This window comes from Segatella baroniae DSM 16972 = JCM 13447 (assembly GCF_000426585.1).
GTDB lineage: Bacteria > Bacteroidota > Bacteroidia > Bacteroidales > Bacteroidaceae > Prevotella > Prevotella baroniae.
Map to the genome: position 1 here is coordinate 1 of NZ_AUFQ01000006.1, position 115343 is coordinate 115343.

At 58.3% G+C, this 115343-nt stretch carries 67 protein-coding genes (1 of these 67 running past the window's edge); 44 read left to right on the forward strand and 23 right to left on the reverse strand.

The features are described from left to right. From K334_RS13595 to K334_RS0106000, 6 genes are all read right to left on the reverse strand, one after another. Nucleotides 1–243: IS110 family transposase (locus K334_RS13595; RefSeq protein WP_036890043.1), on the reverse strand; the 243-nt coding region annotated here is incomplete at its 3' end. Between the two features lie 929 nt (nt 244–1172). Next, nucleotides 1173–3671 carry a zinc-dependent metalloprotease gene (locus K334_RS0105980; RefSeq protein WP_025880998.1) on the reverse strand — a complete coding sequence of 833 codons (2499 nt, stop codon included), beginning with the start codon at nt 3669–3671 and terminating at the stop codon, nt 1173–1175. A gap of 5 nt (nt 3672–3676) precedes the next feature. Then, on the reverse strand, nt 3677–4867 hold the full coding sequence (locus tag K334_RS0105985) for an ROK family transcriptional regulator (protein WP_021588450.1): 1191 nt from the start codon (nt 4865–4867) through the stop codon (nt 3677–3679). A gap of 52 nt (nt 4868–4919) precedes the next feature. Continuing rightward, nucleotides 4920–6011, reverse strand: a complete 1092-nt coding sequence (locus tag K334_RS0105990) for an SGNH/GDSL hydrolase family protein (RefSeq protein ID WP_025880997.1) — start codon at nt 6009–6011, stop codon at nt 4920–4922. A 94-nt stretch (nt 6012–6105) separates the two neighbouring features. Then, complete coding sequence (locus K334_RS0105995) at nt 6106–7506, reverse strand: sugar porter family MFS transporter (protein ID WP_027444670.1); 1401 nt, start codon at nt 7504–7506, stop codon at nt 6106–6108. 88 nt (nt 7507–7594) lie between these two features. Continuing rightward, nucleotides 7595–8701: a DUF4434 domain-containing protein gene (locus K334_RS0106000; RefSeq protein ID WP_027444671.1), complete on the reverse strand. Its 1107-nt coding sequence runs from the start codon at nt 8699–8701 to the stop codon at nt 7595–7597. A 197-nt stretch (nt 8702–8898) separates the two neighbouring features. Between K334_RS0106000 and K334_RS0106005 the strand changes: the two genes are divergently transcribed. Beyond that, nucleotides 8899–12057 (forward strand): SusC/RagA family TonB-linked outer membrane protein, encoded by a 3159-nt coding sequence (locus tag K334_RS0106005; protein WP_025880996.1) that lies wholly within the window; start codon nt 8899–8901, stop codon nt 12055–12057. Between the two features lie 16 nt (nt 12058–12073). Then, nucleotides 12074–13651, forward strand: coding sequence for a SusD/RagB family nutrient-binding outer membrane lipoprotein (locus K334_RS0106010; RefSeq protein ID WP_027444672.1), 1578 nt, complete (start codon nt 12074–12076; stop codon nt 13649–13651). Here the strand turns inward: K334_RS0106010 and K334_RS15160 are convergent. Beyond that, the gene (locus K334_RS15160; protein ID WP_155810161.1) at nt 13642–13788 is read right to left on the reverse strand and encodes a hypothetical protein; all 147 of its coding nucleotides are present in this window, start codon (nt 13786–13788) and stop codon (nt 13642–13644) included. The genes K334_RS0106010 and K334_RS15160 overlap by 10 nt on opposite strands. A gap of 196 nt (nt 13789–13984) precedes the next feature. Between K334_RS15160 and K334_RS0106015 the strand changes: the two genes are divergently transcribed. The 13 genes from K334_RS0106015 (at nt 13985) to K334_RS0106075 (ending at nt 33796) form a co-directional block, all read left to right on the forward strand. Continuing rightward, entirely contained in the window at nt 13985–17203 is a 3219-nt protein-coding gene (locus K334_RS0106015; RefSeq protein ID WP_027444673.1) for a SusC/RagA family TonB-linked outer membrane protein, read from the forward strand. Nucleotides 17204–17221: 18 nt separating this feature from the next. After that, nucleotides 17222–18874 carry a RagB/SusD family nutrient uptake outer membrane protein gene (locus K334_RS0106020; protein ID WP_025880995.1) on the forward strand — a complete coding sequence of 551 codons (1653 nt, stop codon included), beginning with the start codon at nt 17222–17224 and terminating at the stop codon, nt 18872–18874. A gap of 41 nt (nt 18875–18915) precedes the next feature. Next, entirely contained in the window at nt 18916–20607 is a 1692-nt protein-coding gene (locus K334_RS0106025) for a DUF5018 family protein (RefSeq protein ID WP_025880994.1), read from the forward strand. A 14-nt stretch (nt 20608–20621) separates the two neighbouring features. Then, on the forward strand, nt 20622–21689 hold the full coding sequence (locus K334_RS0106030) for a phosphodiester glycosidase family protein (protein WP_027444674.1): 1068 nt from the start codon (nt 20622–20624) through the stop codon (nt 21687–21689). Nucleotides 21690–21766: 77 nt separating this feature from the next. Further along, the gene (locus K334_RS0106035; protein ID WP_373277792.1) at nt 21767–23161 is read left to right on the forward strand and encodes an alpha amylase family protein; all 1395 of its coding nucleotides are present in this window, start codon (nt 21767–21769) and stop codon (nt 23159–23161) included. Between the two features lie 3 nt (nt 23162–23164). Then, nucleotides 23165–25024: an FAD-dependent oxidoreductase gene (locus K334_RS0106040; RefSeq protein WP_027444675.1), complete on the forward strand. Its 1860-nt coding sequence runs from the start codon at nt 23165–23167 to the stop codon at nt 25022–25024. Between the two features lie 17 nt (nt 25025–25041). Further along, entirely contained in the window at nt 25042–26037 is a 996-nt protein-coding gene (locus tag K334_RS0106045) for a metallophosphoesterase family protein (RefSeq protein ID WP_027444676.1), read from the forward strand. 418 nt (nt 26038–26455) lie between these two features. Beyond that, complete coding sequence (locus K334_RS0106050; protein ID WP_025880992.1) at nt 26456–28528, forward strand: GDSL-type esterase/lipase family protein; 2073 nt, start codon at nt 26456–26458, stop codon at nt 28526–28528. 35 nt (nt 28529–28563) lie between these two features. Then, a complete protein-coding gene (locus tag K334_RS0106055) occupies nt 28564–29610 on the forward strand; it encodes a hypothetical protein (protein ID WP_025880991.1) in 1047 nt (348 codons plus the stop codon). 6 nt (nt 29611–29616) lie between these two features. Next, complete coding sequence (locus K334_RS0106060; protein WP_027444678.1) at nt 29617–30855, forward strand: MFS transporter; 1239 nt, start codon at nt 29617–29619, stop codon at nt 30853–30855. Nucleotides 30856–30885: 30 nt separating this feature from the next. Further along, nucleotides 30886–31803, forward strand: a complete 918-nt coding sequence (locus tag K334_RS0106065) for a dihydrodipicolinate synthase family protein (RefSeq protein ID WP_025880990.1) — start codon at nt 30886–30888, stop codon at nt 31801–31803. 11 nt (nt 31804–31814) lie between these two features. Beyond that, nucleotides 31815–33002, forward strand: coding sequence for an AGE family epimerase/isomerase (locus tag K334_RS0106070; protein WP_404828090.1), 1188 nt, complete (start codon nt 31815–31817; stop codon nt 33000–33002). Nucleotides 33003–33016: 14 nt separating this feature from the next. Continuing rightward, the gene (locus K334_RS0106075) at nt 33017–33796 is read left to right on the forward strand and encodes a creatininase family protein (RefSeq protein WP_025880989.1); all 780 of its coding nucleotides are present in this window, start codon (nt 33017–33019) and stop codon (nt 33794–33796) included. 271 nt (nt 33797–34067) lie between these two features. Here K334_RS0106075 and K334_RS0106080 read toward each other — a convergent pair whose 3' ends face one another. Next, nucleotides 34068–35381, reverse strand: a complete 1314-nt coding sequence (locus K334_RS0106080; protein WP_027444680.1) for a histidine acid phosphatase — start codon at nt 35379–35381, stop codon at nt 34068–34070. A gap of 92 nt (nt 35382–35473) precedes the next feature. Then, nucleotides 35474–37135, reverse strand: coding sequence for a nucleoside kinase (locus tag K334_RS0106085; protein WP_025880985.1), 1662 nt, complete (start codon nt 37133–37135; stop codon nt 35474–35476). An 89-nt stretch (nt 37136–37224) separates the two neighbouring features. Here K334_RS0106085 and K334_RS0106090 point away from each other — a divergent pair, with 89 nt between their 5' ends. Further along, nucleotides 37225–38934: a Na/Pi cotransporter family protein gene (locus tag K334_RS0106090; protein ID WP_021589642.1), complete on the forward strand. Its 1710-nt coding sequence runs from the start codon at nt 37225–37227 to the stop codon at nt 38932–38934. 67 nt (nt 38935–39001) lie between these two features. Next, nucleotides 39002–39664, forward strand: a complete 663-nt coding sequence (gene trhA, locus K334_RS0106095; RefSeq protein ID WP_021589656.1) for a PAQR family membrane homeostasis protein TrhA — start codon at nt 39002–39004, stop codon at nt 39662–39664. Between the two features lie 456 nt (nt 39665–40120). Here trhA and K334_RS0106100 read toward each other — a convergent pair whose 3' ends face one another. The 8 genes from K334_RS0106100 to K334_RS0106140 form a co-directional block, all read right to left on the reverse strand. Further along, nucleotides 40121–40801, reverse strand: a complete 681-nt coding sequence (locus K334_RS0106100) for a B3/B4 domain-containing protein (protein ID WP_027444681.1) — start codon at nt 40799–40801, stop codon at nt 40121–40123. 203 nt (nt 40802–41004) lie between these two features. Then, complete coding sequence (locus K334_RS0106105; RefSeq protein WP_238318993.1) at nt 41005–43050, reverse strand: DUF5117 and DUF5118 domain-containing protein; 2046 nt, start codon at nt 43048–43050, stop codon at nt 41005–41007. Then, nucleotides 43047–45413 (reverse strand): zinc-dependent metalloprotease, encoded by a 2367-nt coding sequence (locus K334_RS0106110; protein ID WP_027444682.1) that lies wholly within the window; start codon nt 45411–45413, stop codon nt 43047–43049. The genes K334_RS0106105 and K334_RS0106110 overlap by 4 nt, the downstream gene beginning before the upstream one ends. Nucleotides 45414–45422: 9 nt before the next feature. Then, nucleotides 45423–47057, reverse strand: coding sequence for a PKD-like family lipoprotein (locus K334_RS0106115; RefSeq protein WP_025880981.1), 1635 nt, complete (start codon nt 47055–47057; stop codon nt 45423–45425). A gap of 16 nt (nt 47058–47073) precedes the next feature. Further along, entirely contained in the window at nt 47074–47754 is a 681-nt protein-coding gene (locus tag K334_RS0106120; RefSeq protein ID WP_027444683.1) for a DUF4843 domain-containing protein, read from the reverse strand. Nucleotides 47755–47761: 7 nt separating this feature from the next. Next, entirely contained in the window at nt 47762–49282 is a 1521-nt protein-coding gene (locus K334_RS0106125; RefSeq protein WP_025880980.1) for a RagB/SusD family nutrient uptake outer membrane protein, read from the reverse strand. 16 nt (nt 49283–49298) lie between these two features. Beyond that, complete coding sequence (locus tag K334_RS0106130) at nt 49299–52400, reverse strand: SusC/RagA family TonB-linked outer membrane protein (protein WP_025880979.1); 3102 nt, start codon at nt 52398–52400, stop codon at nt 49299–49301. A gap of 389 nt (nt 52401–52789) precedes the next feature. Next, nucleotides 52790–53728 carry a patatin-like phospholipase family protein gene (locus tag K334_RS0106140; protein WP_025880977.1) on the reverse strand — a complete coding sequence of 313 codons (939 nt, stop codon included), beginning with the start codon at nt 53726–53728 and terminating at the stop codon, nt 52790–52792. A gap of 89 nt (nt 53729–53817) precedes the next feature. Between K334_RS0106140 and upp the strand changes: the two genes are divergently transcribed. Continuing rightward, complete coding sequence (upp, locus tag K334_RS0106145) at nt 53818–54477, forward strand: uracil phosphoribosyltransferase (protein ID WP_021589688.1); 660 nt, start codon at nt 53818–53820, stop codon at nt 54475–54477. 228 nt (nt 54478–54705) lie between these two features. On the opposite strand, the gene pnp is transcribed toward upp, so the two are convergent. Next, nucleotides 54706–56916, reverse strand: coding sequence for a polyribonucleotide nucleotidyltransferase (gene pnp, locus K334_RS13600; protein WP_021589668.1), 2211 nt, complete (start codon nt 56914–56916; stop codon nt 54706–54708). Nucleotides 56917–57515: 599 nt separating this feature from the next. On the opposite strand from pnp, the gene K334_RS0106155 reads away from it, so the two are divergent. The 6 genes from K334_RS0106155 (at nt 57516) to K334_RS0106185 (ending at nt 76023) form a co-directional block, all read left to right on the forward strand. After that, on the forward strand, nt 57516–59111 hold the full coding sequence (locus tag K334_RS0106155) for a hypothetical protein (protein WP_154655565.1): 1596 nt from the start codon (nt 57516–57518) through the stop codon (nt 59109–59111). A 994-nt stretch (nt 59112–60105) separates the two neighbouring features. Further along, on the forward strand, nt 60106–63102 hold the full coding sequence (locus K334_RS0106165) for a hypothetical protein (RefSeq protein ID WP_025880973.1): 2997 nt from the start codon (nt 60106–60108) through the stop codon (nt 63100–63102). Between the two features lie 90 nt (nt 63103–63192). Then, nucleotides 63193–64911 carry a hypothetical protein gene (locus tag K334_RS0106170; RefSeq protein ID WP_021589674.1) on the forward strand — a complete coding sequence of 573 codons (1719 nt, stop codon included), beginning with the start codon at nt 63193–63195 and terminating at the stop codon, nt 64909–64911. Nucleotides 64912–64919: 8 nt separating this feature from the next. Next, a complete protein-coding gene (locus K334_RS0106175; RefSeq protein WP_154655566.1) occupies nt 64920–73100 on the forward strand; it encodes a hypothetical protein in 8181 nt (2726 codons plus the stop codon). Between the two features lie 7 nt (nt 73101–73107). Beyond that, nucleotides 73108–75300, forward strand: coding sequence for a fibronectin type III domain-containing protein (locus K334_RS0106180; RefSeq protein WP_027444688.1), 2193 nt, complete (start codon nt 73108–73110; stop codon nt 75298–75300). A gap of 27 nt (nt 75301–75327) precedes the next feature. After that, nucleotides 75328–76023, forward strand: a complete 696-nt coding sequence (locus K334_RS0106185) for an Ig-like domain-containing protein (RefSeq protein WP_025880967.1) — start codon at nt 75328–75330, stop codon at nt 76021–76023. Nucleotides 76024–76074: 51 nt separating this feature from the next. On the opposite strand, the gene K334_RS0106190 is transcribed toward K334_RS0106185, so the two are convergent. Further along, complete coding sequence (locus tag K334_RS0106190; RefSeq protein ID WP_051218673.1) at nt 76075–78897, reverse strand: hybrid sensor histidine kinase/response regulator transcription factor; 2823 nt, start codon at nt 78895–78897, stop codon at nt 76075–76077. A 613-nt stretch (nt 78898–79510) separates the two neighbouring features. On the opposite strand from K334_RS0106190, the gene metK reads away from it, so the two are divergent. The 12 genes from metK to K334_RS0106255 all read left to right on the forward strand — a co-directional run bounded on the left by metK (nt 79511) and on the right by K334_RS0106255 (nt 92651). Beyond that, on the forward strand, nt 79511–80767 hold the full coding sequence (gene metK, locus K334_RS0106195) for a methionine adenosyltransferase (RefSeq protein WP_025880966.1): 1257 nt from the start codon (nt 79511–79513) through the stop codon (nt 80765–80767). 16 nt (nt 80768–80783) lie between these two features. After that, entirely contained in the window at nt 80784–81800 is a 1017-nt protein-coding gene (locus K334_RS0106200; RefSeq protein ID WP_027444690.1) for a DUF4271 domain-containing protein, read from the forward strand. A 5-nt stretch (nt 81801–81805) separates the two neighbouring features. After that, nucleotides 81806–82552: a uroporphyrinogen-III synthase gene (locus K334_RS0106205; RefSeq protein WP_025880965.1), complete on the forward strand. Its 747-nt coding sequence runs from the start codon at nt 81806–81808 to the stop codon at nt 82550–82552. A gap of 42 nt (nt 82553–82594) precedes the next feature. After that, a complete protein-coding gene (rnpA, locus tag K334_RS0106210; protein WP_025880964.1) occupies nt 82595–82996 on the forward strand; it encodes a ribonuclease P protein component in 402 nt (133 codons plus the stop codon). Next, entirely contained in the window at nt 82993–83244 is a 252-nt protein-coding gene (yidD, locus tag K334_RS0106215) for a membrane protein insertion efficiency factor YidD (RefSeq protein ID WP_027444691.1), read from the forward strand. The genes rnpA and yidD overlap by 4 nt, the downstream gene beginning before the upstream one ends. An 84-nt stretch (nt 83245–83328) precedes the next feature. Then, nucleotides 83329–84627 (forward strand): tyrosine--tRNA ligase, encoded by a 1299-nt coding sequence (tyrS, locus tag K334_RS0106220; RefSeq protein WP_025880961.1) that lies wholly within the window; start codon nt 83329–83331, stop codon nt 84625–84627. Between the two features lie 118 nt (nt 84628–84745). Beyond that, nucleotides 84746–86596 (forward strand): DUF3413 domain-containing protein, encoded by a 1851-nt coding sequence (locus K334_RS0106225; RefSeq protein ID WP_025880959.1) that lies wholly within the window; start codon nt 84746–84748, stop codon nt 86594–86596. Between the two features lie 940 nt (nt 86597–87536). Then, nucleotides 87537–87938 carry a hypothetical protein gene (locus K334_RS0106235; protein WP_025880958.1) on the forward strand — a complete coding sequence of 134 codons (402 nt, stop codon included), beginning with the start codon at nt 87537–87539 and terminating at the stop codon, nt 87936–87938. A gap of 117 nt (nt 87939–88055) precedes the next feature. Further along, nucleotides 88056–88682, forward strand: a complete 627-nt coding sequence (locus tag K334_RS0106240; RefSeq protein WP_025880957.1) for a hypothetical protein — start codon at nt 88056–88058, stop codon at nt 88680–88682. A 21-nt stretch (nt 88683–88703) separates the two neighbouring features. Then, entirely contained in the window at nt 88704–89270 is a 567-nt protein-coding gene (locus K334_RS0106245) for an RNA polymerase sigma-70 factor (RefSeq protein WP_021589643.1), read from the forward strand. Beyond that, nucleotides 89252–90187 carry a FecR family protein gene (locus K334_RS0106250; protein ID WP_021589633.1) on the forward strand — a complete coding sequence of 312 codons (936 nt, stop codon included), beginning with the start codon at nt 89252–89254 and terminating at the stop codon, nt 90185–90187. Before K334_RS0106245 ends, K334_RS0106250 begins: the two co-directional genes overlap by 19 nt. Before the next feature lie 4 nt (nt 90188–90191). Then, complete coding sequence (locus K334_RS0106255; protein ID WP_021589664.1) at nt 90192–92651, forward strand: TonB-dependent receptor; 2460 nt, start codon at nt 90192–90194, stop codon at nt 92649–92651. Between the two features lie 137 nt (nt 92652–92788). Here K334_RS0106255 and K334_RS0106260 read toward each other — a convergent pair whose 3' ends face one another. Continuing rightward, nucleotides 92789–93064, reverse strand: coding sequence for an HU family DNA-binding protein (locus K334_RS0106260; protein ID WP_021589691.1), 276 nt, complete (start codon nt 93062–93064; stop codon nt 92789–92791). A gap of 215 nt (nt 93065–93279) precedes the next feature. On the opposite strand from K334_RS0106260, the gene K334_RS0106265 reads away from it, so the two are divergent. The 5 genes from K334_RS0106265 to metG all read left to right on the forward strand — a co-directional run bounded on the left by K334_RS0106265 (nt 93280) and on the right by metG (nt 102176). Continuing rightward, on the forward strand, nt 93280–94227 hold the full coding sequence (locus K334_RS0106265; RefSeq protein ID WP_021589621.1) for a rhomboid family intramembrane serine protease: 948 nt from the start codon (nt 93280–93282) through the stop codon (nt 94225–94227). A gap of 8 nt (nt 94228–94235) precedes the next feature. Further along, entirely contained in the window at nt 94236–95357 is a 1122-nt protein-coding gene (locus K334_RS13605) for an endonuclease/exonuclease/phosphatase family protein (protein WP_051218675.1), read from the forward strand. A 109-nt stretch (nt 95358–95466) separates the two neighbouring features. After that, entirely contained in the window at nt 95467–98451 is a 2985-nt protein-coding gene (secDF, locus tag K334_RS0106275; RefSeq protein WP_027444692.1) for a protein translocase subunit SecDF, read from the forward strand. A gap of 1126 nt (nt 98452–99577) precedes the next feature. Further along, nucleotides 99578–100012 (forward strand): hypothetical protein, encoded by a 435-nt coding sequence (locus K334_RS0106280; RefSeq protein WP_021589655.1) that lies wholly within the window; start codon nt 99578–99580, stop codon nt 100010–100012. A gap of 100 nt (nt 100013–100112) precedes the next feature. Next, nucleotides 100113–102176 carry a methionine--tRNA ligase gene (metG, locus tag K334_RS0106285; protein WP_025881873.1) on the forward strand — a complete coding sequence of 688 codons (2064 nt, stop codon included), beginning with the start codon at nt 100113–100115 and terminating at the stop codon, nt 102174–102176. 118 nt (nt 102177–102294) lie between these two features. On the opposite strand, the gene K334_RS0106290 is transcribed toward metG, so the two are convergent. From K334_RS0106290 to rnr, 3 genes are all read right to left on the reverse strand, one after another. Further along, on the reverse strand, nt 102295–103896 hold the full coding sequence (locus K334_RS0106290; protein ID WP_025881874.1) for a beta-N-acetylhexosaminidase: 1602 nt from the start codon (nt 103894–103896) through the stop codon (nt 102295–102297). A gap of 123 nt (nt 103897–104019) precedes the next feature. Then, on the reverse strand, nt 104020–105570 hold the full coding sequence (locus K334_RS0106295; RefSeq protein ID WP_025881876.1) for a sulfatase family protein: 1551 nt from the start codon (nt 105568–105570) through the stop codon (nt 104020–104022). 110 nt (nt 105571–105680) lie between these two features. Next, on the reverse strand, nt 105681–107921 hold the full coding sequence (gene rnr, locus K334_RS0106300) for a ribonuclease R (protein WP_027444693.1): 2241 nt from the start codon (nt 107919–107921) through the stop codon (nt 105681–105683). Between the two features lie 403 nt (nt 107922–108324). Between rnr and K334_RS0106310 the strand changes: the two genes are divergently transcribed. The 3 genes from K334_RS0106310 to K334_RS0106320 form a co-directional block, all read left to right on the forward strand. Then, nucleotides 108325–109899 carry a hypothetical protein gene (locus K334_RS0106310; protein WP_025881880.1) on the forward strand — a complete coding sequence of 525 codons (1575 nt, stop codon included), beginning with the start codon at nt 108325–108327 and terminating at the stop codon, nt 109897–109899. A 240-nt stretch (nt 109900–110139) separates the two neighbouring features. After that, a complete protein-coding gene (locus K334_RS0106315; protein ID WP_027444694.1) occupies nt 110140–112692 on the forward strand; it encodes a zinc-dependent metalloprotease in 2553 nt (850 codons plus the stop codon). A gap of 101 nt (nt 112693–112793) precedes the next feature. Beyond that, on the forward strand, nt 112794–115343 hold the 5' portion of the coding sequence (locus K334_RS0106320) for a SusC/RagA family TonB-linked outer membrane protein (RefSeq protein WP_027444695.1). 531 nt of this gene lie beyond the right edge of the window; 2550 of the gene's 3081 nt are visible here — the first part of the coding sequence; it begins with the start codon at nt 112794–112796; its stop codon lies beyond the right edge, outside the window.

The following is a 115343-nucleotide window of genomic DNA, read 5'->3' on the forward strand; positions in this document are numbered from 1 at the left end:
CATCCACAGCGTGCAGCCGTTCAGATGGAGGCGGTCGGCAAGGAGCAGGCTGTGGCTGCCGGTGTTTTCGCAGCAGAACAGGCAGTTCGAGAGTCCCTCACCGAGGTCCTGCCCGAGCCAGCCGAGCAGTTCGTCGCAGCCTGCTTCGCTGTTGGGGAACCGGCGGCATTTGCCGTCCATGACGGCCACGTCAAAGGTCTTCTTTGAGAAGTCGATGCCGATAAATACGTTCTTTTCTTCCATTTTGTAGGTCTTAATCGTTAACTTTGCCGGGAGGATTGACCGAAAAGCTGTATGTGCTAATGCTCTAAGTAGGCTTGAAGCCTGAAAATCTATCTGGCATTTGCAGCTTTGAGGGAGGGGGCTGTCGCCCTGCCAGGGTATCAAGGTACCATCAGGGTTGTTAGTCTTCATCCTCCCTCGGTTAATCCTTACCTTCACACAACAAAGGTAACAAAAATTAACCTCGTTACAATACCCTGCAAAGTTAGAGCAGGGGTGCGAGCGAAGCGAGCTACCCTGCCTAAGTTTTGGTGTTAGGGAGCTAGACCGAAGGTCTTGGTCTTTTTACATTTGAACCATCGCTTTTTGCGGGAAAGCCCGTTTTCAATCAATACACGTGCCCATCATATCTGCCTTGTTGCATGTGTCTTGCATGCTTCAAAATCAATTGGCAATTCCGACGGCTCACCCTTTATACCCAGCAACATCCACCACAAACTTAAAAAGACCAAGACCTTCGGCCTAGATGTCTCTGGCGCTGGGCAGATAGGGTAGCTCGCTTCGCTCGCAACCCTCCCCTCTAAAAAGACCAACCGCTGCGCGGTAGCCACACAACACCTCATTCAGACAACGACCAAAACCTTGCGTGGTCGAACGAACGCTACGCGGTAGCCCGCAACACCGCGTTTCCTATTCCCCAACCCGCCTTTGAAAGAGGCGATTTTCCGCCATTTCACCGCAAAAAGGGATGGCGGTGGGAGCTGTACGGCCGAAGGGGAAAGAGAAAAGACGCGCCCACGGGCGCGTCGTTGAACGTCTCAGACGACAAGGCGTCAAGACATGGGGATTTCGATGGGGACAGGTGGTGCATTCCATATCAGTCCGTCATACACGGGCGTCAAGACATGGGGATTCGATGGGGAACGCCGGCAGCCTGGCAGGACGGGGCGTCAGGCCTTCGTCTGCTTGTCGCGGATAAGCTTGATCTGCCGCAGCAAGTCCTGATAATGCACCTTGTCAATGCCGTTGCTCTTGTCGAGCTGGCCCTTGACAAAGGCTTCCACCTTGTCGAGGTGCACCGTCAGGTAGAGCAGCGCGTCAGTGTTGAACGACTTCAGTTCGCTGGCGGCCTTCGTCTCCTTGGCCGGCGGGTTCAGACAGCGGTCGATGTTGCCGACATAGAGGCGTTCTAGCGAGCGGCGGCACTTGTCGCCCAACCCGTCCGAGGCCGTCAGCGGCTTCCACACGGTGGAGAAGAGCTTGTCCAGATAGGTGTCCAGCCGCAGGGCCTTGGGCGACAAGAAGGAGTCGTCGTAGATTTTCGACAGCATGGAGAGCTTCATGGCGTGTTCCAGAAGGCGGCCCTGGCGGTTCAGGATGTCGCTCGACGGATTGACGCCGACCTTGTCGACGATGTTCGAAGGATAGAGCCAGAGCGGCGCCTCGAACACTTGGCGGCCCAGGAAGTCGAGAGCCTCCAGCTGAAGGGCCGCGGGCTGCAGCTCGAAAGGCTCCTTGCCGGGCATGTTGTTGAGATAGCGGCCGCCCAGATGCGTCGCCACATGGTTGCAATAGCGGCCGTACTGGTCGCGCACGCTGGCATACATCTCCGCCAGGTCGGTGTAGCGGTCGTTGTCCTGACGCGTCCATTCGGGCAGGCTGGCCACCACACGCTTCAGGTTCCTGATTCCGTAGTCGCTGGCCTTCATGCTGTTGTCGCCCAGGTCTTCGGTCTGTGAGCGCGGGTCTTCGTCCATGCCCTCGCCGCCGAACCACAGTCGCGGGTTGGCAGCCAGTATCCTGGTGGTCTCGGCCATCAGTCCGATTTTCTCGGCGTGCTCGTCCTTGAACTCGGGGCGATACTGATACCCCCACTTGATGGCCCATTTGTCGTAGTCGTTGACACGTGGGAAGAGACCTTTCGGCCCTATACCGTCCTCCGGCTGGGCCACGTAGTTGAAGCGGGCGTAGTCCATGATGCTGGCGGTGTGGCCATGGCGCTCCACCCAAGCCTTGTCGCGAAGCTTCTCCACGGGCGTCGCCCAGCTGGCCCCCATGTTGTGGCGCAGTCCGAGCGTGTGTCCCACCTCGTGACTCGACACGAAACGGATGAGCTCGCCCATGAGCTTGTCGTCGAAACGCATGCTCCTGGCACGCTTGTCGAGCGGCCCGCACTGGGTCATGTACCACTTGGTGAGCAGGTTCATCACGTTGTGGTACCAGCAGATGTGGCTTTCGACGATTTCGCCGCTGCGCGGGTCGATGATGTGCGGCCCGTAGGCGTTCTCTATCTCGGCCGGCAAGTAGCGCAGAAAGCAGAAGCGTGCGTCGTCGGGGCTGATGTCTTCGCCCTTCGGAACCTCCCTGGCGGCAATCGCGTTCTTGAAGCCGGCGGCCTCGAAGGCCACGTTCCAGTCGTCGATGCCGGCCTTCAGATAGGGCACCCACTTCTTGGGTGTGGCGGGATCGATGTAAAACACAATCTGTTTTTCAGGCTCGACGAGCTTTCCCTGTGCGTAGGCCTTCTTGTCCTTGGGCACCAGCCGGAAGCGTGCGGCCACGCGCTCGGGGTCGGTCTTGTGCTGGTCGTCGTCGAAATAGGTGACGGCGGTGGTGAAATAGCCCACACGCTTGTCCCAAAGGCGCTTCCGCATGGGCGTCTTGGGCAGCAACACCATGCTCGTGTTGAGACTCAGGGTGACGTTGCCGGTGGCGGTGGCGGGTATCTTGTTGGACGGCGTGGCGCTGTAGGTGCGCGTCGAGCGGATCTCCACGTTGATGGGGAAGGTCTTGATGGTGTCGATGTAGGAGCGGTCGGACTGCATGCCGCCAATGCTATACTGCTTGGAAGCGCTGGAGGGCATGCCCATCGAGTTGTTGTCGCGCATCAAGTAGGACGACACCTCTATGAGATTCATGCCCTGTCGGGGGTTCTTGCCGATGATCTTGAACGCCGCGATGATGGGGGCGACGGTCGAAGCCCGCAGCGTCTGGGCGATTCTGGTGTTGGAATCGGCCTCCTGCGACGTCGCGTAAGCCCGCAGATAGAGCGTCTTGGCGTCGTGTTTCTCGAAGTAGACGGTCTCTCTGTTCACCTCTTCGCCGCTGAACTTGCCCACTCCCTGGGGCACCCCGGTGAGTCGGGTGACGGCGAGGATGTAGCGGCCGAGCAGCGAGTCGGGCACGTCGAAGTACCATTTGTCCTCGATATGGTGCACGTCGAAGAGTCCGCGCTCCAGACTGACGCTCTTCTTGATGAGTTCGGCGTATTCGTCCTTCTCCTTTTTCTTGTCAGCAGCCTTGTCTTCTTGCTTCTCTTTGTCGGCCTTGCCGTTTGCCTTCTTCACTTCTTGCTGTGTGGAATCGGCCGAGGCAAACGTCACCGCACCGGCATTGAGGGGCAATGCCAGGGCGAACAGGCCTATCAACAGCTTGTCTTTGATGATCATGAGGTTTATTGGAGTACGTTGTTGCGGGCCAGCATGCAGGCGCCCACGACGCCTGCGCGGTCCTTGAGTTTGGAAATGCAAAGTTGGGTGTCCCTGTTCACGAGGTTGAGTGAGTACTTCAGGACGGCCGAACGCACGGCGTGGAGAATGAAGTCGCCGGTCAACGAGAGCGTTCCGCCAAGGATGACGAGTTCGGGATTGAAGAGATTGATGAGTCCTGCCACGTGCATGCCGAGGTTGTGGCCTATCAGTTCGAGGATGTCGATGCAGAGTGGGTCCTCCTGGTTGGTGGCTTTGACGAGGTCGTGGAGCGTGATTCCGTCGCCGGTCTTGGTCTTCAGTATCGAGGTTTCGCCGTTCCTGATGCGTTCTTTGAAGATTCTGTAGAACGCGGAGCCAGACGCTTCGGTCTCCAAGCAGCCCTTCTTGCCGCAACGGCACAGGATTTCGTTGTCGAAAGCGTGCATGTGACCGAACTCTCCCGAGAATCCCGACTTGCCTTTGTAGAGGTTTCCGTCGATGATAATGCCGAGACCGAGGCCCCAACTGACGTTCAGGAAGAGCACGTTCTTCTCCCCCTTGGCGCAACCCTGCATGTATTCGCCATAGGCCATGGCCCTGCTGTCGTTGTCGATGGACACGTCGCAGCCCACCTTTTCACTGATATAAGCATTCAAAGGCATTTCGGAGAAGTTGTAGAAGCTGTAGCTGTAGCCCGTATCGGGGTTCACCCGGCCCGAAACATTGATGTTGATGTTGAGCACTTTCTCACGGGGGACCTTGATGCGTTCGATGAAATGGACGATGTGGCTGCACAGTTCGTCGAGCGACGCCTGCGTGTTGTCGCACTCGAACGGCTCGTCGTCCATGAGGTCGACCAGGTCGCCGCGGAAGTTCATGAGTCCGATGCTGAGCGAGTTCTGCTTCATGTCGACCCCGATGAAGTAGCCCGAATCGGGATTGAGGCCGTAAAGATTGGGTCGGCGGCCCTCCCCTGTCTCCAACTTGCCGTATTCCAAGACGTATCCTCCTGCACTCATCTCGTTGATGGTCTTGGCCATTGTGGGAATACTAAGGTTGAATTCCTTGGCCAAGTCGTTTGTAGTGGAATTGCCATTCTGGATGAAATAGCCCAGAATGTTGCTTTTCAGAACGACATTCTTGCTGTCTTTCTCTTTTTCAAAAAGGTTCGTCATATAACGAAAAACAATTACTGATGGCGACAAATATACAAAATAATTTTCTGAATCAGAACAAATCCGCCAGATTCCAATGGGTGATTGCGGAGATTTGGGGTATCAACGCCATGGCGATCTTGCACTGTCCCTGGTAGTTGGGGTGATAGTCGGAGCCTGTGTCGGCCGCTTCGGTCACCATGCCGGCCAACGAATTGGCCATGTAGACGCCGGAATACCTGTTCGTCAGCCGCTCGCGCAGATAGCCGAGGGCGGCCTGCAGGTAGCGACTGGCACTGTGGGGGGTGACGCAGAGCACGGGCACGTCGCCGTAACGGGCGCGGATGTTGTCGATCATCTTCAGGTAAGCATTCACATACTGTTCGGGCGTGGGCTTCACGAGAGTGGAGAAATCGTTGGTGCCGAGGTTGATCAGCACGATGTCGGGCCTGCGGCAATTGCCGAAGTCGTAGGGCGTGCGGTTGAAGTCGTCGTAGAGCTGCATGCTGCGGGTCGACATGTTATGGCGCGACAGCTGCACGGAGTCGTTGTAGTTGCGCACCATCCCCATGCCCGAGTGGGCGATGAGCCGATAGTCGGCGCCGAAGTAGCGGGCGATGATGCAGGCGTAGGCCTTGTCGCAGTTCTCCGTTTCGAGTCTGAAACGCTCGCGGGCGTTCTTGCCTTCGGCTCCGTAGCCGCAGGTGTAGGAGTCGCCGTAGACCTCGATGAGCCGCTCTCGGGGCGCCACGGCCTGCAACCGGGCGCCGGCGGCCACGTGGATGGCGCTCACGGTGGTGCATCCGAACTCGCCTTCGGTGCATTTCTGCAACTTCAGCGTGTGCTGACCCTTGCTCAAGCCGTCGACCAATGTGACGAGCCGGCGGTCTTTTCCCGTTATCTTCAGCTTGCGGATGAAGCGGTCGTCTATATATATATTATGGTAGCTGGTGCCCGTTTCGGCCACCTCCACGGCGATGCGGCCGCCCGTGAAGCATGTCTGCATGTAGACGCCGACCCAGTCGTAGCGCACACTGCCGTCGCCGAGGGTCTCTGTTCGGCCTGTGAATGAAACTGCCGGGTCGTCGGCTCTGACGACGCGGTCGGCTCCCGCCATCAGCAACGCCTGCATGACGAGGGCCGTGAGCAATAGAATTCTTTTCATGTCGTGTATCTATAAATTGAGAGTTGAATGTTTGGAAAAGGCTTTGCCGCCTACACTTAGGCGGCAAAGATAAGCATTTTTTCCGAAAACGGCGTCATTTCACCGGCGTGCGGGTCCAATATCGCTCGATGTCCTCAAGCGACATGCCGGCCGTTTCGGGCACGAGCCGCCACATGATGAGCATGTAGGGCACGCACATCACGGCAAAAAGCAGGAACGTTCCGGCAGGTGTGAGGTTGGCCAACATCCACGGCGTGAGCTGCCCGATGAGGTAAGTGCCGATCCAAAGGGCGAAGCCGGCGATGGACATGGCCAGCCCGCGCACGCTGTTGGGGTACATTTCGGACAGCAACACGAACACCACGGCGCTGATACTGACGGCACAGCAGAAGACATAAAGCAGGAAGAAGGTCAGCATGAAATGCACGCCGAGGTGCAAAGAAGCACCGAAAGCGAAGTAGACGGCAATGAGAATGAGGCACAATATCATGCCCGAAACACCGTAGTAGATGAGCTTCTTGCGACCCACACGGTCGATGATGAACATCGCAAGCACCGTTGTCAGCGCGTTGACCACGCCCACGAGCACCTGGCAGAAGAGTGGATCGTCCATGCCGGCGTCCTTGAAGATGGACGGACCGTAATAGAGTACGGCGTTGACACCCATGAACTGGCCCAGAATGGCGATGCAGACGCCGATGACGACAGCCTTCAGAATGCCCGGCCGCAGCAGGCTGCGCCACTCCGACTTGGTCTCCGCCGAGACGGTGGAGCGTGTGTCGGCGATCTGCCGCTCCACGTCCTCGGGCCTGCGGTAGATACCGGAGAATATGACGGCGGCCCGACGGTCGTGATTGCGGGTGATGAGCCAGCGCGGACTCTCGGGGATGAAGCACAAGGTGAGCACGAAGAGCAGGGCCGGAAGGGTTTCCATGCCGAGCATGCCGCGCCAAACCTCACCGACGAAGATAAGCTGCAGCCAGTCGGAAGTGAAGGAAGCGGTGCGCGAAAGGTCGAGCAACAGGTAGTTGACGAAGTACGCCGCGAGGAAACCCACGGTGACGGCGAGCTGATAAAGCGACACCATTTGTCCGCGATAGCGGGTGATGGCGATTTCGGAAATATACACGGGAGCCACGATCGACACGATTCCAATGCCCAGTCCGCCGATGATGCGATAGGCCACGAGCCATCCGAAGTCGGCACTGACGGCACAGCCGGCGGCCGAAACGGTGAACAATACGGCCGAAACGAACATCGTGGGACGCCGCCCGAGCTTGTCGCTCATCACGCCGGCAAAGGCCACGCCCACGATAGAACCTATCAACGCGCAGCCCACATACCAACCTTGTTGAATGACATCAAGCCTGAACTGGGCCGTCACTTGGTCTATCGTACCCGAAATAACAGCCGTATCGTAGCCAAACAGCAAGCCGCCGATGGCGGCTACAAATGCCAGAAAGAAGACGTATCCTAACTTTACTTGTTCCATCATTTTGAGGTTTGTTTTTAATTGAGAAGTTCAGACAGGGAAAAACTGTCCTATTTGTCCGACCAATCCAGCCTGTCTGATTCTTTACTCTTTAGATTCCGAAGTATTCTCGATAGCGGTCGTAGAGGTGACCGGCCTGCAAATAAGCCGATTGAGGACTCATGAAATGGGAAAATTCGAAAGTAATGGCCTTGTCGTAGCCACACCGTTTGGCCGCCTCCAACTTCATGCGGAGCTTGTCGAACTTGATGGGCAGGAAGTTGATGGGCATGTCGCGGTCGAAGGTTTCGGCATTAGTCCAGCACTGCATGCCGTAGCGGTCGGCCAGTTTCTTATTGACGGAGAAGAAGGCATCGAGTTCGTCGTAGTCGATATGCCCGTCCTGGAAGGCGCAGGCGTCCACCACGTCGTGTATGCCGTCGAAGATTTCGTTCCATTCGCGCTCATGCTCCTGCACGCTCACGGCCTGGTCGTTGGTGAGTTTGCCCGTTCCCTGCACGGCTTTCTTGCCATCTATCCACGGCGAGATGAACACCGGCAAGCCACCCGACACGTCCTTGCACTGTTTGCCCATCGTGTGGAACGTGGGAATGCAGCCCTTCGTCTTGCGACTTATCTCGGTACTGATGTACCATCCCTTGAAACTCTTGTGATGACCGTACATCTTCCACGCCTCGTCAATGACATATCGGTTGTCGTCGATTTCCTGTTGCATGTCGCCCGTGTCCCAGTAGTGACCCGAATCGTAAAGTCCGAAGTAGAATTTCATGTCGTATTTGTCGGCCAAACGCAAGAACATGTCGATCAAATCGACCGAAGGCATGTAGCAACCCTTCTTTAATAAATAAGGTGAAGGGTAGGTGATGAACTTCCGGTAGCCCGACCTGATGTCGATGACGGTGTCTATCCCGATGGCCTTCATGTGCCGGAAATCCCGGTCCCACTCCTTCTCGCCCCAGTTCTGATGAGGTATGTCGTGCGAAATCTCGTCCAGAAAGGTTCCCGTGATGCGCATGCCGGCGGCCTTGGGTACGATGAGCCGGCTCTCGCCGTCCGTCACTTGGGCGCGGCTGTTGCCCACCCGCCACTTTCCACGGCCCCGCGGACCTTGCGTTTCGCCTCTCAGCAACTGTGGCGACACTACTGTGGCAGCACCGGCCAGCAGCAGATTCTTGATAAAAAGTCTACGATTTAACATAAAAAAGAGATGTATTACATGGATTTAAATGGTTATTTTATGCGTAATCGGGCGAAATTTACAAAATATTTAAATAAGAACCAAAACTTTTTAGAAAAACTTTTGGAAGTTATTTACAATTCTTTTATATTTGCAACGAAACTAAATGGAAATACACCAACGCATTATTAAAAGTCTAATCAAACCGTTTAACAGCCATGATGAATAAGAAACTATTACTCAGCTTACCAGCCATTCTCCTGGGTGGCATGCTGCTTGCGGCGACACAGTCGGCCTACGCCGTCCCCATGTCACCCGAAGCGGCAGAGACACAGCAACAGGTGAAGGCCGTTGTCGGCATTGTTCTCGACGAAACGGGCGAACCCGTCATCGGTGCCAGCGTTTTTGAAGAAGGCACGAAGAACGGTGTCGTCACTGATTTGGATGGCAAATTCTCCATCAATGTGAAAGCGAATGCCCGCCTGACGGTCACCTACGTGGGCTACACCCCGCAGACCGTGGCCCTCGGCGGCAGGAATACACTGCGCATCGTACTGGCTCCGGCCAGCAACGAGCTCAACGAAGTCGTCGTCACCGCACTGGGTATCAAGCGCGAGAAGAAAGCGCTGGGCTACGCCATGCAAGAGGTGAAGACCGACGGACTGATCGAAAACAAGTCGTTCTCCGTGGCCAACATGCTTCAGGGCAAGGTGGCCGGCGTGCAGATAGCCCAGTCGGGCACCGGACTCGGCGGTTCGACGCGCATCGTCATGCGTGGCCTCAACTCGCTGAGCGGCAACAACCAGCCGCTGTGGGTGGTCGACGGTTTCCCCATCAACGACAGTTCGGTGGAACAGGCCGATCAATGGGGCGGTTCCGACTATGCCGGCGCGGCGTCGGAAATCAACCCTGAGGACATCGAAAGCATTTCCGTGCTGAAGGGAGCCAACGCCGCGGCCCTCTACGGCTCACGCGCGCAGAATGGCGCCATCGTCATCACGACGAAGAAAGGCCGCCGCGGACAGCCGCTCCGACTGGAATACAACGGCACGCTGGACGTCACGACCGTCTATTCGCCCTACGACTACCAGAACATTTACGGCCAAGGAGCGGCCGGAGCCTATGACAGCAGCGCCAAAGCCAGCTGGGGACCGAAGATGACGGGCCAGACCGTGGAGAACTGGCGCAAGCTTTTCTACGGCGACGACCGCTACTCTTCCTACGCGCTTACACCGCAGAAAGACTACATCAAGGACTTTTATCGCACGGGAGTGTCCTACTCCAACACGATAACGGCCACCTCCGGAGGCGAGAACATCAGCGGCAGACTGTCGTTCACAGACACCCGTGCCGACGACATCACGCCCAACTTCAACCAGAACCGGCAGTATATCGACTTCCATACGGAGATGAACAACAAGCTCATCACTGTGGGAATCAAGGCCAGCTACATGCACCAGAAGACCAACAACCGCCCCGGACAGGGTGAATACGGCCAGATGGTGCAACTCGTGAAAATGCCCCGCGGCATTCGACTGAGCGACTTGGAGAACCCGAGAGGTATCGGGGCCTACATCAACAATGCCGAAAACTGGTCGGGACCGAGCGACAACTTCTCCAACCCCTACGCCCTCTGCGCCACAGAAAACGGCAACAAGGTCGTGCGCAACCGCTTCATGGGCCAGCTCAGCGCCACCGTCAGGTTCACCGACTACCTGCGGCTGACGGGCCGGGCCGGCATGGACTGGTACAACGACGCCATCAAGAACTACAACACGTTGCCCGATCCGACGTCCACGGCGTCGCAATATATCAAAAGCAGTCAGACCAACCAGGAGTTCAACGCCGACCTCATCCTCTATTTCGACAAGCGTTTCGACGACTTCTCCGTCAACGCCAACCTCGGAACTTCGGTGGAGAACACGAAGTACGACGCCCTTTCCAGTTCGTCGGGACGCTTCGCCATCCCGGGCACCGTCACCCTTGCCAACGGCCTCACGCAAACGACGAGCGAGGGATTCTCGAAGAAAGAGATTCAATCCGTGTTCGCCCAAGCCACCTTCGGCTACAAGAGCATGGTCTACCTCGACCTCACCGGCCGCAACGACTGGTCGTCGACGCTGCCTGCCAAGAACCGTTCCTACTTCTATCCCTCGGTCAGCGTGTCGGGTATCATGAGCGAAATGTTCAAACTCCCCGACTGGATGAACTACTGGAAGCTGCGCGCCTCGTGGGCCATGGTGGGCAACGACACCGACCCCTATCAGCTGGCCACCCTCTATTACCTGTGGACTACGGGTGACAAACTCGACGCAGAGGGCGACAAGGTGAACCCCAACATCATCAAGGAATACCTCAGCAAGACCAAGGCCCTGGCCGACTTGAAACCCGAAAAGACCAATTCGTTCGAGATAGGAACCGAATTCCGCTTCTTCAACAACCGTCTCGGACTTGATTTCACCTATTATAATACGAACACGAAAGACCAGATTCTCAGCGTCGGCATGCCCGGTTCGTCGGGCTATACGGCCAAGAGTATCAACGCTGGTGAAATCAAGAGCCACGGATTCGAGCTCATGCTCAACGGCACCCCCGTGCAGACGAAGGACTGGCAGTGGGACTTGAACCTCAACTGGGGCATGAGCCGCACCACCTGCGAGAGCCTCACGGAGGGCATTTCACGCTTCACGCTGGGCGAAACGCGTATCGCCAAGGTCGTCGTTTCGAGCGGCGGCAAGTATGGCGACATCGTGGGCAAGGCCTTCAAGCGCGACGCCAACGGCAAGATCGTCGTCAATGCGAGCGGTCTTCCCGAAGCGGTTGAAGACCAAGTGGTCGGCAACATGACTCCCAAGTGGACTGGTTCCGTGGGCAGTTCGCTGCGCTACAAAGACCTCACATTCAGCTGTCTGGTCGACATTCGGCACGGTGGCGAGTTCGTGTCGGTGACCGACGCCTACGCTTGCCAGCAGGGAACGTCGTCCCGCACGCTGAAGGGACGCGAGGCAAACGACCTCATCGTGGTTGACGGCGTGACCGAAAGCGGACAAGCCAACACCGTGGGCGTCACCTCCGAAGCCTACTGGAACGCCATAGGAGGCCCCACCGGCGTGGCCGAAGCCTTCATCCACAGCGGTTCATACATCAAGATGCGCGAGCTGTCGCTGGGCTACATCCTACCCCAGTCGTGGTTCCGCAACACGCCCATCAAGTATGCCAAGCTCTCATTGGTGGGCCGCGACCTCTTCTATTTCCACAAGAATGCGCCCGTCAATCCCGAAGGCGCCTTCTCACGCAGCGACTACGCGCAGGCTTTCGAGCTGGCTTCACTGCCTCCTACACGGAGCTTCGGCCTCGCACTCAACGTTAAATTCTAACCAAACCGAACCGACTATGAAACGTAATATCATCAAAACTATAGGACTTTTCTGCATCGCCGGCATGGTCATGGGGTGTACGGGCGACTACGACAAGATCAACACCGACCCCACAGGACTCACCGACGGAGACCCCGGCTACATCCTTCCCTACATGATGGAGCAAGGAAGCCGCATGGGTTCGTGGGAATATCAGGTGGGCGACAACCTGCACACCAATCTCTACGCGCAGTATTTCGCCAACTCGGCCGCCTACTTCAACTCCGACAACTACACTTTCCGAAGCGATTGGGTGACCGACGGCTTCTGGAACAGCTACTACGTGGGCGTGCTGAAGCAGTTCAAGAACGTGAAGGAAATCGTGGTCGAGAAGCCACAGTACGACAACATCTACCAGGTGATGCGCATCTTCACGGCCCGCTGCACGGCCCAGACGACCGACATGTTCGGCGACATCCCCTACACGGAGGCCGCCACGGGCACCAGCAACGCCAAGTATGACAGTCAGCAAAGCATCTACACCGACCTGTTCAAGGAGCTGACCGAGGCCGTCACGGCCCTCAACGCCCACAAGGACGACGCCGCACAGGCGAAACTGGCGACCACGCAGGACCTCGTCTACCAGGGCGACCTCGCCAAGTGGATTCGTCTGGCCAACTCGCTGCGCCTCCGCTACGCCCTGCGGCTGGCCTACGTCGACGCCGCCACGGCCAAGAAGGAGGCCGAAGCGGCTCTCGCGGCCCCCGGCGGACTGCTCTCCGGCAATGCCGACAACGCGGGGGTCTACATCTCGGGCACCGGTTCCAACGGCTTCCCGCTCTTCCAAATCTCCGGATGGGGTGAGTTCGCGATGAGCAAGACGATGGAGAACATGCTCAAACAGACCGGCACCGTGCTCGACCCACGCACCACTTTGTGGTTCGGACACACGCCCGGCTCGACGGCGGCGTCGCCCAAATTCCAGGGCGTGGCCAACGGACTGCCCTCCGACAACATCCCGGCCGGCGACGAACGCTCCTACGTCTGGGGCTACCAGTACATGCCGGGCTGGAACAGCGCCGACAACAGCGAGTCATCCTTCTGCATCTCACGCCCCATGAAGCTGATGGACTACGCCGAAGTGTGCTTCCTCAAGGCCGAGGCGGCCCTTCGCGGCTATACCGGAGCGGGCGATGCGCAGCAGAACTACCTGGCCGGCATCCAGGCGTCGTTCGACAACGAGCGGACCGGCGTCGACGCAAAGTACTACACGACAACCTCCGACAACACCTACAAGACCACGGGCGGCGTGGCCTGGACGGCCGAGAGCACCATGGAAGGCCACCTGAAGCAAATCCTGACGCAGAAGTGGCTGGCCCTTTATCCCGACGGCGTAGAGGCCTGGACGGAGTTCCGGCGCACAGGTTACCCTGCGCTCACGCCGGTGGTGCAGAGCTTGGAGAGCACGTTGCCGCTGGGAACGTTCGTCAAGAAGCTTAAATACGTGGACGACGAGACCCGTGACAACCCCAACGCCAAGGACGCTTCGCTCAACGGCGGCAAGGGCGACGGCATGGCCGTCCGCGTCTGGTGGGACACCGCCCGCTACAACTGACCCCATCGACACTCCCCGTTGCGGAGGAAAAGCGACGGCTTCAGCCTCCGCAACGGCTTCTTCCATAGAGACTTGACCACGACCGCACGCCTGTTTTCGCCCGACGCGAAAGCCATCGGCACGCCACCGTTTTCCAAAAGGGCTGCTTTCAGCAGCTGAAAGCAGCCCTTTTACCTTGCAAAAGGACAGCTTTTACACGCTAAAAGGGCTGCTTTTGCAACACGAGGGGACTGCTTTGGGAAAACAGCCGCGGCCCGGCCTGACTACAACGAAAAAACATTGTGAAGCCGAAGAGGCTTCATCCAACTTAAACTATCAACCAACCAACCTTTAATGTCCATGATGAATTTCAGCTTATCAACAGGAAATTCAGTCTTTCCGAAGACTTTGACGCTGACACTGGCCCTGCTGTTCGCCCTCGTTCTCGACGCGGCGGCACAGACGGTCAGGGGCGTCGTGAAAGACGCAGCGGGCACATCGCTCCCCGGAGTGACCGTGCTCAGAAACGGAGACGTCAAGAACGGTGTCATCACCGACCTGGACGGCAACTACAGCATACAAGCGAACAGTGCCGACTACTTGACGTTTTCGTATGTAGGAATGAAGACCCAGCGTGTCAGGGTGGGCAACCGCCGCACCATCAACATCACGCTGGCCGACGAGTCGTCGACGCTCAACGACGTAGTGGTCGTGGGCTACGGCACGGCCAAGAAGCAGTCGCTCACCGGAGCCGTCACGGCGCTCAAGGGCGACGAGCTGCTGAAGGCGCCGTCGACCAACGTCGCCAACATGCTGGGCGGCCGCATGGCCGGTCTGACCTCCGTGCAGACCTCGGGCGAGCCGGGCAACGACTTCGCCGCGCTGCGCATCCGCGGCTCGCAGTATGGCGCGCTCTACATCGTCGACGGCGTGGCGCGCTCGATGAACGACATCGACCCCAACGACATCGAGAGCATTTCGGTGCTGAAAGACGGGGCCGCGGCAGCCGTATATGGCCTCAACGCCGCCGGCGGCGTGGTCATCATCACCACCAAGAAGGGGCGGCAGGGCAAGACGCGGGTGTCCTACGACGGCCAGTACGGTATCTCCGTCAACGCCAACTTCCCCACATTCATGAACGGACCGGAGTACGCCGACTACTACAACATGGCCGACCTGATGGACAAACTCACCGGAACGACCCTCAAGTCGCGCGACCAGTACACGCCCGTCTTCACCAGCCAACACATCAAGGCCATGCTCAACCACGACCCGACGGACGGCTGGGACAACGTCGACTACATAGGAAAGGTGTTCGGAACGGGCCACAACCAGAAGCACAACGTGACCCTGGAGGGCGGATCCGACGACATCCACTACTTCCTCTCGGGCGGTTTCATGAGCCAACAGGGCAACATCGCCAACTTCAACTACCGTCGTTACAACGTCCGTGCCAACATCGACACGAAGGTGGGACGCGACTGGAAGCTGACGTTCGGGGCCGTGGGCACCGTGGGCCGACGCCAGACACCGGGATATTCATCGGGTGGTGCCGACGACGGAAGCCAAAGCGATGAAGAAGAAGTAGGATGGCTTTCTATCGGGCACCAAGCTATTATGATGCACCCGTTTCTGCCCGAAAAGCACAAGGGACTGTACACAGGAACACTGCCCAACAACGCCGGCGTTTCCTATAGCCCCCTCGCGGCTATCTACGACTCGGGCTACGGACGCACCCACAGCTTCGAACTCAACTCCAACTTCAGCCTGCGCTACGACGCCCGCTGGCTCCGGGGCCTGTCGTTCGCCTTCACCGGCGCCTACGACTACCTGAGTTCGCAGAGCAAGAACCTGGCCACGCCCTACAAGACCTACACGATGTCGATGGCGTCGGACAACTTCGGCACCTTCATCCTCAACGACGACCCGCGCAACTCGGCCGAAACGCTGAACCACGTGAGCGACGGACAGTACACCACCCAGAAGCTCACGGGCCAGTTCCGCCTGGAATACGCCCGACAGTTCGGCCGCCACAACGTCGACGCGATGGGCCTGCTGGAAATCAACGACTACAAGAGTTCCAACTTCGCGGGCTACGTCGACCACGTGCCTTTCCCACAGATAGCTGACCTTTCCTACGGCCAGGCCATCACGAGCAGCTCCCCCGTCTCGGGCGTCAACAACCACACGCGCACGGCGGGCTACGTGTTCCGTCTGAAATATGACTACGCCAACAGATACTTGGCCGAGTTCAGCGGCCGCTACGACGGCTCCTACCACTTCAGCGGCTCGGGCAAGCGCTGGGGCTTCTTCCCCTCCTTCTCCGCCGCCTGGCGCGTTTCGGGCGAAGACTTCATGGAAGGCGCCCGGGGATGGCTCGACGACTTGAAGGTGCGCGGCTCCCTCGGACTGCTCGGCAACGACAATGTGGCGGCCTATTCCTACCTCAGCACCTACGCCTTCGCTACGCAACGGGTGTTCGACGGCACGGCCTACAGCTCCATGTATACCAGCGGCATTGCCAATCCCGCGCTGACCTGGGCCAAGACCCGCACGACCAACATCGGCCTGAACGCCACCTTGTGGCACGGACTGCTGGGCCTGGAGTTCGACTGGTTCTACAATCTCAACTACGACCTGCTGGCCTCCAACAGCGGCGGCAAGGCCCCCTCGATGGGCGGCTACTACCCCACCTACGTCAACAACAACCGCTACAGCAACTACGGTATCGACTGGACTGTCTCCCACCGCAACCGCTTCACGCTCGGCGGCAAGCCTTTCGACTACAACGCGAGCGTCAACATGACCTATGCCAAGAGCAAGTGGCTGCGCTATCAGGACGACCCCAACGCCCAGGAGTGGCGCAAGGTGGTCGGCACCAGCGTCGATGCCTACAGCGCCTGGGTGGCCGAGGGGCTCTATCGCTCGGAGGAGGAGATCACCAAGTCGGCCTGGTACGGCTCAAGACCCAACCTGGGCGACATCAAGTTCAAGGACTTGAACGGCGACGGCGTCATCAGCGAGCAGGACAAGGCCCGCATCGGCCGCAGCAACCGCCCGCAGATCATGATGGGTCTCAGCCTCGGCGCGCAGTGGAACGGCTTCGACTTCAATGCGCTCTTCACCGCCGGACTGAAGTTCGACGTGTCTTTGCTCGGCACCTACTACAACGGTTACGACGACAACACGGTGTGGAGCCAGACCTTCAAGGAAGGCGCCAACTCGCCGTTGTGGCTCGTGCAGAACTCCTACAGCCTGGACAATCCCGACGGAAAATACCCCCGCTTGACACTGGGGAACGTCAGTCATGGCGGTGCCAACGGCCTGGCGTCCACCTTCTGGATGAAGAAGGGCGACTACCTGCGGTTCAAGGACTTCCAAATAGGCTACACCCTGCCCGCCACTTGGCTCAACGCCGCCGGCATTCAGAAGGTGCGCTTCTTCGTGGAAGGCTCCAACCTCTTCACCATCGACAACCTTCCGACAGGCGTCGACCCCGAGTCTCCCCGCGTCAACAACGGCTACTACCCCCAGCAGCGCACGTTCCTGGGTGGTGTCAACATCACTTTCTAACTTTAAAAGGATACATCTATGAAAGCTAAATATTTAGGTCTCTGCTTGCTGGGAGCCTCTCTGGGCCTGTCGTCCTGCAACGATTTCCTGGACCTGAAGCCTTCCGACAAGGCCACCAACAGCCTTGTGTGGAGCTCGTCCACCAACGCGCAGATGGCCATCGACTATTACTACTGCCTGCTTCCGGCATTGAGCAGCTTCGGCACGTACCAGTGTTCGGTGGGCATGGCTGAGGGATTGACCGACGAATTCAAGTACGGCAACATGACATTCAATGCCTTGATGTACATTCCCAACGAGATTTCCTACGGCGGACTGCCCCTGACGGCGGGCTACACGGACACCTATCTGGGCGTGTGGGAAAGCACCTACGAGAACATCCGGCGCATCAACGAGTCGCTGCAATACCTGCATCGCAGCAGTTTGGGCGAGAATGACGTGAAATACTTCGAGGGACAGCTGCGCTTCTTCCGCGGCATGTGCTACTTCGAACTGCTCAAACGCTACCACCAGGCCATCCTCTACACCGAGGACTTGTCGCAAATCAGTACCAACAAGAAGCTCGACAGCGAGGAGGAAGGCTGGAAGTTCGTGCAGGCCGACCTGAAGTTCGCCGGCGAGAACCTGCCCGTCAGCGCGTCGGCGACAGGCCGGCTGACCAGCGGAGCTGCCTACGCGCTGCTCTCCAGGGCCATGCTCTATTGCAAGGACTGGACGGCCGTGAAGGAAGCGGCCGAGAAGGTCATCGCCATGAAGTACCAGCTGACCGGCAATTACGCCGACGCCTTCACCGGCGGCAACTCCGAGGCCATCTGCCAGTACACCTACGACTCGAAGATAAGCCTCACCCACTCCTTCGACACCTACTATGCGCCGGGCGGCGACAAGGCCCTGGACGGCAACCAGGCCGACGGCGGCTTCGGAACGCCCACCCAGGACATGGTGGAGGAATACGAGATGACCGACGGAAAACGCTTCGACTGGGCCGCATGGCACGAAGCCGCCAAGACGGGAACGACGCAAGCGCCGCCCTACGACAAGCTGGAACCGCGCTTCAAGGCCACCATCCTCTACAACGGAGCTACGTGGAAAGGCCGCAAAATAGAGCCTTTCGTGGGCGGAACGGACGGCTGGTGCCGCTGGGAAGCCGACCCCAAGACCAACGGACGCACCACCACGGGCTACTACCTGCGCAAGCTGGTGGACGAAAACCACCACTTCACGGCCGTGCAAAACAGCACACAGCCCTGCATTGTCATCCGTCTGGCCGAGGTATATCTCAACTATGCCGAGGCCTGCTACCGACTGAACGCCGCCGCCAAGGCCCTGGAATACCTCAACAAGGTGCGCGAGCGCGTCGCCCTGCCCAAGCTGACGGGCCTCAGCGGCGACCGCCTTTTCGAGGCCCTGCGCCACGAACGCAAGGTGGAACTGGCCTTCGAGGGACTCTACTACTGGGACATGCGCCGCTGGGAGCTGGCCGACCAGACCTTCACGGGCATTCGCCGGCACGGCCTGAAGATTGAGAAGATGGGCGACTTGTACCGCTACACCTACGTGGATGTCGACAACCAAGACCTCAACTTCCCCAAGAAGCTCTACCGTCTGCCCGTTCCGGTGGGCGAACTGAACAACAACAAGGAGATCGACCAATTCCCCGAATGGAAATAGAACTGTGTCATGAACCCGCAAAACATCAACATTTCAAAGTTATGAAAAAGCAATTCCTATATATCGGCGCCTTCGTGGCGGCACTCCTCTCGCTCGGCAGCTGCGCCGAAGAGGAGCACGTGGACGCCACCGCCGACCGGGCAGGCATCTCAAGCCTCACGGCCTACTTCACGTCGGGCACCTATGTGGACAAGGCCGTCGTGACCTGGCAGCCCCAGAACAGCAACGACATCACCGACTACGTGATTCCCGTGCCCTGGTATTACCCAGAAGAGAGCGACAACACCACAGAGAAGGACATGTCGCAGTTCAAGATTGTGGCCACACTGGAGAACAACTGCAAGATCGACCCGCCCATCACCGTGCTCGACTTGACCCAGAAGAACGCCTTCACCTACACCAACCCGTATGGCGAAAGCAAGCAGATCACGATCTCGGGACAGCGCGTCAAGTCGTCGAAGTGCGCCATCAAGTCCATCCTGGTGCAGCCGGGCTACCTGCAGGGCGTCATCGACGAAGACAAGAAGACCATCTCCCTGCTCACCGCCGCCGACCTTTCCGACATGACGGCCGAAGTGGTGCTCGACCCGCACGCCACGATTTCGCCCGACCCGGCCCAGCCCCACGACATGAACGACGGCTTCCAGTTCACCGTGACGGCCGACAACGGCACCGACAAAAGCGTCTACAAGGTCATCAAACACATACCGACCAAGATTCCATCGGGCATTCGCACGGGCAGCGAACTCAAGCTTTTCGAGAACGACATGACGATGTTGGGCGTGGCCACGCCCAACAACACCCACCCGACGCTGGCCTCCATCGGCAGCTTCGTCGTCCTGAACCTCGGCGACGGCTCCGCGCCACAGTACTTCCGTAAGGTGACGGGCACCAAACTGGGCGCCATCAACCTCGGAGCGGCCAAGGCCGACGGCGCCATCACGAGCGACTGCGCCGGCAACATGCTCATCTGCAACTACGCCGCCAGCGGTTCCACGCTCAACATCTACAAGACCAACGACGTGACCAAGGCCCCCGAACTCTTCATCAGCTATGCCAACAACCTCGGAGTGGACATCGGCGCGCGCCTCCACGTGCAGGGCGACCTGGCCCACGACGCCATCGTCACCGCCACGCCGAACGTCTGCCAGAACGCCATCCGCTGGATTGTGAAGGACGGCAAGGCCGGTCCGGCCGAGAACATCCTGTTCGGCAGCGTGCCGGCATGGGGCGGTCTCGATGGAATCAGCAAGGTCTGTGCCGCCGGCACCGACGTGAAGGACGGCTGCGTGTTCAGCTATTACGGCGACGGAAATTGCCCGGCATACTACGCTCCGGCCTGGAGCGGCGCCAAACAGATACTCTCTGCCAACAGCAACGAGAAGGGCTGGGGCTACAATACGGGTGCCGCCGACATCCGGGCGTTCAACAAGAACCGCTACTATGCCATCTACGAAATGGGCTATTGGCCCAACTGGGGCTTGCCGGGACATGTCTACATCTACGACGCGGGCGACCTTTCATCCATCAGCGGCAACGTCAACACGAGCAGCGCGCTGGCCTCCATCATCTCCACGCCCGACCTCTACGGATCCGTGGGCTACGCCGGTGACAACCGCTTTGCCGACGTCCTGGTGACACCGTCCGAGGATGGCTACTTCCTCTACGTGTTCTACGCCTCCAACACCCACCTTTCCTTCGGTGGATATCAATTCGACTGCTTTGACAAATAACCAATATGAAACGTATGAAAAGACTTCATTGCCATATTCCGGTGCTCCTCTTGCTGCTCGGGCTCTCCGTTCTCACGGCCTGCAACAGCGACGATCATGAGGACACCATCGCCAACTGGAAGTGGGACAAGGGCCTACAGCCCGAGGAGAACACCGACATCACCCGCCTGGGGTGGACCAACGTGAACGCCGACTACGGCCGGTTGCCGGCCTACATCAACGTGTACAAGGCCGTGAAGACGCCCGACGACAAGCCCGCCGTGGCCTTCATCGCCATTGCCGAGCTGGGAACCGACAAGGCAAAGTTCAGCGTCAGCAACGACATTCACTGGAGCAAGAAGGCCGGCGCCAACGGTAATGAGAAGCTGTTCACGCCCACCGAGTTCTACAACAACTACGAATCACCGGTCGTTGTCATCAACGGTGGCCTCTTCTTTGAGTCCGGTGGCTTCTACTACTCGCAGAGTTCGTGCTACAGCGAAGGCTCCATGCTCAGTCCGAACCAGAACTATTGGTCGGAGAACTGGACCGACTTCTGGTATCCTACGATAGGTTTCTTCTACCAGGACAAGGCCGGTGAGTTCCACGCCACGTGGACTTACTACGCCAGCGACGGCAAGGACTACAGCTACTCGGCCTGCAAGAAGATTGACAAAACCAAGCCCGAGACGACTGCCCCCGACGCCAACTCGCCCTCGAAGGGCACCGTCATGAACGACGGGACGGCCGTCTACGGCATTGGCGGCGTCAGCGTGCTGCTCCATGAGGGCAAGGTGATGAACACGTGGGCCGACGAACTGCTCGACGTGGCGGCCAACTCGGCCCAGCCCCGCACGGCCATCGGCTACGACGCGGCCAAGAAACGCCTCGTGTTCTTCGTGTGCGAAGGTCGCCGGATGACGCCCGACGTCCTGGGAATGACCACCGCGCAGGTGGCCGACATGCTGAAAGCCATCGGCTGCACCGAAGCGCTCAACCTCGACGGGGGCGGTTCGAGCTGCATGCTCATCAACGGCAAGCAGACCATCAAGCCGAGCGACAAGAAAGAACGCGCCGTCATCGACGCCTGTTTCATCAAATGATAAGTTTCTTCTGTAACCTGGGGAGGGTGGCCGCATGAGCCGGTCGTTCTCCCCTTTGCCTCCTTTTTTATATGAATATGCTATCCATGATTCAGACACTACTGCTCAGTTCACTGCTTTTGTTCAGTTCCTGCGGCTCGGGCGACAAGCCCGACAACGGCGGAACGACACCTCCCACCCCCACGCCGGGCGGCGAAACCGTCCATAAAGCGGCCAAACCCCGCTACATCTGGATAGACGCGCCGGCCAACTTCAGCCGCTTCGCCAACAGCAAGGAGAACATTCGGGAAGACCTGAAGAAGGCGAAGGAAGCGGGATTCACCCACATCGTGGTCGACGTCCGCCCCTACACGGGCGACATTCTCTTCAAGAGCGCCGCCGGCCACGCCGTGGAACAACTCGACTACTGGGAAGGTTCCGCCTACAAATACTACAAACGAACGGCCGACTGGGACTATCTGCAAGCCTTCATCGACATCGGTCACGAGCTGGGACTGCGTGTAGACGCGGCCATGAACACCTTCGTGGGCGGCTCGATGAACCCCTACGGCCTCGGCGGACAGGGCATGCTCTTCCGTGAAAGCGGCAAGAAGGGCTGGGCCTCGACCTACTATCTCGGCTCGGGGCTGACCAACGGCATGGACCTACCGGTCGACGCGGGCAACTACTACGCCACGCGCTTCCTCAATCCGTGCAACGACGACGTGCAGGCCTACCTCCTCGACCTCATCGGCGACCTGGCCCGCTACGACCTCGACGCCATCATTCTCGACCGTTGCCGCTACGACAACCTGCAGGCCGACTTCTCCGACGACGCCAAGACGAAGTTCCAGGCCTACATGAAGGCCAAGGGTGTCACGTCGTTCGCCTTCCCCCAAGACGTGGCCAAGGCCGGTTCGGAGGGCTACGCGGGCCAACCTGCCTACTTCAAGGACTGGCTTGCCTTCCGCGCCAAGACCATCTACGACTTCATGGGCAAGGTGGTGGCGCGCGTGCGGAGCGTCAACAGCGACGTGAAAGTGGGCGCCTACGTGGGTGCCTGGTACGCCGACTACTACCATTCGGGCGTCAACTGGGCCAGCCGCGACTACGACCCGTCGGTCGACTACCCAGCCTGGGCCAACACAGACTACCACAAATACGGCTTCGCCAACAAGCTCGACGTGCTTCTTCTGGGCTGTTATGCGGGGGCCTCGTCGGTCTACGGCACCACCGAATGGACCATGCAAGGCTTCTGCACGCAAGCCGCCAAGAAGTTGAAGGGCGACGTGAAGTTTGCGGGAGGCCCCGACGTGGGCAACCCCGACGGCTTTCCGGGCGGCAACCAAGCCACGGCCGTCACCAATTCGGTCGACGCCTGCATCAACGCCGGCGACGGTTACTTCGTCTTCGACATGGTCCACATCCGCCAATTCAACTACTGGAACGCCCTGAAAGCGGGCATAGACAAATACCTGAACAGCCTGAAATAAACGATGCGACGGTTCTTTTTCTTCCTTTTACTGCTCCTGGGACTGACCGCCCACGCCGCTCCGGCCGACGTCAAGACCTACGACGTGCTGGTGGTGGGGGGCGGCACGAGCGGCGTTTGCGCCGCCGTACAGAGCGCACGCCTGGGCAGCCGCACGCTGCTGGTGGAGCGGACGCCCTGGCTGGGCGGCATGCTGACGGCGGCGGGGGTGAGCGCCACCGACGGCAACTACCATCTGCCGAGCGGCATGTGGGGTGACTTCCAACAGGCGCTGATTCGCCATTACGGTTCGGCGGAGGCCCTGCGCACGGGCTGGGTCAGCCTGATCCAGTTCGAGCCGTCGGTCGGCAACGCCATCTTCCGGCAGTGGGTGGAGGGCGAAAAACGGTTGCTCACCTACCTGCCCGAGACCGAATGGACCGCACTGAAGCGGCTGAAGGACGGCTGGCAGCTGACGCTCACGCGCCACGGCAGGCGAACACGGGTGAAAGCGCGCTACGTCGTCGACGCCACCGAGCTGGGCGACGTGGCCAAGGCGGCCGGACTGACCTACCACGTGGGCCTCGACGCCCGCCGGGACACCCACGAACCCATGGCCCTCACGCAGCGGCAGAACCTCATCCAGGACATCACCTACGCCATGACGCTCAAGGAATATGCCGAGCCGAGGCCGACGGCGCGCCCCGAAGGCTACACGCCGATGGAGTTCCGCAACTGCTGCGTCTGCGCCTACAACGACTCCGTGCTGCCCCAAAAGCCGTGGTCGAAGGAGATGATGTTGAACTACGGCCGGCTGCCCAACGGCAAATACATGATCAACTGGCCCATGTGGGGCAACGACATCTACCTGAACGACATCGAATGCAGCCCCGCCGAGCGCGACAGCCTGCACCGACAGGCCAAGCGGAAGAGCCTGCGCTTCCTCTATTTCATGCAACACGAGCTGGGCTTCGACCGCCTCGACCTGGCCGACGACGAGTTTCCCACGCCCGACCGGCTGCCCTTCATGCCCTACTACAGGGAGGGACGACGCTTCGACGGTCGGATTCTCTTCACGCTGAACGACATCCTCGACCCCTACGGGCGCCCCTCGCCGCTCTACCGAACGGCCGTGGGCGTGGGCGACTATCCCGTCGACCAGCACCACAACGAGCGGCCCGTGGACAGTCTCCACCTGCCTTCCATCCCCTCGTGGGGCCTCCCCATGGGCGTGTTCTTCCCCAAAGGCGAGCCTCGTCTGCTGCTGGCCGAGAAGGCGATATCGGTGACCAACCTCGTCAACGGCACCTCGCGGCTGCAACCCGTGGTCATGCAGATCGGCCAGGTGGCCGGAACGCTGGCTGCCATGGCCGTTCGCGGGCGGACACTGCCCCAGCGGCTGTCGGTCAGGGCGGTGCAGACGCAACTGCTCCGCACGGGCAACTACCTGCTGCCCTTCCTCGACGTGCCGAAAGACGACCCGCGCTTCCGCCCTTACCAGCGCATCGGTGCGACGGGACTGCTCCACGGCGTGGGCCGCCATGTGGACTGGCAGAACGAGTGTTGGCTGCAAGCCGACAGCCTGTTGCGCCGCCGCGACCTGCAACCGCTCGGCGACTTCTATGGCCTGACGGAACGGTTCGACGGTGACAAGCCCGTTTTCATCCAAGAATTACGGGCCTTGCTCGGCCGCATCGCCAAGGAAAAGCGACTCCGTCTCTCCGCCCCCATCGAGCGGCTGACGGCCGACTGCCTCCGCCGATACAGCTTGTCTCCGACCGAAGGGCCCATAACCAGGGGTGCCTATGCCCTCCTGCTCGACCAAATCCTCCACCCCTTCGAGAGCGTCGACGTAGACCTCGAAGGACAATTCATCAGAAAATAAACCATCAATCATCACCTATGAGAAAAATACTGGCCCTCGTGGCCTTCTTCGTTGTTTGTTGGAATGCCTCGGCACAGGAACTGCGGTTCCGTGCCGACGGCACTTTCAAGATCGTGCAGCTCACCGACCTCCACTATCAGCTCGACAACCCCAAGTCGGCCCCGGCCTTGCAGAACATCGACAACGCGCTGGTGGGCGAACGCCCCGACCTGGTGGTGCTGACGGGCGACATCATCTACTCGTCGCCGGCCAAGGCCACGTTGCTCAAAGTGCTGGAACGGCTGGCCGCCCACAACATTCCGTGGGTCTATGAGTTCGGCAACCACGACTACGAACAGGGGCTTTCCAACCGCCAGCTCTACGACATCGCCCGAGAGGTGAAGGGCTGCGCCATGCCACCCGTCGCCGCCGGGCAGGAACTCGACTTCGTGTTGCCCGTGCGGTCGCACGACGGCAGCCGTGTGGCGGCCAACCTCTACTGCATGGACTCGCACGCCTACGCGCCCAAGGGCTACAAGACCGACGGCTACGCCTGGTTCACCTTCGACCAGGTGGCCTGGTATCGCAGCCAGGCCCGGGCCATCAAGGCGGCCAACGGCGGGCTGCCGATTCCGGCCCTGGCCTTCTTCCACATCCCACTGCCCGAATACCACGACGCCGTGAGAGACGAGAACGCCATCCTGACGGGCACCCGTCAGGAGGCCTGCTGCTCGCCACGGTTCAACTCGGGCATGTTCGCGGCCATGTATGAGGGCGGCGACGTGATGGGCATGTTCGCGGGTCACGACCACGACAACGACTATTCCGTCATGTGGCACGGCATTCTGCTGGCCTACGGACGCTTCGGCGGCGGCAATACCGAGTACAACCACCTGACACCCGGTGCCCGAATCATCATCCTGAAGGAGGGCCGGCGTGCCTTCGACACCTACATTCGGCAGATCGACGGCACAGTCGTCAACCGCTCCTCCTACCCTGCCAGCTATGTGCAGGACGACTGGCGCAAACGCTGAGCCCTCCTCTTCTTTTCAAAAGCAGCCCTTTCAGCGTGTAAAAGCATAGCGATTGCACGCTGAAAGCACAGCTTTTACAAGCTCAAAGGGCAGCTCCGGCAACGCCAAAGCATCGCCCTTGCAGAAGCATCGGCCGACGGCCGCGCACGACGGGCCCGCAACGACACTTTCGACAGCCACGCGCCGTGCCGCGCGCGATGTGCCCTTCCTCCCCACAAAGGGGCCATTTATCTAAATAAAACCACCTTTCAGGCTTGAGTTTTTCACCTTTTCAGCTTACCAAAGCTTGTATTATTAAAATATTTAATTAAATATCTTGTTTTATCTAAAACATTTTGTTACTTCAATTGCTTTGTATTATATTTGCAAAAGTTGGCATATCAGAACCTAAACCTCTATCAGTTTGAGCCAAAAAGAAATGAAACATCTTGTTCTCTTCACCTATCTTTTGTTCATGTCAGCCCTCGGTCAGGCGGCCGGAAAAATCAAAGTGGCCTGCGTCGGCAACAGCGTGACCTACGGCTACGGCATTCCCGACCGGGAACGGAAGTGCTATCCCTCCGTCTTGCAGCAGCGGCTGGGGGCCGGCTATGAAGTGAAGAACTTCGGCCACTCGGGCACCACGCTCCTCAACCAGGGCCACTGGCCCTACCGCGAGCAGACGGAATACCGCGACGCGCTGGCCTTCAAGGCCGACCTCGTGGTCATCCACCTGGGGCTGAACGACACCGACCCGCGCAACTGGCCCAACTACAACAGCCTCTTCGACAAGGATTATCAGCAGCTCATCGGCAGTTTCAGGGCGGCAAACCCCAACGCCAAGATATGGATTTGCCTGATGTCGCCCATCTTCGACCGCCATCTGCGCTTCCAAAGCGGCACCCGCGACTGGCATGCCGCCATCCAACGGCACATCCAAAGGATAGCCCGCACCAACGCAACGGGCCTCATCGACCTGCACACCCCTTTGTATGAACGGCCCGACTTGTTTGCCGACGCCATCCATCCCAATGCCGAAGGCGCCGGAATCATCGCCCAAACGGTGTATGCCGCCATCACCGGCGATTACGGCGGACTGCGTCTGCCGCCCCTATATGGTGACGGCATGGTGATGCAACGCCGTCAACCGCTCGTCTTCCGCGGCACGGCCAACGCCGGAGAGAAGGTCGACGTGGCCTTCAACGGCCGCCGACAGACCGCCACGACCGGCCCTGACGGCCGATGGGAGACGGCCTTTCCGGCCATGAAGGCGGGCGGCCCCTACGAAGCCCGGATAGCCACGAAAAGCAAAAAGCGCAACATTCGCGACATATATATAGGTGAAGTATGGCTCTGTTCGGGCCAGTCGAACATGGAGCTGCCCGTCCGTGCCACGACAAGTGCCGACGACGACCTGGCCCAGGCGGGCCGGCAGCAGCGCCTGCGCCTGTTCAACATGCCCACGCTGTACCCCACCGACGCCGTGGAATGGCCGCGGGAGACGCTCGATTCGGTCAATCGGTTGAAGCTCCTGCAGCTCGGTCCGTGGCGGAAAGCCGACCGGGAGAGCGTCGAGGGCTTCTCTTCCATCGCCTATCACTTCGGCCGCACGCTGGCCGACAGCCTGCGCATACCCGTCGGTATCATTTGCAATGCCGTGGGTGGCACCACCACCGAGTCGTGGATAGACCGCCGGACGCTCGAATGGGACTTCCCCGTCATCCTCCGCGACTGGTACGACAGCGACTTCGGACAGGCGTGGGCACGCGGACGGGCCTTGCTCAACATCGCCAACGCCGACTCCTTCGCCATCCAACGCCACCCCTATGAACCCGCATACATGTTCGAGGCGGGCATGCTTCCGCTGCGGGGCTATGACGTCAAGGGCGTGGCCTGGTACCAAGGGGAGTCCAACGCGCACAACATGGAGCTGCACGAACGCCTCTTCCGCCTGCTCCAAAAGAGCTGGCGGGGCTTCTTCCACCAGCCCGACATGCCTTTCCTCTTTGTTCAGTTGTCAGGTCTCAACCGCCCGTCGTGGCCCGAGTTCCGCAATTCGCAACGCCGCTTGGCCGTCGAAATGCCCCATACGTGGATGACGGTGTCGATGGACATGGGCGACTCACTCGACGTCCACTACCGCAACAAGCGGCCCGTGGGCGAGCGGTTGGCCCGCCAGGCCCTCGGCCATGTCTACGGACACGCGCTCATTTGTGAAAGTCCCACCTGCACGAAAGCCGTCGGCGAAGGTCGGGAAGTGCGGCTCTCGTTCGACAACGCCGTCGGTCTGAAGGCGCAAGGCACAAGTCTCATCGGTTTTGAAGTGGCCGGAGAAGACGGCGTCTACCATGCGGCAGCGGCGCGCGTGACGGGGAACGACGTGACACTGAGCAGTCCGCAGGTGGCCCGTCCCGCCTTCGTGCGCTACGGCTGGCAGCCCTATTCGCGCGCCAACCTTGTCAATGCGGCCGGACTTCCGTGCAGCACATTCGTCAAGGAGATAGCCCCATGAAGCATATCAAGTTAATTCTATTTATCTGTATCGTCATGAATGAATTCACAAACGGGCCGCAGGCGTTCGCCGGGGCCTGGCAACTGCAGACCATCGAGCGGGTCTTCGGCTTCCCGACGAACGAACCCGGCATTGAAAAAGGAGTATCAGCATGCTTTGCCGGAACCGCCGGCAACAGCCTGGTGATGGCCGGCGGCTGCAACTTCCCCGACACGCCGGCGGCCGAAGGTGGCAGGAAACGCTACTACCAAGGTATCTATGCCGCAGAAGTCACGGACAACAATCAGCTCGACTGGAGGCTTGTAGGCCGCTTGCCGCAGCCCTGTGCCTACGGCGTCAGCATTCAACTGGAGGACGGAATCCTCTGCGTGGGCGGCAACAATGCCGACCGGAGCTTTGCCGAAGCCTACAAAATCAGCCTCGAAGACGGCCGGGCCGTCGTCACACCATACCCCGCCCTGCCGGTGGCCATGGACAACTTCACGGGTTGCCGCTGCGCCAACACGGCGACGGTGAGCGACGGGCACCGCCTCTACACACTCGACCTGGCCCGGCCCGAACAAGGATGGAGCGAAGCGCCGGCCCACCATGACGAGAAACTGGGCCAGCCCGTCAGCGGCAGTATCGACGGAACGTTCTGCCTGTGGGGCGGCTGCACCGCCAAGACGGCGGAGCGGCTGAGCCGACTCAACATGCCGGGACGGAGCTTCGGCAACCCTTCCGCCACGCTGCCGCCGCCCACCGACACCGTCGGCACGGAAATCTATCTCGGCGGGGCGGCAGCCCTGAACCTGTCGGAAGACGCCATCGTCATCGTCGGAGGGGTGAACAAGGACGTCTTTCTCGACGCGGTGAACAACCCCAAGCCCGGCTACATGACGCACGCCGTGGAGTGGTATCGGTTCAATCCCTACATCTGCATCTTCCAAGAGGGCCGCTGGCACATCGCCGGCAGGAACCAAGTGGGGGCGCGCGCCGGTGCTGCGCTGGCCAAGCAAGGCAACGCCGTCTACATCATCGGCGGCGAACTGAAGCCCGGTATACGCACCCCCGAAATCTATCGACTCAACTTCAACCGCTAAATCTCTATGAAACTGATTGACAAGAAATCATATCCCTGGCTCGTCGTGGCCCTCTTGTGGATCGTAGCCCTGCTCAACTACATGGACCGCCAAATGCTTTCGACGATGCAGGAGTCCATGAAGGCCGACATCCAAGAACTGAATCAAGCCGAGGCTTTCGGCGCGCTGATGGCCGTATTCCTGTGGATCTACGGACTGGTGTCGCCCTTCGCCGGCCTCGTGGCCGACCGCGTGAGCCGCAAGTGGCTCGTCATCGGCAGCCTCTTCGTGTGGTCGGCCGTCACGCTGGCCATGGGTTTCGCCACCAGCTTCGACCAACTGTATTACCTGCGTGGGATCATGGGCGTGAGCGAAGCCCTCTACATCCCCTCGGCCCTGTCGCTCCTGGCCGACTGGCACGAAGGCAAGAGCCGCTCACTGGCCATCGGCATTCACATGACGGGTATCTACGTGGGCCAGGCCGTAGGCGGCTTCGGGGCCGTGGTGGCCGCCATGCTCTCGTGGAAGACCACCTTCCACTGGTTCGGTATCATCGGAATAGCCTACTCTCTGGTGCTGATAGCCCTGCTGCATGAGAAGGCCGGCCACGCCGCGAAGCCCTCCACGCAAGATCAAAAGCCCGGGGCGGGCGGACTGCTGCAGAGCTTCGGCGTCGTATTGTCCAACTGGGCGTTCTGGACCATCCTCTTCTTCTTCGCCGTTCCCAGCCTTCCGGGATGGGCAACGAAGAACTGGCTGCCGACGTTGTTCGCCAGCAACCTGGGCATACCCATGGAAAGTGCCGGTCCGCTCTCCACAATCACCATCGCCGCCTCGTCGTTCATCGGCGTCATCTTCGGCGGTTACCTGTCCGACAAGTGGGTGCGGCACAACCTCAAGGGCCGCGTCTACACCAGTGCCATCGGCCTGGGCCTCACCATTCCGGCCCTCGTGCTGCTGGGCTACGGCCACAGTCTGCCGGCCATCGTGGGCGCGGGACTGCTCTTCGGCATAGGCTTCGGCATGTTCGACGCCAACAACATGCCCATCCTCTGCCAGTTCATCTCCTCCAAATACAGGGCCACGGCCTACGGAATCATGAACATGACGGGCGTATTTGCCGGCGCCGCCGTCACGCAAGTGTTCGGAAAGTGGGCCGACGGCGGCAGTCTGGGCGCGGGATTCGCCCTCCTCGGCGGCATCGTCGCCCTGGCCTTGGTCGTTCAGCTGACCTTCCTGAAGCCCAAAACGGACAATATGGACTAACTCGCATACAACTTTTAAACGATAAACATTATGGAAAAGATTATCGGACTCATAGACGCGCCGTTCACACCGTTCCACGCCAACGGAGACGTCAACCTCGAACCTATCCCCGCCTACGCGGCCATGTTGCAGAAGAACGGGCTCAAAGGCGTATTCATCAATGGTTCTTCGGGCGAAGGCTACATGCTGACGACCGACGAACGCAAAGCTCTGGCCGAGAAATGGGTGAGCTGTGTGCCCGCCGGTTTCAAGGTAATCGTACACGTGGGCAGCTGTTGTCTGCGCGAAAGTGTCGAATTGGCCCGCCACGCCCAGCAGATCGGAGCGTGGGGTATCGGTTCGATGGCACCTCCGTTCCCGAAGATTGGTCGCATCGAAGAACTCGTGAAATACTGCGAACAGATTGCCGCAGCCGCGCCCGAGTTGCCCTTCTACTACTACCACATCCCCGCTTTCAACGGCGCTTTCCTGCCCATGCTCGACCTGTTGAAGGCTGTCGACGGCCGCATACCCAACTTCGCGGGTATCAAATACACCTTCGAGAGCCTGTATGAGTACAACCAGTGCCGCCTCTATGCCAACGGCAAGTACGACATGCTGCACGGACAAGACGAGACAATCTTGCCTTCGCTGGCGCAAGGAGGTGCCCAGGGCGGTATCGGAGGCACCACCAACTACAACGGCCGTGAGCTTGTGGCCATCATGGAAGCCTGGAAACGCGGCGACATAGAGGCCGCCCGAGACCACCAGAACTTCGCGCAGGAGGTCATCAACGTCATCTGCCACTTCCGGGGGAACATCGTCGGCGGCAAGCGCATCATGAAATTGATCGGCTTCGACTTGGGTCCCAACCGCGTACCGTTCCAAAATATGACCGAAGAAGAGGAGCAATGCATGAAAGCCGAGCTGGAAAGCATTCACTTCTTCGACCGCTGCAACCAATTCTAAAGACAAGTGTTATGATTGATACAAGAGCATATATCAGCAATTGGGCGGCCTCCTACAAGGACGACCTGACCCAGAACATCATGCCGTTCTGGATGAAGAACGGCCTCGACCGTGAGCATGGAGGCGTCTACACCTGCGTCAATCGCGACGGAACGCTCATGGACACCACCAAGTCGGTGTGGTTTCAGGGACGATTCGCCTTCGTCTGCGCCTACGCCTACAACAATGTAGAGAAGAACGAGGCATGGCTTCAGGCCGCCAAGTCCACCATCGACTTCATCGAAAAGTATTGTTTCGACAACGACGGACACATGTATTTCTCCGTAACGGCCGACGGACGCCCCCTGCGCAAGCGTCGCTATGTCTTCAGCGAGACCTTCGCCGCCATCGCCATGTCGGAATATGCGCTGGCCACGGGCGACATGCACTATGCCGAAAGGGCCATGCAGGTGTTCGAAGATACCCAGCGTTTCTTGGCCACACCGGGCTTCCTGGCCCCCAAGTTCGAGCCGGAGGTGCAGTTGCAGAGCCACTCCATCATCATGATTCTCATCAATGTGGGCAGCCGTTTGCGCGCCGTGGTGGACAATCCCAAACTAACGCTGCAGATCAACGACTCTATCGACAAGTTGCGTCGCTACTTCATGCACCCCGAATTCAAGGCTTTGCTCGAATGCGTAGGTCCTAACGGCGAGTTCGTCGATACCAATATGACCCGCGTTATCAACCCCGGTCATTGCATCGAGACCAGCTGGTTCCTCATGGAAGAGGCGCGCCAGCGCAACTGGGACAAAGACTTGATGGACACGGCCCTCACCATTTTCAACTGGTCATGGGACTGGGGATGGGACAAAGAGTACGGAGGCATCATCAATTTCCGCGACTGTCGCAACCTGCCTCCACAGGATTACTCGCAGGATATGAAATTCTGGTGGCCGCAGAGTGAGACCATCATCGCCTCGCTCTACGCTTATCTGGGCACGGGCGACGAAGAATACCTCTATCGTCACCGCCAAATCAGCGAGTGGACATACGCTCATTTCCCCGATAAGGAGTATGGTGAGTGGTACGGATACCTGCATCGCGACGGCACGGTGGCCCAACCGGCCAAGGGAAACCTCTTTAAAGGGCCTTTCCATATCCCACGCATGATGATCAAGTCGTTTACGTTGTGTAATGAAATACTTGAAAAGTTCTAAACGAAACCCATCGGATGGAACAACCGGAATATGATTTAATCATGGCCAACTATGGCATTACCCGGCAGCACAGCTACGATATCGTGCTGCTGCCGTGGGGTGCCACAGAGCCTCACAACCTGCATCTGCCTTATCTGACCGACTGTATTCTGTCGCACGACATCGCCGTCGACGCCGCCCGCGTGGCCTTCGAGCGTCACGGAGTCAGATGTATGGTGATGCCGCCCGTCACCATGGGCTCGCAGAATCCGGGACAACGCGACCTGCCTTTCTGCATTCATGCCTCCTACGACACCCAGCGTGCCATTCTCACCGATACCGTAGCGTCGCTCCGTCATCAGGGTTTTCGCAAACTGGTCATCGTCAATGGCCACGGCGGCAATAACTTCCGAAATATGACGCGCGACCTCTCGACGGTCTATCCCGACTTCTTCATCGCCTGCGGTGAGTGGTTTAAGATGGCGCCGGTGGCCGAATACTTCGACCAACCTGGCGATCATGCCGACGAAGTAGAGACATCTGTGATGATGCACTACCATCCCGAGTGGGTCAACCTGTCCGAAGCCGGCCCGGGCGAAGGCCACGGGTTTGGCGTCAAAGCCTTGCGACAAGGCAAGGTTTGGTTGCCTCGCCATTGGAATTTGGCATCGCCCGACGACACGGGTATCGGCAATCCGGCCCTTGCTACGGCCGAAAAGGGTAGGCGTTTTGCTGACGCCGTCGTAGCGGAATACGCCGACTTCCTGCGCGATTTCAAGCAGATTCGGCAACCGGAAGAGCTTTATGAAAGGTAAAAAGGTAAAAAAAGTAAAAAGGTAAAAGGGTAAAACGACCCCTTTTTCCTCCTTTTTACTTTTTAGAGAGTGTAAAACAAGCCGTGTCAGGTCGGTTCATGGGAGCATGGCCATGGTGTACTGCGCACTACCGCCAAGGCGGTAGTGGATGCAACAACTCGCGGCCGGCCGGCGCACCAAGCGTTTCCTGTCGCAAACTTGCATTTTTTCAGTCAATCGGACGGGCCGGCCGGCCGGAATAGCCAGGCTTGTCCGCCCCGTCCGATTGCTTTCAATTCTTCAGGCGAGCCTCTTCGGGGTCGTAGCTGTCGAGTTTCTTCTCGAAATAAGCCTTGAAGTCGCTCCAGCGATAGTAGGGCGCGATGTCGGTGGCGATGGGCAGCGTGGCCTCGTTCTCATTGCGCAGCACCTTGAAGATGACGTCGGCGGGGTCGCCGGGGTCGGTCCCCGTCTTGCGATAGAATATGAACTGGATGTTGCAGGCCATGGGGAAGATGTTGTAGTCGCACCACTTTTCCTGGTCGATTTTTTCGAGATCGTCGATCGACTTGCCCAGTCCGTCGAGGTCGAGGAGGCAGGTGAGCGGCATGACCATCGTGTCGTGGCCGTAGCGCAGCGTGGCGCCCGGATGGTCGAGGCGCAGGCAGCTGTCGGCCGTCGCGATGATGTTGCGCAGCAGGTTGCGCTGGCTGAAGGGCTGAATGCCGCCGCTGAGCGGACTGCCGCCGTAGGAGATGTACCACCAGGCGTTGTTGGTCTTCCAGTAGTTGTAGATTTCGGTGTCGTTGAAGAGCGGCCACAACGAGATGCTGTGGCGCAGTTCGGTGCTCTGCACGTTGCCCGCGTTCTTGATGAGCTTGCCGAACAGGTTGTTGGCGTCCACGTTCTTCTTCCAATACTCCTTGTCGTTGAAGAGTAGGTTCATCACGCGCTCAGGCTTGACATACTTCTTCTTGAAGGCCTGGAACGCCTTCCTGCTCTCCTCCCCCCGCCTGGACTGCAGCTTCTTGTCCTCCAGGTTCATGTAGTACATGTCGTGGTAGCTGGCGTCGTGCGCAATGTTCAGCTGCGGGTTGACCAGCAGCAGCTGGTGCAGGGCGTTCTCCATGGAGAGGATGCAGCGGATGACCACCGTACTCTTGGCGTCGATGTTGGTCGGACCGGCGAATACTTCGGGGAAGTTGTGGGCCATGCGCAGCGCGATTCCCTTGTGCTGCTCGGCTCCACGCTGCGTGAGTTCGCCGTAACGGCCCTTCGCCGCGTCGGCCAGCAGCTCCATCTTGCGCAGCACGTCCTTGCCCGTGGCCGTCAGCTTGCCTGCCTTGTCGGCCTCCTGCAGCACGCCGACCGGCTCGGTGTAGTCTTTCGGGTTGATGAGCCAGCGCGAACCGTGGCGTCCGTAGTGGCTTATATAATAAGGTGTATAGCCTTCGGGCGCGGGGGTGAGCTGCTTCGTGGGTCCGGGATAGGCCCAATAGCTGTCGGCCGCCATGTCGCGGTTGTTCTTGAAGTCCTGTTTCGGGTTCTGGGCAAACAGCGTTGCCGCGCAGGCCAGGGCCAGCGAGAATGATAAGAGTTTTTTCATTGTGATTGGGTTATTGAGTGATTGAATGATTCTGAAGGATGGGCATGACGGAAACAAGGGTCCTCATGCCTCTTGCCGGGCTTGCAGAAACCCTAATACTTGAAGGAACTGCCGCCCAGGAACTCGCGCAACAGGCTGGTGGGCGGCAAGTCCTTGTAGGGCAACGGCTTGAAATGGCGCAGGAACTTGAGCAGCCGATAGGCCTCGCTATACTCCTCGCAGTTCTCCGGAACCTGCTGGAGCAGCGGCTCGGCCTGCGTCTTGATGACCGCCAACTCGTAGAGCATGGCCGAGTTGAACATGGCGTCGGCGTTCTCCTGATAGGGGAAGATCCACTTGTTCTCGCCAGCACGGACGCTGGGCCAGCGGCGGATGATTTCCCGGGCGTCCACACCACGATACTTATAGTCGCGGATGATGCGCCGCAGAAGGCGGTTGTCGGTAGTAGGGATGTAGTTGTGGTCGTCGAGGAGGATGGTGGTGAGCGCCGAAGCGTAGACCCGGAACTTCCGCGACTCGGGTATCCGCGCCGTCAGTTCGGGGTTGAGCGCGTGGATTCCCTCCACGACGAGCACGTTGTTGTCGGCCATGCGGAGCCGCCGGCCGCCCTTCTCGCTCCGTCCCGTCTGGAAGTTGTACTTCGGGAGCTGCACCTCCTCGCCGCGGAAGAGGGCCTGGAACTGGCGGTTGATGAGTTCCAGGTCGAGTGCGTATATGCTTTCGTAGTCGTAGTCGCCCTTTTCGTCCTTCGGTGTCAGCTCCCTGTCGACGAAATAGTCGTCGAGCGAAATCTGCAACGGCCTGACGCCGCAGGCCAGGAGCTGGATGGAGAGCCGCTTGCACGTGGTGGTCTTGCCCGAAGAGGACGGTCCCGCCAGCAGCACGAGCTTCACCTCGGGGCGCGAAGCGATCTGCTCGGCGATGGAAGCAATCTTCTTCTCCTGCAAGGCCTCGCTCACGTTGATGATGTCGGTGGCATGTCCGCCCGCCACCGCTTCGTTGAAGTCGCCCACGGTGCGCAGTCCGAGGATGCGTTGCCAGGCGTGGTGCTCCTTGAAGATGTCGAACATCTTGTCCTGCCGCGTCATCTCAGGCAGCACGCCGGGGTCGGCGATCGAGGGAATGCGCAGCAGCAACCCGTCGTAATAAGGCTCCAGACCGAAGAGGTAGAGCTGCGACGTGTTGGTGAGCAATGCCCCGTAGAAGTAGTCCACGTAGTCGTCGATTTGATAATAGGTGGTGTAGAGCGCGCCGGAGCCGGCGAGCAACTTCGCCTTCGCCTCGTCGCCTTTCTCCCGGAACATGGCCAGGGCCTCCTCCGTCAGCACCTCATGTCGGCGGACGGGCATGCGGGCGTCGACAATCTGCCGCATGCGCCGGCGGATGCGGTCGACGTCGGCCGGGGTGACGGCATGGTCGAGCTTCAAGTCCACGTAGTAGCCGTTCGACACGGGGATGTCGATGACCACCTTGGCGCTGCGGTACAGATCATGGACAGCCTTGCAGAGCACGAAGAAAAGCGTGCGGGTGTAGTTGCGCAAGCCCGAGCCCGACCGCATGTCGAGAAACTCCACCGTCTTGTTCCGGTACAGACGATAGTGCATGCCCTCCACCTTGTTGTTCACCTTGGCACAGATGGGGCCGTAAGGCATATTGAGATTAAATTCCCGGAAAGCGTCAGAAAGTGAACTTCCAATCGCTATGTTTAGAGTTTTTTTGTTATTTTTGCAACAGATTTGTATTACTTGTTTCATTCGTGTTGTCCGATTAAAAGCTCATAGAGTTAGATGAATGTAAAGTTAGTAATAATTATCGACTTGTTGATTAGTAATTAGATAAAAATATGTCGATTTGGATTTTTTTTAAACTTATTGGTGCGCTGGCCCTCTTGATGTTCGGTATGAAGTCGATGAGCGACAGTCTCCAGAAGATGGCAGGGCCGCAGTTGCGACACATTTTGGGCGCCATGACCACGAACCGCTTCACCGGTATTCTCACAGGAACCTTCATCACGGCAGCCGTTCAGTCGTCAACAGCCACGACGGTGATGACCGTCAGTTTCGTCAACGCAGGCCTGTTGACCCTCGTTCAGGCCATTTCGGTCATCATGGGGGCCAACATCGGAACCACTTTCACGGCCTGGATCATGAGCGCCGGTTTCTCTTTCAACATTACCGATTTCGTCTGGCCGGCTTTTTTCATCGGTATTATCCTTATCTATTCCAAAAAACGCAAACTTATCGGCGATTTCCTCTTCGGCATTTCTTTCATGTTTCTGGGCTTGGGCACGCTGCGCCAGGCCGGTATCGACATGGACTTGGCCCACAATCAGCCCGTGCTCGACTTCTTCGCTTCGTTCGATCCCAACAGTTTCGTCACCACCATCGTGTTCCTGCTCATCGGCAGCGTGCTGACGATGTGCGTACAGAGCTCGGCCGCCATCATGGCCATCACGATGATTCTGTGCTCCACGGGCGTGCTGCCCATCTATCAGGGAATCGCGCTGGTGATGGGTGAGAACATCGGCACCACCGTGACATCCAACCTGGCCGCGCTGACGGCCAACACGCAAGCTCGCCGGGCTGCCCTGGCCCACATGTTCTTCAACGTTTTCGGCGTGCTGTGGGTGCTCATCATCTTCAAACCGTTCATCAACATGGTGTGCGGATGGGTGGGCTACGACGTGGACATGGCCAAGGACGCCCCCGGTTTCCTGGCCAACGCGGCCAAGCTGAGTTTCGTGCTGGCAGCCTTCCACACGTCGTTCAACGTGGCCAACACCTGCATCCTGGTGGGATTCATCCGCTGGATCGAGAAGTTCGTGTGCTGGGCCATCAAGCCCAAGGCCAACAAAGACGAAGAAGACTTCCGGCTGCGTTTCATTCAGACCGGTATCATGAAGACGCCCGAGCTCTCCGTACTTGAGGCACAGAAAGAAATCGGCAGCTTCGGTGAGCGCATACAGCGCATGTTCGGCATGGTGATGGAACTGCTGGTGACGAAAGACGACGCGGCTTTTGTCAAACTCTTCACCCGTATCGAGAAGTATGAGAATATCAGCGACAACATGGAAATAGAGATTGCCAAGTATCTGGATCAGGTGAGCAATGCTCATCTGAGCGACGAGACGAAAGGCAAAATCAGGGCCATGCTGCGCGAAATCAGTGAGATAGAGAGCATAGGCGACAGCTGCTACAACCTGGCGCGCACCATCAACCGCCTCCACGCGGGCAAGGAGGACTTCACCGCCGAGCAGTATGAGCACATCCACCAGATGTTCGGACTCACCAACGACGCCCTGACGCACATGAACGTGATGTTCGTCAAGAGCCGCGACGTCCTCGACGCCAACGCCTCGTTCAACATTGAGAACGAAATCAACAACTATCGCAATCAACTGAAGACCCAGAATATCAGCGACGTCAACGACCACCGCTACACCTATGCCAGCGGAACGATGTACATGGACATCATCAGCGAGTGCGAGAAACTGGGCGACTACGTGGTCAACGTGGTGGAGGCGCGCCTGGGCACCCGCCAGCGCGAGGCCTGAACGCCCGCCGCAAAATAAAGAACCCCATCTCTTTGCACTTCCGTTTCTTTGCCGTAACTTTGGCCGCATGAAACAGCGGATACATTTCAGTCATCGCGAAGAACTGTGGAACGCCTGGAGTCACGCCTGCGGAATCCTCATCGGCGTCGTGGCCGGAGCCATCTTCCTTTACATGTGCTTCACCCACGGCAACGGCTGGGCCACCGCAGGCGTGATTCTTTATCTCTTCGGCATGCTCATGTCCTACATAGCCTCCACCTTCTACCACGCCCTTTCGGCCTGGAGCAAGTGGAAGGAGCGGCTGCGACGGTGGGACCACGCCGCCATCTACTGGCACATCGCCGGCAGCTATTCGCCCATCACGCTCGTCGCGCTGCGCGACCAGGGCCTCTGGGGCTGGAGCCTGTTCGTCTTCGTATGGCTCTGCGCCGCCGTAGGAACGGTGATGAGCTTCGTCAATCTCAAGGAACACAGCAACCTCGAAACGTCCTGCTTCGTGGGAATGGGCCTCAGTGTGCTCGTGGCCTTCAAGCCCCTGGCCGCCGTCCTGGCCACCTCCGACCTCCTCTGGATCGTGGCCGAAGGCGTCTGCTACATCACCGGCGCCGTGTTCTACAGCATCAACAGGCGCAAGTACATGCACACCGTGTTCCATTTCTTCGTCCTGGCGGGCAGCATCTGCCACATCATCGCCGTCTGGGGAATCCTGGTGGGCAAGTTGACGGGGTGATGGATTTGCCATGGCAGGGTGATGGATATTCCATGGCGGGCTGCTGGATGTTTGATGACAGGCTGTTGGTTTTTCCATGACTGGCTACTGGATATTCTGTGACGAGCTGCTGGATATTCCATGGCAAGCTGTTGGTTTTTCCATGACAGGCTGCTGGCTGACAAGTAGTAAGTCACAGCCTCGCAGGTGATGAAGCCGGAGGCTTCACCGCTCGATAACCCCGGGTCACCGCTGCGACAGCAGCGTGACTCGGGGTGTCTGCATGGCGAGAAATCGACCCTGGAAGGGTCGCCCAAAGGGAGCATGCGGCAGTGGGCGACCCCGCCGGGGTCGATAGATGAGGGGCGGGCACATCCCCCAGTCAGCCTGCGGCATGACTGGGGGTTACAAAAGAGGTGAAGCCTCCGGCTTCATCACTCCTCCGCCGCATGACGAAGAAAAACAGTGATGACTTCATCACTCCTCCCTCGCATGACGAAGAAACACGGAGACGGTGCCGTCGCAGCCGCCATACTTGCCCAGAAGCTCGCGGATGTAGTCGGCGGTGGCCTGCACTTGCGCCCCGTCGCCGTCGTAGCCGTTGACGAGCACGAGCAGATGGCGGGTGGAAAGGTCTATCTTCGTGCGCTCGTGGTCGCTCGTCGGCGTGCCCACCCCACCCTCGGCGTCGCGGTAGACGGGCAGCCCCTCGATGTTGAGGAGGCCCCGCCCGATTCCCTCATACGGCTCATCCCTGCGGCCGACGCCCAGCGTGAGCGTGTCGCCACGGAACTTGTCGGCGTCGAAACCGCCAATGCTGTAGCCCGAGACCATGCTCGCCAGGTTGATGATGTCCACCAGCGTGTTCACCTGATACAACCCCTTGCCCTGCAAGATGCGGCGGACGAGCGCCTCACCCGACGGGCGGTAGCGCGAAGGGTCCTTGCCGCAGGCCCGGTAGACGCGGCGGGTGGCCGCAATGCTGCCGATGTCCTTGAGCGTCTCGGTGGTGAGCGACGCCTTGAACCGCGCCTCCCGCTCCTCGATTTCGCCCCACAACGCCTCGCTGTAGGGCGTGTTCTCCACCTGCGCCTCGACGCAGCCACACACGAAATCGGGGCACACCGCCTTGATTTCGTCAGACAGAATAATCTTCATCATCGTTTTCTCGTTTTCCATTTGATTGACAACGGCATTGCAAAAGCGAGCCTTTGACCATGCGAAAGGCCCCCTTTCACCGTCCAAAAGCAGGCCTTTCATAGAACAACGGCGGCCCTTCCGCCACGCCCTTTTTAGCTTTTTTACTCTTTTACCTTTTTACCTTTCCCTTGTGCTTTTTACCCTTTTACCTTTTTACTTTTTTACCTTTCCACCTTTCTACACATTAGTTCGTACATGTCGCGGACGGCGGGCTGTGTATGCGTGCGGCTGAGGGCCTGCAACTGCCGGTGCAAGGTCTGCAGTTCGCGCTCCAGGCACAGGCGCACAGCGGGGTCGGTCGTTGTCCGAAGGGCTTCGAGCCACGCCTGCACGCACAGATACTGCATGTCGAGCTGCACGTAGGTGGCCGGCGCGGCGGGGTCGAAGCCGTTGAACAGCCCCCGCCACAGGTCGGCGAAGAAGTCGGAGTCGCCATAGCCGCCCACCTCCAACGCCTGACGGCGCAACGCCGCTATCGTCTTCTCGCCCAACAACTGTCCGAACAGCGTGTTCAGTTGCGGATAGAGCACCTTGTTCCGGTCTTCCAGCAGGTTGGCCTTCACGTAGTCGCAGTCCACTTGCTGCCGCGGGTGAAAGAGATAGGCGTCCAAGTGGGCCATCGCCTGTCGTTGTGCCCGCCCCGGCAGTGGGCCTCCGATGCGGTCGACCAACTGCTTCAGATACGCAGCATACAGCCCGATGGCCTTGCGATACAGCACGGACAGCGCGTGGCCTTGGTCTTGCGGCCGGCGACCGTGGTACACGATGCGGTCGAGACGGGGCAGAACGCGCAGCAGATTCTCCAAGCCTCGGGCAACGTCGGCCGGCGGTTCGGGCACGTCGCGCAACCATTTGCGTAGTTGTTCGCGCCGCGCGTAGCAATCCTTGCCCCTGGTGGGCGCGTAACCGAAGGCGATGGCGCGCACGTCGGCCTCCTCTATCGCCGGCGAAAGGCCCGCCGAAGCAACCCCGTCGGCCGTCGGCCGGTCGGCAAGTCCCAGCAGGCGACCCACCGCCCGCGTCACCTCACGCTGCAACAGTTCGGCTTCCACCACCTTGGAGAAGCGGTCTGTCGTGACGCGCGCGTCGTCGGCACCCCACCGCAGCAGATAGTCGTCCATGCGGTCGCGCAGGAATCCATGCCCAATATTGAGCCGCGCCGACAGGATTTCACCCGTGCGGGGATGGGCGGTGAGCGTCTCCTTCACGCCCGGCAGCCGCAGGTCGTAGGCTATCAACGCCCGTTGCTCTGCGGCGACGCAGCCCTTCGGCAGTTCGGCCACCTGCAAAGCCCCACGCATCCCCGTCTTGCGGAAGGCCTCGTTCCAGGCCAATACGCCTCGCTTCACGGCCATGAAATGCTCCTTCGGAAAGAGCGTGTCGACATAGAAGACAAGCGGACGCGACAAGTCCCAGTGCAGAATCAACGAGTCGCGCACCATGCCGTAGGGGTTTTGGGCGTAGTCTTTGAAGCCAATCGACCGATAATGTGCCCGCGGGTCGGCCAGGCGTATCGGGTCTTCTTTGAGCGGCAGCAGGCGCATCACGCAGGTGACGTCGAGCGGCACGCTGCCTTCGGGCAGCAGGATGAGCGAACTGGAGAAGCGGTTCTGCTCGCCTTCAAAACCGTGATGGCGGCGGATGGTGAACGACACGCCCTCCTTGAACGGATGGACGCGCGTGAGGCGCGACAGGTCGGGCGTCAGCGAGCGGATGAAGGGGTAACTGTAGCGAAACCATCCGTCGCCGTTGAGCAGCTGTTCCGTCACCTCGATGACGGCTCCCTGCCGTGGCGAATAGGTCACGACGGGGTAGGCCGTGCCATCGCCTTGCCTGTTCGACAGGTCAAACGACCTGCGGTAGGCGGGCCGTTCGCCCAGCATGCGCTCCTCATAAAAAGGTTGTTGGAAACAAATCGTGCGGCTGTCGGGCGCAAGGACGCGCACCACGCCCAAGCCTTCGGCGGGTCGCGACAGCAGGTCGAAGCCACGGTCTATCTGCGCCCCGATGGCGATTTCGCGTCCGACGCAGGCTTTCGGGATTTCGACGAACACGCGGTTGCCCGACGTATAAACGGGAAACACGCCGTCGACGCAGGTCATATCCGGGGTGAAAAACTGCTTGAAGTCTTGCAAAGGCTCCTGTGCCTGCCCGCGGGCAATCAGCCCCAGCCAGACCAGCAGCACGATGGTGAATCGCTGTATCATGGTTCTTTCGTTTCTTGTGGTTGCTCATACGGAATCCGCCGCACGAGCGTTTCTATCCGTCTTCGGTTCTCGGAATCGGCCAATTGCCGGCAAAGGGCCTCGCCGTCGGCCCTGATCAGTCGCAGCGAGCACACGACCGCTGTCAACAACCGCGACGAGACGGGGCGCCCGGGACTGTCCGCCAGGCGCAACAGGCCGTCTATATACAGGCTCTGTGCCCGAAGGGTCAGCGCATCCGTAGGCTCGACACGCCGCCACTCGTCCACCAAACTCCGGCGAAGGGTGTCCAGGAATGCCTCGGGCGTCAGCATGTCATCGGCCGCGTCGGCCGCCGCGGCCACCCTGCGGAGGGCCTCCAGCAGGTCGTCCATGAGCGGGCCGTAGAGCTGTTCAAACTCCGTCGTGGCGTCGATGTCCAGCGGTTGGGTCAGCCTCGGGTTGAAAAGCCACTGAGGCGGGCGCGTGACATACGTGGCGATGAACGCCAGCGCACGACAGTTGTAAGCCTCTTTCTCGGGCAGGAACACCGCCGTGGCGCTGTCCGCAACCGCCCGCTTGCCGCCCAGATGGCTGTAGACGTGGCGCACCCAGACCTGGAATTGCTCCACCATGGCCCGGTAGCGGTCGCGCATCACGCAGCGGCCGACCTGGTCGGCGGGCTTCCAGAGCGTGCTGTCGGCGCAGAGCCGTTTCATGTTCTCGATTCCCTGAGCGTTGACGGCCACATGGTCGTCGCCCAAGTCCTCGGCTTGTGCCCGCACGTCAAGCCCACCACCGAAGCGCAACAGGGCGTCGGCCTGCTCCCACCTGTTCCATTCCTCACGGTTGCGTTGCCGCTCTTCGGCGTTCTTGCCGGGGAACAATCGGTAGCCCCAGGCAATGGCCCAACGGTCGTATTCGCCCAGGCGTGCACGGCGGTTGGACAGCTGCACGCGGTCGGAAGGACGCAGGGCATAGTTGCAGCGCACGTAGTCCATGATGGAAGAGGTTATGCCGTGGCGGTTCAGGAAGGCCTCGTCGCGCAGCTGATTGATTGAGAAATGCGAGCTGGCCAGGAAGTTGTGTTCCAGTCCGAGCGTGTGTCCTATCTCGTGGGTGAGCACCATCTTGAGGAGTTCGCGCTGGATGGAGTCGGGCAGAAGCACAGCCCTGGCCGCGGGGTCGTTGGCCCCGCACTGCACGAAATACCATTTCTGCAACAGGTTCAGCACACTGCTGAAGATGGCGACGTGGGCCATGGAAATCTCGCCCGAGCGCGGTTCGCAGGGCGTCGGGCCGTAGGCGTTCTCCATGGGAGATATCTTCCACGAAATGAAAGGATAGGTGGCGTCGTAGAGACAGGCGGCAGCGGTGGAGTCGGAAGGCAGCAGGCGGGCGTCGATGGCATTCTTGAAACCAGCCTTCTCGAACGCCGGACGCCAGTCGCGCACCGCCTCGATGACGCAATCGACGTATTTTGCGGGCATGTTCGGGTCGATGTGGAAGACAATCGGCTTGACCGGCTCCACCAGTTCGCCCCGTTCGTAGCGCGCACGGTCCTCCGGCCGCACCTCCAGCCGCCAGCGTTTGATGAACGACTTGCGGCGGGGCGGTTCGTCGCCGTCGAAATATTCCTTGCCGAGCGTGAAGTAGGCTCCCGAGTTGGCGGCTATCGGTTCGAGGCTTCGGGCCGGCAGCAGTCCGATGAAAAGGCCGGTCTCCCACGTGCCTTCGTAGGAAACGGCAGCCGACTGGCCCCGCCGTGGCGACGGAGCGTTGGCGTAGGTGCGCGCTATCCGCAGCAGCAGACGGTCGTCGAAGCCCTCGACGGAGCGTATCTCGTCCTTGCCACGCACGCGCATGCCTAATTGGAGGTCGAAGGAAACAATGTCGAGCGTGAACAACGGGAAGTTCGTCAGCAGGTCGCCGACCTCGATCAGGCTGCCCGACGGGCCGCGGGCCTGGATGGGAAGGACCTTGTAGAGCCGCTCACGCTCGCTCTGTCGGGCTATCCTGGCATAGGTTCCGGCCGTGTCGGTCATCATGCGCTCGTGCGGCGGATCCATCAACCAGAGTTCGTTTCCGCACTTGCGGAAGCGGAAGAAGACCGGCCCGACCATGTCGCCGGCATAGCCGAACTTCTTCTCCGCGCCGCGGTCGGGGCGTGCGGGGGTCTCAATGAGCGTAGTCATGACGACAAATTCCCGTCCGACGAGCGAGTCGGGCACCTCCCAATAGAGATGTCCGCCACTGCGATAGGTGGTAAACATCCCGGGGATGACACGCACTTCGGCCTTGTCCTTGAAGAAATCGGCGACACGTTGGGCACCCGCTTCCACACAGGCAAGGGCGAAGCACGCCAAAAACAGCAGTCTTCCGTTCATCGACCGCCCCTATTCGTAGTTGTAGGTGATGTCGACAATCTTGCCGAAGGCCTGCGCCGCGTCCTTGTAGACGCACACCCCATTGTCGCGAACCACGTCGCCGGCGGGCGTCAGCCGCAGCTCGACCACGAATCCCTTGTCGCCGGCGTTCACGCCAATGCCCAAGGTCGTGCCCAGGTCGTCGCTCTTTTCGGGGTTCTTGAACTTCAGACAGCTGACGGAAGCCCCTGCCGACTCGTCGTAATGGTAGATTTCGTTGACGCGCTGTCGGTCGAGGTCGATGCGATAGACCTTCGCCCCGGCGGCCATGAAGATGAAATTGTTGGTGTAGGCGTAGGAGGCGGCGAAGCGGGCGACGGCCGGATCGACGCCGTCGGGCAGGTCGACGGTGAACCGGGCGGCGCAGAACGGCTCCTCGCTGCGGCAGCTGAACTTGAAGACCGTCAGCCGGTTGCCACCGGCTGGGGCCGCAATGGCATAGACGTTGTTGCCGAACGAGCCGCCGCAGACGATGTCCTTCACGTCCAGGTCGGTAGCGATGTGGTCGGGGTCGAACACGTTTTCATAGGTTCCTCTTTGCCCGACAGGTTTCAATCGTGTGGGACTGTCGCTCCACGGACGGCCGTAGCGGCGCATGAACACAGAGTTCCGTGGCTTGCCCATGAAGTCGCCGGTGGACAGGGACGACAATTTCAAGAAGCGGTGGTTGGCCTTGTCGAAGAAGTAGGACACGTTCTTGCCCGAGCCGAAGGCCGAGATGGACGGGAAGTTGTCGCCCTCCTTCAGCGAATAGGGTATGCAGGCACAGTCCATGTAGGCGAAGAAAGCCTTGCCGTCGTTGACGAACAACTCGCCGTGACGGTCCATCTTGTACTGCTGCAGCTGGATGGACTTGCCCTGGGCGATGGGCTCGAAGAGAATCTTCTCACCCGGATACTTCACCGTGATGGTGCTGGGCTCGAGGAGCGCGACGTCCTGCGAGGTGGCAATCACCAAGGCGGGCTTCAGCGTGAAGCCGAAGAAGCCGAAGAGACTGGCGGCATCCTTGTTGCCATACTCCTTGCGGGCGGACAGGGCCAGCGGCTTGCCCGCCAGGGGGAAGGCCGCGTTCTGCTCCGACTTGAACACGTCGGGATAGAGATAGAAGCCGTCCGGCGTGCCCTCGACGGCCCCCAACAGGCCCTTCTCGTCCTTCTCCTGAAGCACGAACCAGCATGGATTGAAAGGCTTGATGATGTTCACCTGCCCCTTCTTGTACCATGTGGTGCCGTCGGTCTTGTCGGTCACCACCAGCAGCAAACCGACGTTTTCGGTCTGGAAAGGTTCGATGGTGAGCTTGCACTCCTTGCCCGTTGAGAAGGCCTGGTAGTCGCTCATGCGGTCTGACCCGGCCTTGGCGTCCTCCTTGGTGACGAGCCATTGGAAGCTCAGGTTGGCTTCCTGCTTCGCCAAAGTCTGGTCGATGGTGGGCGTAATCGTCACCTCCACGGGGTCTGTCTTGGGCATGCGCACCCGCGTTTCGGGGATGGTGATGGTCACCGTGTTGACGTCGTGGTAGTCGTAATTGCCCTTGTCTTCGTAGCAACCCGCCAGCGCGAACACCACACCGACGGCTGCCGCTATCTTTAGCATGTGTCTTTTCATCTTCATTTCCTCCTTTTTACTCGTCAAACTTGATTTCCTTGCCATTCTCATCCATGATCGGCGCGTTGCCGGCCGCCTTGTACTGCTTGTAGGCTTCGGCCACTTTCGCGGGGGCGTCGTCGCCCATCTTGGCGTAGACACAGCCGCAGACATCCATCATGAACTTGTATTTGGCGTCGCTGTATTCCTGCCACGTCCACTCTTCCCAGCCGTCGGGCCTGAGCCGCCAGCGCACGTTGAGCGGCATGACGTGCTGCTCTATCTTGCCCTTGTCGAACTGATGGAGCGGATTGCCCAGGTCGAATTCGAGGCTGCAACCGTAGGAACGCGTGCCGGGCTTGAGCTGCGGACAGGCAATCTTGTAGTAGAACGTCTGGCAGACGGTGTCGAGGGCCGTGTAGGCGTAGCTCTTTTCGAGTTCGACGGCGATGACATTCTCGTATTGTTCGTTCTTCACCGCCTTCACGCAGAAGCTCCGCCGCTCCTTCAGCAGGTCGCCCTGAATCCTGACGGTGAAGCTGTCGAGGATGAAGGCCGTCTTCGCCACATAGTCGGTGTCGACAAACTCGCGAATGCGCTGCCTGGTTTCGAAGTTGATGCGCGGCGTCTGGTCATACACTTCTATCTCTTTCTCCTGGCAGGCGGTGTAGAGTCCGCAGGACAATACACCTATTATGATATATATCAATCGTTTCATAGTGGGCTTATTTCGTGTTGTTTCCAAAAATAGACTCGGCATCCGGCAACGGAATCTGGTATTGCTTGGCCGTCATTTCCTTGACGCCACAGCCGCGATAGGTCGTGAACGCGTGCGCCTTGAGGAAGTAGAAGAGCTGTCCTTCGCCGAAATACTCCTTGCGATACTCCTTCATCAGTTCGTTGACGCGCTTCGTCTGCGCGGGACTTTCCGTCGAAGTGGCGTCCGGTTGGTCGTAGCCGGCGGCCTTGATTTCGTCGCTGTAGGAGATACCGCGGGCGAAACGCACGGCGTTCAGGGCTTCCAGGCTACGCGCCTGATTGCTTTCGCACTCGGCAACGATGTAGTACATCTCCGGCAGGCGAATCAGAGGAACGGCCTTCTCGCCGCTGTAGTCGGACGTATTCCTCAACGGTTTCTGGTTGTATTTGCGGCAGAAGGCGTAGGCGCTGCCGCCGTTTCCGCTGACCTCGAACATCTCCGGATTCTTCCGCCAGTCGGTATTGCCGGCCGCTTCGGCCTCGTAGAAGTAGTTGAAGTTGGCCTCGCTCGTGGCGAAATGATACTGCTCGTTGGTGTTCTCCATGTTCATATAGTTGCCGTCGAGCAGCGTGGAGAGTTCGTCCACGTAGATACCGAACACCTGTTCGCCGTAGCGCACCGAGTTGTAGTTGGCCGCCGTCTGCGCGTTGTAGAGCGTGAAGACCTTGTTGGCGGCGATGACGTCGCGCGCGTACTGCACGGCCTTGGCCCTACTCTCCGCGTCGCCCTTGTAACAGTAGACCCTTGCCAGCATGGCCTTCACGGCATAGAGGTTCATGCGAAACTCCCTGCTGACGAGAAACTTGTTCTTCTGGTCGTATTCCGTGTCATACTGGTTGGTGAAGAAGTCGAGAGGGTCGTTCTTTCCCAGCAGTTGCTCGGCCTCGTTCAGGTCCTTCAGCACGGCCTCCACCACCTGGTTGGCCGGCAATACGGGCGTGGCGTCGCGGTCGTAGGTGACGCGGTAGGGGATGGCCGGGGCCGTGGGATTGTCCTTGTAGACCGGTCCGAAGAGGCGCAAGAGGTCGAAATGCAGGAAAGCCCGCATGCCGAGAGCCTCGCCCTTCATGATTTCGTAGTAGCGTTCGGTCTGCAGCACGTCGCGCTTCTTGTCCAGATAAGCCAGCAGGTTGTTGACATTGGCGATGACGTTGTACATCTCCGAGCAGATGGCGTCCTTCTTCTGCATGAAGCGGTTGTTGTAGTCGAAGACGAAACTCTGGTCGTAGAGCTGCGCCTCGTTGTGTCCGGGATAGGACGAATACAGGCCGGCGAGTTCGTCGAGATAGGCGTAGGTGAGGTCACCGGCATACAGGGTGGTGGTGCCCAGCTTCAGATAGACTCCCGTGAGGGCGTCCTTGAACCCCTCCTCCGTCCGGAACTGCTTGTCCATCGGGATGGAAGTCTTGGAGTCTACGTCCAGCCAATCGTTGCAGGAGCTGAGTCCCAACGCTGCCACCATGAAGAATATATAGAATCGTTTCATAGAAATGTGTCACTCGTTAAAAACCAACATTCAGGGAAAAAATAAACTGTCGCGAGAAAGGATAGCTCAAACCGCGCTCCCGTTTGACGGAAGACCAGTAGAAGAAGTCCTCCATGTTGAAGGCCACCTTGGCCGAACTCAGGCCCAGCTGCTTGATGAACTTCATGTTCTTGCGGTCCATGCGGTAGTAGACGGAGAGCGAACTGCCTTGCAGCACGTTCTCGTCCATGATGAAACGGGACGTAGCCTTCGTGCCCGAACCGCCGTAGTAGAGGCTTCGGAACTGCGCCTTGTCGCCCGGACGCATCCACCGCAGCTGCGTCACGCGGCGGTCGACATTGTATTTCAGGTTGGCGTTCTCCACCTTGTCAAGCAGCGTCTGGTTGTAGACCTGGCCGCCGAAGCGATACATCAGGCTGACGTCGGTGCCCCAGCCCATGTAGGTGAACGACGTGTTGATGTGTCCCTGCCACGTGGGTTCGGTGTTTCCGATGGGCACCACGTCCTTGGCGTCCCAGTTGACGGCACTCGTCATCTCGCCGTTGCGCTTCAGCAGAATCTCGTCGCCCGACGCCGGGTCGATACCCAGCGAGCGGACAACCCATATCCGGTTGACCGACTGGCCCTCCTCGTAGCGCGGCAGCGGCGCGTCCTTTAGGTTGCCGGCGTTCACTTCGTTGATGTGGCGCATGGCTTCGGATATCTTCAGCAGCTTGTCCGTGTTGTGCGAACCGTTCAAGGTGACCGTCCAGTAGGCCTGCTTGGCTGTGTTGCGGTAGGGGATGGCCGACAAAGTGATTTCCCAACCCTTGTTTTCGAGCTTGCCGATGTTCTCCGGATACTGCGCGAAACCGATTGAGGGAGCCAGGCTCACCTGCGTGATCATGTTGTCGGTCACCTTCCGGTAGTACTCGATTCGTGTGGTCAGGCGATGGTCGAGCAGCCCCAGTTCGAGTCCGAAGTTGAGGTTTCGCGTGGTCTGCCACTTGAGTTTCTCGTTGTGCATGGCCAGAATCTCTGAGCCGGTGGCGTCGGACGAGCGGTAGGGGCGCAGCAGATTGGCGTAGGTGTAGTAGCCGTGGGCCTGGTAGGGATTGAAGCCCTGCGAGCCCGTCGTGCCGTAGGTGCCGCGCAGGATGAGGTCGGAGACGAACGAAACGTCCTTCAGGAACGACTCCTTCTTCATGTCCCAGCGCAGTCCCGTCGACCAGAAGGGCGCCCAACGGTTGTCCTTTCCGAACTCGGAAGAGCCGTCGAGGCGGACGTTGAAGTCGACGGAATACTTGTATTGGTAGGAATAGCCGCCGGCCATGACCCACCCGATGCTGCGGCTGGTGCTCTCCAGTCCGCTCACTTTCTCGTTATACTTGCGTCCGAACAGCAGGTTGTCCATGTAGTCGTTGGGGAATCCCGTCACGTAGTTGCCGTAGCTGTCGGACGTACTCTCCTGGACGCTCATGCGGGCGTTGGCCGTGAGGTAGTGGTCCTTGAGCTGTTTGTTCCAACTTCCGGTCAGGTCGAAGCCCCACTTGACGGCTTCGCTCTGGCTGCGGCGGTAGTCGCCGCGCAGCGTGGGGTCGGGTTGGTTGTCGAACGCCGTGTGCTGCGCCGGGCGGAAGATGTCTCGGTGGCCCACACTCTTCGACAGCGAGAACGCGCCTTCCAACCGCAGGTCGTCCGTCACGTAGTATTCCACGCGGAAAAGCTCCCTCACGGTGAAGTTCTTGCTCTGGTCCTTGCTGTGGAACGTGGTGTTGTACATCGGATTCAGGTAGTTGGCATTGCCGCCCAAGTCCTCAAAATTGTCGAGATACTTCGGTATCTCGCCGTTCTTTCCGTAGGCGCGGAGGTAGGGATTCAGGCGGGTGTATTCGCTGAAGCTGCCCCACGGCGTCTCGTCGGCCGTGGAGTTGTCGAGCGTAATGCTGTTTTTCAGCAGCACTTTCTTGAGTCTGTACTGGAAGTCGAGCGACCCTGTCAGCACGTCGCGCCTGCTTCCTTTCATCACGCCGGGCGAATGGTTGTAGCCCACGTACATGCGGTAGCGCAGGGCCTCGTCGCCGCCTTCGAGGGTGGCGGTGTGGCGCTGCTGCAAGGAGGTCTGCAAGGGCTTGTCGAGCCAGTAGGTGTCGACACCCGCGAGCACTTCGCGCAGCTTCGACTGGTACAACTGCCACTTCTGCACGGTCTCTCCGCCGGCGGCATAGAGGCCGCTCTTGAGTTCGGCGTCGAGCTTCTCGCGCGCGTTCATTAAATTATATCCCGTGAGGTCGGGGTTCTCCACGCGCAACTCGCCGCCGTATGTCACCCAGATGCGGCCGGGCTTGGGCGTCTTGCTCTCGATGACGATGACGCCGTTGGCGGCCCGCGACCCGTAGATGGCGGTGGCGGCGGCGTCCTTCAGCAGCACGATCGAGGCCACACGGTCGGGGTCGAGGTCGGCCAAAGTCTGCACAGAAATCTCGAATCCGTCCATGATGAGCAGCGGCTGGTTGGCGTAGGTCTCGTATTCGCCTTGCACTTCGAGCACGCGGCTGCCCGCCGACAGGTCCATGTTGGCCCCGCCGCGCATCCGCATGTCGGGCAGGTTGTTGGGGTTGGAGCCCATATTGATGTTGTCCATCACGCGCAGTCCGGGGGCAACGGCCGACAGAGCCTTGGCGATGTTGGTGGTGCTGAACTTCTTGAGCTCGTCTCCCTTGATGGTGATGGCCGAACCGGTGAAGCCTTCCTTCTTGCGGTTGAACATACCGGTGACGACAAACTCGTCCAATGTCTTGGCGTCCGACTTCAGCCGGATGGTCATGGTGGCGCCGGCGGCGAGCACTTGCGGCTGCATGCCGACGTAGGAAACGCGCACCCGACTGCCCTGGGGCACGTTGCCGAACCTGAACCGTCCGTCGGCGTCGGTCACCGCCTTCAGCTCCGTCCCCTCAACGACGACGGAGGCGCCGATGACGGGCAGCCCGTCTTCGTCGGCCAACACCTGTCCCCGGACTTCGGAAATGACCTTTCCGTCGTTCACGGCAACGACACCTTGCGCCGCCCACGTCGGACAGAGGCAAAGGAACAGAAGCGTAAAGACAATGAAAATCTTTTGCGTTCGATGATTTTCCATAAGCAAAAATTATTATTTGAGTTGTTAGTTGGGATTGCTACTGTTGGGCAATGGAACAGGTTTGACGCGCACGTGGAGAAATCAACAATATCCGTCGCAGACCGATTTCAGCGTTTCCGTCGTCATCTCTATTTTGCAAATATACACATTTATTAATAGGAAACAAACTTCTGTTGTAAAATTTAAGTTAAATCACTGGTTAAAAAGTTAGCTAACGTAAACATTCGGTGTTTTTCATGGAAGGAAAAGCAGGTTTGCGGCCGTGCGGAAGCCGTGCCTTCACCGGTCGAAAGGGCTGCTTTCAGCTGACAAAAGCTGTGCTTTCACCGACTGAAAGCACAGCTTTCGCACGGCAATCGGGCCGCAGTGGCGGCGCGCCGGCGGCCCCGTCACTTCCCCTCGTATCCGTCGATGGCCTCCTTCATCCGTCGGCGGCCGATGCGGGCCAGGCGCGCCGACTTGTCGTAGTCGAAGCCGCCGTAGCGTTGCATGGAGATGTCGACGAGGATGTCGGGCGGGGTGAGGCGGATGGAGAGCTGGGCGTTCTGATGAATCATGATGGACGAAGTGCGGTTGAGCAACGTGTAGATGTTGAACTCGGGATGCACGTCGGCGGGCATGATGCGCTTGAGCAGCCGCAGGGCACGGGAGTTTTCCAGTTCGCGCTTCTCGACGGCCCGCTTCATGCGCGACTGGCCCAGATAGTCGTGCCCGCTCACGTTGACGGCCACCAGCAGGTCGCCCTTGGTGCGGGCCACGCGGTTCAGGGGCAGGGGGTTGGTGATTCCGCCGTCGATGAGAATCTTGCTGCCGCTCTTCACCGGCGAGAAGAAGGCGGGCAGCGAGATGGACGCCCGGATGGCCCCGTAGAGGCTGCCGCGGGTGAAGACCACCTCGTGGCCCGACTCCCAGTCGGTGGCCACGGCCGTGTAGGGTATCGGGAGGTCTTCTATCCGCACGTCGGGCACGATCTCCTTCAGCGCGGCGATGATGCGGCGGCCCTTCACCAGATGGTCGAAGCCCAGCGAGAAGTCGGTCAGGCTGATGATCTTCCGGCGGTCCATCGTCTCCATCCACTCCTTGAAGCGGTCCAGGTTGCCCGTGGCGTACATGCCGGCCACGAGCGCGCCCATCGACGTTCCTGCGATGGAACGGATGCGGTAGCCCCTGTCGACAAGCTCCTCGATGGCCCCGATGTGGGCCAGCCCGCGCGCGCCGCCGCTGGAGAGCACCAGGGCCACGTCCTTCTTGTCGCCCCGGATGCGGCGGACGACGATGTCCTTGATTTCGGTGTATCGTTCCTTCAGGTCCAACGTGTTGATGTCCATGGTTGCAAATTTACGAAATTAAGCGGCAAACGGCCCATAATTGCCAAATAAATGCTAACTTTGCACGAAATATAAAAACAGTACTTAGAATGGAAATCATTAACCTCAGCGAACGGAACTCGATCATCAACCAGTACATGGCCGAGATTCGTGACAAGGAGTATCAGAAAAACCGTCTTCTCTTCCGCAACAACATCATGCGCATCGGCGAGTTCGAAGCCTTTGAACTCTCCAAGACGCTCGACTACGAACCCAAGGACATCGCCACGCCGCTCGGCATTTCGCGCGTCAACGTGCCGACCGACAAGATCGTCCTGGCCACCATCTTCCGGGCGGGGTTGCCCTTCCACCAGGGATTCCTCAACATCTTCGACCACGCCGGCAACGCCTTCGTCAGCGCCTATCGCGAATACAAGGACGCCGAACACCACCAGGTGGGCATTCACGTGGAGTACCTGGCCACGCCGAGCATAGAGGAGAAGAACCTCATCATCGCCGATCCCATGCTGGCCACGGGCGGCAGCATGGAACTGGGCTACAAGACGTTTCTGACCAAGGGCACGCCCAAGCGCATCCACGTGTGCTGCGTCATCGCCACGCCCGAGGGTATCGACCACATCCGCCGCACCATGCCCGAGGACAAGACCACCATCTGGTGCGCCGCCATCGACCCCGGCATGAACGAACACAAGTATATCGTCCCGGGATTCGGCGACGCCGGCGACTTGTGCTACGGGGACAAGCTGTAAAGCCTCCCCCGCCCCTCGAAAGGAGGGGAGTGTCTGCCGGACAACCATACGGAGAAACCGGTGTTCCAACGAACCGATGTCAAATACCCGATGGCCCGGCAGCCCACCCCAACGACCCAAACCCCCTCACATCCCTGTCCCGAGCTCTGGAAAAAGAAATCCCGGCGATTCACTGAAGAATCGCCGGGATGATTGTTTCAAGCAGTTTCGACATTGCTTTGTCGGGTCTTAACGGCGGTCGCCGTCGCGACGCGGTCTGCGTTCGCCACGTTCCGGACGCGGACGACGCTCGCGCTCCACGTAGCCTTCGGGCTTCTCCATGAGCACACGGCGCGAGAGTTTGTACTTGCCGGTCTTCGGATCGATTTCAAGCAGCTTCACCCGCAGCTTGTCGCCCTCCTTGATACCGGCTTCCTCGACCGTTTCGAGACGCTTCCAGTCGATCTCCGAGATGTGGAGAAGGCCGTCGCGGCCCGGCAGTATCTCGACGAAGCAGCCGTAGGGCATGACCGAACGGACTGTTCCCTCGTAGATTTCGCCCACTTCGGGGACGGCCACGATGGCCTTGATCTTGGCCATGGCGGCCTCGATGCTCTCCCTGTTGGGTGCGGAAACCTGCACCTTGCCTACGCCGTCGACCTCGTCGATGGTGATGGTGGCGCCCGTGTCTTCCTGCATCTGCTGGATGATCTTGCCGCCGGGGCCTATCACCGCGCCGATGAACTCCTTCGGAATCTCGAAGGCTTCGATGCGTGGAACCTGCGGTTTGAGTTCGGCGCGCGGCTCGGAGATGGTCTCCATCATCTTGTTGAGGATGTGTTCGCGGCCGGCCTTGGCTTGCATGAGGGCCTTTTCGAGTATCTCGAAGCTGAGTCCGTCGCACTTGATGTCCATCTGCGTGGCCGTCAGACCGTCGCGGGTGCCCGTGGTCTTGAAGTCCATGTCGCCCAAGTGGTCCTCGTCGCCGAGGATGTCGCTCAGGATGGCGAACTTCTCTTCGCCCGGGTTCTTGATGAGTCCCATGGCAATGCCGCTCACCGGCTTCTTCATCGGCACGCCGGCGTCCATCAGCGAGAGCGTTCCGGCGCACACGGTGGCCATGGACGACGAGCCGTTGGACTCCAGAATCTGGCTCACCAGTCGGATGGTGTAGGGGAAGTCTTCGGGAATCTGGCCCTTCAAGCCGCGCCATGCCAGATGGCCGTGGCCGATTTCACGACGGCCTACGCCGCGCTGGGCCTTGGCTTCGCCCGTGGAGAACGGGGGGAAGTTGTAGTGGAGGAGGAACCGTTGGTAGTTCTTGCACAATACGTCGTCGACGAGTTTCTCGTCGAGCTTGGTTCCGAGCGTGCAGGTGGACAGCGAAAGGGTCTCTCCGCGCTGGAAGAGTGCGCTTCCATGGGGCATGGGCAGCGGCGACACCTCGCTCCAGATGGGGCGTATTTCGTCGGTGGCGCGGCCGTCGAGGCGCAGTCCTTCGTCGAGGATGCAGCGGCGCATCACGTCGCGCATCACGTCTTCGTAGTAGCGTGCGGCCTCAGCGTGCTTCTCTTCGCGCTCGTCGTCGGAGAGTTCGGCGTGCTGGGCGTCGTACTTCTCCAGGAAGTCGGCCAGCAGTTTGTCGAACGCGTCGTGGCGTGCGTGCTTCTCCAGGGCCTGGTGGTTGATGTCGTAGGCGGGCTGGTAGAGCTCTTCCTTGATCTGGTTGCGGAGCTCTTCGTCGTTCACCTCGTCGTCGTAGTCGCGTTTCTTGTCGGTGCCCAGCTCCTTGGCCAGCTCGTCCTGCAGCGCGCACATGGGCTTGATGGCCTCGTGGGCGGCTTTGAGCGCGCCGATGAGGTCAAGTTCCGACACTTCCTTCATCTCGCCTTCCACCATCATGATGTTGTCTTTGGTGGCGCCGACCATGAGGTCCATGTCGGCGTCGGCCATCTGTTGGAAGGTCGGGTTGATGACGTATTCGCCGTTGATGCGTGCCACGCGCACTTCTGAAATGGTATAGTCGAAGGGGATGTCGGAGCAAGCCATGGCTGCGGAGGCGGCGAATCCGGCCAACGCGTCAGGCTGGTCGACGCCGTCGGCCGACAGCAACATCACCTGTACATAAACTTCGCAATGGTAATCTGAGGGGAAGAGTGGACGCAGGGCGCGGTCCACGAGGCGCGACGTGAGGATTTCGTCGTCGTTGGATTTGCCTTCGCGCTTGGTGAAGCCACCCGGGAAGCGGCCTGCGGCACTGTATTGCTCGCGGTAATCTACTTGCAAAGGCATGAAATCTGTACCCGGAACTGCTTCCTTTGCTGCACAAACAGTTGCGAGGAGCACTGTGTTGCCCATGCGGAGCACCGCCGAGCCGTCAGCCTGTTTTGCAACTTTTCCGGTCTCAATCGTGATGGTTCTGCCATCAGGCAATTGAACTGTTTTTGTAATAACGTTCATCTAAAAAAATTAAACTTTATTGTTTTGACTAACATCTAATATCTACACGCCGTAGAGGGTCGCTTGCGGCTGAACGCCGCCCCCCTGTCTTTGTGAAACGCCACAAAGGTAGTCATTTTGTCAAGAAATACGTAAGCGGACGTGGGATAAGCCGTTGATTTTACGGATTTTTAATGGTTGCGGGGATGGTCTGTGGCCGTGTCGTCGCGCCCCCGCGGTCGGCCCTCCGCCGTCTCCCCCCTCGGCCGCCGCTTTCCGGAAGGGGCGCGAAAGCAGGCCTTTGGCGTTGTAGGAGCTGCCTTTTGGCATTGTGAAAGCGGCCCTCTGGCGTTGTGGAAGGAGCCCTTTGGCAGGGCGACGGCAGCCCTTCCGCTCCGCACTTTTTGCCTTTTTACCTTTTACTTTTTTATCTTTTTCCCTTTCCCTTTTTGTCTTTTTCTTTCTTATCTTTCGTTTTTACGACTATTTAACATCGGAAAATGCGGATGTTTCCGCCGTTTTTCTATTTTTGCAGCACGATGGCGGCCTTTTATCCGCACGGTCGCCATGCCGTTGAAAACAAGCATTTGATTATCAATAACTTAATGGTTGTAAGCTATATGAAACAAATCAAAATGAGTTTGGCCTTGGGCGCCCTCTGCGGCGTCATGACCTTGGCCTCCTGCACCAGTGACGACGTCGTCAACAACTCCGCCATCCAGCCTGGAACGGCCCAGGGCTTCGCGCCCGCCAAGGCTTCGGACATCTCTTTCCATTCCGCCGGCAGCGTGTTGGCCACCACGCGCGCCACACGTTCGGGCGACAACGCCTTCAAGTCCTACGTCAGATGGGCCGGCGACTTCCCCGCGAAGTACAAGGCAAACATCCCCGCCGACATCACAGACGCCGAAAAGAAGTTTGTTGTAGACTACATCAAGAACCACAAGGACGAAGCCGGCGTCGCGTTCAACTACAGCAACTACTTCATGCAGGCGGCCGGTTCCTCCGCGCAATACTACAACAGGTGGAACGGCTATCCTGAAATGGGAAACGCGAACTTGACCGGTGGCAACGAGATGGTCGACCTTGTCATCAACGGCCAGCGCATCGACGGCTACAACGCGTACAACGGCCACAACACATTGTTCTTGAACCTGCCTTTCAAAGACCCCACCTACAGGGACAAGGCCGGCGACGTCAACCAGACGAAGCACGACGCCTACAAGATCTACAAGATTGAATACAACGGCAAGACGGCCTTCTATCTCGGCTTCGACTACAAGTTCGAGAACAGCAAGGGCGAGCGGCTCAACGGCGACGGCATCTACAACGACTGGGTGGTCAGGATGATTCCGGCCGACGGCATTGACCAGGAGAACAGCGGCATGACGCCTGGAACACCCGAGAACCCCTCCACGCCCACCCCGCCGGCCATCGTGACGGGCAACAAGGGTGAGGTGGAAGTGAACCTCTCGCTCAACGAGAAGAAGACCGACGGCGACTACATCGCCACCAAGCTGTCCATCCACGTGCGCGACACCGCCGACGTGGAGGTGTTCATCCCCGTCGAGGCCCAGTACTACTGCCAGGCCGACGACATGAACATCGTCCTCTCCCACAAGAAGCTGGCCGAACAGTACAACAACTCGGCCAACGACAGGGAGATGGCTTGGACGGTGGCCGGCCAGACCGTCAAGTTGACCGTGTCCTACGCCACCGACGGCATTCGCGTGAAGACCCAGGGCGTGAACAAGGCCGTGCTCAAGGCCCTCCGCGAGCAGTACGGCGACGGCATCACCTTCGAGGTGTGGAACTACTTCAAGAGCGAGATCGCCATCCCCGGCACCGAGAATACCGAAGCGTTCACCCGCGAGAAGCTGCAGCCCATGCTCGACAAGTCGACCGTCAGCTTCACCGAGGCCCCCGGCCGCTATGTCAACGCCTTCGGCGCGCTCTACGACTACGACGACGGCAACCGCAAGGTCTACACGAAAATCGAGAACCAAGGTGCCGAAAACGAAGTGTGGACGCCCTTCACCGACGAGGAATGCACCACGCCGCTGGCCCCCGAGTTCTGGACACGGCCCGCAGGCGAAACCAAATACTACGAGCTGAAGACCCACGTCAACCCGCTCGACTGCATCGTGAAGCCCGCCGACGCGGCATTCACGGAGAAGGGCAAGCTGCTTTACAGCCCCTTCTATAAGAAAGACTGAACTTTTTAGATTGACACTGAAGAGACATCAGACATTTGCAAGAGGCCGCCTCGCGATGAGGCGGCCTCTTTTCGCATGGCGACGGCGGCCCGTTCGCTCTTTCAAGGCAACCTTCTTGTTTTTCAAAGGCAGCCCTCTTGTTTTTCAAAAGCAGCCTTCCTGCTCTTTCAACCCAAATCGTCCTTTAGGATTTAACATGCAAATCGTTATTCCAAATGCCCCATTTGGGTAAAAAGACCAAGACCTTCGGCCTAGTTTCTTATCGTCCGTGCCAGGCAGGGTAGCTCGCTTCGCTCGCACCCCCGCCCTCTAAAAAGACCAACCGCCAAGGCGGTAGTTGGTGTTTTGCCTCACAACCATCTTACATTGTGCGTCAAGGCTCATAAAGGCGGCCATATAGAAAGACCAACCGCCAAGGCGGTTGCACGCGGAGTACACTACGGTTGTATGCACAGTACAGGCGGTAGCAGGCGCAATGCACCATGACCATTGGCCAATGAATGATTTGGAGTGAGGGGGATGTTTCTGTATAGTCGGAGGGACAGCTTCGGAATGATTGAAAAGACTGCTTTTGCATGACGGAAGGACTGCTTTTGCATGACGGAAGGACTGCTTTTGCATGATAAAAAGGCTGCTTCGGCATGACAAAAAGGCTGCGACGGCACGACGGAAGGACTGCTTTCAGAGGAAGGCGGGAGGGCGGCGGCAGAGAGAAAGGGAAGGGCGCTCTTTGGACAAAACGGGCGTTGACTGTCAGGAAGTTATACCGTATTCATGTCTTTTGCAGCCCAAGGGAAAGTGGGAAGTTGGCCATATATTTCATAAAGTTGGCCAAATAGTCTACTCTCTCTTTTTTATATGATTTAATTTTGTAATCAAAAGCGACATCCTTTGATTGTCGCGACGGATTTTGGATATTACAAACCTTGGAAATTATCAAATGTTTAACGCTTAAAAAAGTGTTCGGTCTTGCGGCCGAACCATCGGAAAAATCATGAAAAGAATATTTACGCTTATTACGCTGCTCCTGATGCTGGCCCATCTGGGAGCGTACGCAGGGTATGATTGGCTGAGCTATCAGTATGGCCAGTACAGTGATCAGTGCGTGGTTTATGCCGACCTTGTCGACGGCTCAGCCCAAGCCGTCATGAACGGCAACAATATCCAACACTACGCGTTGGGTGCCTTCATCGACGGGCAATGCCGCGGCATGGCGAAAGCCAAGGTAGAGACTCCCGCTGCCAGTACCGGCGGTGAAGTATGCTATTTCCCGCTCCGTATCGAGGGCACGGCGGCCGACAATGGCAAGACCGTGGCGTTCAGACTGATGGAGTTTGACGATTACGAGAATCCCATTTTGGAGTATGTTGTCACAGGCAACGCGCCCTATACCTACCAGAATGAAGCGACACCTGCGCAAGGCGTGCCCAGCAGCCTCTATCATCTGACGTTCATCAAGCCAACACAGTTTGAGATTTCACCCAGCACCATTCACGTGAACGTGGGCCAGACCATTGACCTGAACGACTATTTGAAGCTGACGCCGACCAACGCCACCAAGCTTGTCGACGCCGCGTTTGAATGCGATAACACAACGTATTTTACCATAACGGACGGTCATCTGCTGAAAGGAACCAAGACAACCCAAGGCATGAACCCTGTGGTGGTACGCTATATGTATATGTCCAAGTCCGACTTGGCCGATGCAGTGGTTTACGTGGACCAGACCGTCACGGGGTTGGAACTAATTACGGACTATACCAACGGCGTCGTTGTCGACCTGGAAGACGGGCTGACCTTGACCCAATATGTAAAGACGGCCTTCAATCTGCTTCCCGCGGGCGTCACCGCCCCGATTCAGTTGACTCCCAACGACGCCTCCGCGCTCGTGTACATGTCATCCAACGACAGATGGGTGCCCAAGAAGGTGGGCAACTACACGCTGACAGCCACCGTAGGAGCGTTCTCGGCCACGTTGAAAGTGAAGGTTCAGCAGCGGGCGCAATCGCTGAAGAGCCACCTCTCGGACATCTATGTATATAAAGACCGCGACATCACCGACCTGCTGAAAGCCAATGTCTATCCGGAGCCTGTAGGTTCGGTTTACAACAACCTGGCTTTTTACCCTACAGAGAATGACGGTGTTCTTCGCAGAGAAAACAACGGGCATATAACAACTATAGGAGTGGGAGAGGCTTTCATCAGGGCCACGGCTTCGAACGACAGCGTTCACTGTACGTTCAAGGTTCATGTGCAGCCCAACGTCACGAGTCTCAACATCAAGGCTAATCCGCTCAATATCGACTGGGACCCCAACGGTGACGGTTATCAGGACATCGCCACCCAGGTTTCGGACAACTTCACCTTCGCGCCGACAGCCCCGGCCGCCAATAAGTATCAGCTCACCTCGTCGGCAACCGATGTCGTGACCGTCGAGGCTGCCATGGCGTATGCCGGCTATATGATCAAGGCCCGCAAAGCCGGTTCTTCCGTTCTGACCGTCACCTATAAAGATAAGGAGACGCGTCTGGACGCAGGGACCTCGACACTTGCCACCACCGAGCGCACCCTCACCAAGACATTCACCGTCAACATCGTTCAGGGGCTTACGGGCTTTACCATTGGCAATGTGGTCATGGGCAACCGCACCACGCATGCGTTGCGGCTGACGCCGGTTCCGGCTGACGCCCAGTTCGATGCCTCGAAGGTGAGCCTCGTCATTACGAACGATGACTCCAACTTCCCCACGACATGGAAGTTTGCGGAGGCTGCGGCTGACGCTACGGGCCTGCAGTGGACCATCACGCCCCGTTCGGTGGGCAAGGGAACCATCGCCGCCCGGTATGACGGCAACACAATAGGTCGGGCCACCATCACCATCGGTCAGGAAATCAATGATGTGGCCGGATGGCAGTGGCGCACCTACTTCGCCGCTCCCGTCGACAACGCCGGTATCCATACGCTTTATGGCGACGACCTGCTCGAAATACGTTCCGCCGAAGACCTGCTCTACAACGACGCGCAATACGGCTACTTCGGCACACTGAAAAGCCTGGAGATGAACAAGTGCTACAAGGTGCGCCTCAAGGATGGCGCGGCTCCGGTGAACGCCATGGCTCCGGCGACGACCATCGACTATCAGCCGCGCCCAGGCAAACGCATCGATGTGAACCTTGCTTGGAACTGGATCGCCTATCCTTACCAGTACGACCGACCGCTGAGCAGTTTCATGCTCGACGGTGGAATCATGACCGGCTCACGCATCGTGTCGAAGGACGGCGGCTTCGCCGAATACAGCGGTTCCGCATGGACGGGCGACCTCACTACGTTGAAGGCCGGCGAGGGCTACATGTTCTACAATTCCCAGCCGACTGCGTCCATGCACCAACTCTCTTTCCCTGCCGAGAGTATGCTTCCGCAGCCTGCCCCCACGTCGCCCGCCAAGCGCAACGGACTTGTTGAAACCAGCGTATGGGCGTATAACAGCGCGGCCTTTGCCGACAACATGACCATCATTGCCGAAGTGCCCGAACTGACACGTGCCTCCGACTGCACCGTGGGTGCCTTCGTGGGCGACGAATGCCGCGGCGAAGGCCGGTTGGTGGAAGGCCGGTATTTCATCACCGTACACGGCAAGGGCGGCGAGGCCGTCAGCTTCAAGCTCTACGACAAGGTGACGGGCGAATACCGCCTGCTCTCGGGCGGCCTGCCGTTCGACAAGATGGCCGGCAGCCTGGCCAAGCCCGTCGTGATGAAGCTGGGCGGAACCACTTCGGTAGGCCAGATCACCGCCGAGTCTTCCGACATCACCGTGGCCGACGGCCGTCTCCACTTCAACGGCCTTCAGGTGAAGAGCTTCCGTGTGAACGCCGTCAACGGGTCCACTCAGCTCGTCAATGACACAGATCTGACACAACTGCCTTCAGGCGTATATATCGTTACTGTCGTGACGACAGACGGACGCACCCTCTCCCGGAAGGTAGCCAGATGATAATTTTCTCTAATGGAAATGTCCCACGCCGATATCGGCGTGGGACATCGTCCCGTTTAATCACCTTCTGTCAATATAACCCTTGAAGCGATGAAAGACAACCTATTTCGCACCGGTCTCGTGGCCGCCGTCATCAGCCTGGTTCCTGTTTCCGGATATTCGCAGGACATCTCACAGATTGCCAAGAGCGACCCGCTGATCATCACGGGAGCCGTGGGCACGCAGAATGCCTACTACCATTCTTCGAGCGGTGGCTTCGCCTCTCCGTTGAGCAATTCGGTGTATGCCAATCTCAACATCAGCTTCTATGGGTTCAGCATGCCCTTTTCTTTCTACTATTCCAACAGCGACCTCAACTTCAGTTATCCTCGCTTCTCGTTCAACATCAGTCCTACGTACAAGAACTGGACACTCCACCTGGGCACGCACGTCCTGCCCATGTCCCCCTACATCTACAACATCCCTTTCGAGGGCGCCGGTCTTGAATACAACGGCCAGCGGCTTCGCTTCGGCATGTTCTACGGTCGTCTCCGCCATGCCATCAACGACAATCCACTCGACCCCAAGGCGCGCAGCCCCCAATACAGCCGCATGGGATGGGGCTTCAAGGTGGGCTACGGCTCCGGCCGCCACTATCTCGACCTCTACGTCTTCAAGGGTTACGACCGTCTCAGCTCCCTGGCCGCGGAATGGCGCCGCACCACCGAGGCCAAGGAGAACCTTTCGGTGGCCCTTCGCGGACACACCTCCCTGGGCAACTGGATGTCGCTCACGGCCAATGTGGCCGCGTCCGTTTTCTCGACCGACCTCAGTGCCGACCGCATCCATTCAGACGAAATCGACAAGTGGGACAAGATTTTCGACGCACGCTACAGCTCGCTCTACCGCTTTGCGGGCGACGTCAACCTGAACCTGTCGCTGGGCGGCGTCTTCACTTCCGTCTCCTACAAGCTGGTGCAGCCCGACTACACGTCGTTGGGCCTCAGCTATATCAGCAACAACTACCAGAGCCTGGGGCTTTCGATGAGCGGTTCGCTCACGCGCAACATCATACTCTCGGGCAATTTCGCCTACCAGAACGACAATCTCAACAACAAGCAACTCTATACGACACGCGGCTACGTCTACTCGGCCAATGCCGTCGTGAACCTGTCGCGCAGCCTGAACCTGACGGCCGGCTACAGCGGCTATCTTCAGCAGCAGTGTGCCGGCACCATGGAAGTGAACGACACGACGCGCGTGAACCGCATCATGCACAACCTGCACCTCGCCCCGAGCTACTCCTTCGAGGCCGGCGGCAACAGCCACACGGTAAGCCTGACCGGCGGCTATACGCAGAACAAGGACCTCAACCCCTTCTCCACGGGCGAGAGCGACGTGAAAACCATCTCCTACGGCGCCGGCTACGGCGTGAGCGTGGAGCGCATCAAGACAGATTTCGGGCTGAACTACAGCCACCAGACCTCCGAAGGCTATGAGCGCAAATACACCTCTGACGTCATATCGGGCTCTGCCGGCCGCTCGTTTCTGGAAGACAAGAACCTGACGGCCTCGCTGACCCTTTCCGCCTGCCGCAACCACATCGCCGGAGAGAACACGAACTGGTCGGTGGGTGTCGACCTCTATGCCGGCTACACTTTGAAGAAAGTACACTCGTTCTCCTTCAGCGCAGGCTACAGCCGCTACAACGACATGAACATCGTCGATGTCATGAAGTATTCCAGCTACGACCTGAACTGCAGTCTGAACTACAACTATACCTTTACGCTGCTGGAACTCAAGCGTAAAGCTTCCAAGAAACAGAAATGAAACGCCCTATGAAACGATACACTATGAATGCAATGAACAGCCATCTCAAGCGCGTCTTCACGACTTTGACGGTTCTTGCCGCCCTCACGTTCAACGCCATGGGCCAGGGCCAGGTGAAGATTATGGTCAGTCCCAAGTACGACCCGATGCCTCCCTCGGTGCTCAACTATGTCGGCGACCCCGGCAAATACTTCCAGATATCTTTAGAGAACATCTCCGACGAGGTGCTCAACGTCTATCTGGGGCTTGAGCTTCAGCAGGTGACCCCGAGTTCGGGGCTGTCGCTGTCGACGCCGCCCGAGGCCATGCCGCAGCAGCCGCTCGTCCTGCTGCCCCACAAGCTGCAGGTGCTGGATGTCGTGATGCAGAAGCAACTCTTCCGTCATCTGAACGTCAACCAGCTTCGCATGACCGGTGGCGTGCTGTCGGACTACACGCGCGGCATCATCGGCCTGTTGCCCGAAGGAACCTATTCGGGCCAGATCACGGCGTATCGCTATCAGCCCGGCAACCGTAACCCCGAGGTGCTCAGCGACCCCATCATGGGTCATTGTATGTTCAATGTCTGCTATTCCGGCTCCGCGCCCCGCTTCCTCCAGACCTTTGCGCCGGCACCTTCCACGACATGGCGCAACAACAGAGGACGGGTGGTCGGCAACAAGAAGGGCACCCTCATCAAGGGAAGTGGCATTCATCATTCCGTCAGGGATGGACTTCATGACGATTTGCTTTCGCAAACGCAATTCGACCTGTCCAATCCGCGACTGGAATGGACACCGCCCATGACGGCATGCGCCGGAACGCGCCAGTATCGCTATTCATTGCGCGTCGTCAAGGCGGTCGACGGCCAGACGGCCGACGAAGCCATGCTCTACGGGGCCGACGTCTATCGACGTTCGGGCCTGATGGCCACCTATTGCGTGCTGCCGACGGCCATCGTGCAGAAGATTGCCCATGCCCCCGGCTTGTACGTTTGTCAGGTGACGGCCGAACCCATTGGCGGCAATGTGGCCGAAAAGAACAACTACGTGCTGTTGCAGAATGGCGGAAAGAGCGAGTTGCTGGTGTTCAACATTTCGGAAACGAAGACGGACACCGCGCAAGAGGAAACGACACCGGAGCAGAAAGACACTGTCGGGACACGGAAAGACTCCGCCGATGCGCTGAAAGACAAGTATCTCATCGCGCAACCTGTATTGAAAAAGCCGCATCCCGATACGGAAGACGTGCGTACGCTGACGCTACAGACCGGAGACTCGATCTGCATGGCGTGGAAGCGTCCGGTCATATCAGAAGCGCTTGTCGCCGATTCCGACACGATTTCGCTGAATTATAAGGTGGAAGCCTGGAAATGGCAGACGGGACAGGACGAGGACGCGCTCAAGCAGAGCAAGCCGTTCTATGAGAAGAACAACATCACGGAACTTGCCGACACCATCTCGTGGAATAAGATAGACAAAGCCCTTGGTGGCTCCGGCCGCATCCGGCTGCGTGTCACGGTGAACTATCCCTTCGGCAACGACAGCATAGTGATAGGCGAGGACGAGGAGAACTATCTCGACCTCACCTTCATCACGTCGGTGGGCGAACGCTTCCCCGACTGTCACCCGGGTGCCTCCGACGCCATCAAGGACAAGACGCTGGGCGACTTCTCCAAGGACGATCTCAAGGACAAGACCGTCAAGGTGGGCGACTTCGAGATGACGGTGACCAAGATAGAGAAGACCACCGTCAAGATCAATGACCAAACCAAGGAGTGCTACAAGGGAACGGGCTACGTCACCTGGATGCTGGAGAACGCGAAGATCATGATCAACGTGAAGTTCGACACGCTCTTCATCAACAAGGATCGGCAGGTATATGACGGCAAGGTCGTTTCGGCCCAGCTCGACTACAACTTCATTCCTTACGACCTGTTCGACAAGTGGGGACTCGACTTCTTCGGCTCTGTAGAGAAATACGGCTTGAAGCTCAACGAGTACATGGCGAAGGAGAAGGACGTTGCCCGCTACTACAAATGGCTGCAGGACGGCTGCATGGTGGTCAAGAACTTCATCAATTCTGAAATCGGGCCGCTCACATTGCCGTTGAAGTTGCCGAAAGAAATCAACAGGACACCGATCGACATCCAGATACTGAAAATGGAGTTCTCGCCCAATTCGTCGTGGATGAATCTCATGGGACTCTTCGTCATGCCCGAGAGCGACTATACGCGCAACGATGTCCTCGTGTTCGGCGCGCCCCGCCAGTGCATCGCGCCCAACAAACTGTTTGCCGAGGCGGGCTGCCTGTCGCTGTTGAGCGACGTGACGGTAAAAGACCCCGGCTCTCAATACGCCTACACCTTCAAGGCTCCCCGGAAACCTTCCTATGCCGAAGACGGCTGTTACGTGAATTGGGATGCCGACACGCTCAGCAGTCTGGCTGTGGACATGGAAGTGAACATCCCCCACATGATGAAGGACGACGGCAAGGGGAACGCCCTGGAGGATGTGCCTTATATAGTAAATGTACGCACGCGTATGCGGAGCTGGAGCAACTGGACGGCCACCGTGGCCTTCGATCCGTTCCAGGTGAAGGGCGCGCCGGGCTATACTTTCGTGCCGACCGGCAAGGGTATCACGTTCGACCACTCCACCACATTCAATACGGCAAACTTCAAGCTGCCCAAAGGCTACGACCTCAAAAAGCTTGGCAATGGACAGACAACGGCGGAAAGCTGGGAGGGATTCTATTTTGACGAGTTCACGATCAAGTTCCCGACCATCGTGGAAGTGACCAGCAAGAAATCCGATAAAGGCGACAAGAACAAAGACAAGCGCCTTTCGCTGAGCGTCAAGAATCTTTATTTCGACGCATCGGGTATCAGTTTCAACATCTCTGCCAACAATATTGTGGAGTTTGGAACCGGCAAGCTCGGTGGTTGGTCGCTGTCGTTGGATGAAATCTACTTCGACGTCTTGCAGAACAGCTTCAACAAAGTAGGCTTCAACGGCAAATTCGGCGTGCCGCTGCTCAAGCAGAAAGGCAAGGATGGCAAGATGGAGAAGGGCAAGATCGGCTACGAGTGCTCCATGAGCAGGGCGCAGAACAGTGGCGGTTCGTTCAAATATACGTTCAAGACACAGCAGGTGGCCGAGGAGTTGATATTCGACGCCTTCCTCGCCAAGATGAAACTGGACAAGGACAAGACCCATTTCTTCGTAGAGTCTGAAAACAATAAAACCCGTGTAGAACTGTGCATGGGTGGAGAAATCTCAATTAGCGGCACCAAGGACAAGACTTTCATGGGCTTGCACATCCCTGGAGTCGCGTTCTCGGGCTTCAGGTTGGCCAACTTCAAGACCCCGGACAGCAAACGGTCGGTTGCAAATAATGCGGAAAGCGCCAATACAAACGCTGCCGAAGGGAGCGGTGAGAAGAAGAACAACGTAGAAAGCGACATTAAAAATTCGCGGAAAGAACTTGCCGGAGAATCGGTCTATGAATACGCGTCGCCCAACGGTGACTTCTTCTTCAGTTTGGGACAATGGAAACTGGCTTCGCCCAGAAAGAAATTAGGGTCGTTCTCCTTTACGCTCGACGACATAGGCATACGCCATGACAACAAGCTCATAGGTCTCGAACTCGAAGGCAGCATCGGCTTCATGGACGACAAGCTCGTGGCCGGCGCAGGAGTCGTACTGTGGGGAAAAATCGACCTGAAGGATTTCGATTTCGATTGGGATCACTGCCAGTTCACCAAGGCCATCATCAAGTCGGGCTTCGGCGGCGTCAACGTCGAAGGCGTCTTCGAGATGAGCGAAAACAAACTGACGGTACAAGGGGAAGAGAAGAAGACCCATGGCTACAAAGGCGGTTTGAAGATCAACATGAAGGGCCTCTTCGACATCGACCTGGAGGGTTCGTGGGGCGAAGCCGTGCGTACCAAGGCCAGTGGCGAAGAAGACACCTACGCCTATTCGGCATTCAGCGTTGCGCTCAATTTTGGGGTAGCGGGCATAGAGATACCTCCCGTAAGAATCAGTGGAATCAGCGGCGGCTTCTTTATCAATACCGATATCAACAAGAATCCGAAGTACAAGAGCTATGGCGGTATGTTCGGACTCACCATCAGCACGACGGGTTCCGACAAACTCGTGACGGCCCCCTTGTCCCTTACCGTCATTTACGATAAGGACAGGAACAAACTCTCTAACTTCATCATGCAAGGCGACGTCTACGCGCTCTATGCGGAAAACAAAGAAGACGCGCTCATCAAAGCCAAGGCGCGGTTCGCCTATTTGAATGAAGAAAAAGAGAAATCGCTGACGCTCAACATCTCTGTCGACGCGAATGCCGATATGAGTGGAGAGTATGAGAAATTGACGGGCAAGAAGCTTGATGGGCCCAGCGCCGGAGATGGAAAGGCCGACATGAACGGCTTCGACGCCAACAACAGTGATGATTCGGGTGACAAGGCCGAGGCTTCCGGAACGCGGAGAGACAGGGAATCGGCCGCCAAACTCAAGATGGGGGTACAGATTCCGATTGAATTGAAGTTTACGATGAAGCCCGATAACTATGTGGGAAGATTTGATACCAAATGGCATTTCTATTTGGGCAAACCTCAATCATCGGAGCGTTGCGTCTTTACTTACCTCGATTTCCAGGTCGGCAAGTCGAGCAGCCCCGTCTACCTGCGTTGCAAGCATGTGGCTGACGCCTATCTATGTCTGGGCAACGAACTGCCCGACAACGGACAACTGCCGCCATTGCCCACGAAGGTACAAGAGTTCTTGAGTACCGATTCCAAGGTGATTCAAGGCAGGAAAGCAACGGTGAAAGAGTTCCAGGGCTTCCAAGGCGAAGCCAAAGGCGGCGTAATGCTCGGAGCCAGCATCACCGGCGAGCTGGCGCTGAACGCCGTGGTATGCTATGCCGACATCGAGATGATAGCCGGTTTCGATTTGTCGCTCAAGAAACTCAAGACGGCCAAGTGTGGCGATGGGCGTCCCGCCGGCAAGAACGGCTACTATGCCAACGGACAGATTTACGGATACGCGTTTGGCGAAATGGGATTGATGCTCAACCTCTGGATCTTCAAGGGTAAGTTGCCGATCATCGAAGCTGGTGTAGGCGCCGTACTGAAAGGCGGACTGCCTAATCCGGCGTGGGCCTACGGCAAGGTGAAAGCCAAAGCCAAACTGCTGGGTGGACTTGTCAAGTTCAACGGCTCCATAGAACTCAAGGCCGGACATGTCTGTATGCCTACCTTTACCAATCCGCTCGACGACATCAACATATTTGAAGACGTTCAGCCCGGAAAAGACGAAAAGGATACGGGATGGGGCAATGACAGCAAGGTGAGTGTCTACACCGAAGCACGCTACACGACCAATATGACCATTGACCGGCAACTGCGTCTGGTCGATGAGAAGGCGGCTTACGACAAAGCCAAATTTGACGAAGACTACATGAACTACGCCAAGCAGTCGGAGCGTGTCTACGTGTTCCATGTAGATCCCGCGATGAAGCTCGAAGAGTTCAATAGCGAGAAGGACACCAACCCATCGGCGGTTTACAAGCTGAAGAACAGCACGACGAACAAGGAGTCGTTCACGCTCACCGGACTTGGCCGACTGAACCCCAACAAGTTCTATAAGCTGACGCTCTCGGGCTATGCCAAGGAGCTTAGAGGCGGAAAGGAAGTAGACCCCGTCTTCAACGACTCTACAACAGGATTCCGAGACGTGCACAGAGCATGGCGCGACACGTCCATCGTTTATTTCCGCACAGGTGAACTGCCGGTGGAAATCACGCAGGACGTGAAGTTGGCTCTGCCGGAAAATAAAGGATGGGCTTATTTGAATGAAGCCTCCAAGCCCATTCTGTCGCTTTGCGGCTCGCGGAGTGACAAATGGAAACAGGGCTACCAAGTGCAGGCCGACCTGGAAGTGTACAACGACAACACCCATCGCTGGGAAATACCCGACCAGAAAGAAGTCAACGTAGGCTGTACATTCAACGGAGAGTTCTATCTCATGAACAAGAACGGCAAGGCCGTAGGACTGGATGAGGCTATCGCGAACGAAAAAGCCAAGAAAGACGGGGGCAATGCCGCTTCCGGCAATGGTTCAAATAAGGTTAAAGCAGCAGTTCTCAAAGGTAATGGATTTACCTCGGATACATCCCTTGCTCCACTGTTTAATCCTGGAAATACCTCGAACAAGCCTGTTTCTGTTAAGAAAAGTCTTAATCAGGGGATTTCCTCGAGCAAGTCTGCTTCTTCTCGCGCAAGGCTTGGTCAGGGAAAATCCTCGAACGGAGCTGCTTCTTCCGGCTCTGGGTCAAAGAATAATCAGCAAATAGATCCAAACTCAATAATAAAGATTGAGGGCTCTAACAAACCATCCCTCAACATCTCCGCTGGATACGAGGCCAAGATGGAAGAGAAAAAACTTGGAATCTCGGAAGGCAAAGGCGGCAAGCCCCAGGTTTCCTCTCATGGGTCGAAAAACAACACAAGCACAAGCACCACTCCTGCCGAAGATTCTTGGAAAGTAGACACGGTAAAGGTAGTGAGCTATGAAGGGTCGAAGTGTCGAAACATACCTATGGAGGAAATTGTTGAGGCGAATAACAGAGGTGACTATAAATACATTATATGGCAACTGGCCAACAATGCCTCTTTTGGACGCTTTGTAAAAGCTGGAAAGAGATATAGACTGACAATCAAGCAGGTTGACCTCGAAAAGCAACAGCGCAATGTGGCCGAAGTGAAGGAGGCCATGAAGGTGTTCGTAGCCCGTGAACAGCCGTCAGGCAGTTCGTCCCAAAGCTCCAACAAGCCTGCTGGGGGCCGGACGGGTAAAACTTATGGAGGATCCCAAAAAGGCCGTGCTGCCGCAGCAGGTCGCAAGGGAAGAGGGCGGAATCCACAAGGACACGCTTCTGCAAAAATCCATACGACACAGCAAGAAGAGAAGTTGGATTTGGGTGAGTATATGAAAGAGTATCAGAAAGAACTCTCCCAGACGGTAGGGCTTGACTCCTTGAGCAGCATGATGCGAACGTTCAAGCAAACCAGCAACGAAGCTGACTTCACGGTTGGCCTCTATCAGAGTGAGTTCAATACTGTCGACTACTACAGTTTTGCCGCGACACAAGGCCGTGGTCATTATCAAACAGCGGCAGGCGGCCACAAGGATGAAGCGATTTACAGTAACCTGCGAGAGGTTCACTATAATAACGACAGGTATGACTTGGCCACCAAGAACCTCAACGATGTATGGTCAAAAGACCCTGCCTTGGCCATTGTCTACTGGAGCAACTATGGTACGATAGGTAGTGTTCCGATGAAGAAATTCCAGTTCAGCGACAGCACCTACACCAATTCACCGGCAACGAAAGTGGAATGCCTGGCGGATGCCAGACGCGACAACAATGGTCACGACGGTGTTTACAACCTCTCTGCCTTTAGGGCTCAGAACATACTTATGAATGCTGTGTCTAAAATCAGTATCAAACCGCATGGAGACGAGTGTGTGCCTGACGCGATAGGTTCCAACCTTAGTTCGCACGAGGAAAAAGCATTTGAGAAACTGACCGAAGCTTTCGATGAAGACTTATATACGGCCCAAACAATGATGTATGGCTTGCAACGTCTCAAAAAGATGGTTCTGAAATATGTCGGGAGCAAAGATTATATGCTAAGCTCAGCCCAAACCTGGGAAAACAGGGGTAAAGAAAATCGAGAAGCTGTGCGTAAAAAACTCAAGCTCTTCTGCGATGTCAGTGGATGGAATAAAGGACAAAAGAATGGATATGGATTGGTGTTCAAGCCGTCCGATCTAAGGTTCGAGGGTTTGCGTCAAGAATTCATGGATCACATCTATGCGTATGGCTATTCTCAAATGCCCAACGTCACCATTCCGTATATCCAGATACTTTACATCTATGGACTTAGCGTCTTGCCGTCAGGAGAGTTTGATGGAATAAGGCAAGACCGCAGGAACGATGCCTCGCGGATAATAGGCCTCATCGATACCAATATGACCAACTCGTATGTCAAGAGCTACGACTTCAATGTCTTCAAGGTGTCGGGCTACAACATTGCGAATTCAAAATTAGACGTTCGTCCTTCTACGCTCAGTCAGTATAGATATATTGTCGAGGGATGGAAAAAGTATGCCAACACCTCATGGTAAAATGATTATGAAAACAAAAAGACATATCACAGCCCTGCTCTTCGGCCTTGCGGCCTGTTCGGCGGTGGCACAGACAACCGGAGCAGACAGCAGCCAGACCCAGGCTGCCGCCAACCCCGTGGTACACGAACTGCGAGCCTTGGCCCGCCCAACGTCCAACAGCGTCACCCTGCGCTGGGCTCCCGACGACTATGTGGCCTGGAAACTGACACAGCCCTACGGCTACAGCATTCTGCGCGTGTCGTTCGACAAGCGCGAAGGCGCCACGGTCGATACGCTGGCCGAGTGTCGGCCCATCAGCCTTGATGAGTTCAAGACGCGGTTTCCCGCCACCGACAGCCTGGCCGCAGCGGCCGCGCAGGTGGTTTGGGGAGCCAGCGACCTGACGCTGGACCGCACCAAGAGCCGACCACAGAACATGGGGTCGGTGTTCGAGGTGGCCGACCAGCAGCAGAACATCTACAGCTATGCCATGGTCGTGGCCGAACAGCGGCTGGATCTGGCCGAAGCCATGGGCCTGGCCTATACCGACCGCAAGGTGGAGCCGGGCCGCCAATACGACTATGTCATCGTTCCGCTCGTGCCCGATTCCATCATCCATCACCGGCGAGAGGCAATCCACGACGTTGTTGTGCAGGCCGCGCCACGGCCGGCCTTCGGCGCGCAACTCACCGACTCCATCCTCGGGCCGCACGACATCATGCTGGCATGGCCCGACCTGCGCTGGAGCTTCTACGACATCGAATGGCGCGCTGCCGACAGCCAGGAGTGGCACAAGGCCAACCAAAGGCCCTACATGTCGATGGAGCGTGGCGACGAGGCCCTGCCCGACACGGGTTCGGTCTACGTCCACCGTGGCATGCAGCCGGGCAGCTACGTCTACCGCGTCTATGGCTACGACGCCTTTGGCGAACGCACGCTGCCCTCCGAAGAGCACAGCGTGACGCTTCCCGACCTCGTGCCCCCCGAAGCGGCCCATCTGTGGCAGATAGAGATCTTGCGCGAGCAGAAGACCAACCTGCCCACGCAGGCCGTCCTGCGCTGGAAGAAGGAAACACAGGAGCCCGACCTGGCCGGCTTCCTGCCCTGCTACTTCAACCAGGAACTGCTGGGCGACCAGTGGCGACCGCTCACCGACTCGCTCCTTAGCCCCCGCGACAGCGTGGCGACCGTCGACATACAGGGGCTCAAGACCGGCCTGGTCACCATCGCCTGCTACGACACCAACGGCAACATGAACCACTCGCTGCCCATGCAGATGATCATCGCCGACCTCGTGCCGCCGCTGCCACCCACGCGCCTGCGCTCGGTCATCGACGTCGACGGCAACATGACCATGGCTTGGCACCCTTCGCGCTCGATAGACGCCGACCACTACGAAATCTACATGGCCAACGACTCCACCCACGAGTTCGCGCTCGTCAACGACCGTGTGGGCAACGACACCATCTACACCGAGCAGATACAACTCGATCTTGCCCAGCGCCACCGCTACTACAAGATAAAGACGGTGGACAAGGAAGGCAACAGCAGCGAGTTTTCGGAAATGCACGTGCGCTATCTGCCCAACTTCATTCCGCCCACGGCCTGCGTGCTCGACACCATCTGGGTGGAAGAGCCGGGACGGGTTCACGCGGCTTGGCTTCCGTCGCCCCAGAACGACATCGACTACTACAACATCTACCGCCGGCTGGAAAGCGACATGCAGTGGACTTTGCTGCGCTCGGTCAGTGCCGACAGCCTCGACGGCAATCATCGTGTCGCTCTGGTCGACGAGCCTGCCTACAGCCGCAACGACTATTACCAGTATGCCGTGGAGAGTGTCAACGAAACGGGCGTGTCGTCGGGCATGAGCCTCTATGCCCAGGTTCAGGTGAAGGGGCCGCAGACCTTCCCCGTGCACATCAAGCTCGACGGCGTATGGCATGAGCAAGACGGCAAGGTGATGTTGGGCTGGGGCTTCAAGACAGAAGAAGTCGAAGCCATCAGCCCCGACTACTACACCGTCGTGCTGCGCAAGGGGACGGACGACGACGAGTTCAAGTTCATGCGCACCATCAGGAAGGGCGAAGAGCCCGTCTATACCGACAACCTGCTGACTCCGGGCGACAAGGCGCAGTATCTCGTCAGAATAAGATTCAAGGATGGGCGGACGACCGACTTCTCCAACATGGTGGAGGTGGAGCGGCCCGACAAATAAAAGCAATCAGAAAAAATCATGACTCCTATGCACAACGATGGAAAGAGACACCTGCCGCTCTGGTTAGCGGTGCTCTGCGCGCTGTTCAGTATGACTTCGTGCGGGGAGTGGTTTGAGTTTGAAGAGCCTGGCTCCGTCGTTCCCACCAGCATGACGATCGACAGTCACGACATCGTGCTGATGGTGGGCGACTCGCTGAGGCTGACGCCTTCGTTCATCCCCGACTCGGTTTCGTTGAAGACCGTGTTCTGGTATGCCGACTCGTCGGGTGTGGCGTCCGTTCATAACGGCATTGTCAAGGCGCTGAAGCCCGGCGAAGCCAAGGTGCTGGCCGTCAGCGTGTCGGGCGAGCAGCGCGACTCGTGTCGGGTGCAGGTCATCAACAGTTGGCTGTTCAACAAGTCTGCGCATTACCGCTACGACATGGTGGTCTATGCCTCGACCAGGATCGACGGGCTTCCCGAGTTTTCGCCCGACGACTATGTCCTCGCCGCCTTTGTGGGCGACGAACTGCGGGGTGTCGGCGTGTCGCGTCAGGCGCAGGGAATCAGCTACTACGAGTTCCGCATCTACAGCAACCGTCCCCGTGGCGAGACGGTGGAGATACGCGCCTACCGCCGCAACCATACGGGGGTCAGGCTCCTGACACCCACCTTCGCCTTTGACGGCGAAACCCACGGCTCGCTCTCGCATCCGGAGCAGCTGAAAGTAAAGCAAGAATAAGAATGACGGAAGGGCATGGCAGACATATTGTTTCTGCCATGCCCTTCCTTTTCAGGGATTGTGGATGATGGTTTTTCTGAATTGTGCCGGCGTGACGCCCATCTCGGCGCGGAAAGTGCGGTCGAAATAGCTGCGGTCGTTGAAGCCGCACGCGTTGGCCACCTCGACGATCGACAGCTCCGGGCGGCTTCTGAGCAGCTGGTTGGCATAGTCGATTCGTATTTTCGTGACGTAGGCGGCCGGCGTCTGGTCCATCACTTCATGCACCCTGCGGTTCAGCGTGCGTCGGCTCATGCACAGTCGTGAAGCCAGTTCGTCGAGATTGATTTCCAACTGGTTGATCTGGTCGTAGACAGCATGGGTGAACGCCCTCATGAACTCCTGGTCCTTGTGCGTCAGCGTGCGCTTGGCAGCCGTGATTTCATAGGCCGCCAGCTGGTATTTCTCTTGCAGCAGTCGGCGTTCCGTCAGCAGCCACTCCACTCGGATGCGGAGTTCGTTGCTGCTGATGGGCTTGAAGAGGTAGGCGTTGGCCCCCGCCTTGAGGCCGGCTTCCATGTCTTCCTGCGATGTCTTGGCCGTGACGATGATGACAGGCGTCGTGGAGGTCGTGTGCGAAGCCCGCAGCTTCCGACACAGTTCCAGTCCGTCCATGCCGGGCATCATCAGGTCGGTGATGATGAGGTCGGGCTGTTGGCGCTGCGCCTTCTCGAAGCCGTCGATTCCGTCCACGGCAAACGAGAGCTGGTAGTTGGCCGACAACTGTTGTCCGAGGAATTGGGCCAAGTCGGCATTGTCTTCCACAATCAGGACGTGGCGGGCATACTTGTTTTCGTCCATATCCTTTTGTCGGACGGCCTTCGTGTTGACGAAGACCGGGTCGAAGGGTTCTTCCGGCTCTTCCAGTTTAAGCAGCTTCCATTGCCCCTGCCCGTGTTTCAGCGGCAACGTGATGGTGAAGACGCTTCCTTGCTGCGGCGTGCTGACCGCCTTGATGCTGCCCTGCATGGCTTCCACCAGCTGCTTCACCAGCGCCAGCCCTATCCCCGTGCCCAGGTTGCGGCTGTCGGTTTCGGCCTGGTAGAACTCCTCGAATACATGCTTCAGCACTTCGGCTTCCATGCCCATGCCGTTGTCGGCCACCATGATGACGAGTTTGCTGTGATGTTGATAGCATGTGATGTTGACTTCCCCTCGCGGCGGCGTGAACTTGACGGCGTTGCTGATGAGGTTGCGCATGATTTTGTGCAGATAGTCGGGCACGACGTCGGCGATGATGACGTTTTTGCGCGGCGTGAAGTGGATGGTGATGTCCTTGGTCTTGGCCAGCAGCACGCCCCCTTCGACGATCATGCGCAGGTAGGGCACGATGTCGCCCGTGTGCCAGTCGGGCGAGTCGGGAGTCATGCGCACCTTGCTGATGTCGAGCAGCTGATTGACCAGATGGAGCATTTGCTTGCCTTGGCGAACGATCATCCTGCCCGCCTCGTTCACCTTTTCCAGGGCTTTCCTGTCGGCCTGCGCCACCTCCTGGCCTTGGCCCAGGATGATGGTGAGCGGCGTTCGGAACTCGTGCGTGATGTTGGTGAAGAAGCGGTCGCGCATGCGGATGAACTCTTTCTGCATGTGGTTGTTGCGCAGTCGGGCCTGGGCCACGTACCAGAGCATGACCAGCACCAGCACCAGCGCGATGAGGGTGATGCCGAGCATGATGGAGATGGAGCGTTCGTTGGCCAGTTTGGCGTCGGTCACGGCCACGTATTCCTCGTGTTGCCGCCGCGACAGCTGCTGTTGCAGCGTTTCGATTTCAAACATGTTGTTGCTGTTGAACACCTGCTGCCGCGCCTTGTCGGCCTTGGTGTAGCAGTCGAGCGCCTTCTCGTAGTTCCCCAGGTTGCGGTAGTAGTCGGAATAGAGGAAGAAGATTTCCGACAGAAACTCCTTGGCGCCCATTTTCCGGGCCGCCTGCAGCGCCATGTCGAGATACTTCCGCGCCTCGGCGTGGTCCTTCATGGCCACCCTGACGCCTGCCATGGCGATGCAGGGCTGCACCCATAGCCACAGGTCGCGCTTGGGTGAGATGACGGACATGGCCATCTGGTATTCAGCGACGGCATCCTTGAACTTTCCCTCGTGCTGGTAGAGCCGTCCGAAGTTCATGTGGCTGTAGGCCTGGCCCGTCGTGCTCTTGGCCAGCACGCTGTGCTCGTAGCTGCGCTGGAAATAGATTCTGGCCGAGTCGTATATGCCGCGCAGTTCGAACACCTCGCCGATGTTGGCGTTGCCCACGTTCATGCCCAGGTGGCTTCCCAGCCTGACCTCGATGGCGAGCGCCTTGCGCAACATGCTGTCGGCCGACAGGTAGTGGCCTGTCGCCATGTAGGCGTTGCCCATGCCGTTGTAGCCGATGGCGGTGCATTTCATGAGCTTTCGGTCGCGGGGGGCCTTCCGGGCGGTGGTGATGGCTTGCGAGTGGTGGAGGATGGCTTCATAGTAGAGGCCCATGCGGCGGAAGTTGACGCCCAGGTCGTTGAAGGCCGAGGCCGTCATCAGCGTGTCGTTGAGCTGCTGGGCCAGCGTCAGCTGCCGGCGGTGCACCTTCACGGCGTCGATGTAGCGGCTGGCCGACTGATATCCATGCGCCAGTTCGGCCAAGGCGGCCATCTCGCGTGCCGGGTCGCCGGTCTGTTGGCTCTTGCGCACAAGGGCACGGAGCGAGTCGATGTTGGTCGTGTGGTTGTCGGTGGTGTCGAGCATGAGCCACTGCCGGTCCGTATAGGCGGCCTTCCGCGGCGACTCCCGTCGGCAGCCGGTCATGAGCATGGCGGTCATGACCGCCGCCACAATCAGGGTGGGTATCTTGTAACTGTTCATAGGTGACTCTTATGGATTTCCATGACGCGTTCTGAAAAAGTGTTGTCAAGCAGAAATTGCTTATGGTGCTATCAACAGGGACGGAAGGAAGCCATCCGTCATAGCAAAGGTAAAGAATAAAGATTGTAAAACAAAATAAAAAAGCCGAAAAACATCCAATCTTTCATGGCGTGTCGTTATTTGTGATGGTTTTCATCAACATGCCTCAAGAAAGCTCATGAGGAATGCTTCTCCCTGCCGCCGAAACCGCCCAGTGTCAAGCTGATGGCACAAAGCATGGAAAACGTTTTGCAAAAGCAGCCCTTTCAGCCCGCAAAAGCAGCCCTTTTAGCGTGTAAAAGCAGCCCTTTTAGGAGGTTAAAGCACTGCTTTTGCAACTCATTGATTGACAGCGATTAACGAAGGGCGCCACGCCAGGAATGCAAAAAAGCGATAAAACGTTGGCGATTCGGCCAAATAGTCGTACCTTTGCGGCGATTTAATCACTTAGTTATAACGCTTGTGGAAGAATTTGGCTGCTTGCAACCACATAAAAAAATGCTAAAACTGCAAAATCCCTCTCAGATTTTACGGTTACTTGGTGTTATTCCACGCTTTTAAAAGTAATGGAAAAATGAGCTATTTATTTTCTTCAGAGTCAGTGTCCGAGGGACATCCTGACAAAGTTTCCGACCAGATTTCGGATGCGCTTCTCGACCAGTTTTTAGCTTACGATGAGCAGGCACACTGCGCCATCGAAACGTTTTGTACCACGGGACAGGTGGTTATCATGGGCGAAGTGCGCTCGTCGGAGTACATCGACCTACAGAACATCGCCCGAAAGACCATCCAACGCATCGGCTACACGAAGGCTGAATACCAGTTTGACGGCGATTCGTGCGGCATTCTGACGGCTATTCACGAGCAGAGCGACGACATCAACCGCGGCGTCAACCGCCAGAACGAAGACGAACAGGGTGCCGGCGACCAAGGCATGATGTTCGGTTACGCCTGCAACGAAACAGAAAACTACATGCCCGTGTCGCTCGATTTGTCGCATCTCATCATGAAAGTGCTGGCCGATATCCGCCGTGAAGGCAAGGTAATGACCTATCTGCGCCCCGACTCCAAGAGTCAGGTGACGATTGAATATAATGAAAACAATACGCCGCAGCGCATCGACACCATCGTCGTGAGCACGCAGCACGACCAGTTTATGGACGACGACGAGGCCATGTTGGCCAAGATTCACGAAGATGTTGTCCATATTCTGATTCCGCGCGTCAAGGCCGAGTGTGGCGAAAAGATATTGGCGCTGTTCAACGACGACATTCATTATTTCGTCAATCCTACGGGTAAGTTCGTCATCGGCGGCCCCCACGGCGACACCGGACTGACCGGTCGCAAGATTATCGTCGACACCTACGGCGGCAAGGGTGCCCACGGCGGCGGCGCGTTCTCGGGCAAAGACCCATCGAAGGTAGACCGTTCGGCGGCCTACGCGGCTCGCTACATCGCCAAGAACATGGTGGCGGCGGGCGTTGCCGATGAAATGCTCGTGCAGTTGGCCTACGCCATCGGCGTGGCACAGCCCGTAAGCGTTTACGTAAACACCTACGGACGCGGTAAAACCAACCTGACCGACAGCCAGATCGCCGAAAAAATCAAGCAACTCTTCGACCTCCGGCCCAAAGCCATCGAACGTATGCTGAAGCTTCGTCAACCGATGTATTTGGAAACGGCAGCCTATGGTCACATGGGACGCAAGAACGAGGTGGTGAAAAAGACCTTCACCAGCCGCTACCACGAAACGAAGACCATCGACGTAGAGCTTTTCACGTGGGAGAAACTCGATCAGACAGAAGCCATCAAAGCCGCCTTCGGACTTTAACCCATACGCAAGACCCATGTTGCAGACCGACACCATCGCGGCGCAGCAGGCCGGGGACGGGGCGCAGAGCCTACCCCCCACGGCCCACCGGCAGCCCACACCGGCCCAGGTGCTGAGCTGGCTGCCCCGAAACGCCACCCCCGAACAGCAGGACTCGGCCATCCAGGCCCACTTCGAGCCGGGGGAAATCCACTGGAGCGGGCGCCCCGACACGCTCCACCTGCCTGGATGGCCCGTGGGCAAGAGCTATCGCGACGTCAGTCTGCCCCAATATTACAAGGAGTCGTTCTTTTCAAAGGATTCCTTGTTTCACCCCGAACTCACAGGCGGGCGTCTCGGTGTGGCCGGTGACCCCGTTCCCTACACGCCGGCGAATGACAACTTCGTCACCGGCGTGCTCTTCGGCGTCTTCATCCTGGCCCTCGTCGCCCTGCGCCGGCTGGGCGGTTTCATCAAGCGACAGGCCAAGGACTTCTTCTACATCCCCAGAAACGAGTCGTCGTCGCATACCGAAACGTCGGGCGAAATCCGCTTCCAGCTCTTCCTCCTGCTGCAGACGAGCCTGCTGCTGGCCCTCATCTACTTCTTCAGCACGTTCGACGTGGCCGCCGACACCTTTGCCGTCGAGCAGTACCAGGCCATCGGCATCTACGGGGCGCTGTTCGCCGGCTACTTCCTCGTGAAGTTCCTGGCCTACGCCTTCACCGACTGGGTGTTCTTCGACAAGCGTTCCAACACGCGATGGCTCCACGCCCTGCTCTTCATCATCTCCGTCCAGGGCATGCTTCTCTTCCCAATCGTCATGCTGCAGGTCTACTTCAACTTGAGTATCAGAGCGGTAGGCATTTGCACTTTGGCCGTCATCACCTTGTTCAAATTGCTCTCCTTCTACAAGACACATATCATCTTTTTCCGCCAAAAGGGCTCTTTTCTGCAAAATATTTTGTACTTTTGTGCCCTCGAAATGGTACCGTTGTTCGCCCTCTACGGCACGCTGGTATTCACGAATAGCTATTTGAAGATAAATTATTAGGCAAGATGATCAAGAAAATCCTGGTTTCACAGCCCAAACCATCGAGTGAAAAGTCTCCTTACTTTGACATTGCGCGCAAATACAAGGTGGAATTGGTGTTCAGACCTTTCTTCAAGGTGGAAGGAATCACAGCCAAGGAGTTCCGGCAGCAGAAAATCAGTCTTCTGAACTACACGGCCGTCGTCTTCACTTCGCGCCACGCCATCGACAACTACTTCACTTTGGCCAAGGAAATGCGCATCGCCATTCCCGAGGAAATGAAGTATTTCTGCGTCACGGAGACCATCGCCCTCTACATCCAGAAATACACCCAGTACCGCAAACGCAAGATTTTCTTCGGCACAACGGGCAAGGTCGACGACCTCATCCCGGCCATGATGAAGCACAAGAACGAGAAGTATCTCGTGCCACTGAGCAGCGTCCACAACGACAACGTGAAGAACCTGCTCGACGCCAAGAAGCTCATGCACGCCGAATGCGTCATGTTCCGCACCGTGAGCGACAACCTGACCGAGGAGGAAATCAAGAATTTCGACTACGACATGCTGATATTCTTCAGCCCCACGGGCGTGAAGGCGCTCAAACAGAACTTCCCCGGCTTCGAGCAGGGCGACATCAAGATCGCGGCCTTCGGCCCCGCCACGGCCAAGACGATAGCCGAAGAAGGACTGACGCTCGACCTCCAGGCGCCCACGAAGGACCATCCTTCCATGTCGAGCGCCCTCGAAGCCTACTTGTCGAAACACAAATAAGCTGCCGCCGGCACCGCCCGACAGCCCAACAGCACATACACGATGGCAGAAACGGACAGATTCACTTTGTCGAAAGAGGAACGCGTCTACAGCCTCAGCCTGATAGACAGCCTCTTCAAGGGCGGAAAGAGCCGTTCGATGACGGTGTTTCCGCTGCGCGCCGTCTACCGGTCGCTCGAAGACGAAGCCCCGGAGACGAGTTTCCAGGTGGCGGAGGCCTGTCCGAAAATGCTTGTCAGCGTGCCCAAGAGGCACTTCCGCCACGCCGTCGACCGCAACCGGGTGAAGCGGCAGGTGCGCGAAGCCTTCCGAAAGAACAAGCGAATCCTGAGCGGACGCAACGTGGCCGTGGCCTTCATCTGGCTTTCCGACAAGCACGCCGCGACGTCCCTGATAGAGCGAAACGTGACGGCTCTCCTGCAACGAATCAGCGAGAAGATATGAAAGGCTTGAAAAACGTCCTCCACCTGCTGGCCAAAGGCATGAGCCTGCTGCTGATTCTGCCCATCCTTTTCTATCAACGGTTCGTCACCCCGTTCACCCCGCCCTCGTGCCGCTTCACTCCCACTTGCTCCGAATACGCCCGTCAGGCGCTCCTGAAGCACGGCCCCGTCAAGGGTCTGCTGCTGGCCGTCTGGCGAATCCTGCGCTGCAACCCCTGGGGAGGCAGCGGCTACGACCCCGTGCCGTAGCGGTCTTGCCAAGCCCGGCGGCCTGTCATGCGCAACAGGGCCCCCGCGGCCCATGACCTCCGATCAATCAAAAAGAAAAAATATATGAAGAATTTTGTTGAAGAACTGAAATGGCGTGGTATGCTGGCTCAGATCATGCCCGGAACAGAAGAGTTTCTGCAAAAGAATATGGTCTCCGCCTATCTCGGAACAGACCCAACGGCCGACTCATTGCACATCGGTCACCTCTGCGGTATCATGATGTTGCGCCATCTGCAACGCTGCGGCCACAAGCCCTACTTGCTCGTTGGCGGCGCAACGGGTATGATTGGCGACCCGTCGGGCAAGAGCCAGGAGCGCAACCTGCTCGATTCGGCCACGCTGTATCACAACCAGGAGGCCATCAAGAAGCAGGTTTCGAAGTTTCTCGACTTCGACGGAGCCGAGCCCAACAAGGCCGAACTCGTCAACAACTACGACTGGATGAAGGACTTTACCTTCCTCGATTTCGCGCGAGAGGTGGGCAAACACATCACCGTCAACTACATGATGGCCAAGGACAGCGTGAAGAAGCGCCTCAACGGCGAAGCAAGCGACGGACTGTCGTTCACCGAATTTACCTATCAGCTGCTCCAGGGCTACGACTTCCTGTATCAGTATCAGAAGTACGGCGTGCGTCTGCAGCTGGGCGGAAACGACCAGTGGGGCAACATGACGACCGGAACGGAACTCATCCGCCGCACGCTGGGCAACGAAGCCGAAGCTTTCTGCCTCACCTGCCCGCTCATCACCAAGGCCGACGGCAAGAAGTTCGGCAAGACCGAGAGCGGAAACATCTGGCTCGACCGCAACCGCACCACGCCATACGCCTTCTATCAGTTCTGGCTCAACGTGAGTGACGACGACGCCGAACGCTACATCAAGATATTCACCGACCTCGACAAGGCCACCATCGACGCCCTCGTGGAGGAACACCGTCAGGATCCGGGCCGCCGAACGCTACAGAAGCGGCTGGCCGAAGAGATCACCGTGATGGTGCATTCCAAGGAAGATCTCGACATGGCGACGGCCGCCAGCAACATCCTCTTCGGCAAAGCGACCAAGGACAGCTTGGCCCGACTCGACGAGGCGACGCTCAACGACGTGTTCAAGGACGTGCCCCACTACGAACTGGGCAAGGAAACGCTCGGCCAGACAGCCGTAGACCTGTTCTGCCAAGACGGCTGGGACATCTTCCCGAGCAAGAGCGAGATGCGCAAAATGGTGAAAGGTGGCGGCGTAAGCCTCAACAAAGAGAAGCTGGCAGCCTTTGATCAGCCCGTGACAGCCGACGATCTCATCGACGGAAAGTATCTGCTCGTGCAGCGCGGCAAGAAAAACTATTATTTGATTACCGTGAAATAGACCGCCGGCCTGCTTCTCCGACATGGCGACCATGCGTCCCGGGGCCCGACACCGCAGCACGGTGGGCTGCGCGGCGTATGGTCTTTCTTCATCGACGACCACTCATTTTTTATATTCTATGATGAAACGCTTGAACAAGGCCGGCCTCCGGCAAGGTTTCCGCTACTATCTGCTGTCGACACTGGCCCTCGCCCTCATCTTCTTCAGCTACATTTTCCATGGCGCAAGCACCGATGTGATGACGCCCGCAGGCTGGTTTTATTTCGCCGCCTCGTGTCTGACACACGCCGCCATCCTGCTTCTCGCCCCCTTCCTGCTCATCCAGCTGCCGCTCGCCGTTCTGGGATGCCGGCAGCGTTGGGCCAACATGGCGCTGGCCTTGGTCTACGGACTCCTGTTCATCCTGGCCGTGGCCAACAGCTATGTCTATGCCCTCTACCATTTCCACATCAACGGTCTCGTTCTGGAAATGCTGACCGGGCCGGGTGCTTCCGAGATTTTCGTGTTCTCGTTCTGGGTCTATGCCAAGGCCGTCGGCCTGTCGCTGCTGCTCATGGGGACGAGCGGCGCGCTGGCATGGCTGAGCTGCAGGCTGGAGAAACGCCGTCGGCAGCGGCACTTCTGGCGCAACAGCTTGTTGCCACTGCTCGTCGTCTGTCTCTTCTCGCAGGGCGCCCACATCTACGGGGCGGCTACGATGAACGCCGCCATCGTCGAAAGCACCGACGTCATTCCCTATTACTTCCCGCTGCGGGCCAACAAACTGCTGGTGAAGATGGGCCTCGCAGACCGCCGGGAGATGAACCGGCTGCACTTCAAGAGTGGCGGTTCGTCGGTCAGCTACCCGCTGCGTCCGCTCAAGATGCGCAAGCCCGCGAAGCCGCTCAACGTCGTCATCCTCTGCATCGACTCGTGGAATCCGCGCACGCTGACCGACGAATGCACGCCCAGCATCTGCCGGTTCGCCCGCCAGGCCGAGCAATACACCCACCATTTGAGTTCGAGCAACGGCACACGGGGCGGCATCTTCGGCCTGTTCACGGGGCTTCCGGCCTACTACTGGAAGAGCTTCGAGTATGCCGACATCCAACCGCTGCTGGTGGAGGAGCTGCGCAAGGCGGGCTACAGGATACAGGCCTACCCGAGCGCGACCTTCGACTATCCGCCGTTCGCAAAGATGATGTTCGGTCATGTGAAAGGTTTGAACACGAATACGCCCGGCAATACGCCCTACGAACGTGACATCCGTATCACCCGCAACTTCATGGACGACCTCGACCGGTACGACGGACGCCAGCCGTTCTTCTCATTCGTGTTCTACGATTCGGCACATGCCATCGAGGTGCCGAAGACCAAGCAGCACCGGTTCCAGCCCTCGTGGGAGTATTGCGACTACATGAAGCTCAGCAACGACATGGATCCCACGCCCTTCTTCAACCTCTATCGCAACTGCGTGGCCGAGGTGGACTCGCTCATCGGGCTTGCGCTTGACAAGTTGGCGCAGAAGGAGCTGCTGCAAAACACGGTCGTCGTCATCACCGGCGACCACGGACAGGAGTTCAACGAGAACCACAAGAACTACTGGGGCCACTCCTCCAACTACTCCGAATGGCAGACCCGCATACCGCTCGTCTACTACTATCCCGGCTGCAAGCCCGGCAGGCGCGACCATCGCACCACCCACTACGACGTGTCGCCCACCTTGCTCCACCAGGTGCTGGGCGTGACGAACCCTCCTTCCGACCTTTCCATGGGACATTACCTCGACGACGACGCGCCCCGCAACTGGCATCTCACGGGCAACGACCTCTTCTATGCCTTCACGCTGACCGATGGCACCATCGTGGAGAAGCGCGGTTCGGGCACGCTCAAGGTGCTTGACAGGCGCATGAACCCGCAACCCGACTATCAACTCAACGCGCGTGAACTGCAGGAGGCCATCCGCAACATGAACCGCTTTTTCAAATAAAGCGCAAAAAACAAGTCCCAGCCATGCCATCGTGGCATAAAAAGGGCAAAAAGTTTGGCGGTGGACGAAAAATCCACTATCTTTGCAGCCGCAATCGCCATCTGGACGATTGCCATGTTTGTCCTATGGTGTAATGGTAGCACTAGAGTTTTTGGTTCTCTCAGTCGTGGTTCGAATCCGCGTAGGACAACATCACCAAGCGCCGGGCCGTTGAATCATCAACGGCCCGCCTGCTTTTAATACATAAGGACATGCTCCTTTTGCTGCTGTTTTTAAGACATAAGTACATAAGGACATATTTTCCTGGCTCTTTTATAAAGACATAAGTACATAAGGACATATTTTTCTGATTCTTTTATAAAGACAGAAGTACATAAGAACATGTTTTTTCTGCATGGGGCGTCGCAAGCGACGGAATAAAGACATAAGGCAGGCAGGGAAACCAATTGGATATTTCCATGCTCCAATGGTTCTTCTCCCGTTCATTTCACACATCACAATTAAAATTCCACAGTATAATTATGTCTTTATCGGCCGCTTGCGGCCCTTATGTCTTTGTCCTTTTCACCCAAAAAATATGTCCTTATGTACTTATGTCCTAAAAAACATCGCAGAAGAAACATGTACTAATGTACTTATGTCTTGGCACACCAGCAATAAAAGCATGTCCGGAGGCTTTTAAAAGCTGGCCTTTCAGCGGCTGAAAGGGCTGCTGTCAGCACCTGAAAGGGCCGCTTTTACAAGGCAGTTTGCCCACGGCATGAAACGCTCCGATAGCTTTCTACAAATCCGTCCTTTGTCTACGACCACTATGTCGTTGATTCACTTGCGGATATCAAAACAAAGAAGTATATTTGCAATGCAAACCCGCTGACAAGGGAACAAGCAACAAAGACGCCCCGCCATCCACCCCCTCCACCTTATTATATTGTCAACACAAATGGGAAGAAACAAATTCGCGCAGAAAGAGATAGACGAAATAAGCCGGTTGCTGCGGCTCAAGAACGCCGGCAACCGCAAGCAGCAGAAAGAGATACGCCACGAGCTGCGCGTGGAATACGAGTTCAACATCTCCGATTTCAACGAACAGGGCAAGGCTTTCGGCCCCGACGAACTGCGCCTGGCCCTCGACCGCGGCGCCATCCAGGTGCTCGACGACGCCACCATCGCCGACATGAAGGCCAAGCGGCTGCGCGACAAGGCCCGCGACGAGGCCTTGCGACAGCGGGAAAGCCCCGCCGACGCCACCACCGACTGGCAACAGGCCATGAAGGAGTGGGAGAGTTGGCAGGCCCGGCAGCCCGCCAAACCAGCCGTCAGCCCCGAAGAGCCGACAGCCTGACAACAAAAAAAACGAGAACAGCAGTAGGGGTATTTGCATGCCGTTGAGTTATAAGGATTGAAAGGCCGAAGAAACAGAGCCTTCCAGACAGAAAATAACTTTTAAAACGGTAAGAATATGAAGATGAAATTAGCAGCGCTGTCCATGCTTCTGGCAGCCGGCCTGACACAGGCCAACGCACAAATCAACAGCAAGTATCAGTCGGACAGCCGCCACGAGTTCCGCATCGGCTACAGCGACGGCCTCACGCTCAGCGTGGCCTCCATCTGGGGAATCGGACTCGGCGACGCCGTCACCGGCACCACCCGCACCAACGAAACCTCCACGGGCGTGCTCGGACTGGGCTACCGCTACCACATGAACCGCTTCCGGCTGGGTCTCGACCTGGGCTTCGCCTCCGTTTCGAGCAAGTACGACTACGCCAAGAGCAAGCAGAAGGACATCAAGGAGACGCAACTCAACTTCCTGGTCATGCCCGTGGCCGAGATGGTGTATTACAAGAAAGGCGCCTTCGAACTCTACGGCTCGGCCGCGGCCGGCGTAGACCTCACCCGCACCACGGAGAAGGGGCTGACCGAGGCCGGCAAGAAGAACGCCAACACCAAGGCCAAGACCGCCACTGACTTCGCGTTCCAGGTGAACCCCATCGCGCTCAGGGTGGGCAACGACCACATCGGGGGCTTCCTTGAGGCCGGACTGGGCTACAAGGGCTTCGTCACCGCCGGCGTGAGCCTGAAATTCTAGCACGCTTCGCAAAACAAAACAATGAAGACCGACAGAAAGAAACGCTTCCAAACAAGGTTCGAACGCTATTATCCCATGCTCTGCCGCATCGCCGCAGGCTACCTGGCAGACAGCGACGACTGCGAAGACGTGGTGCAGGAACTCTTCATCAGTATCTGGAACCACGGCAAGGACGACCTGGAGGAAGACGCTTTCGTCGCCTACCTGAAAACAGCCACCCGCAACAACTGCATCACTTTCCTGCGTCGGCACAGACGGCTCGACACCGTTTCGGCCGACACGGAAGCCTCCTTGCAGCTCAGCGACACCACGGAGAGCGAACAGCCGACCGACTACGCCACACTGCTCGACACGCTGCTGGCCCTGTTGCCGCCCAAATGCCGGGATGTCTTCATGATGAGCAAAATCCAAAAGATGAAATATAAAGAGATAGCCGCCGCGTTGGACATATCCGAAAAAACAGTAGAAAATCATATAGGCAAGGCCATTCACATCATCAGGGCCTATGCCACCTCTCATCCGACGCTACTCTGGCTGGCTACCTGCTCACAACTAATCAATCTCGGCTTATGGAACATACAAATATAGACGCCATCCTGGCCCGCCATCTGGCTGCGGAGCCCCTCACCGAGGAGCAGCGGCAGACGCTGGAGGCCTACATCGACGCCAACGGAACGGAATATCGCCGGCTCGTCGACGCCATGGAACGCCTGGACCGGGAGGGTCGCGACATACAAGTAGACACGGCGACAGCCTGGCAAAAGGTTGAGTCACGACTGGCGGAAAGCCCCCACAAGGCTCGCGCCGTCAGGCTACGCGCTCTGTGGGTCGCAGCGGCTGCGCTGCTCCTGCTGGTGGGCTTCGGCTTCTACAGCCTCTTCGGGGAAGCGCCCGCGCAGACCTTCGCCAACCATTCGCACCGGACGGAACAGCTGCGGCTGCCCGACGGCACGACGGTGAGGCTCCATCCCCAGGCCACGCTGGCCTACCGGGCTTCCGACCGCAAGGCCGAACGACGGGTGGAACTGACGGGACGCGCCTTCTTCGACGTGAGCCACGACGGCCGCTCCTTCACCGTGACGGCGGGAGAGATGCGAGTGGAAGTGCTGGGAACTTCGTTCTCGGTGGATGCCCGGCTCAAAGGCAACGAACGGGTGAGCGTCGAGACGGGACGGGTTCTCGTCACGGCAGCCGGACAAAAGGCCGTGCTCACGCGAGGACAGCAGGCCAGCCTCAACCACGGCACGCTGCGGAAGAGCGCCGACAGGGCCGAAACGCTTCAGCCGGTCTTCGTTTTCAAAGATACGCCGATACGCGAAGCCGTCGACAGGATGGCGCGCGAGATGGACATCAGGATAGAACTCGACCCGCAACTGGACGACGGCAACCGCATCACCACGCAGCTCCGCTCGGCCAACCCCACGGAGGCCATCCGCGAGATCGCCCTGCTGTGCAACTGCCGATACGACTCGGTGTCGCCCATCCACTATCGAATATACAAATAAAACTTTGCTTAAGACGCTGACAATCCTCCTTCTGTCGCTGGCCTCGTTGACGGCCGGCGCGCAGAACACCGTAGCGGAAGAGACGATTCTGGTGAATCCCTCTTCTGCTACGGTGCGTTCATGGTTTGGCAGGATAGAGCGCGAGGCCCGCGTGGTGCTCTCCTACAACGAGGCGCTCATCCGCATGGACGCCGAGGTGGTCGTTCGGCTGCGAGGCCGGACGACGGTCAGGCGGCTGCTGGCCGCCGTTCTCGATGGCTACAGCTATCGGTTGGTGCCCATGGAGGGGCGCAAGTTGCTCATCCAGGTGCAACCCGCCACGCCCCAGTCGCTGCTGCGCGACGCCAACAGCCTGGCGCAACCGCCGCAGGAACCCACGGGCACCGTGTCGGGGAGTGTCTGCGAGACCGGAAGCGGCGAGACGCTGCTGGGTGCCACCGTCACGCTGACCGACAGCAAGGGCCGCCGCCACTATGCCGTGACGGCCCAGGACGGTTCGTTCCACATCACGGCGCCGCGCGGACTGGGCCGCCTCGACATCCGCTACATGGGCTACGCGCCCCACAGCCGGCCCGTCGTCGTCGGGGCGGCGAGAAGCTATCTGAAGGTGGCCCTCAGCCCCATGGCCTTCGCCATCCGCACGGTCAGCGTGGAACGGCGCAAGAGCATGGAGGAACTCGACGAACTGGCTCCCTCCAATCTCATGGCTTTCAGCCACACGGATCTCTATTCGCAAATCCGCGTCTTGCCAGGTGTGGCGGCCTCGTCGGCCAACATGGACTTCCACGCGGCAGGCGGTTCGGCCGACGAAAACCTGTTCCTGCTCGACGGACTGCCCATCTACAACCCCGGACACATCAATTCCATGCTGACACCGTTCAACGGCGACGTGCTCAAGAGCGTGTCGTTCTACAACGGTTTCATACCGACGCAGTACGAAGGGCGCCTCTCCTCGGTCACCGACTCGCGGCTGCGCGACGGCAACAAGCAGGCTTTCGTCAACACGCTGTCGCTCGACATGCCGGCGGCCTCGTTCGCTTCGGAAGGTCCTCTCCTCAAGAACAAACTGTCATACCTGGTCGGCGGCCGCCACAGCTGGCTCGACTTCTTCGACCGCTACGTGTCGGAGGACAACCGCATGAACCACTCTTTCTACGACATGAACGTCAAATTGTCGCTGCAACTCGACTCGGTGACGTCGCTGTCGTTCTCCACCTACAACTCCACCGACGACTACCGCGACGACGAAGAACGGCGGTCGACCTCGACGCTGCACTGGAACAACCAGCTCTATGCGCTCCACTTCAACACCCACGTGACGCCGACGATCGCCAACAACACGTCGGTGGCCTACGCGCGCCATGCCACAAGGGCCAACCCGGAGGCCTTCGGCTTCGAGAACAAGGGCGAACTCTACAACCGCATCCGCACCGTCCACGTCAACACGCAGTTCACCTACACGCCCGGCAGCTTCTACACGCTGCGCTGGGGCATGAAGGGAATCATGGAAAAGTACGAGCTGACGGCCTTCGGAACCGACCTGAAGAACAGCTGGGAGCCCATCAACCAGCTCTCGCTCTACTACGACAACCGGCTGCGGATCACGCCGCAACTCTACGCGCAGGTGGGAGTCAACTTCCTGAGCTACCTTCCGCGCCACAGCCGGAAGTACAGCAGCATCCAACCCCGCCTGTCGGTGAAGTACGCTCCCGGCCCCGACAACATGCTCTATGCCAACCTGTCGCGCACCGAACAGTTCTTCCACCACGTCAGGATGATAGACATCGCCACGCCCTACGACTTCATCATGCCCAGCATAGAGGGCTTCAAGCCCAGCACGGCCACCCATCTCGAGGTGGGATGGAAGCACTACACGCGCCACGGCATACTCGAACTGTCGGCCTACTACAAGCAACGGCGGGGCGTGCTGGCCCTCCGCCCCGACTTCTACCTCGAAGACAGCAACTGGAGCAAGTGGATCATGCGCGGCAACGGCGACAGCCGCGGCGTGGGACTGTACTACTACGACGGGCTCGGAGCGTGGAAGTGGCAGGCCTCCTACACCTGGTCCAAGAGCCGGGAGTGGTTTCCGCTGCTGGCCCACCTCGGCAAGCTGCCCGCGCTGCACGACATGCCGCACGTGGCCAACGCCGTCCTCTCGTACCAACTGGGCAAGACGTCGCTCTTCACGCTGGGCGGCAACCTGCATTCGGGCCGCATCATCATCGACGAGCATGACGAAAGCGACGGCTACGCCTCGTTCCGCAAGTCGCGCGACCCACTGCGCTTCCGCATCGACGCCAGCTACACGTTCCAAAAGGACTTCGGCAAGTCGCAGCTCCTGGCCCGCCTGGGGCTCTACAACATCGTGGGCAACCCCTCGGAGGACGAAATGCTCTACTATTTCTCCATCAAGATTCAGGAACGCTGCATGCCTTTCGGCACCATCTCGTTCAGATTCTGAGCCTTCGGACAAGGCGGGGCAAGCCTGTCCGACGAGACCTTTCCGGCCGGTCGGCCACCCCCTTCCCGCCCTTCACCCCACAAAAAAAGGCGACCCCCATGGAGTCGCCTCAATATCTTTGGCAATTGCAGGCCCGATTACTTGTTCACGGCGTCGGCAAGTTCTGCGCCGGCCTTGAACTTGGCCACCTTCTTGGCTGCGATGGCAATCTTCTGCTTCGTTGCGGGGTTGATACCTTCGCGGGCAGGACGCTCGTTTACGCTGAAAGTACCGAAGCCTACGAGCTGGATTTTGTCACCGGCTACGAGCGCGTCCTTGAGGGCTGCCACGGTAGCGTCCAATGCTTTCTTTGCATCTGCTTTGCTCAGGTTGGCACCTGCTGCAATTTTCTCAACTAATTCTGTCTTGTTCATAATTTGAAGTATTAAATGGTTATGTATGAATGAGTTCCCCCTTAATTCTTCGCAAATATAGGGCATTCATTTTATAATCCAAACAAAAAAATCAAAAAAGTGGCATATTTTTTGAAATTTTTGGGCTAACACTCGCATTTTATGGGCTTTATGCAATATTTTTCGTACTTTTGCCGCATTATTATAGATCGACAAATAGACATAGAAATAAGGTAATGAGAACAATACCGACCATCACCAAGAACCTGCTCATCATCAATGTAGTCATCTTTTTGGCAAGTTATCTGGCCGGAGCCGACGCCTACGGAAACCTGAGCCTGAACGACATGTTCGGCCTCCACTTCTTCATGGCGCCCGACTTCCACCTCTACCAGCTGCTGACCTACATGTTCATGCACGCCAACTTCACCCACTTGCTGTTCAACATGTTCGCGTTGTGGATGTTCGGCTGCGTGGTGGAGAACGTGTGGGGGCCTCGAAAGTTCCTCTTCTATTACCTCGCGTGCGGCATTGGCGCCGGCCTGTTCCAGGAGGCGGCCCAGTTCGGCCAGTTCTACATGCTGGCCTCCGACCAGATTCCGGGCTTCTCGGTCGGCGACATCGGCATGGTGGCCCACAACAGCGCGACCCTGCTCAACCAATGGACCACGGTGGGGGCCTCGGGGGCCGTCTACGCCATCCTGCTGGCCTTCGGAATGCTCTTCCCCGAAGAGCGGATATTCATCTTCCCGCTGCCCATTCCCATCAAGGCCAAGTGGTTCGTGGCCCTCTACGCGGGCATTGAACTCTTCTCGGCCATGAGCGGTCGGGGCGGCAACGTGGCCCACCTGGCCCACTTGGGCGGCATGGTGTTTGGCTTCTTCATGATCCGCTACTGGCGAAGGCACCCCTCGGGAGGCTACAGCCGGTCGGCGGGAGAGCAGTTTTTCGACAACCTGCGCAACGTCTGGGAGCGACGCAGCCACCGCCCTTCGTCGTCCGCTTATGACAAAAAAGACAGCGACACCACCGGCGCGCATGGCAGCGACTGGGACTACAACGCCCGCAAGCAGCGCGAACAGGCGGAGATAGACCGCATTCTCGACAAGATACGACAGAGCGGATACGACAGTCTGACGGCCGAAGAGAAGCAGCGACTCTTCGACAGCAGCAACCACAGCTGACACCCGGCATGCTCAAACGACTCAAGAACTTTACCCTGCACGCGATGGCGGGGGCCAACATCGCCAACATCGCGCTCATGCTGCTGGTGGGTTATTCCGACAGGATAGACCCGCTGAGCCACAGCCATCTGGCCATGGCGGGCCTGGCATTTCCCATATTCCTGGCGGTGAATATGGGATTCGTCGTTTTTTGGGTGCTCTTCAGGCTGCGCGGCGTCGTCATCCCCTTGGCGGGCTACCTGCTCTGCTTCGGCCCCTTGCGCACCTACATGCCCTTCAACCGCCAACATAAGGTGCCCGAGGGGGCCATCAAGGTGATGTCGTACAACGTCTGGAACTTCGGCGACTGGCAGACGCCGCCCGGCGAGGACAACGCCATCCTGGACTACCTGCGCCGGGAGCGGCCCGACATCCTCTGCCTGCAAGAGGCTTCGACCGTCGTCATCGGCCAGGCCCGCGTCGACGCCGTGCTCGCCCCCATCTACCAATACAAGGACACGGCCCGGGTGGGCAGCTACGACGGGCTGACGCTCTACAGCCGCTACCCCATCCTCAGCCGCGAGCGCATCCACTATCCCTCGCAGGGCAACCAGAGCATGGCCTACGAACTGAAGATCGGGGCCGACACCGTCATCGTCATCAACAACCATCTGGAAAGCACAGGCTTCTCGACCGAGGAAAAGGAGCAGTTTCACCAGCTTGCCAAAGGAGAAATGAAAGCCAAGGAAGCACAAAACGAGTCGCGACAAGTCATCTCCAAGCTCGCGAAAGCTGTGCGGAAGCGAGCCCCACAGGCCGACGCCGTGGCCCGCTACATCAGTCGGCACAGCGGCAGGAGCATTATTCTCTGCGGCGACTTCAACGACAGTCCCATCTCCTACACCCACCGCAAGATTGCCGAAAACTTGACCGACTGTTACGTGGAGACAGGAAACGGCCCCGGAATCAGTTACCACCGCGCCCGCATCTTCGTGCGGATAGACAACATCATGTGCTCCAAGGACTGGCAACCCTACGGCTGCAAAGTGGACGACCGCGTCAAACTGAGCGACCATTACCCCATCCTTTGCTGGCTGAAAAAAAAGCGCAAAACCATAAAAAGACGAATATTAAGTCGTAATTTTTTTTAAACTCCGAAAAAATACTTATCTTTGCACGACTTCATTCTATAGCCTTTATAGATAACAAGTTATCGAAACGGATGATTCGAAAAACAAATAATCAATAATATAACCAACAATGCAAAACAAAGGAATTGTAATTTGCACTGCTGTCCTTCTGACACTTGCAAGCATTTTCTATTTGTCGTTCTCGGCTGCGACCCATTATTACGACAGCCAAGCCGCAAAAATCAAAGACCCCATCGCCCAACAAGACTACAAGGATTCTGTAAAGTATCTGGGAATTTACTCTTATCAGAAATGCTTGGAGACCCAGATCGGACTCGGACTCGACCTGAAGGGCGGCATGAACGTCATCCTTGAGATTTCCGTGCCCGACGTCGTCGAGACACTGGCCGACCACAAGACCGACCTGGCCTTCACGAAATCAATGAAAGAAGCCAGGGCCGAGGAAGAGACGAGCCAGAGAGACTTCATCACGCTCTTCGTCAACGCCTTCAAGAAGAACGCCCCCGGCCGCCGGCTGGCGGAGATTTTCGCCACCCAACAGCTGCAGGGCAAGGTTTCGCCGCAGAGCACCGACTCTGAAGTGGAGAAGGTGTTGCGCGACGAAGTGCAGTCGGCCATCGACAACTCCTTCAACGTTGTCCGCACACGTATCGACAAGTTTGGCGTCGTTCAGCCAAACATCCAGAAACTCGAAGGCCAGACCGGCCGCATCATGGTCGAAATGCCGGGTATCAAGGAGCCGGAGCGCATGCGCAAACTGCTGCAAGGCAGCGCCAACCTGGAGTTCTGGGAGACCTACAACGCCGAAGAAATCATCCCCTATCTGCAACAACTCGACAGCCGCATGGCCAGCGTCGACACCGAAGCCGACACGCTGAAGACCGACACTTCGGCCGTCGCCAAGCCCGCAGCGAAGAAGGCCGCGCCGCAGTTCACGCTGAAGGAGAAGGCCGGAAAGAAGGCCGTCGCCGCCAATTCCGACGCCCAGATGGAAGCCGCCAAGAAGCTCCACCCGCTGCTCGCCATGCTCCAGACCACCGGCCAGAACTCTCTGGCCCTCGTAGGCTATGCCAGCGTCCGCGACACGGCCGCCATCAACAAGATCATCTACAGCGACCTGGCCAAGCAAGTGCTGCCTTCCGACGTGCGCCTGCTGTGGAGCGCCAAGCCCGCCGACGGCATCCAAGCCAAGAACATCTACGAACTCTACGCGCTGAAGGTGACCTCCAGCAACGGCCGCGCGCCGCTTGAAGGCGACGTTGTGACCGACGCCAGCGACCAGTTCAACAACCTGACCGGCCAACCGGAGGTCTCCATGAGCATGAACTCCGAGGGAGCGCGCCGCTGGGCCGCCCTCACCAAGGCCAATGTGGGCAAGGCCATCGCCATCGTGCTGGACGGCGTGGTTTACTCCGCCCCGCGCGTGAACGGCGAAATCGACGGCGGACAGTCGTCCATATCGGGCAACTTCACCATCGAAGACACCAAAGACCTGGCCAACACCTTGAAGTCGGGCCGCATGCCGGCCCCCGCCCGCATCGTACAGGAAGAGGTGGTGGGCCCCACTTTGGGTGCCGCCTCCATCCAGCAGGGCGTCGTTTCGTTCGTCATCGCCTTCATCCTGCTGATATTCTACATGCTGGCCATGTACAACTTCATCCCCGGCATGATCGCCAACTGCGCGCTGATCATCAACGTATTCTTCACGTTGGGCATTCTGACGTCGTTCCAGGCCGCACTGACGATGAGCGGTATCGCCGGTATGGTGCTGTCGCTGGGTACGGCGGTCGACGCCAACGTGCTCATCTATGAGCGCATCAAGGAGGAGCTGCGCGCCGGCAAGCAGATGAGACAGGCCGTCAACGCCGGCTACAGCAACGCTTTCAGCGCCATCTTCGACTCCAACTTGACCTCGTTGATCACCGGTGTCATCCTCTACATGTTCGGTACAGGCCCCATCCAGGGCTTCGCCACGACCTGGATCATCGGTATCGTCTGCTCGTTCTTCAGTGCCGTTTACCTCACCCGCCTGGTTTATGAGTACAAACTGAACCACGACAAGTGGACGAACCTCAAGTTCTGGACACCCATTTCAGCCAATCTGATGCAGGGGAAGAACTACAAGTTCATGTCAGCCTACAAGACCACGTTCGCCATGGCGGCAGCCGCCATCGTGCTGTTCTGCGCCAGCTTCGTCGTGAGAGGCCTGGCCAGGAGCATCGACTTCACCGGCGGACGCAACTATGTGGTGCAGTTCGAGAAGTCGACCGAGCCGGAGCAGGTACGCGAAGTGCTGGGCCACATCTTCCCCGGCTGCACTTCGAGCGCCCTCTCTCTGGGTACCGACAACAAGACCATCCGCATTTCGACCAACTACAAGATTGAGTCCAACAGCCCGACGGTCGACGACGAGGCCGAGACCATGCTCTACAACGGACTGAAGAAGGCCGGCATGGTGAGCCAGAAGAGCGTCGACGACTTCAAGAATCCCGACGTCCGCCAGGGCGGTTCCATCATCAGCAGCTCGAAGGTAGGCCCCTCGGTGGCCAAGGATGTGACCTATGGCGCCATCATCAGCGTGCTCATCGCCCTGGTGGCCATCTTCCTCTACATCTTCGTGCGCTTCCGCAACATCGCCTTCTCTGTAGGTTCGACCGTTGCCCTGGGCCTCGACGCCATCACCGTCATCGGTTTGTTCTCGCTCTTGCAGGGCCTGCTGCCGTTCTCGCTGGAAGTGGACCAGACGTTCATCGGTGCCGTGCTGACCGTCATCGGTTACTCCATCAACGACAAGGTGGTGGTGTTCGACCGCATCCGTGAGAATCTGAAGCTGCATCCGAAGCACGACATCCAGAATCTCTTCAACGACTCCATCAACCAGACCTTGGCGCGTACCATCAACACGTCGTTCTCCACGTTGATCGTGCTGCTCGTCATCCTGCTCCTCGGCGGCAAGAGCATTCAGCCTTTCGCCTTCGCCATGACCATGGGTGTCGTGACCGGTACGCTCAGCTCCATCTTCATCGCCTCTCCCATCGCGTTCCTCGTGATGGGACGCTCCATCCGCAAGGAGGAGGCCGTGGCGGTAGCATAATACATACCCACCCCGGCCCTCCCAAAGGGAGGGTGAGCTAACTTGAGGAAGCTGACAATAGCTGCAATTCAGCCATTGTCAGCTTCTTCCATTATTATCCCCTCGCCAGCTCACCCTCCCTTTGGGAGGGCCGGGGTGGGTATTTGGTAAAGTCAGGGTGGATGTTTTAAAGAGCCGAGGCAGGTATTTGGTCAAGTCGGGATGGGTATTTCGTAGAATCAAGGATGGCCATTTCGTAGAGTCAGGATAGTTATTTGGAAGGGCTGGAGCAGTTGTTTTATCCGGTCTTTCGGCAAATCGAGGCAGTTCTATATGTCTTTTTTGGCCGCTTGCGGCCCTTATGTCTTTGTCCTTTTCACCCCCAAAAAATATGTTCTTATGTCCTTATGTCTAAAAACATCATGTGCTTGTGTCCCAATGAACCGCAACCGGAGAGTTACTCGTGTCTCCGCATGCTTCAAAAACAATTGGCAATTCCGACGGCTCACCCCATATCCCCGACAACATTCTCCACAAACGTAAAAAAAAAGACCAAGACCTTCGGCCTAGATGTCTCTGTCATGTGTCAGGCAGGGTAGCTCGCTTCGCTCGCAACCCCGCCCTCTAAAAGAAACCAACCGCCATGCGGTTGCATGCACAGAACAGGCTGTTGCAGGCGCAATCCTCCATGACCATGTTCCAACGCCCTATTTGAGATAAAAAAAAGCACTGTTTTTGCAAGCTCAAAGCTGTGCTTTAAGCTCCTGAAAGCAGCCCTTTTACACGCTCAAAGCACAGCTTTTGCAATGCGATTGTCCAATGCCTGTTTCATAGCAGTCTGTTCCTGGCCCCAATCATCAGCCCTGTCTATGTATTAAAACAAGTTAAAATAAAAAGCTTTAATGCAAGATTCTCTTCTTTTAGTCATTTCAAAAATAACAGGTCACTGGATAAACGGCTGTCACAACGGCCTTTCCCATTTGACCATGGGATGCCCTGTCGTTAAAAAACATTTGTAGAAATAAAACAAATTATCTATATTTTTATTATCAATAGTATAGTCCCAGACATCCACAATGAACACGAAAACTTGTCAAAATAGCCGGAAATAAAATTTAAACTTTTATAGAATTAAACTTCAAACATAATGAAGACGAACAAAGTGTTGATTCTTCTGACCAGTGTACTAATCTCCTGCGGCAATGAATATTCATTCATGCCCGTTCCTATGTTGAATAAAGAATCGGTAATCGTAACCGGAAAAACAGGTAAAGATACCATTTATTCTTACAACGACGTCAATTTTGTTTTTCATAAAGTATGGCTTCACCAAAGCGACGGTACAGACTATATTGATACACAGAAAGACAATAGGAACGAAATCAGCGATGGCCAAAACGTAATCGGAACGGTTGAATATGAGGGGGATGAGATTACTAAAATAGAAATACCCGACTGGTGCGTCATCACTCGATTCAAAAGCAAAAAGCAGTATGCCTACACCGTCGAAGCCATCGGGCGCAAAGACCTGCACACATCATTGATTCTACCCTATGCAGGTGGGACGGTAGAGATAAAGTAATGGTATCGTGACCCACCGGGGTGGGTCTTTTTTATTCAATTCTATCGGATATTTCGCTGATTTAGAGTATCTTTGCAGCCAAGTAAAGATACAAAGCCACATGGAACAGAAAAACTATAAACGCACTACCGTCACCGCCGCGCTGCCATACGCCAACGGTGGCGTGCACATCGGCCACCTGGCCGGCGTGTATGTACCCGCCGACATCTACGTCCGCTACCTGCGGCTGAAGCGCAAGGACGTCGTCTTCATCGGCGGAAGCGACGAGCACGGCGTGCCCATCACCATCCGCGCCCGCAAGGAGGGCGTCACGCCGCAGGACGTGGTAGACCGCTACCACACGATGATCAAGGAGTCGTTCAAGGAGTTCGGCATTTCGTTCGACATCTACAGCCGCACCACCAGCCCCACGCACCACCGGCTGGCCAGCGACTTCTTCCGCAAGCTCTACGACGACGGCAAGCTCGTGGAGCAGGAGACCGAACAGTATTATGACGAAGAGGCCCGCCAGTTTCTGGCCGACCGCTACATCATGGGCGAATGTCCCCACTGCCACAACCTCAACGCCTACGGCGACCAGTGCGAGAAGTGCGGCAGCGACCTCAGCCCCATGGAACTCATCAACCCTCACTCCACCATCAGCGGCTCCAAGCCCGTGGTGAAGAAGACGAAGAACTGGTATCTGCCGCTCAACGACTATCAGTCGTGGCTGAAGCAATGGATACTGGAAGGCCACAAGGAGTGGCGCTCCAACGTCTACGGCCAGTGCAAGAGCTGGCTCGACATGGACTTGCAGCCCCGCGCCATGACGCGCGACCTCGACTGGGGAATCCCCGTGCCCGTGGAGGGCGCCGAGGGCAAGGTGCTCTACGTGTGGTTCGACGCGCCCATCGGCTACATCAGCAACACCAAGGAGCTGTGCGACCGCGAACCCGACTGCTGGGGCCCGTGGGAGAAGTGGTGGAAGGACGACGACACGCGGCTGGTGCACTTCATCGGCAAGGACAACATCGTGTTCCACTGCCTCATCTTCCCCACCATGCTCAAGGCCCACGGCGGCTACATCCTGCCCGACAACGTGCCGGCCAACGAGTTTCTCAACCTGGAAAACGACAAGATATCGACTTCGCGCAACTGGGCCGTGTGGCTGCACGAATATCTGCGCGACTTCGAGGGCAAACAGGACGTGCTGCGCTACGTGCTGACGGCCAACGCGCCCGAGACGAAGGACAACAACTTCACATGGAAGGACTTCCAGGAGCGCAACAACTCCGAACTGGTGGCCATCTACGGCAACTTCGTCAACCGTGCGCTGCAGCTCACCAAGAAATACTGGGACGGCGTCGTGCCTGCCTGTGGCCCGCTGGAAGACGTAGACCGCCAGGCCATCGCTGAATTCCAAGACGTGAAAGCTAAGGTAGAGAGCTTCCTCGACGTGTTCAAATTCCGCGAAGCGCAGAAAGAAGCCATGAACTTGGCCCGCATCGGCAACAAGTATATCACCGAGTGTGAGCCTTGGAAGGTGTGGAAGACCGACCCGAAGCGTGTCGAAACGATTCTCAATATCTCATTGCAACTCGTGGCTAACCTCGCCATCGCCTTCGAACCGTTCCTTCCTTTCTCCAGCGAAAAGCTGCGCCGCCTCATCAACATGCCCCAATTCGACTGGAGCCAGCTGGGCGGCACGTCGTTGCTCACGTCCGGTCACCGCCTGGCCGAGCCCGAACTGCTCTTCGAGAAGATTGAGGACGAGGCCATCCAACGCCAGCTCGACAAGCTCGAAGCCACCCGCAAGGCCAACGAGGCGTCCGCCTACAAGGCGGAGCCTGTCAAGCCGGAGGTGTCGTTCGAGGACTTCGAGAAACTCGACATCCGCGTGGGCCACATCAAGGACTGCCAACGCGTGAAGAAGAGCAAGAAGCTCCTGCAGTTCACCATCGACGACGGCAGCGGCACCGACCGCACCATTCTCAGCGGCATTGCCGCCTACTACGAACCCGAACAGCTCGTCGGCAAGGACGTGCTCTTCGTGGCCAACTTCGCTCCCCGCAAGATGATGGGTCTGGAGAGCCAAGGCATGATTCTCTCCGCCGTCAACTTCGACGGCAGCCTCAACGTCACCACGACGCTCGACCGGGTGAAGCCCGGCAGCCAAGTGGGGTGACGCCATTGTTGGATGAAGAGTTGACAGGACAGCCCCCTGCCGGGCGAACAACGAAACGCGGGATGAAGCACGAAGCTTCATCCCGCGTTTTTGGATGAATGGTGGGGGAATGGTCGGACTATTTGAACATGTCCTGGCAAGCCTTCCAGCCGAAGTGCCGGTAGAACTTGTTGAGGTTGCCTTCACGCTGCTTGAACGAGTCGTAGTCCTTCTTGGCGTTTTCCGTCCAACCGGTCTCGGCCATGGCGGCCAGGCGCGGCAGCAGCTGGTATTCGGCCAACTCCTTGCAGCCCACATACTCAGTCCAGAGGTTCACCTGCACACCCTTCACGTGCTTCTTCAGCGCCGGTGAGGCGTCGTCGGGCACGGGGTTGTAGCTGTAGGTCTTCTCCACAGGCAGGTTGCCGCCGATGAGCAACAGGTCGCGGCTCTTGTTCTGGTAGTAGTCCAGATAGTAGTAGTCGGTGGGCGACATGATGGCGTCGAGTCCGCGCTCGGCGGCGGTGATGCCGCCGGCCACGCCGCGCCAGCTCATGACGGTGGTTCCCGGCTCTACGTCACCCTCCAGAATCTCGTCCCAGCCGATGACGTGGCGGCCCTTGTCCTCCAGGTGCTTGGCCACCTGGCTGAGGAAGTGGCACTGCAGCTGCGCCTCGGCGGAGAATCCGTTCGACCCCTTGAGGCCCAGTCGCTTGATCTCGGCCTGGCAGCGGGGGCACGACTGCCAGCGTGTGCGGGGAGCTTCGTCGCCGCCCAGGTGGATGTACTTCGACGGGAAGATTTCAATGATCTCGTCGAGCACGTTGTTCACGAACTCGTATGTCTTGGGGTTGCCCGCACAGAGGATGTCGTCGAACACGCCCCACTGCTGGGCCACCTTGTAGGGGCCGCCCGTGCAGCCCAGTTCGGGATAGGCGGCCAGCGCACCGAGCATGTGGCCGGGCATGTCGATTTCAGGAATCACGGTGATGTAGCGTTCCGCGGCGTACTTCACGATTTCCTTCATGTCCTCCTTCGTATAGTAACCGCCGTAGGGCGTGCCGTCGAACACGGGCGAGTTGTGGCCCACGACGGTCTGGTCGCGCTTAGAACCCACCTCGATGAGCTTCGGATAGCGGTTTATCTGCGCGCGCCATCCCTGGTCTTCGGTGAGGTGCCAGTGGAAGACGTTGAGGTTGTGGAGGGCCAGCATGTCCACAAACTCCTTGACGAAGTCGAGGTTGAAGTAGTGGCGGGCGCAGTCGAGCATGGCTCCGCGGTAGCCGAAGCGCGGCTGGTCGACGATGCGGGCTGCGGGCAGGCTCACGCGCTGGGCCTTCTCCACGGGCAGCGACTTACGCAATGTCTGTATGCCGTAGAACACGCCCTGCGGCGTCTTGCCCTCGATGGTGACACCTTTGGCCTTGACGGTGATGACATATCCCTCTTCGCCGGCGATCTTGGCGTTGAGTTTCAGCGTGATGGCCGCGCCTTTCTTGTCCACGCCGGCGGCTTCTATGCCCGTGGCCTCACGGATGTACTGCTTCAGGAAGGCGGCGTTGCGCTGCATGGCTTCGTCCGCGCCGACCGCAAAGACGGCCGTGTTGGCGTCGAGCGTGAAGGCGGCGCCCTTCTCGGCGGTGATACTCTGCGGCAACGGCACCACATGGTAGTTGGCATCGGCGGCCTGCAATGTCAGCGCGGCCATGGCGATGGCCATGGAAAGTACTGTTCTTTTCATGTTTGGGTTGTGTTGATTGATTTTATTTGTTATTGATATAAAAACGATTGGTTGATCGTGGTGGCAAATTTACGGTAAAAAAACAGCTCTACCTAATCTTTTCAACAATATTTTGATGAATCGTCAGTTACCGGACTTCTTTCTGATGGGGTCGTCGTACTGCACCTGCAGCTGCAGCAGCTCGCGCTTCAGACGCTCCGTGAGCTTGGCGGTGCCGGGCTTGCCGTAGATGTTGTGCATCTGCGAAGGGTCGTTCTTGAGGTCGTAAAGCTCCCAGGCGTCGATGTCGTTGTAGAAGTGCATCAGCGAATAGCGGCCGGTGCGAATGCCGTAGTGGCGGCACACGGAGTGCTCGGCGGGGTATTCGTAGTAGTGGTAGTAGAGCGACCGGCGCCAGTCCTTGGGCTTCTTGCCCTGCAACAGCGGCAGCAGCGAACGGCCCTGGATGTCCTTGGGCACCTCGACGCCGGCCAGCTGGAGGAACGTGGGCGCGTAGTCGATGTTCTGCACCATCTCGCTGACGGTGCCCTGCTTGCCTCCCGGCAGGTACATCAGCAGCGGCGTGCGGAACGACTCCTCATACATGAAGCGCTTGTCGAACCACCCGTGCTCGCCCATGTAGAAGCCCTGGTCGGACGTATAGACGATGAGCGTGTTGTCGAGCAGCCCTTTCCGGCGCAGGTAGTCGATGACGCGGCCCACGTTGCGGTCTACCGAGTGAATCACCCGCATGTAGTCGTGCATGTAGCGTTGGTATTTCCATTCGGCCAACGCCTTTCCCGACAGCCCGGCCGCCTTGAATTGCTTGATGATGGGGTCGTAGTGGCGGTCCCACTGCGCACGCTGCGACGGCGACATGCGCTCGTAGTTGGCGCGTCCCATGGCTTCCAGTTCCTTGTTTGAGTGGATTTCGTTCTCGTGGTCGGCCATTTTGTTGTCGTAAACGATATCCATATCCTTCATGATATTCATCTCTTGCTTGGCGGCGGCGCGTCGTCCCTTGTAGTCGTCGTAGAAGTTGGCCGGCAGGGGGTACACTTTATCGTTGTAAAGGTCGAGATCGCACGTGTCGGGACTCCACACCCGGTGGGGCGCTTTGTTGTGCATGAGCAGGCAGAAAGGCTTGTTCGGGTCGCGCCGATTGTCCATCCAGTCGATGGCCAGATCGGCAATGATGTTGGTCACGTAGCCCGGTCGGCGCAGTTCTTTGCCGTTGCACAGAAAGTCGGGGTTGTAGTAGTCGCCCTGTCCGATGAGAATGTCCCAGTAGTCGAAGCCCGTTGGCAGCGACGTAAGGTGCCATTTGCCGATCATCGCGGTCTGATAGCCCTCCTTTTGGAGCAGCTTCGGGAAGGTCTGTTGGCCGCCATCGAAGGTCTTTGAGTTGTCGGTGAAGCCGTTGGCGTGGCTGTGTTTGCCCGTCAACATGCAGGCTCTGGACGGTCCGCTCAGTGAGTTGGCCACGAAACTTTCATTGAATCTCACGCCATGCTGCGCGATCCAGTCGATGTTGGGTGTCTGAATGAAGCGGTTGTCATAAGCGCTGATCGTCTGAAAAGAGTGGTCGTCGCTCATGATGTACACGATGTTCATGGGCCGCTGCTGGGCCTGTGCGGGCACGAACGCGCCCAGCGCCACCGTGCCCGTGAGACAATACAAAAGTTTTTCTTGCATTATGGTTTGTAAGTTGATAGATTGTCAATAGGTCTTCAGCCCTCTGGAAGCCGCGGTTCTTCCCCCTGTTCCGCCGCACGAGCGGCACAAGGAGGGCATGCCTTGCGGCTTCATTCGCTCAACGTGAAGTCGAGCTGCTTCTTTTCAAGGTTGGCCCTGGCCACCTGGATGCGGATGGCGTCGCCCAGCTGGTACTTGTGGTGGCGTCGTCGGCCCACGAGGCAGAAGTTGCGCTCGTCGAACTCGTAGTAGTCGTCGTCGAGGTCGCGCATCGGAATCATGCCTTCGCAGTGGTTCTCGTCGATTTCGGCATAGACGCCGTAGCTCGTAATGCCGCTGATATGGGCGTCGAACACCTGTCCGAGCTTGTCGCTCATGAACTCCACCATCTTGTATTTGATGGAATCGCGCTCGGCGTTCTGGGCTATCAGCTCCATTTCCGAACAATGCTCGCACAGCTCCTCGCAATGTTTCTCGTTGGCCGAGCGGCCGCCCTCTGCATAGCGGGTGAGCAGCCGGTGCACCATCGTGTCGGGATAGCGGCGGATGGGACTGGTGAAATGGGTGTAGTAGTCGAACGCCAGGCCGAAGTGGCCGATGTTGTGGGTGGTGTATTTGGCCTTCATCATGGCGCGCAGGGCCACCGTCTGGATGAGTTTGCCCTCACGCTTGCCCTCGCATTCGTCCATCAGCTTGTTGATACTGCGGGCCATGGCGCCCTTGGTGCCGTCGGTCTTGACCTTGTAGCCGAACTTCGAGATGAACTGTCGCAGCGTCTCCATCTTCTGCGGGTCGGGATTGTCGTGCACGCGGTAGGGCAGGGTCTTGGCTTTCTTGCCCTTCTTGACATTGCCGACGCTCTCGGCTACGGTGCGGTTGGCCAGCAGCATGAACTCCTCGATGAGTTTGTTGGCGTCCATGGAGCGCTTGAAGTAGCAGCGCGTGGGCTTTCCCTTGGCGTCGATGTCGAAGTGGAGTTCCTCACGGTCGAACTTCACGGCCCCGTTCTTGAAGCGCTTGGCCCGCAGCTGCTTGGCCAGTCGGTCGAGAGTGACCAGCAGCAGGGCGTTTTCGCCCTTGTAGCCGCCCTTGCCCGGGCGGGGCGCAGGTTCGCCGGTGCCGTCCATCACGCCGTTGTCTTCGAGCAGTTGCTGCACTTCCTCGTAGGCGTAGCGGCGGTTGCTGCGGATGACGGTGTGTACGATGCGCGACGCCTTCACGTCGGCCTCGTCGTCAAGGGTGAAGATGACGCTGTAGGCCAGCTTCTCCTCGTTGGGCCGCAGCGAGCAGACGAAGTTGCAGAGGTGCTCGGGCAGCATGGGGATGGTGCGGTCGACGAGATAAATGCTCGTGGCCCGCTTCACGGCTTCCTTGTCGATGATGCTGCCCTCGGTCACGTAGTGGCTCACGTCGGCAATGTGGACACCCACTTCGTAGCGCTTGGGTGTCGGGTGTCGGGGGCTGTTGATGTCGATTTCCTTGCCGTTTCCGTCGAGCAGGCGGATGGAGAGGGCGTCGTCGAAGTCCTTGGCGTCGCGCGGGTCGATGGTGCAGGTGAAGACGTTGCGGAAGTCTTCGCGCTCGGCCAGGTCCTTCGGCGTGATCTCACCCGTGATCTTGTTGGCCGCGTCCTCCACGGCCTTGGGGTATTTGTAGGGCAGTCCGTACTGTGCCAGGATGGTATTCATCTCCACATCGTTGTCGCCCGTCTGTCCCAGAATGTCGACCACCTCGCCCACAGGGCTCTTGCGTTCTTCGTCGGGCCACTGCGTGACGCGCACCACGGCCTTGTCGTCGGTCTTTCCGCCCTTCACCTTGCGCCGCGGGACGATGATGTTGTGGGCCAGCACGTCCGACTGGGGGATGAGATAGGCCATGTCCTTGTCTACCTTGAGCCTTCCGACGAAGGTGTCCTTCTTCCGTTCGAGAATCTCGATGACCTGTGCCTCCTTGATATGGTTCACGCGGCGGGCCATGAACGAGAATTTCACGCGGTCGCCGGTCAGCGCGCCCATGGAGTTGCGCTCCGACACGAAGATGGGTTTGTCGCTGTCGGCCGGGATGACGGAGTTCTTGCCGTTTGACTTGCGCTGGAAGACGCCCTCCTGCACCTGTCCGGCGGTGTTCAGCCTGTAGGAGTTGTCCGACACCTTGGCCAGCGTGTCGTCCCAGGTCATCTCCTCCATGATGTCGATGGCCTGCATCTTGAGCGGATGCGTGTTGAGTTTCAACGCACGGAATATTTCCTTGAACGTCAAGGTTCTGCCCGGTTGCGACGAGAAGAACTCCTGCAACATTTCGGCCAGTTGCCGTTTGGTGAGGCGCTTGCCGGCCTTTTTCCCTTTTCCCATAGTCTTTTTTGATTTTTTCTATTGTTTTACAAAGTAAGCAAATAATTGCCGATGTCGTATCGTTTTTTGTCTTTTTAACGGACGCGGCAAAGCCATGGCGGCCGGCGGCTGCCCCTTTGCCCTGCAAAAGCGGGCTTCCGGCTCTGCAAAAGCAGCCCTTTGGCGTTGTGAAAGCAGGCCTTTCGCAGGCCAACGGCGGCCCTTCCGCCCCGCCCTTACTGCCCTTTTACTTCTTTACCTTTTTACCTTTCTTTTCCCTTCGGTTATGAATGTTTAACCTTTCCATGCACAAATATTGTGGAAAAAAGCATAGTTTTGCAGCCCGTGAGCGACAATATGCGTATTGCCGTCCATGATTGATACACATTTTACATTATATATATATTTAGATTGTTATAAAAATATGAAACAAATCAAAGTTAGTTTTGCCTTGGCAGCCCTCTTCGGCTCCATGACCTTGGCCTCCTGTTCCAGCGACGACGTCGTCGACAACTCCGCAGTCCAATCCGCAACCGCCCAGGGCTTCGCTCCCGCAAAGGCTTCGGACATCTCCTTCTACTCCGCCGGCAGCCTGTTGACCTCCACACGGGCAACACGCGTGACCGACGATCCGTTTGAATACTACAAAGTGCAGGACGGCAATCTTCCTCCCCTGTATCAAACCAAGCGCCCCGCCACCGTAGAACAGGCGGAAAAGGACTTCGTCATCAAGTATGTCAAGGAGCATAAGGACGACGCCACCGTGCCGTTCAACTACAGCAACTACTTCATCCAGAACATCGGTTCGAGCAAGGACAAGTATGAAAACATCGAAGACCAGAACCACGCCAAGCATTCCATGGTCGGTGGCAACCACATGGACTATCTGCAAATCAACGGCCGCCACATCAACGACTACAACGCCACGAGCGGTCCCGACGCTTTGATTCTCAACCTGCTCATGACAGACCCCACCTATCACGACTCGTGGGGCGACAAGAATCAGACCAAGCACAACGCCTACAAGATCTACAAGATTACATACAACGGCAAAGAAGGCTTCTATCTCGGCTTCGACTACAGGACGGAGAAGTACTCCAAGGAGAAGCTGGACGGCGACGGCGTCTACAACGACTGGGTCGTGAAGCTCACACCGGCCGACGGCATGTCGCTGGAACCCCAAGACCCGCAGCCGGCAGAGCCGGAAACACCCGAGACACCGACCACTCCCGAGACGCCGAGCAACCCCTCCACACCCACCACGCCGACCATCGTGACGGGCAACAAGGGTGAAGTGGAAGTGAACCTCTCGCTCAACGAGAAGAAGACCGATGGCGACTACATCGCCACCAAGCTGTCCATCCACGTGCGCGACACCGCCGACGTGGAGGTGTTCATCCCCGTCGAGGCCCAGTACTACTGCCAGGCCGACGACATGAACATCGTCCTCTCGCACAAGCAGCAGGCCGAACAGTACAACAACGCGGCCAACGACAGGGATATGTCTTGGACGGTGGCCGGCCAGACCGTCAAGTTGACCGTGTCCTACGCCACCGACGGCATTCGCGTGAAGACCCAGGGCGTGAACAAGGCCGTGCTCAAGGCCCTCCGCGAGCAGTACGGCGACGGCATCACCTTCGAGGTGTGGAACTACTTCAAGGCCGACGCCATCACCCGCGAGCAGCTCAAGCCCATGCTCGACAAGTCGACCGTCAGCTTCACCGAGGCCCCCGGCCGCTACGTCAACGCCTTCGGCGCCCTCTACGACTACACCGGCAAGGTCTATTCGAAGGCCGACGGCAACGGCGTGTGGACGCCCTACACCGACGAGGCTTGTTCTCAAGAGCTGGATTCAAGGTACTGGAGACGCGACGCGGACGGCAAGTACTTCCTGCTCAACACCCACGTCAACCCGCTCGACTGCACCGTGAAGCCCGCCGACACCACGTTCGCCGCGCAAGGCAGGCTGCTCTACAGTCCCGTCTACAGGAAAAACTGAGCATTCAATAGGTAAACACAATATAGCATCAAATTTTGAAAAGTGCAAAAGCCCCGAAAATCGTGAGATTTTCGGGGCTTGTCTTTGTGCGGCGCGGCCTCCGTTTCGATGCGCGCGTGGGCTTCCGGCGGCGTCATTTCACCCGTTTTTGCCGCCAAAAGCAGTTTCTTTGTCCGCCGCCATGGCCCTTTGGGCTTATTTTCGTATATTTGCGATTATTTTTTCAGTAATTAATCACGTATGAAAAAACTTCTATTGGTGCTGGCGTTGACGGGCGCATTGTTCCCGCAGGCTGGTATGTCGAAAAAGAAAAGCAAGAAAAACGCGGCCGTCGCCTTGCCCACACCCAAGGTGGACGACTGGAGCAAGGCCGTGAAAGGGGCCAGGCAGTACAAGGGAATGTTCACCGCGTACCTCAACAAGGAGGGCAAGCTCTACTTCGAGCTGGCCGATTCGGTCTACAGCCGCGACTACATCCTGAGCAACCGCATCGCCCGCACCAGCAACACCCACGACTTCGTGGCCGGACAGATGGTCAACACGCCGCTGCTCGTGCGCTTCGCCACCGACAGCACGAAGGTGTATATGTACAAGGTGCAGCACGCGGCCGTCGTCCGACCGACCGACCCCATCGCGGCGGCGTTCAAGACCAACTTCTCCGACCCCGTGCTGAAGGCCTTCAAGGTGGTGGCCCACAAGCCGGGACGCGTGCTCATCGACATGACGTCGCTCTTCGGCGGCAACGACAAGCTGCTCACGCCCCTCAAGGCCGACAATCCGCTCGAAGCGATGTTCGGCGGCGGCAAGGCCCTCAAAGGCTCCTTCAACGCCGAGGCCTCGGGCATTGTGGAGGTGAAGGCCTTCCCCTGCAACATGGAAATCAAGTCCAACCTCAGCTACGACCTGACGACGGGCAACCAACCCTACACCGTGCAGATGCACCGCTCGCTCTTCGTGGCCCCCAAGACGCTCATGCGGGCCCGCATCCACGACAACCGCGTGGGCTATTTCATGAGCGACAAGAAACGCTACTCGTCCGCCGCTGACCGCGTGGAGGAGCAGTCCATCATCCACCGCTGGCGGCTGGAGCCCAAGGAGGGCGACTGGGAGAAATACTACGCCGGCCAATTGGTGGAACCCCGCAAGCCCATCGTCTTCTACGTGGACTCCGCCTTCCCCGCGAAATGGCGCGAAACGGTGAAGCAGGGCGTGATGGACTGGAACAAGGCGTTCGAGGCCGCAGGCTTCAAGAACGCCGTCGTCGCCCGCGACTATCCCACGGACGACCCCGACTTCGACCCCGACGACATGCGCTACAGCTGCATCAAGTACGCCCTCACGGAGACGGCCAACGCCATGGGGCCCAGCTACGTGGACCCGCGGACGGGCGAAATCCTCACGGCCGACGTCATCTGGTACCACAACGTGGTGTCGCTGCTCCACGACTGGCGCTTCGCCCAGACCGGCGCCGTGGACTACCGCACCCACAAGAAGGTGTTCGACGACGACCTGATGCGTGAGTCGATGCGCTACGTCACCAGCCACGAGGTGGGCCACACGCTGGGACTGATGCACAACATGGGCGCCAGCTACTCCTTCCCGGTCGACTCGCTGCGCAGTCCGGCCTTCACCCGGAAGTATGGAACCACGCCCAGTATCATGGACTACGCCCGCAACAACTTCGTGGCGCAGCCCGGCGACCTGGAACGGGGCGTGAAGATGACGCCGCCCATACTCGGCGTGGAGGACATCAACGCCATCAAGTGGGGCTACAGGCTCATCAAGGACACGCAGACGCCCGAGGACGAGGTGCCCACGCTCAACCGGTGGATTGAAGAGAAGGCCGCCGACCCCATGTACACGTTCGGCGCCCAGCAGGTGTTCGGCACCGTCGACGTGAGCGCGCAGACCGAAGACCTGGGCGACGACCACGTGAAGGCGGGCGACTACGCCATCAGCAACCTGAAAATCGTCGTGCGCCATCTGGAGCAGTGGACGGCCGAACGCGGCGAGAACTACGACAACATGAAGCACACCTACAAGAGTCTTGTGGCACAATACGGCCGACATCTGGGCCACGTGCTGCCCTATCTGGGCGGCGTCATCCACCACGAGGTGCGCCAGGGCGACGGCCGGATGGCCAAGACCTACCTCAACCGTGCGGCACAACGCCGCGCCATGCGCTGGATCGTCGCCCAGGGCCGCAGCTACCGCAGCTGGCTCTGCCCGCGGAAGCTGCTCCTGAAGTTCGACCGCCCCGATGAAATCAAGACCGATTTCACCCGTCCCATCGTCTCGGCGATTTACGGCAGTACCACACTGCAGCGCGTGGACGAGGGCCACAAGGTGGATGCCGCCCGCAACTACAGCCTCGACCAGTACATGGACGACGCCTTCCAGGAGCTCTTCGGGGCCACGCGGCGCGGCGCGGCGCTCAGCGAAGCCGAGATGCAACTGCAGCGCACGGCCATCGACTTCTTCGTGAAAGGCGCCGGAATCAAGCTCGAAGCCGCCGCCAAGAAGCCGCTGGCACTGGCCGACAACGCCACGCTCGACCTGCAACAGCTGCTCGACGCGCCCCGGCTGCCCTGCGAATACGCCGACCCGCAGGCCTCCTTCGTGCGCATCAACTATGGTCTGCCGTCGCTGAAGGAGGAAATCTACAAGCCCCTCATGCTGCGCCAGCTCAAGCGTGTGCAGGCCCTCTACCGCCAGAAGCGGGCCTCGGGCAACCAGGCCACCCGCAACTTCTACGACTATCAGTTGCTGACCATCGGCCAACTCTTCAAATAAAAGACCATTGTCTCGGCTCTCCGGAGGGTGGGGCGGACGGCGACTCCCTCCAATGCCCCCACTCCCGGAGAGCAACCCCCCAACTCCCAAAAACAAAAACCATGCAGAAAATAAAGTTATTTCTACTCTGTCTGCTCCTGGCGACGGCTTCCGCAGCCTACGCCCAGCGGCAGACCGTGAAAGGACATGTGGCCGACGACAAGGGCGAACCCGTGATAGGGGCCGTCGTCAAGACCGCCGACGGCAAGGTGGCGGGCGTCACCGACGCCGACGGCAACTTCTCCGTGTCGCTCCCGAAGGGGCAAGTGAACATCATCGTGTCGGCCATCGGCCTGAAGGAGACCCGCTACACCGTGGTGCCCGGCCGCGCCGTGACGGTGAAGATGGGCATGGACGAGCACATGCTCGACGAACTCGTGGTGGTCGGCTACGGCACCCAGAAGAAGTCGTCGCTCACCAGCAGCGTCGAGGTCATCAAGGGCGACGAGCTGATGAAGCTGCCCGCCACCAACGTCGACCAGGCCCTGGCCGGCCAGGTGGCCGGTCTGTCGGTCATGACGATGACCGGCGACCCCGGTTCTCCGCGTGAGGCGTCGCTCAACATCCGTGCCGTGACCGGCGCGACGGCCTCCCCGCTGCTCGTCATCGACGGCGTTCCCCGCTTCTCCGACAACACTTCGGAGGGCGAACAGCGGCTCTCCGACCTCAACCCCGACGACATCGAGTCGATCTCGGTGCTGAAGGACGCGGCCGCCGCGGCCGTCTATGGCGTGCGGGCGGCCAACGGCGTCATCCTCATCACCACGAAAAGAAGCAAGGGCGAGGGCCGCGTGCGCGTCAACTACCGCGGCCAGTACAACGTGACCGAGGCCACCCGGCTGCCCAAATTCCTCAACAGCTACGAGTACGCGAAGCTCTACAACAGGGCCGTGGAGGGCGAAAGCCGCTACGAACCCTTCACCGACGAGGAGCTGGAAATGCTCCGCACGCAGAGCAACCCCGACCAGCTGGCCAACTCCAACATGCTCGACTACCTGAAGAAGCACGGCTCCAGCACGATGCACAACCTGAGCCTGTCGGGCGGCAACAAGTTCGTGCGCTACTACGTCTCGGGCGCCTACAGCAACAACACGGGCCTCTACAGCGGCACGGGCACGCGCCGACTCAACTACAGCGCGAAGCTCGACGCCACGCTGGCCCGCGGACTCACCCTCAGCCTCGACTTCACGGGCGTGCGCTCCCACAACAAGAACACCAACTACTCCACCATCGAGCAGGCCTACCAGTACGACCCCACGCAGCCGCTCGTGCTCAGCAACGGCGAACTGGCCAGCGTGAACGGCGGCAACCCGCTCATCAGCGTCTACGGACGCGGCGGCTACGTGCAGAACACCATCAACATGCACACGCTCTCCACCCGACTCACCTGGCAGCTGCCCTGGATCAAGGGACTCTCGGCCTACGCCAAGTTCACGTCGGACAACAACGACTCCTACCAGGACCGCTTCAAGAAGCCCGTGGCCCTATACAAATACGACAAGAAGACGCAGCAGATCATGGTGGAGAAGAACTCCATCTACCCCAACGCCAAGATTTCGATGTACAACCAGGACCAGTTCATGGACAACAACCTCTATGAGCTGGGCCTCAACTACGACCGGACCTTCGCCCGCCACCACGTGACGGGCCTGCTGGTGGGCAACTACCAGGAGTATCGCCACCGCACCCTCTACGCCACCAACAACAACCTGCCGGGCGTCTACCCCGAAATCTTCGGCAACGCCACGCAGGCCGACGCCCACGGCAACAAGCACAAGATACAGCGGCAGTCGTTCGTGGGCCGCGCCACCTACGGTTTCGCCAACCGCTACTTCGCCGAGTTCAACTTCCGGGTCGACGGCAGCGTCAAGTTCCACCCCGACCACCGCTGGGCTTTCTTCCCTTCGTTCTCCGCATCGTGGATCGTGAGCAACGAACCGTTCTTCAAGAACTGGCGGCAAGACGTGCTGAGCAACGTCAAGATGCGGGCTTCGACGGGACTGCTGGGCCGCGACGGCGGCATCAGCGACTACAGCTACCTGCTCACCTACATCTACTCGCCGGGCAACGGCTACAACATCGGCGGCGTACACCTGCCTTCGGTGCAGGCCAACGGCAGCCATCCCAACCGCGAACTCGAATGGGAGAAGAGCCGCGACTACAACCTGGGCCTCGACCTGGGCTTCTGGAACAACCGCTTCGGCGTCACCTTCGAGTACTACTGGCGCTACCGCACCAACCTCATCACCGCGGCGCCCGGCTATCTCTACCCGCCATCGACGGGCGTGGCCACCGTGCCCAACATGAACTACGGACGGATCAAGGCATGGGGCTATGACCTGACCGTCACCCACCGCAACACCGTAGGACGGAACTTCCGCTACAACGCCGACTTCACGCTGTCGATGGGCCGCGACAGGATCATCGACTACGGCGACGAGACCAACGAACTGGAGAACCTGCGCCGCAAGGGCCTCTCGACGGGCGACATCTTCCTCTACGAAGCCGACGGACTCTTCCAGACGCAGCAGGAGATAGACGACTACAAGCTCGACCAGAACGGCTCGTGGCATGGCAAGAACTACGGCATCAAGCCCGGAGACATCAAGTAC

Excerpts from the sequence above, each read along its gene's own strand:
- K334_RS0105980 (WP_025880998.1), bottom strand. The coding sequence starts at position 3,671 with ATGATCATCAAAGACAAGCTGTTGATAGGCCTGTTCGCCCTGGCATTG.
- K334_RS0105985 (WP_021588450.1), bottom strand. The coding sequence starts at position 4,867 with ATGACGAACCTTTTTGAAAAAGAGAAAGACAGCAAGAATGTCGTTCTG.
- K334_RS0105990 (WP_025880997.1), bottom strand. The coding sequence starts at position 6,011 with ATGAAAAGAATTCTATTGCTCACGGCCCTCGTCATGCAGGCGTTGCTG.
- K334_RS0105995 (WP_027444670.1), bottom strand. The coding sequence starts at position 7,506 with ATGATGGAACAAGTAAAGTTAGGATACGTCTTCTTTCTGGCATTTGTA.
- K334_RS0106000 (WP_027444671.1), bottom strand. The coding sequence starts at position 8,701 with ATGTTAAATCGTAGACTTTTTATCAAGAATCTGCTGCTGGCCGGTGCT.
- K334_RS0106005 (WP_025880996.1), top strand. The coding sequence starts at position 8,899 with ATGATGAATAAGAAACTATTACTCAGCTTACCAGCCATTCTCCTGGGT.
- K334_RS0106010 (WP_027444672.1), top strand. The coding sequence starts at position 12,074 with ATGAAACGTAATATCATCAAAACTATAGGACTTTTCTGCATCGCCGGC.
- K334_RS0106015 (WP_027444673.1), top strand. The coding sequence starts at position 13,985 with ATGTCCATGATGAATTTCAGCTTATCAACAGGAAATTCAGTCTTTCCG.
- K334_RS0106020 (WP_025880995.1), top strand. The coding sequence starts at position 17,222 with ATGAAAGCTAAATATTTAGGTCTCTGCTTGCTGGGAGCCTCTCTGGGC.
- K334_RS0106025 (WP_025880994.1), top strand. The coding sequence starts at position 18,916 with ATGAAAAAGCAATTCCTATATATCGGCGCCTTCGTGGCGGCACTCCTC.
- K334_RS0106030 (WP_027444674.1), top strand. The coding sequence starts at position 20,622 with ATGAAAAGACTTCATTGCCATATTCCGGTGCTCCTCTTGCTGCTCGGG.
- K334_RS0106035 (WP_373277792.1), top strand. The coding sequence starts at position 21,767 with ATGCTATCCATGATTCAGACACTACTGCTCAGTTCACTGCTTTTGTTC.
- K334_RS0106040 (WP_027444675.1), top strand. The coding sequence starts at position 23,165 with ATGCGACGGTTCTTTTTCTTCCTTTTACTGCTCCTGGGACTGACCGCC.
- K334_RS0106045 (WP_027444676.1), top strand. The coding sequence starts at position 25,042 with ATGAGAAAAATACTGGCCCTCGTGGCCTTCTTCGTTGTTTGTTGGAAT.
- K334_RS0106050 (WP_025880992.1), top strand. The coding sequence starts at position 26,456 with ATGAAACATCTTGTTCTCTTCACCTATCTTTTGTTCATGTCAGCCCTC.
- K334_RS0106055 (WP_025880991.1), top strand. The coding sequence starts at position 28,564 with ATGAATGAATTCACAAACGGGCCGCAGGCGTTCGCCGGGGCCTGGCAA.
- K334_RS0106060 (WP_027444678.1), top strand. The coding sequence starts at position 29,617 with ATGAAACTGATTGACAAGAAATCATATCCCTGGCTCGTCGTGGCCCTC.
- K334_RS0106065 (WP_025880990.1), top strand. The coding sequence starts at position 30,886 with ATGGAAAAGATTATCGGACTCATAGACGCGCCGTTCACACCGTTCCAC.
- K334_RS0106070 (WP_404828090.1), top strand. The coding sequence starts at position 31,815 with ATGATTGATACAAGAGCATATATCAGCAATTGGGCGGCCTCCTACAAG.
- K334_RS0106075 (WP_025880989.1), top strand. The coding sequence starts at position 33,017 with ATGGAACAACCGGAATATGATTTAATCATGGCCAACTATGGCATTACC.
- K334_RS0106080 (WP_027444680.1), bottom strand. The coding sequence starts at position 35,381 with ATGAAAAAACTCTTATCATTCTCGCTGGCCCTGGCCTGCGCGGCAACG.
- K334_RS0106085 (WP_025880985.1), bottom strand. The coding sequence starts at position 37,135 with ATGAAACAAGTAATACAAATCTGTTGCAAAAATAACAAAAAAACTCTA.
- K334_RS0106090 (WP_021589642.1), top strand. The coding sequence starts at position 37,225 with ATGTCGATTTGGATTTTTTTTAAACTTATTGGTGCGCTGGCCCTCTTG.
- trhA (WP_021589656.1), top strand. The coding sequence starts at position 39,002 with ATGAAACAGCGGATACATTTCAGTCATCGCGAAGAACTGTGGAACGCC.
- K334_RS0106100 (WP_027444681.1), bottom strand. The coding sequence starts at position 40,801 with ATGAAGATTATTCTGTCTGACGAAATCAAGGCGGTGTGCCCCGATTTC.
- K334_RS0106105 (WP_238318993.1), bottom strand. The coding sequence starts at position 43,050 with ATGATACAGCGATTCACCATCGTGCTGCTGGTCTGGCTGGGGCTGATT.
- K334_RS0106110 (WP_027444682.1), bottom strand. The coding sequence starts at position 45,413 with ATGAACGGAAGACTGCTGTTTTTGGCGTGCTTCGCCCTTGCCTGTGTG.
- K334_RS0106115 (WP_025880981.1), bottom strand. The coding sequence starts at position 47,057 with ATGAAAAGACACATGCTAAAGATAGCGGCAGCCGTCGGTGTGGTGTTC.
- K334_RS0106120 (WP_027444683.1), bottom strand. The coding sequence starts at position 47,754 with ATGAAACGATTGATATATATCATAATAGGTGTATTGTCCTGCGGACTC.
- K334_RS0106125 (WP_025880980.1), bottom strand. The coding sequence starts at position 49,282 with ATGAAACGATTCTATATATTCTTCATGGTGGCAGCGTTGGGACTCAGC.
- K334_RS0106130 (WP_025880979.1), bottom strand. The coding sequence starts at position 52,400 with ATGGAAAATCATCGAACGCAAAAGATTTTCATTGTCTTTACGCTTCTG.
- K334_RS0106140 (WP_025880977.1), bottom strand. The coding sequence starts at position 53,728 with ATGGACATCAACACGTTGGACCTGAAGGAACGATACACCGAAATCAAG.
- upp (WP_021589688.1), top strand. The coding sequence starts at position 53,818 with ATGGAAATCATTAACCTCAGCGAACGGAACTCGATCATCAACCAGTAC.
- pnp (WP_021589668.1), bottom strand. The coding sequence starts at position 56,916 with ATGAACGTTATTACAAAAACAGTTCAATTGCCTGATGGCAGAACCATC.
- K334_RS0106155 (WP_154655565.1), top strand. The coding sequence starts at position 57,516 with ATGAAACAAATCAAAATGAGTTTGGCCTTGGGCGCCCTCTGCGGCGTC.
- K334_RS0106165 (WP_025880973.1), top strand. The coding sequence starts at position 60,106 with ATGAAAAGAATATTTACGCTTATTACGCTGCTCCTGATGCTGGCCCAT.
- K334_RS0106170 (WP_021589674.1), top strand. The coding sequence starts at position 63,193 with ATGAAAGACAACCTATTTCGCACCGGTCTCGTGGCCGCCGTCATCAGC.
- K334_RS0106175 (WP_154655566.1), top strand. The coding sequence starts at position 64,920 with ATGAAACGATACACTATGAATGCAATGAACAGCCATCTCAAGCGCGTC.
- K334_RS0106180 (WP_027444688.1), top strand. The coding sequence starts at position 73,108 with ATGAAAACAAAAAGACATATCACAGCCCTGCTCTTCGGCCTTGCGGCC.
- K334_RS0106185 (WP_025880967.1), top strand. The coding sequence starts at position 75,328 with ATGCACAACGATGGAAAGAGACACCTGCCGCTCTGGTTAGCGGTGCTC.
- K334_RS0106190 (WP_051218673.1), bottom strand. The coding sequence starts at position 78,897 with ATGAACAGTTACAAGATACCCACCCTGATTGTGGCGGCGGTCATGACC.
- metK (WP_025880966.1), top strand. The coding sequence starts at position 79,511 with ATGAGCTATTTATTTTCTTCAGAGTCAGTGTCCGAGGGACATCCTGAC.
- K334_RS0106200 (WP_027444690.1), top strand. The coding sequence starts at position 80,784 with ATGTTGCAGACCGACACCATCGCGGCGCAGCAGGCCGGGGACGGGGCG.
- K334_RS0106205 (WP_025880965.1), top strand. The coding sequence starts at position 81,806 with ATGATCAAGAAAATCCTGGTTTCACAGCCCAAACCATCGAGTGAAAAG.
- rnpA (WP_025880964.1), top strand. The coding sequence starts at position 82,595 with ATGGCAGAAACGGACAGATTCACTTTGTCGAAAGAGGAACGCGTCTAC.
- yidD (WP_027444691.1), top strand. The coding sequence starts at position 82,993 with ATGAAAGGCTTGAAAAACGTCCTCCACCTGCTGGCCAAAGGCATGAGC.
- tyrS (WP_025880961.1), top strand. The coding sequence starts at position 83,329 with ATGAAGAATTTTGTTGAAGAACTGAAATGGCGTGGTATGCTGGCTCAG.
- K334_RS0106225 (WP_025880959.1), top strand. The coding sequence starts at position 84,746 with ATGATGAAACGCTTGAACAAGGCCGGCCTCCGGCAAGGTTTCCGCTAC.
- K334_RS0106235 (WP_025880958.1), top strand. The coding sequence starts at position 87,537 with ATGGGAAGAAACAAATTCGCGCAGAAAGAGATAGACGAAATAAGCCGG.
- K334_RS0106240 (WP_025880957.1), top strand. The coding sequence starts at position 88,056 with ATGAAGATGAAATTAGCAGCGCTGTCCATGCTTCTGGCAGCCGGCCTG.
- K334_RS0106245 (WP_021589643.1), top strand. The coding sequence starts at position 88,704 with ATGAAGACCGACAGAAAGAAACGCTTCCAAACAAGGTTCGAACGCTAT.
- K334_RS0106250 (WP_021589633.1), top strand. The coding sequence starts at position 89,252 with ATGGAACATACAAATATAGACGCCATCCTGGCCCGCCATCTGGCTGCG.
- K334_RS0106260 (WP_021589691.1), bottom strand. The coding sequence starts at position 93,064 with ATGAACAAGACAGAATTAGTTGAGAAAATTGCAGCAGGTGCCAACCTG.
- K334_RS0106265 (WP_021589621.1), top strand. The coding sequence starts at position 93,280 with ATGAGAACAATACCGACCATCACCAAGAACCTGCTCATCATCAATGTA.
- K334_RS13605 (WP_051218675.1), top strand. The coding sequence starts at position 94,236 with ATGCTCAAACGACTCAAGAACTTTACCCTGCACGCGATGGCGGGGGCC.
- secDF (WP_027444692.1), top strand. The coding sequence starts at position 95,467 with ATGCAAAACAAAGGAATTGTAATTTGCACTGCTGTCCTTCTGACACTT.
- K334_RS0106280 (WP_021589655.1), top strand. The coding sequence starts at position 99,578 with ATGAAGACGAACAAAGTGTTGATTCTTCTGACCAGTGTACTAATCTCC.
- metG (WP_025881873.1), top strand. The coding sequence starts at position 100,113 with ATGGAACAGAAAAACTATAAACGCACTACCGTCACCGCCGCGCTGCCA.
- K334_RS0106290 (WP_025881874.1), bottom strand. The coding sequence starts at position 103,896 with ATGAAAAGAACAGTACTTTCCATGGCCATCGCCATGGCCGCGCTGACA.
- K334_RS0106295 (WP_025881876.1), bottom strand. The coding sequence starts at position 105,570 with ATGCAAGAAAAACTTTTGTATTGTCTCACGGGCACGGTGGCGCTGGGC.
- rnr (WP_027444693.1), bottom strand. The coding sequence starts at position 107,921 with ATGGGAAAAGGGAAAAAGGCCGGCAAGCGCCTCACCAAACGGCAACTG.
- K334_RS0106310 (WP_025881880.1), top strand. The coding sequence starts at position 108,325 with ATGAAACAAATCAAAGTTAGTTTTGCCTTGGCAGCCCTCTTCGGCTCC.
- K334_RS0106315 (WP_027444694.1), top strand. The coding sequence starts at position 110,140 with ATGAAAAAACTTCTATTGGTGCTGGCGTTGACGGGCGCATTGTTCCCG.